Below are 86,135 nucleotides of genomic sequence, written 5' to 3'. Positions count from 1 at the left end.
GTTGATTCAGACTGAAGAACGAGTAGCGGAGTGTAGGCAAAACCTACATGAGCAACGGAGTTCGAAGGCTGGATCAAGATTCGATGCCGAATATGCTCCAGGAGTTACTTCGTGATCATCGACCGTCAATTTGGATATATCTCCTTCTCAAGCTAATTCGGCGTAACGCTCATACTACTCGTATAGAGCGGTGAGAAGGAGGCGATTCATCCGATGAATACGACGGGTGCAGCTCGACGTTGGATAAGATATGGGACAGCTGCATTGCTATGCAGCGTGCTTGCACTTACAGGCATATTGACGCCAGATCGTCCACCAACTTATGTAGGGACCAAGGCGGCGAGCTTGAAAGCTGGCAATGCAAAGGGTGCAGCCCAGTCGGTTAGAGGTATTTACGTATCGGGATGGGTTGCCGGTAACCATGCCAAGATGAATCAACTGCGCCAATTGCTTCGCGATACCGATCTGAACGCGGTAGTGATCGATGTGAAGAATGATTTTGGCCGATTAACGTATCGTTCCGGAGCAGCTGACGTTAAACGTTCAGGGGCAGATCAAACGCCTACGATTCCTAACATCAAGCAGCTGCTGCATAAGCTGCATCAGGAGCATGTATATACGATTGGTCGAGTCGTTGTGTTCAAGGATCCTTACCTGGCAAAGAAGCAGCCGCAATTAGCGATTCGTCGTCAAGACGGCGGTGTATGGTTGGATGGACACGGGCGGCCTTGGGTAGACCCTTATCGCCAAGAGGTGTGGAAATATAACATTAATATAGCTGCTGAGGCGGCCAAGCTTGGGTTTGATGAGATTCAATTCGACTATGTACGATTCCCGGAAGGCATAACATCGAAGCATGTGAAGTTAGCCAATGCGAACGGATGGACCCGCGCTGAAGCAATCCGACAGTTCTTGCATCAGGCTAAGTCGCCTGTCCATCGTAATGGAGCGAAGGTATCGGCAGACGTATTCGGTCTTGTTACATCCGCATCGGATGATATGGGAATCGGACAACGGTGGCGGTCGATCGGACAAGAGGTTGATTATATTTCGCCAATGATCTATCCATCTCATTATGGCAACGGGATATATGGCGTGCGCGATCCAGACATGCACCCTTATGCAATCGTAAGTCATGCAATGGCGGATGCGAAGAAACGCAACCAAGCAATGGCGGCGAGTGGATTGAAGCCTGCTAAGCTGCGTCCTTGGCTGCAAAGTTTTACGGCAACGTGGGTGCATCCTCATATGGTGTATGACAAGCAAGCAGTCAAAGAGCAGATCAAAGCACTGCACGATCAAGGTGTGAACGATTTTTTATTATGGAGTGCAGCATGTAAATACAACTATAGATGATTAACGCCGCCCTTGCGCATCTTGGTTTGCGTGTTAGCTATATGGCAACGTTGTGAAGCTTCATCCTATTCATGAAAATAGCGATGAAAACGGCTGAAAATGCCGTTCTTGCAAGCTTGACAGCCTATACCCCCTCTGCTAATATTGCAATAATATCCGTCAGAGCAAGCTAAATATAGGATGAAATAAAGGGAGGAACATACTCGTGTGGGAAACAAAATTCGCCAAAGAGGGTTTGACGTTTGACGACGTGCTGCTCGTTCCGCGCAAATCTGAAGTGCTGCCGCGTGAGGTTTCGGTAGGAACCGTGCTCAGCGACAATGTAAAGCTGAACATTCCGCTTATCAGCGCAGGCATGGATACTGTTACGGAATCGGCAATGGCGATCGCAATCGCTCGTGAGGGCGGCCTCGGTATTATTCATAAGAACATGTCGATCTCGCAACAGGCTGAAGAGGTTGATCGCGTTAAGCGTTCGGAGAGCGGCGTTATTACGAACCCATTCTCGCTGACGCCTAACCATCATGTATATGATGCTGAAGCGCTCATGGGCAAGTACCGGATTTCCGGCGTACCTATCGTTGATGAGAACGGCAAGTTGGTCGGCATTTTGACTAACCGGGACCTCCGCTTCGTTCATGACTACTCGATGAAAATCAGTGAAGTAATGACACGCGAAGAGCTCGTAACGGCTCCAGTCGGCACGACGCTGACGCAAGCTGAAGGTATCCTTCAGAAGCATAAGATCGAGAAGCTTCCGCTCGTAGACGAGAATAACGTTCTTAAAGGTCTTATTACCATTAAAGATATCGAGAAAGCGATCCAATTCCCGAATGCAGCGAAAGATCAGCACGGACGACTCATTTGCGGCGCGGCAATTGGTATTTCCAAGGATACATTCGAGCGTGCAGAAGCGCTTATTAATGCAGGCGTAGATGCAATCGTTGTGGACTCGGCACACGGTCACCACATTAATATCCTGAACGAAGTCAAGAAGCTTCGCGCGAAGTATCCAACGCTGACGATCATCGCAGGCAACGTTGCAACGGGCGAAGCTACTCGTGACCTGATCGAAGCAGGCGCTTCCGTCGTTAAAGTCGGTATCGGCCCAGGCTCGATTTGTACGACACGCGTTATCGCTGGTATCGGCGTACCGCAGATCACTGCAATCTATGATTGCGCATCGGTTGCACGCGAGTACAACATTCCAATCATCGCGGATGGCGGCATCAAGTACTCCGGCGACATCGTGAAGGCTATCGCTGCAGGTGCAAGTGCGATCATGGTCGGCAGCTTGCTCGCAGGTACGGAAGAGAGCCCTGGCGAATCGGAAATTTACCAAGGACGTCGCTTCAAAGTATACCGTGGCATGGGTTCGCTCGGCGCCATGAAAGAAGGCAGCAAGGACCGTTACTTCCAAGAGAACGAGAGCAAGCTCGTTCCAGAAGGCATCGAAGGCCGCGTTCCTTACAAAGGCGCTATGGCTGATACGATTCACCAAATGGTCGGCGGTCTCCGCTCCGGCATGGGCTATTGCGGTACGGCAACGATCGAAGCGCTGAAGAACGATACGCAATTCGTTCGCATTACAGGCGCGGGTCTTCGCGAGAGCCATCCGCATGATGTGCAAATTACGAAAGAAGCGCCTAACTACTCTCTCTAATCGGTAGAAGAGCAGCGGCAATTAGATTCATAGATATAGAAGCCAGACGGGGAGAATGCGATATACCGCGAACTCTCTCGTCTGGCTTTTTCATTATAGGTTTACTATGTTACAATAATGAACGGACGAAAGCTTATGGGAAATGGGGAGAATAACTTGAAGGTAAGTTTCAAGCTGGGGCGCCTGCGCTCAATTACGGCGGCAATGATGGCAGTATGGATGGTTATGTTGGCGTTTGGCTCCACAGCAGCGTTTGCTGAAGGAGAAGCGACGGCTTCGGCAGGTGCGGGCAATCCACTAGGAATTGAAGCGAAAGCGGCGATTCTTATTGAGCCAACGACTGGTCAGGTATTGTATGAACTGAATGCAGATCAACCAATGCCACCAGCGAGTATGACGAAGATGATGACGGAATATATCGTGCTTGAGGAAATCAAAGCGGGCCGACTCACGTGGGATACAGTCGTATCTACATCGGAAGAAGCGGCAACGGTACCGCCGGACGGTTCCCAAGTTTATCTAGCAGTAGGCGAGAAACATACGGTTAAAGAGCTTTATATCGCAATGGCAGTCGGCTCGGCCAGCGATGCGACGATCGCATTGGCAGTCCAAGTGGGCGGCTCCGTGCAAGGTTTTGTTGATAAAATGAATGAAACAGCGCAGCAGCTTGGATTAACTTCAGCGCATTACACAGGACCGGCTGGTCTTGAAGATACAACGGTCATCTCTGCTCGCGACCAAGCGAAGCTGGCCGCAAAGATTGTTGTGGATCATCCGGAGTTTCTGGAATACGCAAGTATTCCTCGATATAAGTTCCGTGAGCGGGACAAAGGCGAACTGATTAACTATAACTACATGCTCGCATCGAATAAAGATGTAACGGAACTGAAATCTTATGCTTATCCAGGCGTTGACGGCATGAAGACGGGCTATCTGTCCGCTGCAGGCTATTGCTTTACAGGTACGGTACAAGTTAACGGTTTGCGTTATGTAAGTGTCGTTATGAACACGAAGTCGAAGGGCGCTCGTTTCCACGAAACAGCGAAGCTGTATGACTACGGATATGCAAGCTTCGAGAAGAAAACAATTGTCGCACCGAAAACTGTCGTAGAAACTGTGCCAACGGTTAAAATAACGAAGGGCAAAAAGAAATCGGTCGGTGTCATTACGGCTAATGATGTAAGCTTCCTCGTGAAGAAGGGCGCAGAGGCAAAAGCAACGGTTCTGAAGACAGAGCTGCTGCCGGCTAGCGAACTTAAGGCACCAATCAAGCAGGGTCAGAAGCTCGGTACGGTAACGTATGAGTACAAGAACCCTGATACGAACCAATCGTTGACGAAGACGGTTGATCTGATTGCTACTGAAGATGTGAAGAAAGCAGGCTGGTTCACGATGTTGTTCCGCAATATCGGCAGCTTCTTCTCGAGTCTGTTCAGCGGAATTGCGGGCTTGTTCGGTTAATCCAAAATAAGTCGGTTCTGGAAGCGCAGCAATCGCAGCTGGAAGGTTGCCGATTCGCTGCGCTTCATGTAAAATAAATGGTTAGAGTTACATTCGGAGCTATCATTGTATCCGCATAAAAATAGGAGGTTTTCAGGAGATGGAAACAGGAACTTCGCGCGTAAAACGTGGTATGGCTGAAATGCAAAAAGGCGGCGTCATCATGGACGTCATGAACGCAGAGCAAGCAAAAATTGCGGAAGCAGCAGGCGCAGTAGCAGTAATGGCGCTTGAGCGCGTTCCGTCCGATATTCGTGCAGCAGGCGGCGTAGCTCGTATGGCTGACCCAACGATCGTTGAAGAGGTAACGAAAGTCGTATCCATTCCGGTCATGGCTAAAGCTCGTATCGGTCACTACGTAGAAGCGAAAGTGCTGGAATCGATGGGCGTTGACTACATCGACGAAAGCGAAGTACTGACGCCGGCTGACGAAGTATTCCACATCAACAAGAATGAATTTACAGTTCCATTCGTATGCGGCGCTAAAGACCTCGGTGAAGCACTTCGTCGTATCCAAGAAGGCGCATCGATGATCCGTACGAAAGGCGAGCCAGGAACGGGTAACGTTGTTGAGGCTGTTCGTCACCTTCGTCTGATTCACGGTCAAATCCGCCGCGTATCCAGCCTGTCGAAGGACGAGCTGTTCAACGAAGCAAAAGTTCTGGGCGTACCTTATGAGCTGCTCGTGCAAGTTGCTGAAGCTGGCAAACTGCCAGTCGTTAACTTCGCAGCAGGCGGCGTAGCAACACCAGCTGACGCAGCGCTCATGATGCACCTCGGCGCTGACGGCGTATTCGTAGGCTCCGGTATTTTCAAATCGGACAACCCTGAGAAATTCGCTCGCGCAATCGTTGAAGCAACGACGCACTACACAGACTACAAGCTGATCACGGAAGTATCCAAGAATCTGGGTACGCCGATGAAAGGCATCGATATTAAGACGCTGTCCGGTTTCGATCGCATGCAAGACCGCAGCATCTAATTAAGCTGTTGAATGTTTCTAGAAGCAGAGAGAAAAGCCCCTTATACAGGGGCTTTTCGGCAATGAAGGGCATACTAAGTTGTAGATGAAATGCTGTACATATTCGAACGCTGATCGATTCGAGGGCGTTAACATAAAGGCAGGTATTGGTTATGAAAATAGGCGTATTGGCGCTGCAGGGCGCCGTAGCAGAGCATATTCGCGGACTGGAAGCAGCAGGGGCGGAAGCCGTTGCAGTCAAACGAGTAGAAGAGCTGGACAGCCTCGACGGTCTCGTTATCCCTGGCGGGGAGAGCACGACGATCGGCAAGCTGATGCGGAAGTATGATTTTATCGATGCGATTCGGAAGTTTTCCGCTGAAGGCAAGCCGCTGTTCGGTACATGCGCGGGACTGATCGTACTCGCAGACCGTATTGAAGGCCAAGAGGAAGCACACCTCGAGCTGATGGACATGACGGTGCAGCGCAATGCATTCGGCCGCCAACGTGAAAGCTTCGAGACGGATCTCGACATTACGGGCATCAATGAGCCAATCCGTGCGGTATTCATCCGTGCGCCGCTTATCAAGGAAGTTGGCGAAGGCGTTGATGTGCTCTCGACGTACAAGGACGAGATCGTTGCGGCTCGTCAGAACCATTTGCTCGCATGCTCGTTCCATCCGGAACTGACGGACGATTATCGTCTGCATGCTTATTTTGTCGATATGGCACGTGAAGCGGCAGCAGGCCGCGCGTAAGGAAAGCAATCGAAGCCGGTGAGCGTATGCAGGCAGCCGGTTCATATTGAGAGGAGAATCATTCGTGCTAGATGTGAAATGGCTCAGAAATGATTACGATAAAGTCGTACAAGCACTTGCTAACCGTGGCAAATCGGAAGAACTCGTAGCGGCATTCCCGGTACTGGATACTCGCCGCCGCGAGATTCTGGTAGAATCGGACACGCTGAAGAACCGCCGCAACGTGGTTTCGCAAGAGGTTGCGAAGCTAAAGAAATCGGGCGGCGACGCAGAAGCGCTCATCATTGAGATGCGCGAAGTTGGCGACCGCATCAAGGCGATCGATGAAGAAATCCGTGAGTTGGAGGTTCAGATCGATGAACTGACGGCAGCGATTCCGAACTTGCCGCATGAGTCGGTACCGGTTGGCGCATCGGAGGAAGACAATGTTGAGATCCGCCGTATTGGCACGCCTACGGAACTCGGCTTCGAGCCGAAGGCTCACTGGGAGCTGGCGCAGGACCTTGGCATTCTCGACTTCGAGCGTGCGGGCAAAGTAACGGGCTCGCGCTTCGTGTTCTACCGCGGACTTGGTGCGCGTCTGGAGCGTGCGCTTATCAGCTTCATGATGGATCTGCACAGCGATCAGCATGGCTATGAAGAAGTGCTGCCGCCGTATATCGTCAACCGCGACAGCTTGTTCGGTACGGGTCAGCTGCCGAAGTTCGAGGAAGACCTGTTCAAACTCGAAGGCTCGGACTACTACCTGATTCCGACGGCAGAAGTTCCGGTTACGAACATTGCGCGCGAAGAGATTCTGAGCAATGAAGAGCTTCCGAAATATTTTGTCGCATACAGCGCATGTTTCCGTTCGGAGGCAGGTGCAGCTGGACGCGATACACGCGGACTCATCCGCCAGCACCAATTCAACAAGGTCGAGCTGCTGAAGCTCGTTCACCCAGAGTCGTCGTACGATGAGTTGGAGAAAATGACGGCAAATGCAGAGAAAGTGCTGCAACTGCTCGGTCTGCCATACCGTGTCCTCTCGCTGTGCACAGGCGATATGGGCTTCACCGCTGCAAAGACATACGACCTCGAAGTGTGGCTGCCAAGCGCAGACACGTACCGTGAGATCTCGTCGTGCTCGAACGTAGAGGACTTCCAAGCACGCCGCGCAGGCATCCGCTTCCGCCGCGAGCCGAAGAGCAAGCCAGAGTTCGTTCATACGCTGAACGGTTCGGGTCTCGCAGTCGGCCGTACGTTCGCTGCGATCCTGGAGAACTATCAGCAGGCTGACGGCTCGATCGTCATTCCGGAAGTGCTGCGTCCGTACATGGGCGGCGTTTCGGTTATTGCGAAGAAATAAGCTGTTACAGAGGGCCGTCCTGCGGGACGGCTCTTATTGTGTAGACATATTTGAGGAAAAATGAAAAGAAAAGTTGATTGTTCGAATTTGCTTGTGGTACAATCTTAATGTTCGACTTTAAATGTGGAGAGGTACCGAAGCGGTCATAACGGGGCGGTCTTGAAAACCGTTAGAGTGCAAGCTCACGTGGGTTCGAGTCCCACCCTCTCCGCCAGTTTACTTACCTTGCATAACATCCAAGAGCTGCGCAGCTGCGCGGCTCTTTTTTTTGTGTAACAAAGCCTGAAGTCGATGGTCTGGGAAGCATAAAATCATCGGGATCTTCGCATCTTAAACGGTGTGGAGGTGGACAGTCATGGCACATAACGAAGAATTGCAATTCAATCAAGAGCAGCTCGCATCGGCTTGGGCGATTACGCTCCCGACAACCATTAATGAGTCGGACCAAGCAGAGGTATGGCCGGACGAGGGCGACCCGAATGCGCTGCGCGTGACGATTCATACGGCGGGGCATCAGGATTATTCGTTTGATTTTAAAGTAGGTTATGTCGACAGCCGCGAGGTCAACGTCGAGTTGATCGATGTGGAGAAAGCCGGTCAGTCGGTTGATGAGCGCACCGATATCATTCAGCAGCTTGCGCTCGACTATAAGCGTCACATTCATGAATGCGCGCAGGCGGTTCATTCGAATTCCTACCACTAAAGGAGCGAACGACCATGACGAAAGCGAAGAACGGCGTGGATAAGAACCTTATGAACGTCGTCGAGGATCTCGATCGCAACCCAGTCAACAGCCATCATGCACAGCAGCTGCAGCAGGATAAGAATGATCGGCGCAATCAAGCCGCAATGAATCATGAGGACCCTGCCGATCTGTCGACGCCGTTCAGTGCAGGTTCATCGGGCAGCGGAAGCTAATTCGTCCAACAGAGCGAGATTCATTCGATAGAGGAGGACTGCGATTACGATGAGTAAACCAGACAGCGTACCTGTACCTAATCCGGAGTCGGACAGCAACGCAAGCGGACGTTCCCGCCAAGGCAATCAACCGCAGCAGCCGTTATCGGGATCGAAGAAGGTCAAGCAGCAGAATCACTCCCGCCAGAACAACGGCGAGGGCTAATTAGTCAGGATAATGCAGGCCCGTTTCCACAAAATGTGGAAACGGGTTTTTGTGTTAAACGCTTGTGCATAGAATGGCCATCACGTATGATGTATGAGAATGAAACAAAGGGGGAAATGGAAACAATGAAATGGATGCAGCGCACAGCCATTCTTGCGATGGTTGCGATTTTGTTCGTAGTTGCAGGTTGCAGCAGCAGTAAGCCTTCCAAGGAAACGTTGGTAGATTCGCTTAAGAAAATGTCGGAAATGAAAGCTTATGCTTTCAGCGGTACAGTCGGCATTAATGATATAACGATTCCGGTTAACGAGTCGGATGAGCTTGGTGTTTCGTCTATGGTAACATCGCTGCTGAAGGGTTCGAAGCTCTCGTTCGATGGCCAGTACGATCGTGATGCCAAGCGGACAGATATTACGATGAAGTTGGAGTACAAGACGGATGGAGCTTCGACGACGCTTGAAATTCCTATGATCATGGCCGATGACAAAGCGTATGTGAAAATCCCGAATTTGCCGTTCCTCCCGCTGCCGGAGAACATTACGGGCAAATTCATTGAGATCGACACGAAGCAGCTGCTGGAAGAGCAAGGCGCAGCCGATGCTCCAGTATTGGATAACGATAAGATGATCAAGCTGAGCAGCGATATGGTACTGGCCATGATCGAACCTTTCGAATCGAAGGAATATTTCAGCGAGCCGAAGAAAGCCGATGTTGAAGGCCTTCCACAGGACGCGAAATATGACAGCCTGATTCAGTTCCAGCTGACGAACGACAACTTCCCGGCGGCTATCGGAATCATCCTCAATAAAGTAGCGCCTGCCCTTATCGATCTGCTTGCTTCCGATGAAGAATACTTGAAGCTGATCAACCTGAAGAAGGAAGACCTCGATAAAGTGAAGCAGGAGATCGCGACTAACAGCGCGCAATGGGTCGAAGAAGCTAAGAAGGCAATCAAAGTGAACGACTTCAAGCTGACGACTGGCGTGAAAGACGGCTACATGACGTTCCAAGGCATTAACGCGGATATCGTCGTTAGGGACGAGAATCAAGGCGAGACGAAGCTGAACATGTTTGCGCAGAGCACTTACTCGGCAATCAATGAAAAGCAAACGTTCAAGCAAGAGATTCCAACGGACACGACGAAGCTGGAAGAGCTGGCGAACTCGTTCGGCGTTGACCTGTCGGAGCCGGTTCTGCAATAATAATTCAATAGTTGAGAAGGTCCATACTCGATTGAATCGGGTGTGGGCCTTTTTGTATAGACTGGTAATGCGGAAGGTTGTTCTATTGGCCCGTTCTTCGGAATAGAATGGCAACAGTTTGTCCCTGAGGTTCCTGGGGCGGACGGTTATGCGTTCGAATAGAGGAGGGGGCAACAGTATGGGACGATATCGGATTAAAATAGCACAAAATAAGGTGGCGCTGCTCGGCATCGGTACAGCACTGCCGGAATGCCGGCTCAACCAACGGGATACGGCGCTGCGATTGGCGGAGGGACTCGAAGCAGCGGGACAGCGGGATGCGGCTCGATGGGCTCGCCGCATCTTTAATCAGAGCGGTGTGGAAACGCGGCATACGTGCGTAACCAGCTTGTCCGGTCCTGCATCGGAGAGCCGATTCGCACCAGGGACGGCGGAGCATCTCGTACCGCAGACAGCCGAGCGGATGGCGATGTATCAGGAGTTTGCGCCAATTCTTGCGGAGCGGGCGGCGAGAGAGGCACTGACAGACAGCGGTGTTGCTGCGAATGAGGTGACGCATGTGCTGACGGTGAGCTGTACGGGCATGTACCTGCCTGGATTGGATGCGGAGCTGACCAATCGGCTCGGGCTGAATGAAGGCACGCGGCGGCTGCCGCTCACCTTCCTGGGCTGCGCGGCAGGCATGACCGCGATGCGGACAGCCCGTGAGCTTGTCGCAGCGGATGAGCAGGCGGTCGCGCTCATCGTCTGCGTCGAGCTGTGCACGCTGCATACGCAGCCGTCGGGGGATCGAGAGTCGCTGTATGCGGCAGCATTTTTCGGAGATGGGGCATCGGCTTGTGTCATTGGACGTCCATCCAAGCAGCGCGGAGCGCACGGTGATCGTTTCTTGCTGGCGGAAGGCTGGGCAGGGCTCGCGGCGGAGGCTTCAGAAGCAATGCGCTGGACGATCGGCAATCACGGCTTCGATCTGTTCTTGTCGCCGCAAGTGCCGGAGCTGCTGAGCCGCTATGTGCCGGATATGGTGGAGCGTTATGCTCCAGCGTTCACGCCGGGTTGGTGGGCGATTCACCCAGGAGGCCGGGGAATTATAGATAGCGTGCAGAAGCTGTTCGGATTAAGCGATGAGGATACGCAGGCAAGCCGCGAAGTGCTGCGGTCGTACGGCAATATGTCGTCGGTGACCATTCTGTTCGTGCTTCGCGAGATAAGAGAACAGTTGCGTCAAGAAGGTGGAGGGAGGTCGGAAGGAATGGCGGTTGCGTTCGGGCCGGGACTCACGGCGGAGCTGATGCGGATGACGTATATACCGAGTATGGCAGATGGCGATACGCGTATCGAGCGGGATATCGATGACGAGTTCGGAGATGAGGGTGCAGAGGAGAGTTTGAGCCGGGATTGGGGCACCAGCGGGCATCGCCGTACGGACGTGCGGAATACGGCGGAGCCGGTTATCGGTGGACGTTATGGCTGATTTGCAGCTGCGCTATCGGGCTGTGCGGCCGGAGCTGATGGACGATCACGCAAAAGGGGGCGACTCGCTTCGAGAGGCGCATCGCCATCTGCAGCGGCTGAATGGCATCTTCGGAGCGGCGGGGCCGATTGTGTACGCGGTGAAGCAGCTGTGGCAGGAAGCAGGGCGTCCGCGGCAGCTATCGGTACTCGACATTGGCTGCGGTGCGGGCGATATTAATCGTTCTCTGCTGCGATGGGCGGAGCAGGAGGGCATTGATCTGCAGCTGACGCTGGGCGATCTGACGGAGGAGGCATGCGCAGAAGCGCGCGATCTCTATCGGGACGAGCCCAGAGTGACGGTGAGGCAGCTGGATCTGTTCGCGCTTGCGCCAAGGGAAGCGGATATTGTGGCGGCTTCGCAGCTGCTGCATCATTTTGACGAGGAGCAGGTAGTGGAAGCTGTTGCAGCTATGGTGCGCGGATCTCGCATCGGTTGTGCCATCGGGGATATCCATCGCCACCCAGTTGCTTGGACTGCGGTGTGGCTGACAACGAGGCTTGTGTCTCGCAACCGCTATATTCGGCATGACGGTCCGCTGTCGGTGGCCAAAGGGTTCCGTGCCGCTGACTGGCGACGGGTAGGCGAACGGCTGGGGGACGGTGCCAAGCTGGACTACTCTTGGCGGCCGCTGTTTCGATATGCTTGCTGGGTTAGGAAGTAAGAGATAGATAAGAGAGTGCTGGGTGGGCAGTGACGAGATCGGAGTGAGAGCGGTATGCCTCTTGGGAATTTGACAGAACAGTGGTAGAGCGGCGTGCTTGCTGGAGAATGTGAGAGAGAACAACAAGGGAGCGTCGGGCGATGCACAACTATGATGTAATCGTCATTGGTGCGGGAATTGCAGGGGCGAGTACGGCATGCGCGATGGCGGCGCGGGGCTGGAATACGCTGCTGCTTGATCGACATTCGTTCCCGCGCCATAAGGTATGCGGGGAGTTCTTGTCGCCCGAGTCGGCGCGGTCGCTCGCATCGCTTGGACTGGCGCATGTGCTGGCGCAGCAGACGCCGCCGCCTCCGTCGATCGAGCGCATCCGGCTGGCGGCGGCGCTGGGCAAGCCGCTGGAGCTGCGGCTGCATACGCCGGCGCAGAGCATCAGCCGCTACGCGCTCGATGATGCGCTGCAGCAGGAGGCGCGGCGGTGCGGCGCGGAGGTGCGCACCGGCGTAACGGTGCGCGGGATGGTCCGCGCGGCGGACGGCTGGCGCGTGCGCATCCGCTCGCGCGAGCAGGGCGAGACGGAGCTGGCGGCGCGCGTCGTCATCGGCGCATGGGGGCGGAATGCGCCGGCGGAGTGGATGGAAGCGGGAGCTGAAGCTGAAGCGCCGCCTATCAACGACGTGGTCAAGGGGCGGGGCGGCGATGGCGAACCGGACCGTCTGCGCGTTGGAGCTGGGGCCTTCCGAAGAGGCGGGCTTGGCCGGCAGGACAAGCAGCCATCGAATCGGCAGATCGATTGGCGCGGCAGGGTGATCGGCGGTGGGTCAGGCAATGATGGAGAGAGTAACAGGCGGAGCAAAAGGCTGCTCGGCGTGCGTATGCTGCTCTCTGGCGTGCCGGCGGAGCCGGTGGTGGAGCTGTTCTTCTTCCGCGGCGGGTACTTGGGGCTAGTACCCGCTGGCGATGGGACGGCGAACGCGGCTGCGCTCGTGACGCCGGAAGCTTGGGCGGCGGCGGGGCAATCTACCGCCGCCGTTCTTGCCGCGGCGGCGCAGCAGGTGCCCGCGCTGGCAAGGCGGCTGCGCGATGCGCAGCCGGTTGCAGGCACCGCGGCGGCAGCGCCGGTGGTGCTCACCCGCGTGCCACGGGCATGGGGCATCGTGCCGCATGTCGGCGATGCCGCGTCGGTCATCCCGCCGCTGTGCGGGGACGGGATGGCGATGGGGCTGCACGCGGCGGCGCTGTGCGCGCCGCTGGCGGACCAATATTTGCACGGCACCCTCTCGCTTAGTGAATGGAGAATGGCGTACACGGAGGCGCTTCAGCGCGATTTTGCCGGACCGCTGCGTTGGGGACTTCGCCTTCAAGCCGGGCTTGGGAGCAGAGTGTTGTCTCTACTGCTGCTCGGGCTTGGGCGTCTGGCGCCCAGTATGGCGTATCGGCTCGTCGAGGCGACGCGGCTGCAGCTGCATTAAAGGGATAAAACTGCTTCGTCTGCGGACGGAGCAGTTTTTGTTTTGGGCGATAAACTTACCTCATTCTTACGAGGCTGCCTTGCTCCACAAAGGTATAGGTCACTCATCTTCGAAAGGCCTAGACAGGGGTTTTCTCATTAGCTAATGGCATGCATTTTTCGAAATGTTTCGGATATCGTTTTCAGTCTGTTTTTCATTTATGAAATTTGTGTTGTTTCGATAATGAGGAAGGAATTGTTAATACAAATGTGCAATAGTAAATAAAAACATTACATATTTATGGTTCATCATAAGGGGGTCACATTGCGATGCGTAATAAACAGCTTGAGTCTGGTTCGGCCGAGCAGGCCGGAATGTCGGAAGTCCGGGTTAAACGGATTGCTGAAGCAGCAGAGCAAATGGTTGTGAATGGCGTAACACCGGCGCAGGTTGTCGTTGCGGCAAGGAAAGGTATTGTCGTCGTGCATCAAGCGAACGGCAAATTCGGCCCAGAGCCGGAAGCGGCTGATTTGTCACGCAACGCGTTGTTTCCACTTTGCTCGATAACGAAGCTGTTTACGGCAACCGCCATTCTTATGCTTGTAGAGGAAGGTCTCATGGGGCTTAATCGGCCGATCGTTGATTATATTCCCGAGTTTACGGGTCCTGGCAAGAAGGGGGTTCACGTTCATCACCTGCTGACGCATACGTCGGGCATTAACGGCGAGGATGTGTGGAAAATCATCGAGCGCAAGCGCGATCAGGGGGTTGAGCTGCCGCCTTGCCCAGAGGGTCAGGATGCGGATACGCATGAATCGCTATGCTATGGCTATGAGGTGCCGCTTCGTACGAAGCCAGGCCAAGTGATGCAATACGTCGGCTTCGGCTACAATTTGCTCGGAGAGATCGTATCTCGGGTGAGCGGAATGCCATATCATCGATTCGTTGAGGAGCGGATCTTCAAGCCGCTGGGTATGCACGATACGTATTATGCAGTACCTGACTCGGAGCGATATCGGATTGTGCGACGCGCGCCAGAGGCAGCTTGTGCGGAATGGATTGAGACGGAAGACATGATTCGGTCGATGTCTGCAGGCGGCGGTGCGTATGGTTCGGCGTACGACTTGGCGATTTTCGGTCAAATGTTCCTGTTCGGCGGTGAATACAACGGCGTGCGGCTGCTCAGTCCGATTACAGTATTCGAAATGACGCGCAATCAGATTCCTGGCGTTTCCTCGCAATATCGCGATGAGGTATTCCCGGAAGCGTACTGGGGTTATGGCTGGGCGATCAACGGCACGAAGCGGGATGGCGGCGACTTGTTCTCAAGCGGTGCGTACTCTCACTGGGGTGCGGCAGGACCGTTCGTCTGCGTCGATCCGTTGTACAGCACGGTGACGGTGTATCTGTCGGTTGAGCTTGACCATAATCGGCCGTTCAAGAATATGTATGCGGATCACTTCAACAATACGGTATTGGCGGCGATTGAGCAGCTGTAGCGTATAGCGTGTAGAGTGTAGAGTGTAGGACAAAGTATTGAATGTGGTTATGTGACAAAAGCTGTTTCGCCGGCACAGGGATGTGCTTGGTGGAACAGCTTTTTCGCATTATTAGGCTATCCAGAGATCTCTGGGTGTTCTTTGTGTGCAGAATGACTCGGGACAAGCAGGCCGAGTTTCTCATTGACATTAACTGTGTACCGTATATACTGTTTATATAATATACTGTTGTTGAGGAAACAAAGGAGGCCGATTTCTAATGGGGAAAATCGCGATCGAAGTCCGTGGCTTGCATAAGCGTTATGGTGACAAAATCGTGCTGAGCGGCATCGACCTTGCCGTGCCGGCGGGTACGGTATTCGCGCTGCTCGGACGTAATGGCGCTGGCAAAACGACGCTTATTCATATTCTATCGACGCTTGCCTCTGCGGATGCAGGAGAAGTACGGATAGCGGGCCGTGACTTATCGTCAGACGCTAACGGTGTAAGAGGGGCAATCAGCCTTACAGGGCAATTCGCCGCAGTAGACGCTATGCTGACGGGTAGAGAAAATCTGCATATGCTCTGTCGGTTATCAGGTTTATCGCCGTCGGCCTCTCGGCAGCGAACAGCAGAATTGCTCGATGCCTTCGACCTGAAGGACGCAGCAGGCAAACGTGTCGGGTCCTACTCGGGCGGTATGCGCCGACGTCTCGACCTTGCGCTTAGTCTCGTACGTCCGAAACCCGTGCTCTTCCTCGACGAGCCGACGACGGGTCTCGATGCGATGAGCAGGCGCGCGCTGTGGACGATGATTCGGAAGCTTCGCGAACAGGGTATGACGATTTTCTTGACGACGCAATACTTGGAGGAAGCCGACGAGCTTGCCGACCAAATTGCGGTACTCGCGGATGGCCGCCTGATTGCTTCTGGATCAGCCTCCGAGTTGAAAGCTCGGTTTGGCGAAGCCGTTATTGAGATCAGCAATGATGACGACGTTATTATTCGGACTTTGCCGACGGACGGGACGATACAGGATGTAAACCGTGCATTGCAGGAGGCTCTTCGGATTGTTCCAGCTAATGCGAAGGTAGCCATTCGCCAGCCGAGCATGGAGGATGTGTTCTTGGCACTGACTGGCCGTGAAGAGGAGGTCGCCGTAGGATGACAACGACTATTTTTCAAATAGAAGAACGACAAGAGGACATGAAACACGCTTCTTTCAGCGTTGCCAATGCTGTGTTTATTGGCCGCAGTCTTCGTCTCAGCTTGCGCAATACGGAGGCGCTTCTGATGGCGATCGTGCTGCCCGTTATGCTGATGCTGCTGTTCACGTACGTCATGGGCGGCGCTCTGGATCCTTCCGGCAACTATGTGAACTACGTCGTCCCGGGGATTATACTGCTGTGCGCCGGGTTCGGTTCTTCAAGTACAGCTGTTGACGTGGCGATGGACATGACGAACGGGATTATCGATCGATTCCGGACGATGCCGATCAACAGCATTGGGGTTGTCATGGGGCACGTCATTGCGGGTGTCGTCCGCAACCTGCTTGCGACGAGCGTCGTGATCACCGTAGCGCTGGCAGTAGGCTTCCGCCCAACGGCCGATGTAGGGGAATGGCTGCTCGCCATCGGCATGATCGCCCTGTTCATCTTCGCATTCACCTGGTTGTTCGCTGCGATTGGCATTGTCACTCGCAGTCCATCTGCAGCCAGTGCATACGGCTTCGCGCTGCTGTTCCTGCCTTATCTGTCCAGTGCGTTCGTTCCAACGAGTACGATGCCGAGCTGGCTGCAAGGAGTCGCTAACCATCAGCCGATTACGCCGGTCATTGAGACGATTCGCGGATTGATCTCCGGTCAATCGGGTCAATCGAACAGCGATGGATGGATCGCGATCATCTGGTGTCTTGCCATACTGGCTGTTGCTGTCGCATGGAGCGCGTTTGCGTTTCGTCATCAAGCAGGCCGCCGATAAAACGAAGAAAGGTTCGCGAGGCGCCATTATGGCACCGCTCGAACCTTTCTTTATTTGCATTCCAGGTAACTGGCCATACCGTCTAATATCCGTTCCAAGCCGAAGTCGAGATCGTCGCCGATCGGATTGTCTTGCTCTTGTTCACCTGTATACACGCCAGAAGCGATGACAGGATATAAGCTTGGGTATTGTTCTGGCTTCACAAGCTGCCGAAGCGCAGGTCCGAAGCTGGAGCCGCTGAAGTTCTCGAAGGTACCCCCAGCTTTCATCGAGAGCATGAGATCTCTGCGAATTAAGCCAACGGCTCTCGCATAAGAGCTGAGCAGGAGCAAGAATGACATTTTCTCGTAGTCTGATATCGGAAAATCACGCATCGTATGGATAGCCCAGTCCACGTATCGGAGCGTGTTCGGCGTGCTAGGAACTCCTACAATCGGGATATCGGCATACCAGGGGTGGCGTACGAATATGTCAACGCTTGCTTCGACGTAGGCTTTCATTTCCTCGCGCCAATTGGCATATTCCTGCTGCGGAGGAATGTTCGGATCGCAGACGGCATCCTGCATCAGGACGAGCAAGTCCTCTTTGCTCTCGATATAGCGATATAATGACATCGGCGTATAGCCAAGCGAGCTGGCGACCCGATTCATCGATACGGCTGATAATCCGTCTTGGTCTGCAATCGCAATCGCAGCTTCTACAATCTTTGCAATGCTTAGCTCACCCTTAGGGCCTCTGCGTTGCTGCTTAATGATTCCCCAGCTCAGCCTCGAGGCGTTCGGCAAACCCTTCAGCGCTTCTGCGTCTATGGTTGGCGGTACCGCAGCGTCAGGCTGATCTCCGTTCTTGTCTGTCATGTCGATCCCCTTCTTCAGAAAACCTTATATGCTATATACAGTATAGCATATCTGTTGTTATCTATTAGAGGCGGATCCGTGCAGATTTCGAAGCTCGCTCATGAGCTGTTTGCCTATCTCATCAACCGGCATCATTGGCCCCGACTTACGCCATTTGCTCAGCAGCTGGCTCACTAAGATGTCTAGTATGTACATGGATGCAAAGCAGTAGTTGGACAAGACAACGACTGCTGTACCGGTCTGTCGGTCGAAGGCTGTGTAGCTTGTGAATCCATAAGTTCCTCCGTTATGCCATAAGTATTCGCATTCGGGTTGTTTCTCCAGCACCCAGCCTAAATATCGGTCGGTGCCATTCAGTGACACAGGGGAATGAATCGCTTGAAAGTAGTGCGGGATGGCGGTATTCTGCTGTGATGCGTTTGCGGTTAGGTTGCTCTGGATGAATATCATCATATCTTCCACTGAGGACTTAATCCCGCCGGCCCCCTCATGAACGGATAAATCCCAGTGCGGTACCCGCCGGCCTGTAGAAGTGAAGCCTGCGGCGAGGCGCTTCTTCTGTTCCGCTGATAAGTGGATGGACGTACTGGTCATATGAAGAGGGCCCGTGATGTACTTGTGGAGCAGTTCATCATAGGTGCAGCCCGTGGCGCGACAGAGAATGTAACCGAGCAGGCCGAACCCGAGGTTCGAATATTCATAGGTTCCAATACGATCTTCGCCATTGTAATCGGACAGGAAGCTGAGCATCAGTTCTTCTGTATAGTCCGCGAAAGGATTCAACCGATTGCGAGGCTTAATATTGGCCGGCATTCTCGGTAATCCGGATGTGTGCGCGGCCAAGTGCTGAAGCGTTATTTTGCTCCAATAGGGATTGTGGTGCAGCGGTTCGAGGTACTCATATTCGGAGATAGGTTTCTCTAATGAGACATAATCGTCCTGGGCACATGCTTTCAGCAGGATGGTCGTGAACACTTTGGTGATGGAGCCGATCTCGTACAGCATGTCCCTGCCGGGAACATTGGAGCCGCGTGGAGCATTTCGATGTTCAAAGTAGGAAACCTCGCCTTGATTTATGATGCCAATGGTAAGCTACAGACGCTTCTTGCCTCTTACATAATCGGTCGTGAGAGCGTGAAATTGTTCAGGCAGCAAGGTAATCCTCCTATATAAATAGAGATGAGAGAACAATAGTTATTTCCCAGGTAATTTATGTTAAATACGCAGATACACAAGTCTTGGTTGCAGGTACTAACGAAACAAGACATCCTTCACTCCTTTGCAGAAGATGGTTAACCTTACGTGCTGTTAGTTCCGTGACTATCTGTTTGTTGAATGGACGATTTCATTTTCAGAAAATGTCTTATTTCCGCCTTGTAGTATCGTTGTTGCGTCTGGTCTGCTTTATTATCCCTAGGGCAAGAAACATGCATTTCTATATAATCTGTAATTTATATCACAGCTGCAGTGGTTGCTTTACGATTAGAATGATAGAAACGGAGAGAGACGAACAAGCACGATCTCTAGGAGGGGAAAGGCATGAATACACAGGAACGCGAGCGATTAGTCGTCATCGGTAACGGTATGGCAGGGATCAACACAGTAGAGAATATGTTGAAGCTTACACCTAATGCTTTTCAGATCACTGTTTTCGGCAGTGAACCCTATCCGAACTATAACCGTATTCAGCTGTCTTATGTACTTGAGAAGAGCAAAGCCGTTGAGGATATCATCCTTAACGACTGGAATTGGTACCGTGACAACGGGATCGACTTATTCACCGGCACTACGGTCACAGCTATTGATACGATTGGCAAAAAGGTTATTGCAGATAACGGAATGGAAGTTCCATACGATAAACTGATTATCGCGACGGGCTCGAAGCCTTTCCTGCTGCCGGTTCCGGGCGTGGATAAGGAAGGCATCGTCGGCTTCCGGGATATTGCCGATTGCGAGCTTATGCTTCGCACCGCGAATGAATATAAGAAAGCAGCCGTTATTGGCGGCGGTCTGCTTGGATTGGAAGCGGCGAAGGGCCTGCTGAAGCTGGGCATGGACGTTACGGTTGTTCACCTCTTCGAGGACTTGATGGAGCGGCAGCTGGATCATACGGCTTCCCATATGCTGCAGGTTGAGCTGGAAAGCCAAGGGCTGAAATTCGCAACCGGTAGAAAGACGGTAGAATTCCTTGGAGCGGAACGCGTTTCGGGATTGAAATTCAGTGACGGAACGGAGCTTGAAGCAGAGTTCGTCGTGATGGCGGCAGGCATTCAGCCGAACGTTCAATTGGCACGTGCGGCAGGAATCGAAGTGAGACGCGGCATTGTCGTGGACGATTACATGCGCACTTCGGTGCCGGATGTATTCGCAGTAGGCGAATGTAACGAGCATCGAGGGATATGCTACGGTTTGGTTGCGCCGCTGTTCGAACAAGGGGCCGTGCTGGCCAAATACTTGTGCGGAGCGGAAACGAAGCCATATGAAGGCACCGTTGTCTCCACGCAGCTGAAAATTTCAGGCGTTGATGTTTTCTCTGCAGGCGAGTTTCAGGATGCGCCAGACCTTGCTGTCGTGCGGATGCACGACGAGTGGCGGCGCGTCTATAAGAAGATCCTGCTTCGCGAAGGCAGAATTGTCGGAGGCGTGTTGGTCGGTGACGGGAAAGAAGCTACGCGGCTTCAGCAGTGGATCCGCACGGGTACGGTGATGACGGAGGATATCCATGGGCGGCTCATGGGTGCAACCGTAACGGAGACCGGCAACACGGCAGCAGAGCTGAGAGACGAAGAAATCGTATGCGGCTGCAACGGGGTAACGAAGAAGCACATCGTCGATGCGATCAACGAGCATGGTTTGACAACGGTAGAGGAAATCAAGGTCACGACAGGCGCATCGCGTTCCTGCGGTGGTTGTCGCCCAGTTGTTGAACAAATTCTCCAGTATGTGCTCGGCGACAAATACGATTCGGCTGCAGCGAAGAAGGAAGGCATCTGCGGCTGCACGACGCTGAGCAGGGACGAGGTTGTACGACACATCAAAGAGAAGGGGCTCATTACTTCCAAAGAAGTTCGATATGCGCTCGGCTGGAACAATGAAGAGGGCTGCTCGAAATGTCGTCCTGCACTCAACTATTATTTGGGCATGATATGGCCGACTGAACATGCGGACGAGCGGGATGCGCGTTTCGTTAACGAAAGGATGCATGCCAACATCCAGAAGGACGGAACGTTCGGCGTCGTTCCGCGAATGTACGGAGGCGTAACGACGCCGGAAGACCTTCGTCTTATTGCTGACGTCGCGGTTAAGTACAACGTTAAGCTCGTTAAGGTAACCGGCGGTCAACGGCTTGACCTGCTAGGAATTAAACGAGATGACCTGCCGAAGGTATGGGAAGAGCTGGGGATGCCGTCGGGGTATGCCTATGCCAAAGCGCTGCGAACCGTGAAAACATGCGTCGGATCGCAGTTCTGCCGATTCGGGACGAAGGACTCGATGGGAATGGGCATTCTGCTGGAGAAGAAGTTCGAACGGCTCGACATGCCGGCCAAATTCAAAATGGCCGTCAATGGCTGCCCTCGCAACTGCGCCGAATCTTCGACCAAGGATATCGGCATCGTCGGCAACGAAGGCGCTTGGGAGATTTATGTCGGAGGCAACGGCGGCATCAAGGCGCGCCTGGCGGAGCTGCTGTGCAAGGTAATGACGGACGAGGAACTGCTCGAGATCGTATCCGCCTTTATGCAGTATTATCGGGAGACAGGTAAGTATCTCGAACGGACGTCGGACTGGATTGAGCGTGTTGGAATCAAGTCGATTATTCAGACCGTAGTCGAGGACGTGGAGCAGCGCAAACAGCTGGCCGAGCGCATGGAGCTTGCACTGGCTCAGGTGAAAGAGCCGTGGAAGGATATTCTCGACAACTCGAAGCTGCGGGAGCGTCTATTCGAGAACAGCCAGGGCGCAGCCAATGCTGTCGACGAGAAAGACTTCCATTATTATTCGGTTGGAACGCTGGAGCAGTATGCGGAGCGGCTAGGCCGAGTCGTCCAGCTGGAAGGGCAAGAGATTGCCGTATTCCGAACTTCGGAAGGCAGCGTATTTGCGCTCGAGAATAAAAGTCCCGGGCCGCGGGGAGGCACTATCGTGGAAGGTATCGTAGCGGGCGACATCCTGTTCGATCCCATCTGCGATTGGAGGATCAGCCTGTCGGACGGCCAAGTGCAGACTCCGGATAAGGGCCAGGTTCGGACGTATCCCGTTCGAGTAACAGACGGCGAAGTGTTCGTTGGGGTTCGTATGGGCGTAGTGAAATGATTTGCTGTTGAGGTTATAAAAGGAACCGCGAGGGCTGAAGGCTATCTCGCGGTTCTTTGTGTTGGCGTCAGAAGAGGCAGAGGCTGACTTGTGCGGGGGCCTGTGCAGCCCATCTATTGGAATATACTAGACTCTAATTGAAAATCTGCGAAAAACGTAAAATACACGCGATAAATGCCCATTTTTCCGCCTAAATCGACTAAATCATAATATTCTGAATATTTACACAAATGATAGAATCGTATATTCTTAAGTCAGTAACACGAACCACACAACCTACAAGAAAGGCATCGAGCCAACAAGGTTAAGCAATAACAATAATAACAGAAGCAACAGGAACCTAAGGAGAAAGTGAACTAAGTGAGACAAGTGAAGCAATGGAAGGTTCAAAACCTCGTTACAGAAAGGGGATAGTCCATTGTACTAGGTGAGCGAAGCATGTTACGCATAAAGTTAAGCGAATGAAACCAAAGGAGAAAGGGAAGCAAGTGAGACAAGCGAAGGAATGGAAGGATCAAACCTCGGAACGGAAAGGGGATAGTCCATTGGGCCAGGTGAGGCGAAGCATGTTACGCATAAAGCAAAGCGAACATGCGGGTATCGGTATAGCACCACAGCAAGTCAATAAAGTGAGATTATCACGGATTGCCTGAAGGGATGAGATTCCACCAAATTACGAATGCGTTAACCCATCTGCTACATGAACTTCAAGTATCACATAGAAGGGCGAGGATAACGGCATTTTGAAGAAACGGAGCGCAAATAATTGAATAGTAACGATACGACGTAATAAGGGTTCCGGTTATCTCAGATAAGCGGGACTCTTATTTTTGTGCGTAAAAAAGAAGAACCGCGAGTTACTGCGGCTCTGCGGTATTCGGTATTCATTCTATGTTCAGCCACGCCTTACCCAACAATGTCATACGTCGGCGTGTCTTCCGTGCATTCCTCTTCCGGCGATCGTTCGCCTTGCCAGAGCAGCTGCATCTCTTCGCATGTCGCCAGTAGCTCGGACAGCGTCCCTTCGGCTTCCACACGGCCGTCCTTCATGACGATTATATGGTCCGCGCGTGCCAGCGCTGCATGCCGATGGGAAACGGCGATGCAGGTCATATCCGGTTCGCGGAACAGCCGCGACCACAGCTCGTTCTCCGTCTCGACGTCGAGCGCGCTGGACAAGTCGTCAAAGATGAGCAAGTCGGCGCCGGTCATCAGCATGCGTGCCGTCGCGGCGCGCTGGAGCTGTCCGCCCGACAGCATGACGCCGCGGGGGCCGACGAACGTCTCCAGCCCCTGTTCCAGCGACTGCACATCCTGTTCCATGACGGCGAGCCGGATGACGCGATCGAGCTCGGCTTCGGTCACTTGCTTCCCCTGCGTAATGTTGTCACGCAGCGAGTCGCTGAACAGCCGAGGCACTTGTGGCGTATAGGCTGCCCTCGGCGGTCTTAGGAATGCAGCGGGATCTGCTACGCGGATTCCATTCCAGGTCAACTCGCCCGCAGACTGCGGAAGCAGGCCCAGCAGCGTCCGCACGAGCGTCGACTTACCCGAGCCGACTCGGCCCGTAACGACGAGAAACATACCACGCGTGAGTCGAAAATCGACGTCCTGGATGCCGTTGTTTGAGCCCGGGTACGTATAGGACAACCCGCGGACTTCCATGTTTTGCAACCGCTCCCCTTCAACGTGGGCGGTCTCCGGTGCTTCCGGCGGCTCCCCGTACAGGTGGATGTCGCCGTGTTCCGCGATGCGGTCTTGTTCGCCGGGACGGAATAGGACGCGCATCCGTTCGAGAGGTACCTGCAGCCGTTTATGCTGGAATACCATATAGCCGAATAAGGAAATGCTGGACGAGAACGTCCCCAAGAAAGACGTGAACAAGGCGAAGTCTCCGACTGTGAAGCGGCCGGCCTTCATCTCCGAAGCGCACATCAGCAGAATGCCGCCTGTGCACAGGCTAATGACATGCTGGTTAAGCGATCTCATCCATTGCTTGAACAGATTGTCGCGAAGCGCCGCTCGCCGCCTGTCTTCGTTTAGCTTAATGAATCGATCGGACACGCGTGCTTCGGCTTTCCCGAGCTTCACGGCTTGAACGGCTCCAAACGTCTCAGCAATGAAGCCAGTAATGCGGCCAGTCGCTTCACGATTGGATTGGGCATACTTGCGTGCGCGGTTGCCCGACAAGTTGTTGAGCAGCGTAACGACGATGAGCGGAGCGACGGCGACGCATGTAATCATGACGTTAATACGGAGCATGATCCAGACGCAGACGACGAAGTAGATTAAGCGTCCCCAGAAGTCGACCCACGACTCCACATAATCAACGGTTTCGTCCACGTCTTCGCGGAATCGCGTCATGGCTTCGCCTGGCGAAGCGGGCAGGTTGCGGCCAGGCCAACGTAGAATCCCGCTAAGCAGATTCCGTCGGAGCAGCGCTTGCAGATGATAGATGTAGGTGACCCATTGGAAGAAAGCGTAATAGAACAAGCCGACGCGGCTGAAACGCACAAGGGCGACGATTAACAGCGGGAACACGAGCCATAGGTAATTGTCGGAGCCGATTGCGGCCCGATCGAACAACCATTTCATGCCCAAGCCGATGCCGACGGGCAAGGAATGAAAGGTGCCCCATAACAGAGCATTGATGATATAGATGCTTGGGTTGTAGGCGTACAAGCGCTTCATGAATTGGGTGACGGTCATGCCAATTCCTCCTGTAGGGCGGATCCGAGCAGCCGGCTGTATGCCGAATCAGGATCCTCCGCCAATGCGGCCCTGGCTCCGAATTCGATAACGCGCCCTTGGCTCAGCACCATGATCTTGTCGACGTTGTCGAGCGTCGACAGTCGGTGCGCGATAATAATGCCGGTACAATTGGCGAGCAATTGATCGATTGCTGTCTGCAGTGTTGCTTCCGTAGCGGCGTCCAGACGAGAAGACGGTTCGTCTAGAATGATGAGGCTGGGACGGGTTAGGAATACCCGCGTCAACGCGAACAGCTGCGCTTGGCCGGCTGAGAGCGAAGTGCCGCCGCTTGTCAGGCGGGTATCGAGACCGTCTGGCATAGCGTCTAACCAGCGCCGGAGCCCAAGCCGCTCGGTTGTCTGCAGCACTTCTTCGTCGGAGATGTCGGCGTTGAATAGGGTTAGATTATCTCTCAGCGTGCCGTCGAAGAGCTGCACGTCCTGTGTGACCATGCCGACCTTGCGGTATAGCGCTTCGATCCTTAGGGAGCGAATGTCCACGCCGCCGATCCGAATCGTACCGTTGTCGATGTCATACAACCGGAGAAGCAGCCGACTGATACTGGTCTTGCCGCTGCCTGTACGCCCAACGAGCCCCAGACGTTCACCCGGTTGTAAGTTGAAGCTGATGTCGTGCAGCACTCGCCGGTCGGCTCCGTAGCCGAAGTTTACATCCTCGAATGATACGGACAGTGGACCGTCCGGGAGTGATTCAACGTTGCCCTCTTCAATTACGGTGCGCTCGGAGAGCAGTTCCCGTGATCGGCGCATGCCCGACTTTGCCTTCTGAAACTCCTGCAATTGGTTGCCGAGCTGTTCAATCGGGTCGTTCAGCATCTGCGTATATTGGAAGAAGAGGTACAGCGTGCCGAGTGTAATTCGATCGGCCATATACAGCCGAAGGCCGATCATGAGGACCATCGTGACAGCAAGCGTAAACAGGAACACGGTGGCATTCCATGGCGTAACGCGCAGCAGCCAAGCTTTGCGGCCGACTCGAAAGACGGCGCGCATCGCGCGGTGATATCGGGTCATCAAGCGCTTGGTTCCACCGTTCGCTTGCACATCCTCAATGCCAGCGATTCTTTCCTCAATGAGGCCGAATAAGGCAGCATTCGCTTGGCGTTCTTCTTGGGTCGTCTTCACGCCCAAGTTGCGAATCGCGAACATGACACCGATGGATACGGCGGTGAAGACCGTCATGGCGACTGCAATCGGCAAGCTGTTCACGTACATATAGCCGAGAATGCCGGTGAGGAGCACAAAGCTGCCTACAATCTGTACGAGGAACATCCCGAAGAAGTTGGACATGTGGGTGACGTCCCCGTCGATCCGCTCGATCATCTCGCCGGGCGTCTTCAGGTTGTGATACCGCATGTCGAGCCGGAGCGCATGTTTGAACAAGTGAGTCCGGATCCGATTCGTGGAACGCCAAGCGACGTCATTCCCAAGATAGTCGAGCGCAACCGTCAGCAGCTGGTTTACAACGGCAACGGTAAGATATAGGCCGGCCAGCGTGAGCAGGACGGAGACTGCGCCTTCTCCTATTGCTTGATCGATGAAGCGGCTGACAATCTGCGGTTGAGTCAGCTGCAGACCGATGGACAGCAGCAGGAGGAGAAGCAAGAAGGCCATTCGCCATTTGACGGGGCGCAGATAATGGAGAAGCCAGGATATCGAGTTTGCTTGTTGCGGCGGCATAATAGAGCTCCCTTCGCATTGTGATAGAGATAAGAAAAACCCCAGGCGAGTACGCCTGGGGTGAATATACGTATAGAAAATTAACGAATATACACGACGGGGTATGTCGGGTTACAACGGCGTATTCGATTGTATACTGCGGCGATGTTCCGTTGTTGTTGACGCATTGTAGACTCCCCCTTCATTGGTATTATGTGGAATAACGGATACTATAGCATGAGGCTGTCAGAAGCGTCAACCAATAATTGTTAGCGCTTCTCACAAGCCCCCACACCGACATATCCCCAAAACAAAAAGAACCGCACAATAGTACGGTTCTCGAATGTTCACATATGGCGCGCCCGATACGATTCGAACGTACGACCTGCAGTTTAGGAAACTGTCGCTCTATCCTGCTGAGCTACGGGCGTCCTAAAAACCTTGTTATATCAACGATTATTCAATTTGACCAAGAACAACAGACTGCGTTTCGACCAACAGTCTCATGATAATTATACACACAGTTTATTGTACCATAAATGCACCGTTACAGGGGTGCTTATATTACTCATTGGCGTTCGCATCGTGAGTAGTTCCAGTTTCACTTTACGCTACAACAATTACTCCTCTGTTAAGCCTTTCAAACCTCTTTAAGCTTTTTAAAGCCCCCTTAAACCTAAACCCATTCAAACTGTTTTAAACTAATTCAATGGCGTTACATAAACCCTTCGTTTTACTCCCCTACTCAGTCTTCCTCCTCAAATTCATTAATTACTCTGGATGCAATCACTATCACTAATAGTTGAAAGGGCGGCATGGTTTACAGATGCAAAGACCATTCACGCCACGACAGCGTTGAGAACACTTATAGCCAGCATCCCATATCAATTTTGGAGCGATACGAAAGAGGATGTAATGGCATTCAAAGAATGGATGTTCAACCAAGGACAGAAGCCGCTTCCATATATGAAGCGGGTTTTTCAGCTACATAACACTCTAAAATCGATTATTATCTACCCAGTTCTTTCGCGTCAGTAAAATCATTCAACTCAGAGTGGCTTCATTATCTCAATTTTGCTCATCCCCTATTTCTCTAGTAAATCATTGATAATATCAATTAGTATCCAAAATAGTATAAATATGTATCGACATAACGCTATTAGTAATGAGAGAGAAAAAGGGGTACATACCTCTTCCCAAAAGTGGGAACAAACCGACCTTTGCCAGTCATGGCAAGGGTTATTTGTCGTTCTCTCATCAATAAATCCAACAAATAGGGGATGGTTTTCATGAAGAGTAATGAAGTAAATGTGCATCAAATTGAGGATTTGCAAAGCGAAGAATGGCTTCCAGTAGTAGGTTATGAAGAATTGTATGCTGTTTCGAATCTTGGACGCGTCAAGCATCTCAGCAATAGTGCTAAATGCAAAGAACGGATTCTGAAACCTCAACTTCAAAGAGATGGATATTTAAGAGTCACTCTGTCCAAGAAAGGTCAAAAAAAGAGAGTCGCTATTCATCGGTTAGTAATGATTGCGTTTATTCCTAATCCAGAAGACAAAGAACAAGTCAATCATCTGGATGGTAATAAACTCAATAATAAACTAATAAACCTTCAATGGGTGACTCCAAAGGAAAATATCGCTCACGCATTCGCACATGGGTTAATCAAGAAGAAAAGCAACGCTATTTCCGCTACTCATTTGGACACAGGAAATCAACAGCAGTTCGAATCACAATCGGAAGCTTCAAAGACTCTTGGCGTGAGCATGAACAATATCTCTGGCGTACTTAATGGAAGAATAACGCATGTAAACAGATGGAGTTTTGAATATCAAAGTGGCAGGCAGATTGTCCTGCCACAGTTGGTATAACCTCTTATGCAGAAGTTTGATTTAATCTTAAACCAATACCTCACCCAATCCCAACCAACGAAATTGGTTGGGATTTTTCACATTACAAGGAGATGATTTTTTATGAAATTATTACTGGATGAGCAAGGATACACCCAAAAGCCACAGGGTATAGAAGCAGGAAAGATTAGTAACCGAATTGCAAATTGTGAAGTTGATATTACACTAGATGAATTAGCAACTGAAATCGTGAAAGGCAAATCATTTCTTCCTGCAACATTAAAGTCGATTGATGGAATAAAGAAGAGAAGAAAGGAACATTGGCTCAGTCAACAAGTTATTGCACTGGACATTGATGATGGCTTATCGCTCGATGAAGCTTTGTTTAATACATTTATCAAGGATAATGCGGCATTTATATATACATCATTTTCGCATTCACCAAGTAAACATAAATTCAGAATTGTTTTCGCACTTGATAAGCCTGTAACCCATTACGAACATTTCGAACGAATCTGGTCATATTTATTTACACATCTACCTTACGCTGACTCTGCTTGCAGAGATGGTGTAAGGCTTTTTTATGGTGGTCGAGAAGTTCATACAATTAATATGAGTAACAGAGTACCAGTAGATTCTGTCCTCTCCAAAAAGGGTTTTTGGTCGGACACAGAGTTAATATCTAATATGTCTGCTCAAAATCCCCCTTCGGTTCATACTATTGAATCACCAAAGAAACAACTATCAGTCATATCCAATCATCAATACGCAAATAACGTTGATGACATACGAGAACGGAATATTGACGCTCTTCGCTTCAATCTGCAACCGCTAAAAGTTGATTTATACAACATGAATGAAGTACATGACTACCTTAAAAGACAGGACTTACGCGAGTTCTTAGGCATCAACACCAGTAGTGGCTTTTGCGATATATTTCACGATGAATTAAACCCAAGCGCGAGTATTTTTATGAGCAGTCAGGGAAGCGAACACTACTTGTATAAGTGTCATAGCGAAAGCTATCCTTTCTGCGGAACGATCATTCAAATCGTAGAACGTTTGCTTAGATGCAGTAATGTTGAAGCAGAGAACTTCCTAATGTCTGTATATAACATTGACCTCATCGAGACAGAACTGCAAAAGCATATGAAAAGAACTCTCGACTCAAACAAACGATTGCTAATGTCGTTGGAACTAGAACAGTTGTATCCGTATTTCTTCAAGGTAATAAAACCATATCGAGAAGACCTATACATTCTATTTGATTTGGTCAAAGAATATCTTCCATCAGGAGATGACCCTGAAATTATGTTTTATCACTCATTAAGATCAATAGCCAAACAACTTAACATTTCTCCTGACTCAGCTAACAGAAGGATGGGGTTGTTTGTGCTATTGGAACTCTTTCTAAAGTATGACGAAGATAATATCCCACCTGAACTAATGAAAAAGTTCACACAGTGGCAGAATCAAAACAAATACAAGTATCGTAATTCTGTTTATGGTGTTCCAAGCTACTCATACGACTTATTGAGCGTAATTGATCTTAAATGCAAGAAGTACCTTGATAATGGCATGACACTCAAATCAATCAGCTATGAAGGAATCTATAGAAACTTCGGGCTTGAAGAAGCCAATAGAGTTTTTCCACAAGACGCGAATAAAGAAATCAATAAGTTAAATGAGGACGTTTCATTGCAACTTGAAAAAGTAATGTTGCATCATATTGAGACGTATGGATTTACAACCGAACAGCTTGTTTTAGAAGATGTAAAACTATACTTCTCAGGTCAACAACAATACAAGTCATCGCAACTAAAAAGATGCTTGGGCGAGATCATTGAGAAGTATTGTTTGTGTCGAAAGCGACTCGACAAGCCACTTAAAGAGAAACTGGGTTTCATTGGTAACGGATACCCTATCGTTATGATGTTCCAGCATGACTTGCAAAGACTAACAGAACACCATGCTATAAGCGCATGAGTAAATTGAATCAAAGTTTTATTTAGATGTATGCGGGGAGTCTCCATCTGACTCCCCATTATATAGATGCAGGTAAATACTCCTGTGGTTCATTATCAATCCATCCCAGAGTACCCATAGTCTGTGGCAGTCAGGGCATTTGAAAAAACTTTGCATATTAGACCGAAGCTACCCTTGGGTTTCTTCTCTAAACTCTAACAATCCCTCATCGAGAGTAATGCTAAGGAAATCTACTAGCGAAGAGGGTTTTTGGAACTGATTAAACATTCTTTCAAAAATACCCCCATGGATAATTTGTTTGATACTACCGTTCTCTATTTCAATTGCTTGTCCATTGTATTCAAATGCCTTTAAATGGCTTTGGGTATTATTAAGTCTCGCGGTTTCCCTTTTTGACATTAAACGTGCATTTACATTTTTACCCTCAAACATTTTAAGCCACGCATGAATATCTAGTGTCATTAGAATAAGTTTTTCCCCTGCAACAACTTTAACTTTATCTTCTATACTAAAAGGGTGTAAAAACAAAGGGTGCCCAACAGGGCTTTGGAAGAACGCTCTAATGTCAATTGTGGGAAAGTCAATACCCATACCTTTTTTCCAAGCATCAAAACCTTTATAGATCGGTATTTTAGTTGTATTATATACACCTACAGCAAGACAAGCGTCAATATAGTTAATTGAATAATTTTTTTTATTGACTTCTTGCAACATAGATTGTACAGCATCAGTAAAATGCTCCGTATAAAAGACGTTATCTATTATTTTTATGTTCCTTCCTAAACTATCTGTTCCCTCACCTTTATTAATAATTTGAAGTGTATTTAATGCAGTAGCTTCTTGTTTGACATACCGCAAAAATTGTTTTTTAAATTTATCATCTTTGTTTTCTAATTCATAATACAGTTTTCTCTCACACTGAAATTCTGAGTGTTCCTTTAAAATATCTGATATTTGCTCATTTACTTTCCCCTCTTTTAATTCTAACACACCAATTTTATCTCGATCTTTTATCAGTAAATCACCTATTTGAATAAAAGAAGTTATATCTGTAATTAAGGGAAATCTCTCATTGTCCTGTTTAAATATTTCTTCAACGACTTTTAAATCATGATTTAAATTAGAGTTATATATTTCCACTTGTGCAGTGAAGTTATATAACCTTCTAATCACAGTAATATCATTATGAAGTATTTGCCATGCAATTGTATCTGCAACTTTTCTTAATACATTCTCTTGATATTCTATTACTTCTACTTTTTCTTTAAGTGCTTCAATATTCTCCTTATTGTCTCGTATTCTGTTTGATTCTTTTATCCTTTCTCTAGTATTCTTTTTTTCTTCCCCTAACAATAATAGATTTTGAACAATTAAGTTTTGGGCTTTCATAAATCCTTTATGAACTTTCGAAATAAACTCTGTTACATGCGCTTGTCTTTTTAGAGCAACATCTGACACCTTAAATGAAACGTTTTTAATTCCATATTCTAATGTGAAAAATAATATAGATTCTAATTCCCTTAGAAATCTTTTTTGCTTCATACTCTCTCTCCTAGGTAGAATTATTAATTCGTAAACTAACTTTCAAAACTTGCAATATATAGAGGGAAAACTACTCCCATTACATAATGGAGTGGTTTAACAAAAAAACTCAGCACGCTACTATGTGTCATTTATTGGTACCCGACATTACACAAGTTTTCGACATACTCATTTCATTTCCTCCAAACTGACTCTAGAGCGAGCTTTAATCACAAGAAAAAAAGTCCGAATTAACGGACTTTGGTTTTCCTCAATATATCGTTTTCTAACGCCCAAATTCGGCTTGTATAGCTTGAATACGTTTTAGGAGTGAGTCTTTTTGCTACAGTGTTCAAGAGCAAGCTTACAATGCGTTCTAGCAATGTCTAGTAGCGTGGCGGTCATCTTCCATGGCTCTCTAAATACATGTTCTCATGGTCACTGCTTCACTCTTACATTGTGCAATGAGGAATTGTTTCTATATCTCTGGTTTTGAAGTACGTTTACAAGCGGACTAAAGTGATTGTGCTGGGAAATCAGATCATCTTTGTTCAACTGGATGTATCGGCGTGTTGTTGTAATATCGGCGTGTCCAAGAATACGTTGCAAGGAGAATATGTCTATTCCGTTCAGCGCAGAATGTTTGGCGTAAAATCTACGGAAGGAATGTGGCGCGACTGACCTAGTAATTCCAGCCCTTTTTACATACTTGCTTAGGTTTGTGCGAATACCATCTGTGGTCAATCGTTCACCGAAGTTGCTGACAAATACGACGTTGGTATCAAAGTGTCGCTGAGTATCAGTACATAATTCTTGGAGTAGACGGCTCATTTCATTGGATAAAGGAATAATGCGGTTCTTACGATTCTTATTCTTTACTGCTGGCAAGTTGATGCACCGAGAGACAAAATCAATATCTTCTATATCCAAAGAACAGACCTCTTGTACCCTCATTCCACTATCTACGAACAGCATAATCATCACGAAGTCCCTGAACTGAGCGAATGATTTTTGATTCGGCTGTTGCAATAGAAGCCGAACTTCTTCCTCGCTCAAAGATTGCTTTGTATCCATTTCGACTTTCATCAGTTTGATGCCGCTTACTGGATTCTTAATAAGCGTCTGCTCCTTAACCAGAACGTTAAACCATGCTTTTAGGAATCGTATGCGGATATTAACAGAGTACGGAGACAATCCACGCACATCATTGTTGACTCTGTGGTCAATGCCTTCATAGCGAACCTTTTCATATGCCAAGTAATTGATGTATGAGCGGATGATTGTGGGGCTAATGTCTTGCGCATGTAGAAGATCGGTGTAGTTCGCGTTCAGCCAATCTTGGAAGTATCCAAACTGGACATGGTATTCCGCTTTTGTGCGAGGTTTTACATTTTCAGCTTCTTTCACACTTACGAATAGCTTAAATGCTTCTGCGATGCTCATTTGAAACGGAGTAGTTATCGGACGCTCTGCAGACGATTCTTTCCGTCCAAGTACAATACGTTTTCCTTTACGACCTTCTGTGCTTTTTACAGATTCCATCTTCATGTCCTCCTAAGATGACTGCGGTAGAAGCGGTTCTGTGTACTTGGTCGGGAGGAACAACAGTCTCGCAAGGTTTGGAGCAACAGTTTGCCCGTTATTGAAGAGGAAACTGTGAGTCCGATTTGTCCTGATAAAAAACAAAAAACCTTGCAATAACAAGGTTTACGAAGAAATGGCGCGCCCGATACGATTCGAACGTACGACCTGCAGTTTAGGAAACTGTCGCTCTATCCTGCTGAGCTACGGGCGCGCAGTACTTCATATTTTACCATGGGTGGTCTGTACGGCGCAACTTCATTACATACGACGAATGGAGATGGGCGTACATCCATTTACTTTTCTGCACCCAACTGTTATACTAAATATATAACACATACAATAAACATGACAGTGGGGAGTTGTCCGTCTATGTTTGTTCGGATCGATCTGGAGTCGGACGTACCGATTTATACACAGCTTACGAATCAGATCATGGAAGGGATCGCAACGGGAGAGCTTAAGCCGGGAGAGGCGCTGCCCTCGGTGCGGTCGCTGGCGGCGGATCTTGGGATTAATCTGCACACCGTTAACAAAGCCTATACGATATTGAAGGACAGCGGGTTCATCCAGATTCATCGGCAAAAAGGCGCCGTCGTGCAATCCGGCGGCATGCCGCCTGCAGACGATGCGTATAAGGAGCGGCTGGCGGAGGCATTGCGGCCGATGGCTGCAGAGTCGCTGGGCCGCGGGATGTCATTGGAGGATTGGCTGGCGATCTGCCGCGCATCCTTCGAGCAGTTGAAAGCCAAGCGTGAAGGGGGACCTATCTCATGAACAGTGTGACGCAATGGATCGTTAGTCTAATCCCATTCCTGCTCGTAGCGGTCGCGTTGGGAGCAACGCCATACGCTTCGCTGCGGACGCCGTTCGGCGTAGCCGTTCCGACGGACGAGCGCAATCATCCGGCAATCCGGGCAATGCGCAAATCGTATGCGCTTGCGGTGTCCGCTGCGGCTGTCGTTGCAGCTCTTCTCGTTGTGCTGCTCAGCAGCACGGGCGTAATTGATAACACTAACAACTTATCCACAAGTGCAGGAAGCTTCAACGAAGCGCCACCGCTGCTTGGGGTAGGGGCAACATTGCTGCTGCTGCTCGTAGGTTTCGCGATGTTCGTCACGTATCATCGCCGCATGCTGGCGTTGAAGGAGCAAGAGGGCTGGCAGAAGCGAATGAATAACCGCTATGCCGCGGCGCAGCTTTCTTTTCACAATGGTCCAGTCGCTTACGGTATCGTCTGGTTTATCCCTCATATGATTGTTATTGCAGCCTGCGCCTTTGTTGCGATACTGTCGTATGATTCCTTGCCAGCTGTCATTCCGACGCACTTCGATTGGGACGGAACGGTGACGGATTCGAGCGCGAAGTCATGGAGCTCCGTTCTCTCGCTGAACTTGATCCAGCTGGTGATGACCGTCATCATGGTGTTTGTGAACTGGTCGATCCGCTGGAGCCGCGCTTCGCTCGATCCGAATAAGCCGGAGCAGTCCGCGCAAGCCGAACGCAAATACCGGCGCAGCACGTCGCTCTTCGTTCTCGTATTGAGCTTCCTGCTCGTTCTGATGATGGGCTGGGTGCAAGCGGTCTCGCTGTATGAGGGCAAGATGGCAGGCAGTCTGGTAATCGTCAGCATGCTGCCGCTTATTGTAGCGGGCGTATGGATGGTCCGTCTATTCCGAATGAACCGCGAACGCAGCCAATTTGACCGGATCAGCCGCGACCAGGACCGGCACTGGAAACTGGGTAGTTTGTACTGGAACCCGGAAGACCCAGCGATCTTCATCGAGAAAAGGTCGGGGATCGGCTGGACGATGAATTGGGCCAAACCATCCGCGTGGCTAGTTATGTTCGGCCCGATCATTCTTATTGTACTCGTTTCACTCTTCGGGACAGACATTATGGTAAGAAAATCGACGGGACTTGGCTGGACATTTGACTTTACACAGCCGCTGACTTGGGTGCTGCTTGCACTAATTGGCATAATCGTTGCAGGCGTTCTGTTGACGAGACGTTTTCGGGGAAGGTAAAAGAAATGAAAGGTGAAAAGTCCTACTTATCGTATACATTTGTCGAAAAATATGAGGTTTTTTCCCAAATCATTCGACAGATTCCAACACACGATCTGGATATCGTTCGTTATAATGAGTTAGATAACTAACACCAGAGTGGTCTAAACGATAGGAGCGAGCCTAGAGCGTGTGTCATGGATAAGAATGAACTGCTCACCCAACTTCAAGCGCTCCGTCTGAAGCTTAATGAAATGGCTGAAGAGCGGGGGAATTTGACGGACCCGGATGTACTTGCTGTCAGTGAGGAAGCGGATCGTATCATTCTTGTTTTGCAGCAAATGCATATGAAAGGGAGATCATGCGCGGCCGCGCCGCGCAACTCCGTATGATAGCTGCAGCTGCCGCTACCCGCGTTTATTACGTAGTTTTCGGAAGAATGCAGTAAGCAAGGTAGCACACTCCTCTTGCATGATCCCGCTAGTGAGCTCCGTTTCATGATTGAAACGGGGCTCTTGCAGCAGGTTCATCAACGTCCCCGCACATCCCGCCTTCGGATCATGCGTTCCATATACGACACGTTTCACACGCGATTGCACAATCGCGCCAGCGCACATCGGACAAGGCTCAAGCGTCACGTACAGCGTGCAGTCGAGAAGACGCCAAGCTTCAATGTGCTGGCTCGCTTCCCGGATCGCAATCATCTCCGCATGGGCTGTTGCATCGTGCCCTGTCTCCCGTAAGTTATACCCGCGACCAATTACCTCGCCATTCCGTACGATGACCGCACCGATCGGCACTTCGCCAATCGCTTCCGCTTTGCGGGCTTCCTCTATTGCTTCGGCCATCCAGCGCCGATCTTCTTCTCGTTCAAACCGCTGCGCAGTTTCATTCACTTCCACTATGGTTCACCTCGCCTATATTGCCTATATTGTAACCCGAAATAGTTCCTCTGACGAGGTTATACCCATTTCGACGAGCTCGCTATGTCGAACAAAATCGAATTATGCCACGAACAAACATTCGTTGTTAACACCATGTGCATAGTTATGTGGATAACTGGGGATAAATCGGTCTAGTTGTCCACTTATTCATCCACAACTTGTGCGGAACTGTGGGTAACCATGTGGATAATGTGAGTAAAATGTGTGCAACGCCCCTTTTTTACACAATTCATGCACACATAATCTGAGGATAATTGGGGATGAAATGTTAACGCAAGCAGTCATTTGCCTAGTCGCTTTCATTTGATGGAAAATATGGTATGATGCAAATATAGAGAATTATAGCGAAAATGAGCGAAAAACAGAAAATAAAGGATGTGTCGTGCTGTGTCGGTCAAGCAAAAACTTACGCTGATCATCGCCGGTATCATATTCGTCCTTCTAGCCGCACACTTGGTTCATCTTCGGATGACGTCTACTTATAATTTGAAGGAAGAAGCCTCTCTCTATCTGGAGGATGTATCAACTAGGTTGTCAGACGAAGCCGCTATAGAGAATTACATAACCTCGGTGGGAACGCCTCACAGTCTCGTTGTGGATGATGTGATGGAGATGAGCGCGTTCCGTCTGGTAGAAGGCCAGCCTGTTCTTATCTATGGCAGCTTCAAGCTGAATCGGGGACATAGCGAGTTGGATAGAGTCAAGCGCACGGTGGAGAAGACCGAGTTGTCCAAGGACGCCCGGCTCGCGGATGGAACCCACGTTATGATCTATTATAAGAAGCTTGACCTCGAGGAACCGACGGTTGTTCGTACCGTGCTCAATCTGAAGAGCGTGGATACGCTTGTGCGCAAGCAGATGACCGAACAAATTCTGCTCTCCGCCGTTCTGCTTATCGTGATGACGCTCATGGCTTATCTGCTGCTCGGACGCGTATTCCGGCCGCTAGATACGATCGTATGGAAGATCGGGAAGCTGTCTAATGCGCAGTTCGATGATATGATCCCGGTCAAAGGCCGTGACGAGTTCGGTCAGCTGTCTCTACAGATGAATAATATGTCCAAAAACATCAGCGTTTATATGAATAAGCTCAAATTCGCCTTTGAAGAAAACCGCGCAATGAAAGATCATCTGGAATCGTTCATTAATCATACGACGGACGCGATTCATGTAGTGGATTTGAATGGCCGCATTCTGTCGGTCAACCATGCCTTCACCCAGATGTTCGGGTACAAGGAGTCGGAGGCCGTCGGGTTCAACCTGCGGCTGGTTCCTGTCGAGCTGGAGCAGGAAGAACAGAAGGCGAAGGATGCGATGCTGGCTGGCAAGGTGCTGCCGCCGATTGAATCTGCGCGAGTAACGAAGAACGGCGACCGGATTGCCGTCAGCGTGACGACCTCGCCGATTCGCGATGCGGCAGGCACTGTCCGTGCGATTGCGAGCATTACGAGAGATATGACGAGCCGTAACAAAATGGAGGAGCTGCTCAGACGATCGGAGAAACTGACGACGGTCGGCCAACTTGCCGCAGGCGTTGCGCATGAGATCCGTAACCCGTTGACGACGCTGAAGGGCTTCCTGCAGTTGCAGCGCCAGACGAACAAGCTGAACATCAATCATGTAGAGATGATGATGGCGGAGCTTGACCGAATCAATCTAATCGTTGGAGAGTTCCTCATACTCGCGAAGCCGCAAGCGACGAAGTTCGAGGTGAAGGATATCCGCTACATCATGGGCGATGTGCTGTCGCTGCTGGACAGTCAGGCTCATTTGCACGGCATCATATTCAAGTACGAGTTCCCGGACGATCCATGCTATATTTCGTGTGAAGAGAATCAGTTGAAGCAAGTATTTATTAATTTGCTCAAAAATGCGATGGAGTCCATGCCGCGCGGCGGGACGATCTCCATCATAGGTGGCAGGGGGGACAATCGCGACGCGGTTATTACGATTACCGACGAGGGCTGCGGAATACCGGAGGAGATGATTCGGAAGCTGGGCGATCCGTTCGTTACGGGGAAGGAATCCGGCACCGGTCTTGGCATTATGATCAGCCAGCGGATTATTCAGAGTCATCGCGGTACGCTGGAGTTCAAGAGCCAGCTTGAAGTCGGTACAACGGCTATAATCAAACTCCCTTGCGGCGACTCCGTTATAGAGCTGCAGGCCGAGAGTGACATGATGGAAGCCATGCGACATATTTCATAGATGTTCTGTGCGTCGAGGCGGTCTCGATTGACGAGCCGAAATCAGGTACAATAGACGATACAGATCGTTAGAATTGAATGCGGCATATGAAGGATGGGATCGGCACGTGGAACGGAATCAATCACGATCCGCTCCTGCAATGGAGTATCGGGCGCTTCTAGTGGGCGCTACGGGCCTGGTGGGCAGCGCACTGCTTAGAAGACTGCTGGCGGAGCCGCATTGCATCAGCTTGACTGTACTGGCCAGACGGCCGCTGGATGGCGCATCTGGACGGGTAGTTGCAGCTGCAGGAGCGAATGTGGGCAAGCTGCGGGTTATCGTCGCTGATTTCGACCGCATGTATGAAGCGTTGTCCGACGTCGAGGCAGATGTCGTCTACTGTGCGCTCGGTACGACCATACGGAAGGCGAAGACGAAGGAAGCGTTCCGTAAAGTCGATCTCGACTACCCGCTGGTGTTGGGCGAGTGGGCGAAAGCTCAGCGGGTACGCAAGTATGTGGCCGTTACTGCGATGGGCGCTTCGACGACGTCGCCGTTTTTCTACAGCAGGGTGAAGGGAGAGCTCGAGGAGGAGCTGGCAGAGCTGAAGCTGCCGGAGCTTCACTTGTTCCGTCCATCGTTGCTGCTCGGCAAACGGCAGGAGGTGCGCCTTGGCGAGTTATTCGGCTCCTGGGCCGCGCTGGCGATTCGTCCGCTCATGATGGGCGCGCTGAAGCGTTATCGGCCGATTAGCGGCGATACAGTCGCTGCAGCGATGCTGCAGGCAGGATCGCGTACCGCTACGGAAGGCGTATATGTGTATAACTCTGCGGATACAGCGGAGCTCGGCGCTCCATCGCAAGGAAACGGCGGCAGCATGAATGATAGTACGGATAGCGGCATGATGGGGTGAAGACAAGTGAGAATTAATAAGTTTATAAGCGAGACGGGATTCTGCTCACGCCGAGAGGCCGACAAGCTCGTAGAGGAAGGCCGTGTCACGATCAACGGCGTGAAGGCTCAGCTTGGCAGCCAAGCTGAGCCAGGCGACGACGTTCGCGTCAACGGCAAACGGGTTGGCGCTTCGAAGCGCCATGTGTATATCGCGCTCAACAAGCCCGTAGGCATTACGAGCACGACAGAGCAGCAGGTGAAAGGCAATATTGTAGATTTCGTCGGACATAAGGAACGGATTTTCCCGATCGGGCGACTGGATAAAGATTCGGAAGGTCTCATCCTGATGACCAACGACGGCGATATCGTCAACCGGATTCTGCGGTCAGAAGGACGCCACGAGAAGGAGTACATTGTCACAGTCGATCGGGCGGTAACGCCGATGTTTCTGAAAGGGATGAGCGAGGGCGTCCGCATTCTCGGCACGATGACGCTGCCATGCAAGGTGACGCGTGTGGCGGAGCGAATGTTCAAGATCATTCTGACAGAAGGCAAGAACCGACAGATTCGCCGGATGTGCGAAGCTTTCGGCTACCGTGTCGTAAGGCTGAGACGGCTGCGCATTATGAACATCCATCTAGGCGACCTTGCGATCGGCAGATGGCGGGATTTGCAGCGCGATGAGCTGGACGAGCTGTTCCAGACGCTCAATTACGATCCGGCAGACTAACAAGAACAAAGGCTGAACCGTGTATCGCCTACGGGCGATTCGTGGTTCAGCCTTTGTTGTGTAATGGGTTACTCGTTCGTTGCAGCGGCCGTGGCCGCTGTATTGTTCGTAACCGTATCGACGTCGGTATACTTGCGCATGAGAGATACTTCTACGCGGCGGTTCTTCGCACGCCCTGCGTCGGTCTTGTTCGTGTCGAGCGGGCGATATTCGCCATAACCGGTCGAGCTGATAAGGGTCGGATCGAGCGCCGAGCTTGTGAGCAGAATCTCCATGAAGTTGAGCGCACGCTGCGAGCTGAGCTCCCAGTTGTTGCGGAAGATGCTGTTCGAGATCGGCTGGTTGTCGGTATGGCCGGCTACGATAATCTCGTAACCAGGATACTGCTTAAGCATCTTCGAGATGGCTTGGCCCAGCTTCTTCGATTCCGGCTTCAGATCGGCGCTGCCGGATGCGAACAGCGCGTTATCGCTGATCGTAATGAGCAGCTGAGACTGATTCAGCTTCGTGTCGAGCTGGGTTGTCAGGCCCGCCGTCTTAATATATTTGTCGAGCTGCTTCTTCAGCTTCTCGAGATCTTCTTGTTCTTTCTTCCGCAGCTTCTCGAGATCGTCGTTCTGATTCTTCTTCGCAGCCGCCTGTGTAATGTCCTGCGTCTGCTGGCTCTCTTCGTTATCCTTCTTAGGCGTCATGTTCTCGTCCAGCGTCTTGCCGCCGTCCAATACACCAATACCGCCATCGAGTGCCAAGTTGAACGCGCGGCTCATCTCGTCGAATCGCTTCGCGTCAACAGAGCTCATGGAGAACAAGACAATGAATAGCGCCAGCAGCAGCGTCATTAGGTCGGCATAAGGGATGAGCCAGGACTCGTCCGCATGCTCCTCGTGATCACTACCGTGTTTACGCTTTCTCACCGCTGCCTTCCTCCTTCTCCTGCATCTTCAAGCGTTCCGTAGGCGTCAGGTAAACCGACAGCTTCTGGTTGATTGCGATTGTAGATACGCCGCTCTGAATCGACAGCAGGCCTTCCACCATCATCATGCGAAGCTCCGTCTCGCGTTGGGACAGGCGCTTCAGCTTGTTCGAGATCGGATGCCACAGAACGTAACCGGTGAAAATACCGAGCAGCGTCGCGATGAACGCGGCTGCGATGGCATGGGAGAGCTTCTCCATATCGCTCATATCCGCCAGTGCGGCGATCAGACCGATAACGGCACCGAGTACCCCGAGCGTCGGCGCATACATACCAGCCTGGGAGAACAGCAGTGCTCCTGCTTTATGGCGTTGTTCCGTCGCGGAAATATCCTCGAGCAGAACGTCGCGTACGAACTCTTGCTCATTGCCGTCAATAATCATCCGCATACCGTTGCGCAGGAAGGCGTCATCGATTTCATCGACTTTCGCTTCCAGTGCGAGCAGACCTTCACGACGCGTGATCGTTGCCCATTCCATGAACAGACGGATCAGATTCTCGCGCGATGGCAGCTTCTGCTCCGTGAAGATGATGCGGAATAGCGTTGGAATTTTCTTAATCTCTGATAGTGGGAAACCGACGAACAGCGATGCTGCCGTACCAACCAAGATGATGACATAAGCTGCTGGGTTATTGACCAGGTTGACGATTGGCGCTCCCTTAAGGTACATGCCGAATACGACGGCGACTAACCCGAGTCCAATACCGATTCCAGTTGATTTCTCCATAATACACCCCGTCCAATAGTAGAAAGTTTCGGCTTGCTTGGTTATAGCGCCTTGATGCGCGAAGCATCTCTTTTCTAACTATATCGACACGATAGGGGGCAGAAGTTATAGATGGACGTCCCTTTTTGTGGAATGGACTCGAAACTAATCGGACGATGCAGAATAAATTTAGGCAGAGACGTTTAAAAAATTGTTTTGTGTACATAGCTTGGTTGGCAATGAAAGGGCTGTTATTTTGTTGTAAAATGGAATGACCATCAACAAGATGTTCTGATAAGAAAGGGATGAAGTCATGGGCGTTAGACATGCACGCGAATATGCGGATATATTGACTGATTTGACGGCTGCGGTAAGCGCGATTCCGAACAGCTATACATTTTTTGAGATGACGAGGGAAGAATGGGAGGAGCTTGGGGAGACGGAGCGAGCGGAAGTGATGGAAGCGCTGGCTGATGACGTATTCTACGGGCTCGGGCAGCAGGCTGACATTCGAGTCGGCGACGGTGCGGTTGTATATGTGCCGAAGCGGCATGTGATTGAGGTTGTGCAAGGCGGCAATGTCATTCAAGTCGTTCGTCTGATCTAAAATGATTCGCGACCGCCGTCGCTGCTCAGTCAGCGGCGGCGAATACCATACAGTGGAACTCGGCTTCTCCTGTTGGCGTCGGCCTTACATACGTATCCGCGATGTGGAAGCCTGCTTTCTGGTAGGCGCGAATGGCTCGTACGTTCCAGGTTAGCACTTCGAGATCAATCTCGTCTTGCGGCGCACGCTTTAGCGCTTGCTCCGCGGTGGCGCGGGCGAATGCAGCGCCAAGCCCTTGGCCGCACCGATCAGGACGCAGTCCCAGTCCGAGGCGTGTGACGCCAAGCAGCGGGAACAGTTGGACGAAGCCGATCATTTGGCCGTTCTGGTCAAGCACAGCCATGTATTGCTGGCTGCGAATATCGGCGTCGCCGAACTCGATGCCCTCGGCCTCCATGACGTGATAGTCGGACCAGCCGTAGAGGTCGAACGGCGCCTCGTAGCGCCAGTTGCACAGCTCCTCGGCATGCTCGCGGCTCATCGGGACGAAGCGAAAATGCAGATTTTGAGAAGGCATAGTCATGATTGGCATGATCTCCTGTCACGAAAGATTCGAATCCTTATTGGTGTCATTATAATACGAACCGAGCTCGATCGTGGTATGATGAGAGCATTGCATCGCAATCTTAGCTTAAAGTTTAAGGAGCTCGTATGCGTAAACTGATCGCCGTCGGCAGTCTGTCCTATCTATTAATAGGGCTAGCTATGGTTCTTACTGGTGCATTATTGGAGCCGATAATTGCATATTACGATTTGGATTATAAAATAGGAAGCTTGTGGATCTCGGATCAGTTCGTCGGTTATTTGATAGGGGTACTGGCCGCACCGATGCTGACCGCTCGGATCGGCAAACGAAGCACGCTCGTCATCGCCTTCGCCAGTCTGACGGTCGCGCAGGCTGCTTACAGCATGCTGCCGCCATGGGGATTGATGCTGGTCATTGCTCCGCTCGCGGGCCTTGGCTTCGGTATGGCAGAAGCAATCGTCGGAGCGACGATCATCGAGCTGGCGGAGGAGAAGAAGAAGGCATCGTCGATGGCCTTCCTTGAAGTGTTCTTCGGGGTCGGGGCGCTTATTATGCCGCTCGGCGCAGCGTATCTCATCCATCTCGGCTACTGGCAGTTGACGTTCCCGCTGCTGACCGCGATTTCCGGTGTGACGATGCTGCTGTGGCTGACCGTATCGTTCGGTAAGGCGGATGATCAGATCGGCTGGCCTTCCCGTTCGGCCGAGGCTCGTGCAGCAGAGGGTAAAGCGCCAGTCGCGAAAGCGAAGTACAACCGCAGCATGATGCCTTTTCTCATCTTCGGCATTCTGTTCTTCCTTATCTATGTCGGACTGGAGATGAGCTTCTCCAACTACTTGGCTTCGTTCCTAATGCAGCGTACGGGGGCAGAGGAAACGAATGCGGCGTCGGTGCTTAGCTTGTTCTGGCTGTTCATGGTCATCGGCAGGCTGTTCGCCGGCAGATTGGCCGATCGGGTCAGCTATCCGGTCTATCTGACGGCTGCTTGCATCGGTACGGTCGTCGTATTCTCAGCGTCGGCGGTTACGATGTCGTTCAACGGCCTCATGATATGGACGTGTATTGGCGGGTTAATTATGTCGGGCATGTTCGCTGTTGGTCTTGTCTATGCGAATAGCCGCATTGAGGGGCTGACAGAACGGACGACGAGCCTCATGGTCGCTGCAGGCGGTATCGGCGGAGCGGTCTTCCCGCGTATCGCGGGCTGGCTGATGGATAGCTACGGCACGACCGCGACGATGTGGCTCATTACTGGATTGGCGGCATTGATGCTGCTATCCATGGCTATGATGGCGGTGGCCGGCAAGCGCCGGATCAACAGCGAGAAGGAACCGGAGGCTGTGACATCGCCATAGGGAACGGATAGGTAAGGGATGAAGTGTAGAAGCGCAAGCATTGTTCTGACGAACAGTGCTTGCGCTTTATTTTATGTCGGAACAGGTATAGCGGCCAATCATTGCACGGATCTGAGAAGGGGTCATCTGACTGAACGATTTGAAGTCCTTCATGAAGTGCGCTTGGTCATAATAACCTCCGCTTGCAGCGACATCCGATAAGGGATTGGCGCTGCGAACGACGCTGTCCAGCGCTCGTTGGAAACGGACGATCCGATTATAGAGCTTCGGAGAGAATCCGAGCGTGTGCTCGAACTTCATTCGAAGATAACGCTCGGAATAGCCGGTTTCGGCGGCCAGCTCGCGTACGGTGACGGCTCCGCCCGAGCGGTGCATCGAAGTCATGCAGTAGCCGACGATGCCGCTGTCTCGCACGGTGCCCGACAACAGCTGCATTCCGTCTCGTTCGAATAATGCGATTCGCTGCGGGAGTCCTTCGCAAGCCGCCAGCTTCGGAGACAGATCAGCATATTGGGAGAGGGCATCCTCGATAGGCGCCTGAACGTTAACGATATCCTTGGGTGGTAAGCCGGGCAATAACAGACTGAGGCGGTAAGATAGTCGGACGCCGAAGTAGACGGCGTTCGGCTGGAGGGGGATTTGCTCTCCTTCGAGCACCGTCCCGCATACGAGAGCGGAAGGACGCTGCGGGTCGCAGCAGAACAGCAGATCGACGCAGCCGTCGGGTACGACTTGAATCGAGCGTCTTGTACGGTCTGTGGTGAGCTGATAATAGATGACGGGCTCGCTTCCATAATGAACGACATGTTCCTTGTATCCTAGGGTCTGCCATTGGAGCCCGTATTGAATGTAACCGCGCGTGCGGTCTATGGCTGCGATGCTGCGAGTCTCGTCGAACAATGAAATCACTCCGCGGGACAGATTTGATACTAAACATAGCAAAGGGCATTATTTCCGTCAATGAGATTATGTAATGTTATCTAACATAAACTGCGCACTGTGTTCCGATTTTTACAATACCAACCCCTATTATGTCAGTTAAATTGACATTAAGACATGAAGCATGATGGGGAGGAACAAGAGATGAGCCGAAGAAAGCTGCTTAAGAAAACCGCCATACTTGGAACTGCAATGACAATCGCACTGGGAGCCAACGGGCTGGCGCCAAGACTGGCCACAGTCGCGGAGGCGCATGGCGGTTCGGAGGATTTCGTCGCACTGCGTCTGTTAATGGAGCAATTCGGGGCAACGGTCAAGTGGGACAGCTTCTCTGGAACGATTACGTTGACGAAGAACAGCACGATCGTCAGAATCAAGCCGAACTCCAACATCGCGCTTGTGAATGGAACGCGTCTTGAGATGGAAGCTCCGGTCATTGTGAAGAACAATCTCACTTACGTCTCGCATCATTTCATTAATGAGGTGTTCCAGTCAGGACTGGATCAGACATTCCAGGTCGAGAAGGTGGCCAATCCGCTGAATCCGTTGTCTTCAGCCGAGATCGAGGAGACGGTGACCATTCTGAAGGCTGCCGGTAAATACAAAGAGGGCTTCCGATTCACCGAAATCGCGTTGAAGGAGCCGCCAAAGGATCAAGTGTGGGATTTCGCGATGTCGGGCAAACCAGTGACGGCCCATCGAACATCGGGCTTCGTCATTCTTGACGGCAAGACGGTGCTGGAAGGCACGGTGGATCTGGTCACGAAGCAGGTGCTGACGTTCGCAGAGGTAACAGGCGCGCACGGAATGATCCTGCTCGACGACTTCGCGACGGTTCAAGCGGCGATTGAAGCGAGTCCGGAATATGCGCAAGCGCTGTTGAAGCGGGGCATCAAGGACGTGAAGCAGGTCGTGTCTACGCCGCTGACGGTCGGTTATTTCGGAGGCAAAGACGAGCTGCAGCAGGATAAACGATATTTGAAGGTCGTCGCGTACTTGAACACGGGAGACGGCAACTACTGGGCGCATCCCATCGAGGATCTCGTAGCGGTCGTTGATCTGGAGCTGAAGAAGGTCATCAAGATCGAGGATGCGGGCGTCGTACCGATCCCAATGAAGCCGACGCCATACGACGGTCGGGACCAGGCCGCAGCAGGGGAAACGAAGCCGCTGGAGATAACGGAACCTGAAGGAAAGAACTATACGATTACGGGCAATACGATTCATTGGCAGAATTGGGACTTCCACTTGCGGCTCGATTCCCGGGTTGGTCCAATCCTGTCGACCGTAACCTATAACGATCAAGGCAAGAAGCGGAAGATTATGTACGAGGGATCGCTCGGCGGCATGATCGTTCCATATGGCGACCCTGATGTAGGCTGGTATTTCAAAGCTTACCTGGATTCCGGGGAGTATGGCATGGGCACGCTTACGTCGACGCTTCAGCGGGGTAAGGATGTCCCGGATAACGCCGTGCTGCTTGACGCGACTATTGCGGATTTCACTGGCGCGCCAATGACGATTCCGAACGCAATGTCGGTATTCGAGCGCTACGCCGGACCGGAGTACAAGCATCAGGAGATGGGGCAGGACAACGTAAGTGCCGAGCGCCGCGAACTTGTCGTTCGTTGGATCAGTACGGTCGGCAACTACGATTATATTTTTGACTGGGTGTTCGCGCAGAATGGCACGATCGGTATCAATGCGGGCGCAACGGGCATCGAAGCGGTCAAAGGCGTCGTCTCGGATACGATGCACGATGACACGGCGGCGGAGGATACGAAGTACGGTACGCTGATCGACCATAACATTGTCGGCACGACGCATCAGCATATTTACAACTTCCGTCTCGATCTAGACGTTGACGGCGAGAGCAACTCCTTCACCGCCATCGATCCGGTAATTGCGGAGAATACGGCTGGCGGGCCGCGGGAGAGCACGATGCAGACCGTACAGCGTATCATTGCGACGGAGAAGGAAGCCGCTCAGAAATTCGATCCTTCCTCTATCCGTCTGGCAACCAACGAGAACAAAGAGAATAAGGTTGGCAACAAGGTGTCCTATCAGCTCATTCCCTACGCCGGTGGTACGCATCCCATTGCTAAGGGAGCGAACTTTAGTTCCGACGAGTGGCTGTATAACCGCGTGAACTTCATGGACAAGCAGCTGTGGGTGACGCGCTACGATCCGAATGAGCGATATCCGGAAGGCAAATATCCGAACCGCGCGGACAAGGATACAGGCTTGGGACAATTCACGTCGGATGACGAGTCGATCGTGAACACGGACAATGTGTACTGGATGACGACGGGTACAACCCATGTCGCCCGCGCGGAAGAATGGCCGATCATGCCGACGGAGTGGGTGTATACGCTCCTTAAACCTTGGAACTTCTTCGATCAGACACCAACGCTTGATTTGAACGGTAAGTAATAGCTGCGATTACCCGGGAGCGGATCATCCGCCCCGGGTTTGCTGTGTGTCGGAACAGGTCGTGGAATGGAGGCGGGTAGTGCCATTGGCGCAGGTCGAAGATGGCTATCTGGCGACTGGCAAATAGTGCTATGATAGATGAACATTTGCACCAGCTGCAGGGCCTGACGGGGGTCATTTTACATAGAAGGAGTGGGCGTACTTGGGTATGATGCATGAAACGTTCGCTTGGGAGCTGGAGCCTGACATATGGCTGCGTGGCGATGTTCGAATGATGGAGGACGGGGAGCCGAGAAAGCCGGTCATCGTGCTGATTCATGGATTCAAGGGCTTCAAGGATTGGGGCATGTTCCCGTATGCGGCTCAACGGTTAGCTGGTCAGGAGAATGCGGTGGTGACGTTCAATTTCTCTCACAATGGAGTGGGGGATGCGGGCGCTGAGTTCGATGAGCTGGATAAGTTCGCACGGAATACGCATACGCTCGAGCTGCGGGATTTAGCGGTCGTAATAGCTGCGATTCGGGATGGACGGATGCCGCTTAGTCATGCGATGGATGCGGATCAGGTGCTGCTGGTCGGCCATAGCAGGGGCGGCGGCGACTGCGTATTGTATGCGGCGGAGCATAGTGCGGAGGTTAGGGGCATCGTCTCGTGGAACGGGATTGCCGATTGCAATCTGTTCGCCGACGAGTTTCGTGAGCAGGTGCTTGAGGATGGCGTCGGCTATGTGACGAATGCGCGGACGAAGCAGCAGATGCCGATCGCGGCATCGTTCTTCGAGGATCTGGCGCTCAATCAGGAGCGCTATCATATTGTGGCGCGGGCAGCTTCGCTGCAGGTGCCTGCGTTGTTCCTTCAAGGTGAGACGGATGCGCCGCGGCTCGTGGCAGGGTTTCAGCGATTGCGGGAGGCTGCGCCGCAGCATCGGTACGTGGAGCTGCCGGAGGCGGATCATACTTGGGGCACGAAGCATCCTTGGGTTGGTACGACGCTGGCGCTGGAGAAGGCGATTGTGCTGACGCGCGGGTTCGCGGGCGGGCTGTTCGAGCGGGAGCGGATCGGTCTGGAGATGGAGTAGAAGATGGAGCGGGAGTAAGTGTGTATGAGGATTGATAGGGCAATGCGACTTCTATCAGCCGGATGGTTGCCAAATCAATAGGGGTGCAGTAGGGTAGTACTAGAGGACTGGCGGGGGTTAAGTATAAGTATCGTATGCTTACTTACTTACTTATTTACTTATACGAGCCGTTCGCAGTGTGCGTGATGCTGTGTGGAGGAATAAGTGTGGGTTAAGCACGCTTATTGGTTAATTTCGCGTACCGCATATATTTAAGTGTAGAGTAAGCCCTCTTATCGGGGTGTTCAGCGGGATATCAGGGGTCGGAAGTGGTTTTATGAGGGTTTTCCCCACACTTAAATGTTCGTATACGTTGTTCATGAGTTAATAAGTGGGGCTGAGCCACACTTATACCATATATAAATGTAAAGGCGGTTGGGAGTTAATGAACATTCTTGCACAGACAGAGTTAGTGGCTCATTTGGACGATTCGAGTTTAGTTATTGTGGATTGCCGATTCCAGCTGGGCAAGCCGGACGCTGGCCGCGAGGCGTACGAAGCCTCGCACATTCCAGGTGCAATCTATCTGGATCTGGAGAAGGACCTGTCGGGTCCGCTTGATCCGGACGGCGAGGGCGGACGTCATCCGCTGCCGGACGCTGCGCAGCTGACGGGTACGCTGAGCCGTGCTGGCATCGGCAATGAGAAGGTTGTTGTAGCTTACGATGACCAGGGCGGCGCAATGGCATCCCGCTTGTGGTGGCTGCTGAAGTACCTCGGACACGAGAAGGTGTACGTACTCGACGAGAGCTTCGCGGCATGGGTGAATGCGGGGCGTCCTGTCTCGTCGGAGGTGCCAGTGCCAGTCGCTGCGCAATACTTGGCAACGGTGCAGCATAGCAAGCTGATCGAGATGGACGAAGTGCGCGAGAAGCTCGAGGAAGAAGGCGTAGTGCTGATCGACTCGCGCGACGGCGCGCGCTACCGCGGCGAAGTGGAGCCAATCGACAAGAAGGCCGGCCACATTCCAGGCGCGAAGAATCTGTTCTGGGGCGAGGGCCGCACGGCTGATGGTACATGGAAGTCGGCAGAGGAGCATGCAGCACGCTTCGAGCAAGCGGGATTGAAGAAGGACGACGAGATCATCGTCTACTGCGGATCTGGCGTGACAGCAACGCCGAACGTGATGGCGCTGGAGGAAGCGGGCTACAAGCGCGTGAGGCTGTATGCGGGTAGTTGGAGTGATTGGATTAGTTATGAGGGGAATGCGGTTGCGACTGGAGCCGAGGAAGAATCGAGAACCAAATAACAGTACTTATTTAATGAATACATCGCCAAGGAGTCTGTACGCCTTGGCGATGTATTTTTTAACGTCCGAAGTCAACACGGAGTCAACAAGCGACTTCTGAAAATACTTACAACATATTGCCCGTATCCTTTGTTAGTTATAAGAGTGTCGGAACTCCCCGAGTCTGAGGACTCCGGCCTTTTTATTATGTATAATGGGTGTCTTTCAAATTAATAAGCTGGTTCATTCTGAAGTCAACACTCTGAGTATCATGTAAGTCAAATCAACATGGAGTCAATAAGACCTGTAGAACCGTAGAGGTTCCTTGATTTCGCGGGTCGTTGAACTAACAGGCAGGATAATGCCATGTCTCACAGGAATACCATCATAAACGAAATTATTTTCTTGAGCGATTATAGACATCCGCTTGCATTGGCATCAAATATATAGGCGGAAAGAGGTGCTTGTTTGCGAACAACCGACGAACTTCGGGGGAGAGTCGAAATGGCTTGGTACAAGAGCGCGTATACTCGGAAGACTGATCCGCTCCATCCGGAGGATGCAGGATCGGACGAAGATACGCTTTCGCTAAGCGACGAAGAACTGACCAAACAAGCTAAATCAGGCGATTCTGCCGCTTTCGGAGAGTTGATCCGAAGACACCGCATCAAAGCCTGCCGCTTGGCGAGATCGATTGCTCAAGATGAGTTCCTAGCCGAGGATATCGTGCAAGAGGCGTTGGTAAGAGCCTTTCTGCATGTGGCATCTCTGTCCGATCCGCAGCGGTTCTTACCATGGTTCCATCGAATCGTGCGCAATCAGGCTTTGATGAAGGTAAGGCGAGGTGGAATCTATGCCAAAGAGCTGCCTCTTTCAAGTTGGGAGGGGCACATTCACGCCTCCGTCTCGTCTTCCGGCGAGGATGAATGGCGGGACATCGAGCGAATTTTGTATCGGATAAGTCAATCGGCGGCTAGGCGGGACAATGACAACGATCCGTCCGAATATTGGTCGAGAAAAGAAACGATCGAGAGCATCCGCGGTTTGCTGCTGTGTTTAGGCCCGAAAGAGAGGGAGATCTTCGACGCCTTCTTCTTTCGGCAGTTGAATCCAAGCGAAATAACGCCACTGTTCCATACTTCGACGGCCAACGTTTATAATCATATCGCTAACGCCAAACGCAAAGTCAAGCAAGAGAGATTGCGCGTTCACATCAGCCTATACGTCGGTAATCGCAGACACAACGGGCTCCCCCGGGCTCGCACGCTTGCTCCTCCGCCATATTGAATGAGGGGAGTGTTTCTTCTGACTGCAGACGAGAAAAAGTATTATACGGGAACCTGGACTACGGCTGCGCAAGCGATGGCCAATATGATTCATTACACAGATAAGAAGTTGGATTTAGTCGATATTATGGGGTATACCGGTCTTACGTTCATGATCAATATACACGAGGAGACGGTGGATATCACCGGCCCCACTGCATCGTTCGACTGGGGAAGTACGTTCGCCAGAGGAATGAATAATTTGGGCTTTAAGTGCAAATACGTCGGGACGATCACTTCTCCTCCCGTTGCCCCAACGCTTGAAGAAGTTGAAGCAGGTTTGGCATTAGCCCAAAAAAGCATTGATCGCGGTATTCCGGTTATGGCATGGGACTTGTTCGTCCCCGAATTCGGCGTCATCTACGGATCCGACGACGATGCCCAGACGCTGCACTGCAAGGACGTCGTGAAGGATGACGACTTGCCTTACACCAAACTGGGGCATGGGCAGATCGGAGAATTGTTCGTGTTTGGTATCGAGAGCAGTTTTGAAGCGAATAAGAACGATTCGTTGCGCGATACGCTAGAGATGATCATTGATCATGCTCGTGTTCCTATTACCCGCTTGGACGGTAAACCGTTCCGCAATGGAATTGCCGGATATCATGCATGGAGGAAGGCTTTTGAAGCCCGAACGGTCGAAGACCTTGGAAACTCGTATAATTCGGGGGTCGTCAGTGATGCTAGAGAATATGCCGCAGAGTTCCTGAGAAGAGTTTCGGCTGAGTGGAAAGAAGCTCCGGCTTTCGGAAGCGAATTTTCCGTGCTATCGCTTGCCGCCTCGGAACATTACCACAAAGCTGCTAATGCACTTGTGAAAATGCGAGAAATGTTCCCGATGTGGCAGGGTGGAGAACCCAATAAACCGGAGCATGCGGAGATCGCGATCTCTCTGCTTGAGACTGCGCAAGTTGAAGAGGAGCAAGGGGTTCAAAAGTTGGAGCAAATGTTGGCTATTATGGAGGCGTCATCTGGACAAATTTCGACTCGAGCGCAAAACAAAACTTATCCCGCCAAAAAATCGTAAATTCGTGATAAACGACGAGGAACGATAGTTAAATAAATTCCGGAATGATACAGAAATTTATGAAATTAATCCGACAGCTGGAGTGATTGGATTAGTTATGAAGGGAACCCGATAGCGACCGGAGACGAAGAAAAACTAAAAGACGAATAGCAGTACTTAAATGACGATACACCGCCAAGTTGCCCAAAGGCTCTGGCGGTGTATTTTGTATGCCCACGAAAATTTCTTAAGAATTTGATTGATCTACTTTCTCTTAATGCTGAATTGGCAGAAGACCCTATAACCTTGAAACCAGTGCGATAGGGTAATTGCATTCCAGGGTAATGTAAATAATCGCTATTATTTTATAAGATGCGACATGATTTGCATTTAAACCAACATATTTGTATAATTTTAGGTGATTTAAAATTGAAGTTTCAATCATCATTGTGTGGATAAGACGATTTTGATATTTATCTCTCTAACATATCGAGGAGGGAACTTGTACATAAGATATATTTGCGCTCGCGAAAGCAGAAGTAAGGAGATGCTATATTCATTCATGAGAGGAGAGAAATGATGGATACAGAAGTTGAGGCTTCCGCCATAGCGTACGTTAAACTTTGTTTAAAAGGACGAGCAAGTAAATTGAAGAAAAGATGGTCTTTGATTTCTAACAGAGAGAATCTTACACATGACACTATTTCATTTGAAGCAATAGCTTTAGACGTAATATCTAATCAGGATTCATTTGATAATCTCGTTGCAGATAAGATAATCATTGAGCAAGGAATAATCGGCTTAACCTCAAATGAAAAACGAGTAATAACAGAATTATACTGGAACAGTAAGAAAGTCATTGATTTATGTAACGAACTACACGTCTCCAAAAATACAATCTTGAAAACAAAACGAAATGCTCTTGAAAAGCTTCGTCGTCGTATATATCTATGACTGAAAAAGTAAATTGGAACGTCGATGGTATAGCTGAATTGCTCTTACGTGTGGGTCAGGGAGCACACGAGGATTTCGAGAAATTATTCAATAGATTTGAACCGCTTATACTAAAATTGGTTAAGGAATTCGATATTCAATATCATGAGGATATTAAAGAAGAGTTGATGATCGAATTATTTTTAGCCGCGAAACATTTTAAGCCAATTACAACGAGGAACAGAGGAGACAGTGCGCGATAATTCAGATTGCTTTTCTCTAGCATGAAGCCCATAAGACCATGGATTCTTCAAATTATCAGGTCATCCAGAGATTTCTGGGTGGCCTTTTTTTGTGTGAAGAGCCATTTTTGGGGTTACCTTTTGTTGCATATTTGTCTTTTAAATATATGAAAGCCAAAACGATATTAATAATGGAGGAATGAAAAAATGAAACTATTCAAAGCTGTAACAGGAGTCGCGTTATCCTCTGTAATGTTGTTGTCCTTTGCTTCAGGCGCGTTTGCTCAACCATTGAGCCAGGTGAGTACAGGAACGCAGGGTGCTTCTGTAACATTGAATGGACAGACCACCTACTTCTCTGGTTCACAAATTGAAAGACTAGCACAAGTAAACAATGTCGATCCTAATTCTTTAAGGGAAGCGATTGAAGCAGGGCCGGATGCAGACGGAAAATTTTCACCATTTTCAAAGCTTCCTCGTCTGGATAACGGAATTTCAGAGGCACAGCTATTTGAAAATAGTAAGCAGAAGCTCTCTTCCACGGGAGAATCTCTGATTCAACCTGCTGAAACGTCTACTGCAAGCTCTCCGTTTGCATCTACCACGATCAGTGCTCTTGCGGCTACAACTACTACCAAGTCAAATCAGGACTCTACCGCATATAACGCAACAGGAAACAATACAGCAAATGGTAATCTACCTAGGTTGGGGATCGTTGCAGTCCATCGGGTAAAAGATATCACCAGTGGCAGCACTAGCAACTCTCCGGTTATTCCCTTCGGTACTTCAATAAATGTTACTAACGTAGATATTTACTTGCCTAACTCTGGCTACAGGGATATATTCACTGTAGATGATACAGGTTTAGGTCCGAATAGAACAGATTATTGGATAGATGTCTACTTTGGCACGGATACTACTTCAGCAATTAATTATGGCGTCACCAAAGTTTCTTATACTTATTAACTAAGGAGAAGCAGCCTTGCGCAAGAAGAAATATGTTGTCATATCCTCAATTACATTGATTGTGATTGTGGTCGTTCTATTCTTCAGTATGAAAAATGCTCCCTTCGACAGTTCTTCTAACCAATCAGAAGAACAGGCTGCCACAGTAACCAGTGAGGCGATTAATGAGACAGAGGAACAGGCTGCCGCAACAACCAATGAGGAAATCATTGAAACGAAGAGCGTAACCGCGATGGAGGCACTGCGCCTTGGGTACGCAGAGGCGAAGAAGCAGACGGAGGAAGAGCCATTACTTATTAGCATAACAAGCACGGACGACACTTCTATTCCACAGGAACGAACCGATGGTGCGGATGGAACAAGAGATGCTTGGAATCTCGAATTTGGCAGCAAGAAAGGGAATGTTCTTATTTATATCAAGATCGATAATGGAGTGGCCATTACGACTGATGTGAAAAAGCACGATAAGAATTTACTTGAGAAAGGCCATTATGCGTTATCCGATATTCAAATCGATTCTTCCGATGCAGTTAAACAAGCTGTTGAGATACTGGGTATGAAACCAGGAGATCCTGCTATAGCAGATGACTGGATCAAGGGGTATCATTTTACTATCGGGGGGTATAAAACTGACCCTAACTCTTCCAAAACACGTCTGCAGCTAAGAGTTATGGGGATTTCGCCGAATTCTCCTAATCGTGACAATGAAAGTTTGAGAATGAGCGTTTTCTTTGATGCCCGGACAGGCGAAGCCGTGAACGCTACCGAGATGACAGGCTACGACAAAGATGGGAATACCATGTGGAAGAATATCGAGCTTAAACACTGATGACGGCATAAATAAGTTAAAGAGAAATATATTTGTATAAAAATACAATGTATTACCAATTGAAGAGTTGCAATTGATGAAACTTACCGTGCGATACTGCTCATTGGCAGACGCATGGTAAGTTTGTTTTTGTGAAGGTTATGGTAAAGACGTCGGCTTATTGCGGTTGCGCTTCTTTATCTTCCTCTTCGTCGTATTCCGCTTTATCGGACCTCTTCGGTTTGGCCGAGGAGGAGAAGTGTATGCCCCTACCCACGTAGAAGATGAATCCGAATATAATGCCGATGCCCGCGAGAGTGTAGATCATGGTGAAGATTTTGCCGAACGTTGTTGCAGGAACGAGGCCGGAACCGCCTACGGTCGTGAGTGTCATGACGCAGAAATACAGCGAATCGATGTAGCTGAAGTTTTCCTTCCCATGGTAGAACATCGTTCCAGATAGCAACATGATCAGCGTAGTGACGAACAGCGTCCGAAAATTCTTTTCCTTGAAGGCATGGAATAGCCCCGTTAGCATTCTCTTCAGCGTAAGGATAAACGATAAAATGTTGATCACTCCTCAATCATGAAGGGATGCTGAATCCAGGAGCCTGCCATCTAACCACTATTTTTAACCATTTATACCTTAATTATGTAACATTGTTGATCTGCAGGCGAGGTTGTATGCATGTAGTTGGAGCGATTGGATTTCGCACTTTACTACTTGCTGGTAACAAGGCTACATCCATACGACCATACATATTCCTTATGGCTATCATCAGGCCAAACCTCAAATATGGGTGTATAGTAGGTGCATCTGCAATCTATCATATACCTACCTAAAGGGAGCATACACAATGAATCAACACCATGTAGAAACAATAGAGAAATATGTCGCGCTCAACAAGGACGATCCAGCTGTACTGGCTATTCTGCTCGGAGGTTCCCTTGCACATGGTTTTGCTAAGCCTGATTCGGACGTCGATGTTATGCTCATCGTTGATGAGTCTGATTACGAGCGGAGGAAGGCAAGCAATCAGCTTATCGACAGCAGCTACGGCAAGTCGGACAATATTGCGAATTATCCCGGGGGCTACGTAGATTGTAAAATCGTCAGCTTGTCGTTCATAAACATGATCATAAGCCAAGGCAGCGATCCTGCGCGATATGCGTTTCAAGACAGCCGAATCCTCTGGTCCCGAATCGACAACATGCAGGAAATTATTAACCAAGTCACTCAATTTCCAGCTCAGGAACAGGACCAACGCCGAACGAGATTCGCTGCGCAGCTGTTGGCGTGGAAGTGGTACTACAGCGAGGGAGTGAAGAAGAACAACCCTTATCTAAAGTCTGCTGCCATTCATAAAATCACACTGTTCGCATGTCGCCTCATCCTGAACGAAAACCAGATGTTGTACCCTTTTCACAAATGGCTGCTGAACGTAGTCCGGTCTGCACCTCGTAAACCCGCTAATTTCGACTCATCCATCGAGCATTTGCTGGCCCACCATACGCAGGATGATGTGAACGACTTCTGCTATCGAGTGCTGCAATTCATTGGGTTAGAGGAGAACTCGGTCGATTGGCCGAATCAATTCCTCCATGACAGCGAATTCAACTGGATCGCGCATGAGCCGCCTATTGAGGACCTTTGAGTGTGAATGATTGATCCACGCCACTCGTTTTTATTATAAGGATGCCAAGCAGACCGGAATCCCTTTAAGGACTCCGGTCTGCTTATTCGAATTGAAGTCAACATCGTGCAACTGCTGTCCAATTGTTTTATTATTTACTTACGAAGTACGACTAGCGAATACTGGAGGCATAGCAATGAGTCAGCGTTACCGAATAACGAGATCGTTTCAAGAAAACGCGGCGGATCAATCCATCTCTTTGGAAGAGTGCAAACAATATTTTGCATCCAAGCCCGATTTTGCGTACTCGCCTGTTTTTACAGTGAAGGGGCCAACCAGCACCATGTCCATCGACGGCGATTTTTTCATGTGGAGCTATGGCGATTTGCAAATTCCTTTCCGGCACTATATGGGGGATCTATATGTAGCCATTTCCAATGAAGCCGTAATTCCAAAAATGATGGAAGTAGCGAGCGAATTGCGGGCTGATTTGACGGAAGGGTGACAAGAACGTAGGTCTGAGCAGGCATAGAATTCAACCGGGTCTCACGTGAGCTGCCGATTGGGGACCTTTGAGTGTGAGTGATTGATCCAGCGTTTCACAACATACTTGAGGTACTCCGAGCACTGATATACACCGCCATGTTGCCAAATAGCACTGGCGGTGTATATTTATGCTCAGAAGTAAAAAAAGGGGTCAACAATCGGGTCCTGAACGTACTTACAGAATGGGTCGAACCAATGCTTGCCTATTATCGTTAACCTGTCGGGAATCCTCCCCATAGATGAAGACGATTTCCGTCCAAGTCGTATACTTTGAAGTTATATCCGCAATTGCCGTCATTCGTACATTCGCCCACTTCAACCCCGTGTTCCCTCATTTTACGATGAAGAGATTGAGCGTCATCCACTTTAAAAGTCACAGCAAACATCTCATAGCCTTCCTTGTTTATAAAATTAAGCGTTTGCCTCTCATTCGTCTCGATGAACATGAGGCTTTGGCCTCTCGGGAGAACGAGTGCGGAATAGCTGCCTTCTCTTCTTTGTTTCAGTCCAAAATGCTTTGCATACCAGTGACCTGCCGCTTCTGCATCTGAAACAGGAATATAAATGGTCTCTACATAATCTATCATTTCATCCATCCTTTCATTTCCTGGAGCGGTACCCTTCGCTAACGATTGTACCCAAAGCAGCATGTGATTTCTTTCCGTTTTTTGCCTTTCGTTTAACGTTTTTTGCTATGATGGACAAAAGAGTTTCTTCTCGGAGGGAAACATGCAGCCTACCCATACCCAGTCCGCACAGAGCAAAGAATACGCAAACCGCATCAACCGCGTCGTCCGCTATATAGAGAGCCATCTCGGCGACCCGCTCTCGGTGGAGATGCTGGCCGACATTGCGGCGTTCTCCGTCCATCATTTTCATCGGATATTCAAACAAACGATGAATGAGAACGTGCACGCGTTCGTCAACCGGCTCCGCGTGGAGAAAGCGGCGAAGTTGCTGGTTTTCCAGCCGGAACGTCCACTACTCGATATCGCGCTGGCATGCGGATTGCGGTCATCCGCCCATTTTGCCAGGGCGTTCAAGCAACACACGGGTTCGTCGGCGACGGAATATCGCTCCCTCTTTCGACTCGACGCCGTCTTGGCGAACTTCCTCCGGCATACCGGCGTGCACAAGGAAGCTGCCGATGAACGGCGGCGGATGCTCGAAGCCAAATATGATCGGCTGGCCATAAAGGTCATGCAGCTGCCCGAACGGCAAGCGGTCTGCTGCACCTACTATGGGCCGATTCTTATGGACGAAGTTGGTCCCAGCACTGGCGCGGTGTTCGCAAGGGTAGAAGGGTGGATGAAGGCTCGGGATTTACTCACTTGCGACAGCCAGTACATCGGTCTGATCCCGGACGATCCGTATATTACTCCGCCCGACAAACATCGCTACATGGCCTGCATTACGACCAGTTTGCCGTTCGATCCGAATCACGACATTGAGCGCGTGACAATTCCGGGTGGCAAATACGCCGTGATTTATATGGAAGGTCAATCCGACGTTGTCCGTGATTTGGCCCACCTCGTCAGCATCCAGTGGCTGCCGCTAAGCCCCTATCTCTGGGACGCGTCGCGCAACCATATTCAAATCTACCATAACAATCCTCAGCTCGATCCGGAACGTATCGTCCGAGTCGAATTCTGCATCCCGGTCATCGCCAAATAATTGGTCATTTCGTAATCCCATGATTGTGAATACATCGCTAGGCGGCGCACATGCCCGGCGATGTATTTTTTTATGGAGTCAAAACAGAGTGGACCTGCCGCCCCCATTCGCAGTAACTCTATCCATCAAATGCCCATATCATAAAACCAAGTGTTAAAATCCAGGGTATGGATACAGGGGAGATAGCGGGATGAGTTATTATTATTATCGTGGGCTGGTAACGAACCAAGCGAGTATCGTGGCGTTTGCACAGGGTGATGTGACGGGGGACGGGGTATCCGACAATGTGTATCTTACAGGGATTCGAACCCCAGACAGTCCCTTTACGGAACAAATCACATTGGTTGTGCAAGACGGAAGCAGCGGCAGGGTAACCCATGTGCGATTGCCGGATAATGCAGGATATAATCCGACCCTTTTCTTAGGCGACTTTACCGCGAACAAGGTTAATGACATTCTGATCAGCATCAATTCCGGCGGGAGCGGAGGGATCATGTATCACTTCGTATACTCGTACTTGAATAACGTTCCGAAAGTCATTTTCGACTACAACGCTTATAATGAGCTCTATCAATATACGGTGACGTACATGGACAATTACAAAGTCGAGGTTGTCAGCAAGCTGAATAACATGAAATACATCATCGACATCTCCACTAGAGACAAGGACTATCTTGGAGAGATCTATCAGAGCAACGGGAAGCTGAAGCAGCCTATATCAGGGTTTGTAAATCCGCTAAGCGGGTTGTATCCTGTAGATTTCGACGGGAATAAGGTTTATGAGCTGCTCGCGTATCAGAAGATCGCCGGGAGATATAATGCAGATAGCTTAGGTTATGTATTGAACACCTTGGCGTGGAGTGGGAATCAGTTTGCCTTGAGCAATCAGAATGTGGCGATCTTTGGTTCGACGATTCAATAGGGACGAAGAGAACCGATAAGATAAATAGCAAATTCCGAATACATCGCCATGCGGTCTATTGAATCCGGCGATGTATTTGTTATGTCTCGAAGTCAACACGGGGCTCCAAGTGGTCTCCGATAAAGGAATTTATCCATTCAACCAGGAATTAACAATGTACAGCCTGCGAAATGAAGCGTAATAATTTTTCTATCAGGATGTTTGGTTTATATTCATATGATCGTTTATTGAGTGCAGTCACTATTCATGATATTCCGATAAGGAGATGCAGCCGGATGCAAACAACATTGCCCGTAAAATTCGAATCAACGCCTAATACGATCATTCAAGCCATTCACATGGTGGTGCAGCATACGGACCAAGCGAGCTTGTCTTTGTCCGAAGTGATGGGATATACCTCGCATGCCTTTCGCATCAATGTGCGGCCGCAATCAATCGAAACCGACAGTCCCTATACGATTCATGGCGGAGAGGCCATGCGACGAGGCTTTCGATTACTGGGCTATAATACGCAAGTGATATGTCCCCCAGTCAAAACCATTACATCAGACATGCTAACTGATATTATACATACGATACGCCATAGTCTAGATCGTGGTTTTCCTGTTGTTGCTTGGAACATGTTCGCAGTGGAATTTGGTGTTATCTATGGGTATGACGATTCGCGCAAAGTGCTGTTTGCCATGGACAATTCATTCGACGGTCCTATTCCATACGATCAGCTTCCGAATCGGAGAGTTCTCGCTTTATGTGTGATGGATCAGCCAATTGAGATTGGGCGACGAGAGCGGTTGAAGGAGACGGTTGCTGCCATTCTCGATCACGCTTATAGCCGGGATGGGCTGGCATGGGATCAGGCAAGGGATGGCCTACGGGGTTATGATGCCTGGATCGACGCATTCAATGGGGGCAAAATCTCCAATAAAGGAAATGCGCTTAACTTGCACCTCCTTGCTGATGCAAGGCGTCATGCCGTCGCTTTCCTAGAGCTGATGTCCGCACAGTGGGATGACGGGACCTCATTCGGCACGAATGTAAGCCGATTGGCTAAACAAGCCGCAGTCCATTATGCCGATGTGCTAGACAATCTCGGAGAACTTACCGCGATGTATCCGTATCCCCTTAGCAAAAGAGGTGCGAATCCTCGGCAGAGAGAAAATGTACCACGGAGCATTGAGCTTCTTGGCCGTGCGAGAGAGGCCGAAGTGCAGGGGATTGCTGTATTGAACGAGATATACGGCGCGGTCAATAAATGAGTTGAGTTCAACGATTAACTATAGACCAAGTGGATGAAAAAATGCCTCCCTCAGATGTACCCGCTCAAGCAGGCGTATATCCAAGGGAGGCATCTTACTATCACTCACTCCACGCAATCATTCATAGACCGGTGTATCCGTCTCTATGTCTTATCCTTTATTGCGTACGAGAATATTACGGTATTTGCCGAACGCTCCGGCTGTGCCGTTGCCTGCTTCCAGACCGTTCAGATCAAGCAAAGGCAATTCCGTATTGCGAGGACCGAAGCCTGCGAACACGCCGCCGCGGATATTAGCGAAGCTTACACCCGCATGCAGATCGAAATCGGCAGGGTACGCGCATTGCTCACTGTTCAGAGGCAGCGCTTCTCCCTTGTTGTACGTAACAGCTGGATGTTTCTGACGCAGCACCATGTTCACTTCAGGCTCATAGAAGAAGCTGTCGAATAGATTGACTTGCAGCTTGTTCTCGCCGTCCTGCAAGATCACGCCATCCTGATTCTCGCTGCTCACGGATACAACAACACCGCATGCTGCCGTTGCATGTGTAACACGGTCGATCAGAATCAGTGCGCCCATCGTTTTGTGAAGCAGGAACTCATCGACAACGAGCGGTTCAGAGACTACGATATCGACGCTTACAAGCTCATTCTTGACCGCGGTAGCAGTCGGAAGCAAGCTGCCGTTATTGACGTCTACCTTATGGTGGATATCTGTCACCACGGCCGGCAGCATCTTCGTACCCAGCTTGATCCAGTATTCCTTGCTCGGAACGAGCTGCTGTTCATCCATCCACAAGAGCGTCGTCGTAATGGTGGTTGCCGTTTTCAAACCTGCATCCTTAGTCAGCACGCAGCCGCGCGAAACGTCGACTTCGCGATCAAGCTGAATCGTAACAGGCTGACCAGCGATAGCGCTGCCTGCGTTCTTATCTCCGACATGAATCGTCTTAACGATCGCCGTTTCACCGCTTGGCAGAATCGTCAGCGTTTCACCGACTTCAACCATGCCTGCCTCAATCTGTCCTTGGAAGCCGCGGAAGGTGTGGTTCGGACGGCTTACGCGCTGAACTGGCATGTAGAAGCCGCTCTCGGTGTTATCCATCGAAATGTCCACCGTTTCCAGATGCTCGAGCAATGCTGGGCCGTCATACCATTCCATGTTGGGAGAACGCTTCGTCACATTGTCGCCTTCTGTTGCCGAGACAGGAATGATAATCGCATTCTCGAGACGAAGCTCATTGCGGAGCTGCTGAATATCCTCAGAGATGCTCAGGAAACGTTGTTTATCGTAACCGACAAGGTCGATTTTGTTCACTGCGAATATAAAATGTTTAATCCCCATCAACGCGCAAATGCGAGCGTGTCGGCGAGTTTGTACCAGAACGCCTTGTTTGGCGTCGAGCAAAATAATAGCCAGATCGGCGAAAGCTGCGCCTACGGCCATATTGCGCGTGTATTCTTCATGTCCCGGCGTATCGGCAACGATAAAGCTGCGACGGTCGGTGTTGAAGTAGCGGTAGGCAACGTCAATCGTAATGCCTTGCTCGCGCTCGGCCATCAGGCCGTCAAGCAGCAGGGAATAGTCGATAGCGCCGTTGCGGCTGCCAACCTGACTGTCCAGCATAAGCGCTTGCTCTTGGTCGGCATAGAGCATTTTGGAATCGTAAAGAATATGACCGATAAGTGTCGACTTGCCGTCGTCCACGCTGCCGCAAGTAATAAATTTAAGAAGACTGCTCGCTGTCTGACTCATTAGAAATACCCCTCCCGTTTGCGCCGCTCCATGCTGCCTGCAGCTTCCTTGTCAATGACGCGGCTTGTTCGTTCGGAAGTCGTTGCTGACAGCGTCTCTGCGATAACCTCTTCCAGCGTATCCGCCTCCGACTCCACCCCGCCTGTAAGAGGGTAGCAGCCTAATGTACGGAAACGCACGCTCTTCATCTCTGGCGTTTCTCCCGGCAGCAGCCGCATGCGGCTATCGTCCACCATAATCAGGTTGCCGTCACGCTCAACAACCGGACGCTCTGCTGCAAAATACAGCGGAACGATCTCGATGTTCTCGCGTTGGATATACTGCCAGATGTCCTTCTCCGTCCAGTTGGAGATTGGGAATACGCGCATGCTTTCACCCTTATTGATGCGGGTGTTGTACAGCTTCCACATCTCCGGACGTTGGTTCTTAGGATCCCATGCATGCTTCTCGTTGCGGAACGAGAAGATGCGTTCCTTCGCGCGCGACTTCTCTTCGTCACGGCGTGCGCCTCCGAAAGCGGCTGTGAACTGATATTTCGTCAGCGCTTCTTTGAGCGTCTGCGTCTTCATAATATCCGTATATGCCGATCCGTGATCAAACGGATTGATGCCCTCCGCAATAGCGGCTTCATTGCGATGAACAATCAGGTCAACGCCGAGCTCCTGAGCTCTGCGGTCACGGAACTGAATCATCTCTTGGAATTTCCAGCTCGTATCGACATGAAGCAGCGGGAATGGCAGCTTCTCTGGATAGAAGGCCTTCAATGCCAGATGCAGCAACACCGAAGAGTCTTTACCTACCGAATAGAGCATTACCGGGCGCTCACATTCAGCGGCAACCTCCCGGAAAATGTGGATCGCCTCTGCCTCAAGTTTATCTAAGTGTGTCAGCGACAAGTGTATCACTCCTATAGTGCCAATTTGAATCGCAGCTGACCACGATATATCGACTTAATTCGACATGCCCAACCCGAAAAATCAGCATAATGTTCATCTAAGTATATGGTTTTTCGATATGGAAGACCAGCATTCATTACGCAAACGTTTTACTTGAATTTCTTGCGCAAATTTGCGTTCGATTTGCGCAAATCTACTTTTATTTTGCGCGAAAACAAGCTATCATATCCCAATAAACATCCATGAACGTGGGGTATGTCTGATGACTTTAAAGCAGATCGCTAATATGGCGGGTGTATCCATCTCAACGGTATCGCGCATCCTGAATTCCCCTGACAATAGCTTTGCCACGAAAGAAGTTCGCGACAAGGTGTGGATGTGTGCGAGAGAAATCGGCTATGTACCGGATCAGAATGCCAGAGAACTCAAGCTTGGCAAACGTACTTCCCGCAAGTCGGCCCCTCCTTCCATCTCGTGCATCTTGGGGCGCACCAGACAATTGGAGGATGATCCGTTCTTCGCGCAGGTGTCGCGTGCCATCGAACAGCAAGCGCTGGAACTGGGTTATGCCGTTCGCCATTCTTATTCGCTCTTCGATATTGAGACCGATTCACTGCTGGATCAGATCGAATCATCGCATACGGACGGCGCCATTATATTGGGCCGCTTCAGTAACGACAGCATGAGCTTTCTTGAGAAGCATTACAAGAACTTGGTCTATGTAGGGCGAAATTCAATTTCCGCCAGCTGTGATCAGGTCATTTGCGACGGGTATGAGGCTACGCAAATTGCGATGTTGCACTTGATTAACAATGGACACAAGCGGATCGGATATATTGGCGAGACGTTAAACGAGGTAAGATATGAAGCCTACTGCGATATTCTTCGCAAATATGGACTGGAATACTCGGACAAGTGGGTGAGTAACTGCCCGCAGAACGGTCCTGGCGGATATCAGGGAGCCGAGGAGCTTCTGGCGAAAGCGTCGCCGCTGCCGACGGCCGTATTTTGCGCAACCGACATTGCCGCAATAGCCGCGCTTAGACGATTCACGGAGGCCAAGATCAAGGTGCCTGAGCAGCTGTCGATTATTAGCATGGACAATATCGAGTTGTCCGGTTATGTATCTCCGATGCTGACGACGGTGGGAATGCCGATTGTCGAGATGGGAAACTGGGCGGTTCAGCTCTTAATCGATCGTCTTAACAAGCGTCACAATCTGCCGGCCAAAGTGCTGCTGCCCAACAAGCTGGTTATTCGAGAAAGCGTCGCGAAGATAAAGTGAATTTGAACTCAAAGTGGTCCCGATTACGGCGGGGAGAAGAGTAGAAACGGACAAGGCATCGTCGGGCGCGGGTTGAGGGCTGTAGCAGGTTGCTGGTGAGTGATCTGTTCGGCCCTCTTTGCGTTATTGGTTTTTTATAAACCGAATTAACTGGTGCAGATAGGATATCCCACACATTTGGGATTCGATGATTTTATCTAGATATGTCCTGACATCCTCCGCCACACGCATGACCTCCTGCAGATCCGTATGCTCTAACGCGGCGATGGATTGCTTGAAATTTACGGTATCTTCTGAATACACGGCGCTTTGCAGTACTTGAAGCAACCTGATCGTTAGCAGATGAGAGCTGCTGTATCGACGATAATGGTTGTCAGGGTCCCGATCTGCCGTTACATATCCTGCTTGCTCCCAATACCGGATCGCTGATCTGGGAACTTGCGTCAGGGTAGAAACCTCGTTGATGCTGTATGTCTCCTCGGCATCTGGAGATTTATTGTCGTTCGCGTATATCCGAATATCCTCGATTAACCGCTCTAACTTCTCTTTTTCCTCGTACAAGGTGACTTCTTGTTTCCTGGTAATCCACATGGCATCTTGCGGCTGGTCTCGTTGGAGAGAATAAAGCACCTCGGTAGTCACTTCCATTCCGAATGCCGGAGCCATGGCTTGAATACATGACAGATAAGCGGCGTGCAGCTCCGTATAAATACGGTAGCCATTCGATGATCGTTCAGCGGGAGGGATAAGGCCTTTAGCTTCATAATTCCTTATCGTACTGGCGCTAACCCTAAATTTCGCAGCCATTTTCTTGGGGCTCGTCAACTCGTCATCTCTCTCCTCTTTGCAATAGCTCAGGGTTAAACTATGCTATAAGGTTTTCTTGAATAATAGTTGATTTCCCTGCTTCATATTTGTCTAACCTTACAATTGGCTTATAGGTTGTAGAATGAAGTTGAAATGAAGATAAGGAGGCGTTTGCTTGTGGAGAAAGGATTCCCGATTTTTCGGCATGACATGGCGATTGATGAAATTAGTGAGGTGGCTAACCGCTATATCGCGACTGAGTGGAGGTCCATATACGAGTCCATGCATGATCAATTGACGACTGCATTTGCTGAGATCGAAGATGCGGCCTATGGACTTTATTTGGATCAGCTTATGCCGCCGATATTCGACCAACTGGAGGATGCCGGTTTCAGCATGATGGAGAAGCTTGCAGAGGATGATTTCGTAATCGGCAAGCGCCTGATTTTCCGAAACTCGCTAGAGAAGTGGGGTGCGGAAGACAACAGGTCGAGAATATTCTGGAACGTAATCCATGACAAGCAGGGCAATCCGATCGGCACCCTACTAACGGAAATTCCCCACTCCCATTTGAAATTTGACATCCCTTCGGCACCGGTCATTTACGCGCTGCGGGAAAGTCTGAAGGGGCAGATCGTGCAGGGAATCAGACGAATCAAGGAATCGGGCGGAAGGTAAACAAGGTATTTTATTGAATATATGGCAGTGGCTATATCCTGTGTAGTGGGAGGCGACTGAACAATGAGCGAGAACAACCGGGAAATCATTGAACGTTATATTGAGGCGTACAATTCATTTGATATTGAAGGAATGCTTAGCCTCTTGCATGAACATGTACTATTCAGGAATTATTCGAATGGCGTGATCGACACGGAGACCAGAGGGATACAGGAATTTGGACAATTGGCAGAAAAGTCTGCACAGATCTTCACTAGTCGGTGCCAAACGATTACGGACTATAGCGCTGTCGCCGACAAAGCGGAGGTCCACATTGATTATGAAGCCATCTTGGCGACAGACTTGCCCAATGGATTGAAACAAGGAGACAAGATTCAGCTTAAAGGGAAGTCAGTATTTGAAATTCAAGCGGGCCAAATATTGGTGATTGAAGATCATAGTTAAGTAATCTCTCATGTTCAAGCGTACAAAGCAAATACAGAGCAGGGCGTGGACGTACGCCGCTGCTCTGTATTTTCAAAACGTGGTCAGCTATCATATAGTTAAGAAGAGGTTGATTGCGAAACCTTGAAGTTCATCATTCCGTGTCCAAGGACAGAAGCGACGCGAGAAGCGAGTAAGGCTAGCCCTTCTGTTGCTTGCGCAGCCGATATATCGCCAAGATCGTATATTCGTTTCCATCCGAACGCTTGTGTGAGCAGGGTAGAGACTGCTTGCTTGGCAGCGGCATCGTTTCCGCACATAAACAGATCATGATCCCCGTCAGCGACCCTATTGGGATTCACCATGACTCCCGCAGCAATATGGTTCATTACTTTGACCACTTTAGCTCCAGGAAATGCGGACTGAATTCGTTCGCCCAGCGATTCGCCAGTCTGCGTAAACAATGTCATCCTACCTTCTGTAAAATCAATGGGCAGTGACACGTCCAAGAGAACTTTACCATCCAGATTTGTTTCCCCAGCCAGATTGAGCGCCTCGATCGCCTTACGACCCGTTATCGCGTGAATAAGCAATTCGCCGAAAGCAGCTGCCTCACTAAACGTACCGACGAAGATCGATGGATTGTCCGCATTTTCTATTTGAACCCATTCCGCAAGTTTCTCTGGTTGTCGTGATCCGAGCATGACGGAATAACCCTGCTTAGCCAGTGCAGATCCTAACGTTCTGCCGGCGTTACCAGCTCCGATAATTCCTATATTCATTAGGTATTCTCCTCCTTCTAGGGTCGTTCAGGACCTTGATAAGAGCATAAATCAGATGCTGTTCGCTCGAAAGAACGCAAAAAATTTAATCATACTCTACTTTTCTAGTCCAACTAACGTTTTGTAAGGAGGGCATTGTCGTGAGTGAACCTAACGAGGTACCTTGCTACCCAGCAATTACAGCCGCAATCGAAGTGATTAGCGGTAAGTGGTCGTACGCTGTGATCTCTCAGCTGTGCCAAGGGGCGCAGCGTTTCAATCAACTACAACGTAGTCTAACGGGCATTAGCATCAAGTCGCTTACGGACACGCTTCGGCATTTGGAGCAGCGCGGCATCGTTAGTCGCAAAGTGTTCCCGACCGTACCGGTAACGGTCGAATATGCACTCACAGAGAGTGGAGTGGCGTATAACGAGGTACTTGTAAGGATGCGTGACTGGGGAGTTAGGTGGGGAGTCTCTGATAACTCGCACTCCTTCACAGATGGCGTATGAGAGGGGTCCGGTCTCGACTGGGAAGGAGTAAGAACCGAGAGGACGCGTCGGCTGCCGGGGGGCGGGCCGTTGCGGCCCTTTTTGGTATGTTCATTCAACATTTTGTAGACAAGGAGTATAAGTTACCTATGAAGAAATAGATTCATTCTGCAGCCATTCAGAAGTGAAACATAAATGCCTAGAGGAGCCTTGCATTTCTGTGCACCGAATGCACGGATAAGCGTTTCTCGTTGATATATATTCGGTGCGGGGGATGATCGTGGATGGATTGGGTTGAAAGAATGAATAAGGCAATCGGCTATATCGAAGATCATATGACAGATGCTATGGATTACGAGGCGGTTGCGAAAATCGCTTGTTGCTCCGTGTACCATTTTCAGCGTATGTTCTCCTTTATTGCGGATGTTTCTTTATCGGAATATGTGAGACGCAGGCGGCTGACGTTGGCTGCATTTGAACTGCAGAACAGCCCTATTAAAGTCATTGATCTTGCACTCAAGTATGGGTATGAGTCGCCGGAAGCATTCACTCGAGCATTCCAGAACCTGCATGGGACTACACCAACTGCTGCGCGCAGCACAGGGATAAAGCTCAAAGCTTATCCACGAATGTCCTTCCAAATCTCTATTAAAGGGGCGGCGGAATTGAATTACAGAATCGAAGAACTGAAAGCATTTTCTATTGTGGGACTACAAGAACGTGTTAGTACAAACATTGTCTCCACTATTATTCCTGATTTGTGGGCGAATGCCGCGAAAGATGGGCTCTTCGAGAGGCTGTGGGAAATACGGGCGGTCGATCATCCAATGAGGGGGATTCTTGGCGCATGTGCGGATGGTGATTGGGGCAAGAATGAAGAGTTCCATTATATCATGTCCATTGTGTCGCAACAGTCACCGCCAGAACAGATGATAAGAAGAGACTTTCCAGGAGCAACATGGGCTGTGTTCGAGGCGGAAGGAGGACCGGAAGGAATCGGGGAGATATGGGAACGACTGTATACCGAATGGCTCCCAACCTCTGGTTATGACCTTGCTTATCTGCCTGCGATTGAATGTTATTTGCCTCCAGCGGAAAATAACAATGAGCTGTGGGTGCCAGTTGTGAAAAAGGGAGATAAGCAAGAGGGGTTGTAAAAGAAGGCGAAGAAATCGCACAGTACGGTGCCGATTGTTGGGGGTTTCACGTCATTGACTCTGAAGGAAATGCCGTCATGATTATTAATTAAAGCTGATTACGTTTTTACAAAATAACGTTAACAAATTAGACCGAGATACCTCCAGTAAGGTGAGGCATTCTCGGTCTTCTTCGCTTTCCTATGGTGGAGCAGGAGATGAGTATTAGAGCTACCGCTGTCTTAGCTTCTGCCGAATTGCCTGCTCGATCGAGTCCATCGGATCGCTGCCCGGTTTCGGAATGTAGTAGAGAGGCCCGCTCGACTTAGGCTTTGTATAAAGTCCGCTTGCAACGGCGGTATCAGCGCTGATCGCTCCTTTGTCTTCAACGAGCGAACGGAGCAGCGTCTTGGAGCCTTCAGCAAGTTTCGTCTGCAATGCAGCATATACGACTTCGACCATATCTCCGCGTAGGAAAGGCTGCGCATTCGCAATCCGCGCCGCTGCATCTGCGGTGAGGAGTCCGTTATTCCGCGAAAGCTCCTCAGCATTGGAAGGTGTAACATCCGGGTAACCTAGCAGCCGATTGATTAGGGTTAGAAACTCTTTGCCCGACATGACTCGGTCTGGTGCGAACGCACCATTCCCGATGCCTTTGACATAACCCTTGCTGACGGCGTAAGCGATTGCGTTCGCTGCCCAGTTCGTGCTCTTCACATCGGTGAAGGCAGGCTTCAATTGTGCTGCAGCGGCTTCATCATCTTCACCAGAGAGGCGAAGCAGCATCACAACGCCTTGCGCGCGAGTGAAAGAACTCTCAAGCTGATAGCCATTATTCGTTCCTGTGAATAGACCGAGCTGCTTCAACGCATCAGCCTTTATTGTATTGCTGGCAATCGCCGATAGTGTGGCGGACAGGATGGACACGTGACCTCCAGATTTATAGGCTAGTGGTTGCTTTGGTTGGTCATTCGTTGCTTCCGGAGTTGTCGCCTCGTTGTTTGTCCCTTCTTGCGTTGCTGTTTCGGGACTCATCTCATCTGGCTTTACCGATTCTGGATTCTTCTCATCTGGATTCGTTTCTTCTGCGATCGGCTTCACGTCTGTCGGCGTCTCTGGCGTAGGTTCAACCTCCACGCCGTTCAATTCTCCAGTATGCACGAGGGAAGCGGGATCAGAGGTGTAGAGCAAACCGTAGTTGTTCTGTGGTGACAGATTGTCCGATGCAAATGAATCGCGAAGCTGATAACCCGTCAATGTTCCATTTGGATCGAAGGATTGGACAAGGGTGACTTCCTTCATCGTCTGATTAAAATCCTTCACAACCGTATTGCCGTCCAACTTCTTACCGGACCAGAATTGAATCGCTTTCTGTTTGATCGCATAGGATCCGTCATAATATTCGTTGCGCATCGAGTTGCTTAGGAAGCGCTCTGAGCCGCCTTCTCCGGTCATGCTGATGAACTGCTCTTCGATATATTGCTCTCCCGTGTACAAATGAACAATGCCGTATAGAATTTGAACCGTTTTGTCCGAACCACCAGCTAGAGAGGTTAACCAATGATCGGAGAGAGCGGTCTGTGGATACGCAGTGAATTCCGCAGCATACACGACCTCAATTCGATCGAAATCATACTTCAGTTGTCCTTCTTCTGCCGACGCATGATTAAAAGGGATAAGGATCGTTACAGCCAGCAGCAGTGCAAGCGCCAAATAACAAGATCTGTTTACCATTCCAACACCCATTCTCGCCATAATATTCCAAAATAATCATACAGAGAGACAGGCTTGCTGTCACTCTCTTTCATAAGTTTATACCGAAATTTTAGGTTGTTGGATGAAGATGAGCATTAACAATTGGAAGGATTTGCTGGGGCAACGCAGAATCAACAAGTGAGATTTTCGATAATGAAAATGGGAATTTGGCGAGGATATTTTTTTCTCGCAGGTGTTTGGATTCTATTCAATATGTCGTTTATTGAGTGAAGCTAAATTCTATTACATTGGAGGCAACACCAAATGGGAGCACAATCGTTAGGGGCAATATTCATTCGCGTAACGAATTTAGAAAACTCGATTCCGTTCTATTCTGCGCTCGGCTTGCGTTTCCGAGGAATCGAGGAGTGGAATCCGGGCCGCGGGGCAACGTTCTTCTTGGCTCCGGATCATGATGGATTTCCCCTCATGACTTTGGTAGAATCCGACCAAGTTCAAGTACTGGATTTCCCCAGCTACAACCTGAACGCGACTCACGTAAGGGATATGTATCGGGATCTGGAGCTGAGCGGGTACAAGTTAAAGCCAATTGAAGAGTGGACTTCCCCTTGGAACCACCACATTATGTTCGACGTGTGCGACCCCGACGGGCATATGATTAATATTATCGAGGTCATTCCTGTTAATGAGAAAGCGCCAGAGTTCAGCGAGTAGTCAAGTCGAACGCATATCGTTCATATCGATGAGCGAGATACAAGAATCAAAAAAGAAACCACTCCGGGGAGTGGTTCATACTAGGGTCGGTTAGCGCACCATAGCGGTGTGCTCCGACCTTTTTGTATGGATTTCAGTAATTGAACAATAAACCTGTGAGGTAGAGGTCATATAGTCCAAGGCCCATATTTTTGTCGACTTCATATTCAAGGGTAATCGGAAAAGTCTTATCAGGGCTTCCGTCTATGTAATAACTACCGTCCAGGGTCAACATAGTGTCGTCGTTCAAAAGCGGGCTGTTTATGATTAAAATAATCGTATCATTTGCAGGTACGATATAATCCTTAAGAGAGCCGTCAGCAGCTTGAATTTCTCTACGGACAGTGACTTGATCACTTCCTTCTTCACTTATGCCAAAGTTGTTTTTTTGCCATTCCTCAAATTGTGCTTGGGCTGCAGCTGCGTTGTTACTTGTACACTCGGAATCGTCATAAACAATATTATCGCTGACGATCATGCAGCTATTGTATTGATTACTGGGCATGGGATCTCTTAACTTGCTAAATTCTGCAATGATTTTCTTGTCTCCTGGCGCGAAGGAGACTCGCATGTCCTTGTCTTGGTGACTTGAAATGAACAGTGCCGTATAAAAACGATTTTCCTTTACGCCATAATAATGGACTTCGAACCTGAGATTTGAATTCTCTGCAACCTTCGAGCGCACATCAGTTGTCATTTTAAGATTAATATCCGTCTTCGACGTTACTTTGAAAGATAATTTAGGTTTAGTGATAGGGGAGCTTTCCTCGGACTTAAGAATAGTAGGTTCTGTTGTCGTTATGGTTACGACTTTAGTAGCACTATCCCACTTTACATCGCTACCTAAGGCCTCACTAATTGCACGAAGGGGTACGAGTGTCCGGTTGTTGACCGTAACAGCTGTTCGTTCCAAGAATATAGGTTTTCCATCTACATTCATAAGAGCCGCATCAATTGAATATTGAATCATATGATTGCCTCGAGTTGCCTCAATCGATCTGTGTGCTTCATCCCAGCTGACTACTGCCCCATGAGCCTCGAATATTGCCCGAAAAGGTACAAAGGCGTGGTTATCGATCATCATAGGGGGGACATCAAAAGTAATCGCTTCTCCGTCGATTGTGACACTAATTTCACGATCTTGCGCTGTCACGTAGCTCGTACTCATTATAGGAAAAAGCATCGCTATGACAAATAAAATAATAACGCGAACGATATGATTTGATCGTTGCACCTCTGTCACCTGTCCTCTGCTTTATATTGTAATAAAGGAAATTATATCCTTGAAATGGCTTTGCTTCAATTGAATGATGACGAAAGGAATTACCTGGGATGTTAACGCAGCATACAAATAGAGGAAATAATACCCATCCTATCGAAGTTGATCTAAATACCATTTCTATAAGATGAGGGGATTTCAAAAGTGCGTTCAGTATATATCAAGTTGAGATTTACTACACTGGTTCTTTGCGGCTTACTGCTATTTATGACGTCTTATGCTGGTGCGTCGGGTGTTTCCGCGGCTACTACGGGTAATAAGGACGTGACTTTCACTGATGTTGCGGGGGAATATTATCACTTTCTGGCTTTGGACAGTCAAGGAAACGTGTGGGGTTGGGGAAATAATATTGCAGGTCAACTAGGTGAAGACACCATTAGCTATCATACTGTGCCGATACGGATCAAAGGATTTGAGAATGTAAAGCTCATTGGCGCAGGGTATGATCATTCAACAGTTGTCAAACAAGACGGAACCGTGTGGGTATGGAGCGCAAACCAAGGAGATACGCAGCCTAGACAGGTGAAAGGGATAACAGATGTAATCGACATAGCAGATAGCGCCTACTATACGTTGGCCCTTCGCAAGGATGGTACGGTGTGGGGTTGGGGTAGAAACGATGTCGGTCAGCTTGGGAATGGTCGGAACGGTGACGATGAGACATTGCCGGTTCAAGTTCAACTACTCTCCAATGTCACTGCAATCTCAGCTTCTTTCGACGAGAGTCTCGCTGTCACCTCGGATGGGAACGTTTGGAGATGGGGTGGAGTAGTTAAATGCAGCGGTAATACATGCAAGAAAGGCAGCGTAAGCTCACCTGAATTGTTTGAGGGCTTAAGCAATGTAAAATCCTTATCCGATGAGATAGCGCTTCTGCAAGACGGCACTGTTGTAAAATGGGGCATTAATTATCAAGGAAGTATCGGAATTGGAACAACCGAATATAGCTATTTTCCCGACCCCGTCCAACTGTCTTCTCTTACAGACATTGTTCAGGTTTCAAAAACTCGTGCAGTTACGGAAGATGGACAGGTCTGGTCTTGGGGTCCGAATACATATGGTCAAGTAGGCGATGGAACGACAGAACCACGGCCCAAACCCATTAAGCTAAGCAGGATAAACAATGTGGTGGAGATTTCAAGCGGAGAAGAAGTTACAGTTGCCCTGACTCGTGATGGAAAGCTTTATGAGTGGGGAAATAACGATAACGGGCAGATTTCCAATGAATCTGCCAATATAATGGCGCCTACTCCGGTTCCTATGACACGTCAGATTGTAACCTACGCATTGCCAATTCCTTGGCACCCCAATGATTGGACTTTTGCATGGACTTATTTGAACGATAAGGGTTCAGTTGTAAAAGACAATCAAATTTATTATCGGGTCAAGCCGTTCTCGGAAGGGCTCGCAGCGGTTCATCGTGCTTCCAATGATTTATGGTCTTTTATTACTGTTAATGGAGACCCTGCATTTTCGGGCGATTACAGGATCGTCAAGGATTTTCACCAAGGCAGGGCTGCGGTTAAAGATAAGGATGGCTGGCAATTCATCAATACAAAGGGTGAGTTTATTGGTTCGGCCCGCTATCTAAACGCGGACAATTTCGCCAACGGACTTGCTCCAGTGTTAGTCGATAAGAAGTGGGGCTATATTAACTTATCTGGAAAAATGGTAATCGTTCCTCAGTTTGCATCGGCACAGTCATTTGCCAATGGTCTGGCGGCTGTAAAAACGAATGGAAAATGGGGATTTATCGATACGACAGGAAAGGTCGTTATTAAATCGGTATATACAGCCGTGGGGCCTTTTACGGGACAAGTGATTGCCGTTAATCAGAACGGGAAGTGGGGCTATATAAATAAAACCGGGGCTTGGGTGATAAAACCTCAGTATGAGGATGCAAAAGCATTCTCAAGTGCTTTATTGGCTCCTGTAAAAGTTAAAGGAAAGTGGGGTTATATCAACCTTGCGGGCAAGTTGATAATATCCCCACAATATGAAGATGCTGCTCCCTTCCAAGAGGGCTTAGCCGGTGTGAAGAAGAACGGGCTTTGGGCGATAATGAATAATAAAGGCAAACTGTTGACGTCATTCGAATTTGTTGAAGTTCAACCTTACAACAACAAGTTTGCCTGGGTTGTTACGGCGACAGACAATGGCTATATTGATTCTGCAGGCAAGTGGTATTACAAGGACAAGATCGTAAAACTCCCTTGAGTAATGCTAGACGGGGAACCCGTAGTGAAAATGAACGATAGCTGGAGTGATTGGATCTTGTATAGTAGTATCCCATAGTATAAGACAAACAAGGGCCGGGAAAACACCTTATAACAGGATACATCGCCTTGTGGACCGAATGGTCAAGGCGATGTATTTTTTGTTAGCAATCATTCAACAACCCAGGCAGCAAGCGAACTTGCTGCATTCTCGTGCAAGCGTCCATCAAGTTCCACATGGCCTCATCCAGTACATGTACCTTCCCATTTCTTCACTGCGGGAAGCCCTTCCCAGACCTTGCTCTCCATCAGCTCCTGTGTTGCTTGATATGCCGGTCGGATGCTTGACATCAACACGAATAGCCGATCTCCTGCATAACAGGGGCTAGAGGCGCCGTAGCTGAGGTGAAGAAGTTAGGTCTCATCTCTGGCGAAGGTGCTAACACCTTCGATCCTAATGGTCTCCTGACCCGAGCGGAAGCGGTGTTATTCTATTTACTAGCTTACAAATAAACAGAACACGCAGTGCAGAAGACCGAATCGAATGCCAGCAGGCAGTAGATTCGGTCTTTTCTCTTCACCCTTTTTTTTGGCGTAAGACCTAGTCGTGCTGGACGTGCCGTCTGCTGAGCATACCTTGATATCGTCTAAGCTAAGTCATCCCGGGAATGCGGATGTTTCGGCGTATCCAATAACTGATTGTCGTACTTCCGATCAATATCGTCAGGGGGCGCATTCTCATCGGGCGAGAGGGCGGCATCCATTACAGCTAGCGCTTCAAGGCTTACGAGATCTTCCACTTCATCAAACCGTTTGTCATCGGTCATCGCGATTCTCCTTCAGGAAGAATTTCCTTACTAGGAGATTATTCGTCCGTGGTTTGCATTTTATGCAGAAATCTCGGGGCCAACGTCTTCAAGAGCCTCAAGAGCGGACATTAAGCTTTCACTCAAACTCCGACCACTTGAATACCGGCTTCAATAGCTTGCGAAGATAATAAGCCGCTATCGTCATTGGGGTCCACGAGGTGCGCGTTTTCTCGATGTATTGATCGTTGATGATATAAGTCCGAGTGGAGGTTGGACTCTTCAGCCCGAGCTCTTCCCACTTCGCCGGGTCATTCGAGCCACCGAGCTTGGCGAGCATGTTCGCCGACTCGCTGTCTATCTTCGCTGGAAGCTGCTCGTATGCCTCGGTGATCAGCGCATGAAATTCCTCGATCGGATTGCGGCTGGCAAGGCTCTCTAAGTGAATGCCCTCGCGAATGTATGAAGCGTATGCCAGATGGTCAGCCCACAACTCGTCGATAAAATATAGCCGTACCCGCTGCTCCGAAGGGCTCAGCGGCGTCTCGCCGGTTAGAATGCCGAGCCGCTCCTTGTAAAGAATGCGTCTCTGATCCTCGATCATATCCGAGTAGTAATTCAGCTCCTGGCGGATATGGTGGTTCTGGCCCATCATAACGCGCTGGATATGCGCGATTTTGCTGTTGAGCCCGGGTCTTTCGAGCGGCTCATCCTGCTTAGGTGCGCGGAAGGCTTTGCCGATGCCGAATCGAAAGATCAGCTCGTCCTCCAAGCTGATGTAGAATACGGAGGCTCCCGGGTCGCCTTGGCGGCCAGAACGGCCGCGCAGCTGGTCGTCGATTCGCACGCTTTCGTTCACCTGCGTTCCAATTACGTATAGCCCGCCCAGCTTGGCGACAATCTCTGCTTGCTTAGGGTTGCCGCCTCCAAGCCGAATATCGACGCCTCGTCCCGCCATATTCGTAGACACCGTCACGGCGCCGACTTCTCCTGCCTTGGCGACGATCTCGGCTTCTTCTGCGTCATTCTTCGCATTCAGCACATGGCAAGGTACGTCGGCATTCGCCAGTGCATGGGCCAGCTTGTCAGATTCCTCGACGCTTGATGTTCCAATGAGAATCGGACGTCCCGTCGCATGAACGGAAGAGATTTCTTGCACAAGCGCTTTAAGCTTGGCTTCTTGATGGGTATAAATCCGGTACGGATGGTCGATTCGGATGTTGGTCCGATTCGGAGGAATTTGCACGACGGGCAGTTTATATATAAGTTCGAATTCCATTGCGGAAGCGTGAGCGGTAGCCGTCATGCCGCACATCTTCGGATACAGGCTAAGAAAGTGTTGGAGGGTGATCGTTCCGAGAATTCTGCCGTTGGCAGTTGACTGAAGCCCTTCTTTGGCCGCAAGCGCGGCCTGCAGTCGGTCCGGCAAGTGCCTGTTCTCTGCTACGCGGCCCGTGTATTGTTCGATCAGCTCGATTCTGCCGTCGCGAACGATGTAATCGATGTCTCTGCTCAATAACGCTTCTACATGCAGCGCGCAATTAATTACGGTCAGCAGATGACCGTTATCGCTATCGTACAAATTGCCGCAGCCTAGCAGCGCCTCCGCCTTGGCAGCGCCTGCTTCATTCAAATACACGTTCCGCCGGGAATCGTCGAAGTCGTAATGCTCGACTGGTTCGAGCTGGCGGACCACTTCCGCGAATGGAATGCCATCGCTGCTGGAGGCATCCGATTCGCTGGAGATGACTAGCGGCACCCTCGCTTCATCGAGAAGCAGGGAATCCGCTTCGTCGACAATGACGTAATGGAAGGGACGATGAACGGTATCGGCTTCGCGAAGCGCAATCGTGTCGCGCAAATAATCGAATCCAGCCTCTTTGGCCGTCACATAGGTGATATCTGCGGCGTAGGCTTCCTTTTTATCAGACAGGCTCATGCCCGCTTGAACAGCGTTGACCGTTAGCCCGAGGAGGCGATAGATCGGACCCATCCACTGCGCATCCCGATTGGCCAAATAATCGTTAAACGTCAGCACATGAACCCCTTCGCCTGTCAGCGCGTTAAGATAAGCAGGCATGACGGCAGAGAGCGTTTTTCCTTCGCCGGTATGCTGTTCGATTAACGTCCTCTCGTGCAGGGCGATGGCAGCCATGACCTGGACATCGTAAGGCCGCAATCCGAGCGTTCTTCTCGAAGCCTCGCAGACTAGCGCATAAGCATCGACAAGCAGGTCATCCAATGAGGTGCCCGACTGCGCTTCCTTGCGCAGCCGATGGGATTCCGCCTGCAGCCGTTGATCGTCCCATGCTTCCAGGTTCCGGCTTCGAATGAGTTCCGCTTTGTCCCGATAGCTTTGCAGCAGATGCTGCATATCTCGGGATTCGTAGTCTTTGTACTTGTTCATCAACTTGACGGCTAGATTCATAGGAACGCATTCACCCCTTAGTAGATGGTTCTAAATCTAATGGTGCTGATTCATCAACAATCAGAATCAAATCCACTTCATGTAGCCGAAACCATACACCGCACCTACCGCCATTACCGTACTCCACAAAGCAAGACTGACCGCCATCCAGCCGAAGACGCGTTTGGGTGAAGAACCGAGAACAAGCGCTATGGCAGCAGCTATGTCAGTGCCCACGGCGGCGGGGGCGAGAAGTGCCAGCACGGGGAGTCCATAGCGTTCCCACAGTTTCTTGGCCCGTTCTTCTCTCTTGGACAATGAACCTCGTTCTTTGCCCTTGGCTGCTCTGCGTCTTTCCCGCCATGCTGCAAACTGCCGAGAGAAGATACATAACGCGATAACCGTTAACAGGTTGCCGATGAATCCGATAATGCCTACGGTAATCGGGGATAAGCCCCACGCAATGCCTAGAGGCACGACAAGAAATACATCGAGCCAAGGGAGCGCAGCAAGAACAAACAGTGCGACATACTGCCACCCGGCGGCGTCTATATGACTTCCCCATTCCAACACGGACCGTCACCTACCCGTTCTAATAGAATCAGACGCGGCTGTACTTCCAATTGGTCAGACTATAGACGAGATATTGACCTAATCCCAACAATCCGAAAGTGATTAATGTGCCGACATGATTGGGTGTAAATAATAGGACTGCGATTGCAGCAAGGGGCAGACTGAAGCTGTAATAGATATAGACATTGCGGCAAGCTTTGAACGTGATCCATTGCTGGCCCTCATCCACTTCCCGAAGTTCAGACGGGATCACGCCCCACACATTAATGCGGTCCTTCGGATTTCGTCGATTATGAATAATGACAAGCGTCACCCACAGGCATAGAAGGGCGATCAAGCAGTAGTTATATATCTGTCCTGCCGTACTCAATTGATAGGGTTGGCCCGAATCAATTACTTTCATAAGCAGATAGACATCCCCTAGCGTTGCGAGAAACAGTGTGGTCGAAATGAGCGGCGAACGCATAATCCGTGACAACATCTTATTCATCCTCCTTCAAATAAAATACTTCCTCGACCGGCAGCTTGAAGGCTGCAGCGATCTTGAGCGCGAGCGTAATCGAAGGGGAGTAATCTCCTTTCTCGATCAACCCTACCGTCTGGCGAGTAGCTTCGATGGCATCCGCCAGATCCTGCTGCGACCATCTGAAGCGTGCTCTTAGTTCGCGAACGTTATTAACAAGCATATGCGAGATCCTTTCCAGTTGTTGGTTGGAAATGATTGTATACTATGTATTCCAAAATGTAAACAATGTATTGCATTTTGTAAGCGATCATAGTCAATAGGCTTCGGAACAGGCACCGGGTAATCTAACTCAAAGCTAGTTGCGTAGACGGAGCAAAATGAAAACACCGCCATTGCCCTTAGGGCGTTGGCGGTGCGTCTGGTTTGGTAAAAGTAATAACAGCATTGTCCTTATCTTGAAAAAGATTTTCTTCTACGTCGATCTTCCAACCGCTGCGCAGCGTGAATGTCTTGCCATTATCGTATTCCGGTTCTTCTGGCGGAGAGATCTTCACAGACTTGCCTGACGCAATATCATAATTAACATAGTAAGAGTCGATGACATCCGGGTCGCTGTCCTCATAATGTTTGAGTTTATAATAGTGCAGGACGATATGATCGGGCGAAAGCCAGTGATGGATTTCAACGTATTGATTCGATTTCGGCGTGGTTTGAATTCTGCGAACAAGCTTCCCCGATACTTTCTCGATATCAATCGCCTGCGGTGCAATCGAATAATCCCCGTAGGCGGTGTGAGGATTGAGGATATGCTCCTCGCTTCCGTCGAATGTATAAGATCGGGCAACATATTTGTCATCCGGACCAAATTCCAGCTGCTTATCCACTTCATCGGGTTCTTTAACATTCGGATTTGGATTTTCGATTTTACTGACAACGTTCCCGTTTAAATCAAAGATGGTCCAAGCTTCGAAGTAGTTCCCTGTAGAGGATACGGATATAGGCTCGGAAGGCCATTCGGCAGGGAATCTTTCTTTCAGCACGAACGAAGTGCGTTTCTTAAGATTATAATGAACGATTTCGCCTGTATCGGATGCTGCCATAAGGGTGTCTTTGCTTTTATTCAACCAAATGGGACCGCGGAAAAAAGCTATATTTTTAAGCACATTATCGAACAACGTCGTTTCCTTTCCGCTGGAGATGTTAACGCTAGCGATGCTGTAAACGGGTTTGTGTGCGACGATTCTGGCTGAAGTATAAATAAAGTCATTCTCCGTGAGAAATCCGACCGGCCTAATAAAGTCCGCGCTGAAGGTGTCTGCACCGTCAAAGCCTCTGCTGATTGCGATTCTTTTGACCGCTTTAGTCTGGGGATTAACGAACAACAAATCCTCGTCATAGCTATCGTTTACTAACCAGAAAGCGACCCAATTCCCTTTGTCGGGGGGAAGAAAGGTTCCTTGAACGCTAACCCCTAAGTCTTTCACTTTCATTTTAAATCCTTGCGACGTGTTCGTTAACTGATAGTTGCCTGGAACACTAGCCGCTAGAGAGAAACAGGAGCAGATGATCAGCGTAAAAAGTAAAAAACGTTTCAGAGGATGCATATATGGAATTCTCCCCTATCGTAGATTGTAAGATTGGTTAGGTATATAATACCATTTGATCCAATTTCGTTAAACAAAATTCCAATCCGATAGAATCATTAGCCACTTCTTAATTCACTTCTGATACTGCCGTAATGAATGCCTTCATTGCCGCATAGGCTGGTTCTTCTATCCAGTCGTCGATGCGGCTTTGATCACTGCTGAAGCAAGCCCGCAGCGCTTCTTGGAGCTTCGTGAAGTAGGTTTCCTTGTTCGGGCCTTGGCTTTCTTCCAATAAACCGTGAACCAGCATGCTCCAATCGGGGTTGCTCTTATCGTAATACGACCGTTCCGGATACAAGCGGGCGAGCTCTGCGGCTGTGTCGAAGTTGCCGGACGTATAGATGACGCTCGCTATATAATCACCGATAAATCGATTCGATGGATCGTTCTCTTGCGCTTGCCGGAGCTGCTCCTCGCCCTCTTGGATTTTCCCTTGCTTCAGCAGCAGCCTGCCATATTGGGCCTGCGTATAGCTTGGCACCTTGCCTCGCAAGGCTTCATTGAGCATGCCGTAATATCGGTCGACTTGGGACCAATCCCCGATGCTTCCATAGTATTCGATTAGGGAGGACAAGGTATTTCCGATATCGATATTGGCGGCTGCCATTTTCTCCAGATAAGGAACTGCGGTCACGCCGAGCTGCTGATTATTTTCCGAGGCGTTAGCCTCTAGTAACTTAACAATCATCCGAAGACTATGCTCATCTTGTTCATCGCGTTCGTAGTTCGTCTTATAAGCGAGCAGGGCTTCATCCAGACGGTCAGCCAGCAGCAATCGGTCGGCGTCGGTAAGCGAGCGCTCTTTCAGATAGAAGAAGGGAAGATGCCCCATCGTCTGCTCGTTCAACCGATAACCGTTGCTCCGCGTCAACAGTTTCCCATCGGCATCGTAGGCTTCTATATTCCAGGAGAACCGACTGGACGGGTTGGCATACCCAAGCAGCGTAGAGGGATCTGGAATGTATTTGTCTCCTAATTTTTTATACGAAATACCGGTTGGAACGCTGTAGAGCATATCGAGGGGCAGCTCGATGGCATGGCTCTCGATATGGTCCTTGATTGTGGTTCCTACAGTGCCGTTCTCGACGGGCAAGGTTCCATTCAAGGTGTAGTATGCAGCCCCTTCAACGGGTTCCCATTCGAATTTGATCGTCTTGCCGGTGATGACTTGTTCGTCTACCGGGGCGTGCAATTGGATCAATCGCTGCAAGGTTATGTTCCGAGTCAGATGTTCTCCTCCTCGAATGTCGATCCACTCGGTATCTTGTTTGGCCGGTCGTGTCCAACCGTCGATTTGCTCGAAGCTTAGACCGATGTAGATGACGTAACTGCCGGGGACGACGCCTTTGAAGGTGAAGTTACCCTCCGAGTCGGTCATGGTCTGGTAGGGTTCGCTTTCGATCAGGCTATGGTAGACTTCCTTGCTGTCTCGCAAGAACACCCCGATACCCGCCATCGGCTTGCCGTCGCTTCTGTTGATAGTGCCGGAGACGCTTGAGGCTGCATTATTATGCTGCGCCGCGATCTGGGACGTGAGCTTCACGATATTGTCGTGAAGATAAGAGCCCTTCGGATACGATTTTGCGTTCAAATCGTCCAACAAACGTTCGGCATTCTCTGATTGTTCCGTATTCACATAGATTTGTGCACGGGCGAGCCTAAGCTCGTATCTTTGATTATTGTAATTGCCCGGGAGCCTTTGCTCCGTCTGCTCCAGCGCACGCAGCGCATCATCGGTCCGGCCTTGCGTCAGATACTCGAGGGCCAGCTGTTTCGCCGCTCGAACCAAGTAGCCATCGGCGGGAGCTCCGCTTAGGTAGTCCTCCAAGTACTTGACCTTCTCGTCGCCCGTCCAGCGTGGCTGATCGGGGTATGATGTTACCAGATTGGTATAGACGGTTTCGACTCCTATAACGACATTGAAGCTTGTCGTCCCTAGGTCCGAACCGTTTTCGATCATGTATTGTCGGATAAGCTCCCATTTGTCGTCTCCTGATGAGGCATCGATGACTTGAAGGAGTTCGTTTTTCCCGTTGGCGGCTCCTTGCTCATAGTGCTTTTTGGCGACCGTGACTTCGACCCTCGGCATTACAATCAGCTGAAGAAGGATAAACGAGGCGCCTAAGGCAGCGACGAGCGCGGCGAGATGCTTAACTTTGATTTTTAATTTCAACGTCGTTCACCGCTTTCTCGTAATCATCCTTCCAGTAGGTGTTGCCGCCAGCTTCCACGAGTTGTCTCTCGGCGCGTGGCACATCCTTTGTCGGCTCCGAATGTTCTGCCTTCTCTTGTAACTGTGCGACGAATACAATCGCTATCAGCAAGGCGAAGCTGGCTCCTATCGGAATTAGCGGCAGTTCGAGTTCGTAATTCCACAAAGCTCTCAACCTGGTCCACATTGAACGGGGATGGGTGCGAGCCACAACCTCCGCGCTTCTTAGAAAACGCAGCTCCCCAAGCTCTTCCTCCAGCTTTGTTCTAATGAGCTCTTGTTCCTGCTCTGGTCTCATCGCCATCCTCCTGTTTCTCCAGCATTGATTTTAGTTTCGCCCTGCCCCTGGCAAGCCTAGCTTTTACCGTATTCTCGTTGCTGTTTGTCTGTTCTGCAATCTCGGCGACGCTTAATCCGTTGTAATAAAATAACACGATAGCCTCGCGGTATTTGTAGTCGAGCTTCAGCAGCGCTTCACTCAAGTTCTCATTGCGCCAAGCCTCGATCAGGAGCTTCTCCGGTCCTGCTTCTTCTTCTGTGATCATTTGTTCCACATTGGATAGGGGCAGTAACCGACTCCAGCTCCAGGCGCGCATTTTCATTCGGCATCGGTTCACCGTGATGCGCAGGAGCCAGCTTTCCAGCCGATCGGAATCTTGAAGCTGGTCGATTTTGCGATAGGCCTGTATGAACGTATCCATGACGGCTTCTTCCGCGACTTGCTTATCCTTGACTAGTAAGTAGGCTGTACGCATCAATTTGTTGCCGTACAACTCCATTAATGCCCGAAGCGCGGCTTCATCTTTGTTCCTCAAGCCCAGAACGATATCCAGAAAGCTTCCTCCTCCCCCTAAGTAAGATGCCTCTTGGGTGGCTTTGGTTGCATATTTCCACAAAAATACTTTGATTTGTTTATTGATTAAACGAAGTGGAGTGAGTAAGCTTAGATACAGTTGCTGTTCGTTAACGAGACTATCAAAGAAGGTGTACCTCTGTGAGTTACTTGCTGCTCCTGCTGGCGACGTTGGCATGGAGCTTCGTCGGCGTGCTCGTCAAGACGGCGTCGACGATGGTGGACAGCGCCATTATTTCTTTTGCCCGTTTTTTCTTTGGCGTCATCTGTCTAGTTATCTATTTGTTCATCCGAGATGGCAAAGTACAGATCCGGTTAGGGATGAAATGGATTTGGATCGGCGCGATCGGCAAAGCAGTCAATTATGTATTCGAGAACATCGCGCTCAAGATCGGATACTCGTATGGTAACATTCTTGTGCAACCTGTTCAGACTGTCGTATTGCTGCTTGCTGCCAGTTGGCTATTCAAGGAACGGATCGCTCCGCGAGGCTGGATGGCCGCTGCGCTATGCGTGGTCGGCGTACTCGTTGTCGGCTGGAATGGTACGCCTTGGGACGAGCTGGCTGAAGGTAGCGGTCTGACGACCTTATTGTTCACGTTCGCCGGAATCGGCGCCGCCGTGCATGTGTTAAGCCAGCGCATGCTCCTTAAGACGATGGATAACGGAAACATGAACTTGTCCGTCTTTCTCGTCAGCACGATTATCGTTGCGGCTCCGGTCCCGGTCTACTCGCATGGGTTTACAGGACCGGTATCGGTGTGGGCGTGGGTATCGTTAATCCTGCTTGGCGTCATAACGGGACTCAGCTTCTTCTGGTTCGCGGAGGCGATCAAGAAAGTGCCGTTCATGATTGTTGCGCTCGTTGGCAACAGCATGGTCTTCTTCGCGGTGTTGTGGGCGTATTTGTTTTTCCGCGATCCGATCACCATCTACATTATTGGAGGAACATTGATTTTCGTAGCGGGTTTCCTGCTGCTGAACTTCCCGATGCCTCGCCGCAATGCCGGCGTACAAGCGAATGCAGATGCGCAAGTAGAAGCAAAAGTAGAAGTGTAGCCATCCTTTGGGGTGGCTCTTTCATTATAGGCGCGGCAAACAGGCGTGGATTTAATGTAGGACACTGAAGGGCGTAATCAGTCCTTCGGGGCGGGGAAGAAGCTCCATTCTATATTGAAGTGAAAAAGATTGAAATTAACTGTTGCATTTCTAAAATGATCTATGCTATTATGTAATTCCGCCGCTGAAACGGCGAACGATTACGAAAAGTTAAATACTTAATTAAAAATAAGTGTTTGACAAACGAAATCAAAACGTGTTATATTCTAATTCCGGCCGAGAGAAACACGCCGGTAACGAGAAACACGAAGCGAATAACTTGTTCCTTGAAAACTGAACAATGAGCGATATGTTTTAAAGCAAGTCAGCTTTTAATGAGCTAAACAAGCACTTCTTTTATGGAGAGTTTGATCCTGGCTC

General features: G+C 50.1%; 77 protein-coding genes and 2 tRNA genes. 50 read left to right on the top strand and 29 right to left on the bottom strand.

Annotated features, from left to right (window positions below):
• Positions 1 to 213: 213 nt before the first annotated feature.
• The 17 genes from SBI19_RS19560 (at position 214) to SBI19_RS19480 (ending at position 16,994) form a co-directional block, all read left to right on the top strand.
• Positions 214 to 1,356, top strand: coding sequence for a putative glycoside hydrolase (locus SBI19_RS19560; RefSeq protein WP_317971215.1), 1,143 nt, complete (start codon positions 214 to 216; stop codon positions 1,354 to 1,356).
• Positions 1,357 to 1,561: 205 nt separating this feature from the next.
• Positions 1,562 to 3,019: an IMP dehydrogenase gene (gene guaB / locus SBI19_RS19555; protein WP_317971214.1), complete on the top strand. Its 1,458-nt coding sequence runs from the start codon at positions 1,562 to 1,564 to the stop codon at positions 3,017 to 3,019.
• A 135-nt stretch (positions 3,020 to 3,154) separates the two neighbouring features.
• Entirely contained in the window at positions 3,155 to 4,480 is a 1,326-nt protein-coding gene (locus tag SBI19_RS19550; RefSeq protein WP_483312317.1) for a D-alanyl-D-alanine carboxypeptidase family protein, read from the top strand.
• Between the two features lie 139 nt (positions 4,481 to 4,619).
• Positions 4,620 to 5,501: a pyridoxal 5'-phosphate synthase lyase subunit PdxS gene (gene pdxS, locus SBI19_RS19545; RefSeq protein WP_317971212.1), complete on the top strand. Its 882-nt coding sequence runs from the start codon at positions 4,620 to 4,622 to the stop codon at positions 5,499 to 5,501.
• Between the two features lie 152 nt (positions 5,502 to 5,653).
• Positions 5,654 to 6,238: a pyridoxal 5'-phosphate synthase glutaminase subunit PdxT gene (gene pdxT / locus SBI19_RS19540; protein ID WP_317971211.1), complete on the top strand. Its 585-nt coding sequence runs from the start codon at positions 5,654 to 5,656 to the stop codon at positions 6,236 to 6,238.
• A gap of 64 nt (positions 6,239 to 6,302) precedes the next feature.
• On the top strand, positions 6,303 to 7,583 hold the full coding sequence (gene serS, locus SBI19_RS19535; protein WP_317971210.1) for a serine--tRNA ligase: 1,281 nt from the start codon (positions 6,303 to 6,305) through the stop codon (positions 7,581 to 7,583).
• Between the two features lie 125 nt (positions 7,584 to 7,708).
• Positions 7,709 to 7,797: transfer RNA gene (locus tag SBI19_RS19530), tRNA-Ser, on the top strand.
• Positions 7,798 to 7,938: 141 nt separating this feature from the next.
• Entirely contained in the window at positions 7,939 to 8,286 is a 348-nt protein-coding gene (locus SBI19_RS19525) for a hypothetical protein (protein WP_317971209.1), read from the top strand.
• 14 nt (positions 8,287 to 8,300) lie between these two features.
• A complete protein-coding gene (locus SBI19_RS19520) occupies positions 8,301 to 8,501 on the top strand; it encodes a hypothetical protein (protein ID WP_317971208.1) in 201 nt (66 codons plus the stop codon).
• A gap of 49 nt (positions 8,502 to 8,550) precedes the next feature.
• Positions 8,551 to 8,706 carry a small acid-soluble spore protein P gene (locus SBI19_RS19515; RefSeq protein WP_317971207.1) on the top strand — a complete coding sequence of 52 codons (156 nt, stop codon included), beginning with the start codon at positions 8,551 to 8,553 and terminating at the stop codon, positions 8,704 to 8,706.
• A gap of 125 nt (positions 8,707 to 8,831) precedes the next feature.
• The gene (locus tag SBI19_RS19510; RefSeq protein ID WP_317971206.1) at positions 8,832 to 9,908 is read left to right on the top strand and encodes a hypothetical protein; all 1,077 of its coding nucleotides are present in this window, start codon (positions 8,832 to 8,834) and stop codon (positions 9,906 to 9,908) included.
• 178 nt (positions 9,909 to 10,086) lie between these two features.
• Positions 10,087 to 11,382, top strand: a complete 1,296-nt coding sequence (locus SBI19_RS19505) for a type III polyketide synthase (RefSeq protein WP_317971205.1) — start codon at positions 10,087 to 10,089, stop codon at positions 11,380 to 11,382.
• The gene (locus tag SBI19_RS19500) at positions 11,375 to 12,085 is read left to right on the top strand and encodes a methyltransferase domain-containing protein (RefSeq protein ID WP_317971222.1); all 711 of its coding nucleotides are present in this window, start codon (positions 11,375 to 11,377) and stop codon (positions 12,083 to 12,085) included. The genes SBI19_RS19505 and SBI19_RS19500 overlap by 8 nt, the downstream gene beginning before the upstream one ends.
• Before the next feature lie 140 nt (positions 12,086 to 12,225).
• Positions 12,226 to 13,557 (top strand): NAD(P)/FAD-dependent oxidoreductase, encoded by a 1,332-nt coding sequence (locus tag SBI19_RS19495; protein ID WP_317971204.1) that lies wholly within the window; start codon positions 12,226 to 12,228, stop codon positions 13,555 to 13,557.
• A gap of 308 nt (positions 13,558 to 13,865) precedes the next feature.
• Positions 13,866 to 15,035, top strand: coding sequence for a serine hydrolase domain-containing protein (locus SBI19_RS19490; protein ID WP_317971203.1), 1,170 nt, complete (start codon positions 13,866 to 13,868; stop codon positions 15,033 to 15,035).
• A gap of 259 nt (positions 15,036 to 15,294) precedes the next feature.
• Positions 15,295 to 16,182, top strand: a complete 888-nt coding sequence (locus tag SBI19_RS19485; protein WP_317971202.1) for an ATP-binding cassette domain-containing protein — start codon at positions 15,295 to 15,297, stop codon at positions 16,180 to 16,182.
• Positions 16,179 to 16,994 (top strand): ABC transporter permease, encoded by an 816-nt coding sequence (locus SBI19_RS19480; protein ID WP_483312316.1) that lies wholly within the window; start codon positions 16,179 to 16,181, stop codon positions 16,992 to 16,994. Before SBI19_RS19485 ends, SBI19_RS19480 begins: the two co-directional genes overlap by 4 nt.
• A gap of 50 nt (positions 16,995 to 17,044) precedes the next feature.
• Here the strand turns inward: SBI19_RS19480 and SBI19_RS19475 are convergent, their stop codons facing one another.
• Both SBI19_RS19475 and SBI19_RS19470 read right to left on the bottom strand, forming a co-directional pair.
• Positions 17,045 to 17,851 (bottom strand): TetR/AcrR family transcriptional regulator, encoded by an 807-nt coding sequence (locus SBI19_RS19475; protein ID WP_317971201.1) that lies wholly within the window; start codon positions 17,849 to 17,851, stop codon positions 17,045 to 17,047.
• Positions 17,852 to 17,908: 57 nt separating this feature from the next.
• Positions 17,909 to 18,928, bottom strand: a complete 1,020-nt coding sequence (locus SBI19_RS19470; RefSeq protein WP_317971220.1) for a serine hydrolase domain-containing protein — start codon at positions 18,926 to 18,928, stop codon at positions 17,909 to 17,911.
• Between the two features lie 462 nt (positions 18,929 to 19,390).
• Between SBI19_RS19470 and nirB the strand changes: the two genes are divergently transcribed.
• Complete coding sequence (nirB, locus tag SBI19_RS19465; protein ID WP_317971200.1) at positions 19,391 to 22,165, top strand: nitrite reductase large subunit NirB; 2,775 nt, start codon at positions 19,391 to 19,393, stop codon at positions 22,163 to 22,165.
• Between the two features lie 906 nt (positions 22,166 to 23,071).
• Here nirB and SBI19_RS19460 read toward each other — a convergent pair.
• A complete protein-coding gene (locus SBI19_RS19460; RefSeq protein WP_317971199.1) occupies positions 23,072 to 24,874 on the bottom strand; it encodes an ABC transporter ATP-binding protein in 1,803 nt (600 codons plus the stop codon).
• Positions 24,871 to 26,616 carry an ABC transporter ATP-binding protein gene (locus SBI19_RS19455; RefSeq protein ID WP_317971198.1) on the bottom strand — a complete coding sequence of 582 codons (1,746 nt, stop codon included), beginning with the start codon at positions 26,614 to 26,616 and terminating at the stop codon, positions 24,871 to 24,873. The genes SBI19_RS19460 and SBI19_RS19455 overlap by 4 nt, the downstream gene beginning before the upstream one ends.
• A 1,268-nt stretch (positions 26,617 to 27,884) precedes the next feature.
• Between SBI19_RS19455 and SBI19_RS19450 the strand changes: the two genes are divergently transcribed.
• Both SBI19_RS19450 and SBI19_RS19445 read left to right on the top strand, forming a co-directional pair.
• Positions 27,885 to 28,469, top strand: coding sequence for an NUMOD4 domain-containing protein (locus SBI19_RS19450; protein ID WP_317971197.1), 585 nt, complete (start codon positions 27,885 to 27,887; stop codon positions 28,467 to 28,469).
• A 102-nt stretch (positions 28,470 to 28,571) separates the two neighbouring features.
• Entirely contained in the window at positions 28,572 to 30,434 is a 1,863-nt protein-coding gene (locus SBI19_RS19445) for a hypothetical protein (protein ID WP_317971196.1), read from the top strand.
• A 168-nt stretch (positions 30,435 to 30,602) separates the two neighbouring features.
• Here SBI19_RS19445 and SBI19_RS19440 read toward each other — a convergent pair whose 3' ends face one another.
• The 3 genes from SBI19_RS19440 to SBI19_RS19430 all read right to left on the bottom strand — a co-directional run bounded on the left by SBI19_RS19440 (position 30,603) and on the right by SBI19_RS19430 (position 33,750).
• Positions 30,603 to 31,976, bottom strand: coding sequence for a hypothetical protein (locus SBI19_RS19440; RefSeq protein WP_317971195.1), 1,374 nt, complete (start codon positions 31,974 to 31,976; stop codon positions 30,603 to 30,605).
• 417 nt (positions 31,977 to 32,393) lie between these two features.
• A complete protein-coding gene (locus SBI19_RS19435) occupies positions 32,394 to 33,497 on the bottom strand; it encodes a tyrosine-type recombinase/integrase (protein WP_317971194.1) in 1,104 nt (367 codons plus the stop codon).
• Between the two features lie 176 nt (positions 33,498 to 33,673).
• Positions 33,674 to 33,750 (bottom strand) — tRNA-Arg (locus tag SBI19_RS19430).
• A gap of 158 nt (positions 33,751 to 33,908) precedes the next feature.
• On the opposite strand from SBI19_RS19430, the gene SBI19_RS19425 reads away from it, so the two are divergent.
• The 3 genes from SBI19_RS19425 (at position 33,909) to SBI19_RS19415 (ending at position 35,934) form a co-directional block, all read left to right on the top strand.
• Positions 33,909 to 34,313, top strand: coding sequence for a GntR family transcriptional regulator (locus tag SBI19_RS19425; RefSeq protein WP_317971193.1), 405 nt, complete (start codon positions 33,909 to 33,911; stop codon positions 34,311 to 34,313).
• Positions 34,310 to 35,563 (top strand): DUF1648 domain-containing protein, encoded by a 1,254-nt coding sequence (locus SBI19_RS19420; protein ID WP_317971192.1) that lies wholly within the window; start codon positions 34,310 to 34,312, stop codon positions 35,561 to 35,563. The genes SBI19_RS19425 and SBI19_RS19420 overlap by 4 nt, the downstream gene beginning before the upstream one ends.
• Positions 35,564 to 35,739: 176 nt before the next feature.
• Positions 35,740 to 35,934 (top strand): Spo0E family sporulation regulatory protein-aspartic acid phosphatase, encoded by a 195-nt coding sequence (locus SBI19_RS19415; protein ID WP_317971191.1) that lies wholly within the window; start codon positions 35,740 to 35,742, stop codon positions 35,932 to 35,934.
• 15 nt (positions 35,935 to 35,949) lie between these two features.
• Here the strand turns inward: SBI19_RS19415 and tadA are convergent, their stop codons facing one another.
• Positions 35,950 to 36,444 (bottom strand): tRNA adenosine(34) deaminase TadA, encoded by a 495-nt coding sequence (gene tadA / locus SBI19_RS19410; RefSeq protein WP_483312315.1) that lies wholly within the window; start codon positions 36,442 to 36,444, stop codon positions 35,950 to 35,952.
• A gap of 429 nt (positions 36,445 to 36,873) precedes the next feature.
• Between tadA and SBI19_RS19405 the strand changes: the two genes are divergently transcribed.
• From SBI19_RS19405 to rluF, 3 genes are all read left to right on the top strand, one after another.
• On the top strand, positions 36,874 to 38,694 hold the full coding sequence (locus tag SBI19_RS19405) for a PAS domain S-box protein (RefSeq protein WP_317971190.1): 1,821 nt from the start codon (positions 36,874 to 36,876) through the stop codon (positions 38,692 to 38,694).
• 106 nt (positions 38,695 to 38,800) lie between these two features.
• Entirely contained in the window at positions 38,801 to 39,586 is a 786-nt protein-coding gene (locus tag SBI19_RS19400; protein WP_317971189.1) for an NAD-dependent epimerase/dehydratase family protein, read from the top strand.
• 6 nt (positions 39,587 to 39,592) lie between these two features.
• Complete coding sequence (gene rluF, locus SBI19_RS19395; protein ID WP_317971188.1) at positions 39,593 to 40,297, top strand: 23S rRNA pseudouridine(2604) synthase RluF; 705 nt, start codon at positions 39,593 to 39,595, stop codon at positions 40,295 to 40,297.
• Positions 40,298 to 40,365: 68 nt separating this feature from the next.
• On the opposite strand, the gene SBI19_RS19390 is transcribed toward rluF, so the two are convergent.
• Together SBI19_RS19390 and motA are read right to left on the bottom strand one after the other, a co-directional pair.
• Complete coding sequence (locus SBI19_RS19390) at positions 40,366 to 41,211, bottom strand: flagellar motor protein MotB (protein WP_317971187.1); 846 nt, start codon at positions 41,209 to 41,211, stop codon at positions 40,366 to 40,368.
• Complete coding sequence (gene motA / locus SBI19_RS19385; RefSeq protein WP_317971186.1) at positions 41,198 to 41,998, bottom strand: flagellar motor stator protein MotA; 801 nt, start codon at positions 41,996 to 41,998, stop codon at positions 41,198 to 41,200. Before motA ends, SBI19_RS19390 begins: the two co-directional genes overlap by 14 nt.
• A gap of 292 nt (positions 41,999 to 42,290) precedes the next feature.
• On the opposite strand from motA, the gene SBI19_RS19380 reads away from it, so the two are divergent.
• On the top strand, positions 42,291 to 42,584 hold the full coding sequence (locus tag SBI19_RS19380; RefSeq protein ID WP_110045999.1) for a hypothetical protein: 294 nt from the start codon (positions 42,291 to 42,293) through the stop codon (positions 42,582 to 42,584).
• 25 nt (positions 42,585 to 42,609) lie between these two features.
• Here SBI19_RS19380 and SBI19_RS19375 read toward each other — a convergent pair whose 3' ends face one another.
• The gene (locus SBI19_RS19375) at positions 42,610 to 43,101 is read right to left on the bottom strand and encodes a GNAT family N-acetyltransferase (protein WP_317971218.1); all 492 of its coding nucleotides are present in this window, start codon (positions 43,099 to 43,101) and stop codon (positions 42,610 to 42,612) included.
• Positions 43,102 to 43,235: 134 nt separating this feature from the next.
• Here SBI19_RS19375 and SBI19_RS19370 point away from each other — a divergent pair, with 134 nt between their 5' ends.
• Complete coding sequence (locus SBI19_RS19370; protein WP_317971185.1) at positions 43,236 to 44,465, top strand: MFS transporter; 1,230 nt, start codon at positions 43,236 to 43,238, stop codon at positions 44,463 to 44,465.
• Between the two features lie 66 nt (positions 44,466 to 44,531).
• Here the strand turns inward: SBI19_RS19370 and SBI19_RS19365 are convergent, their stop codons facing one another.
• The gene (locus tag SBI19_RS19365; RefSeq protein ID WP_317971184.1) at positions 44,532 to 45,365 is read right to left on the bottom strand and encodes a helix-turn-helix domain-containing protein; all 834 of its coding nucleotides are present in this window, start codon (positions 45,363 to 45,365) and stop codon (positions 44,532 to 44,534) included.
• A gap of 183 nt (positions 45,366 to 45,548) precedes the next feature.
• Between SBI19_RS19365 and tynA the strand changes: the two genes are divergently transcribed.
• The 8 genes from tynA to SBI19_RS19325 all read left to right on the top strand — a co-directional run bounded on the left by tynA (position 45,549) and on the right by SBI19_RS19325 (position 55,483).
• Positions 45,549 to 47,837 carry a primary-amine oxidase gene (gene tynA / locus SBI19_RS19360; RefSeq protein WP_317971183.1) on the top strand — a complete coding sequence of 763 codons (2,289 nt, stop codon included), beginning with the start codon at positions 45,549 to 45,551 and terminating at the stop codon, positions 47,835 to 47,837.
• 208 nt (positions 47,838 to 48,045) lie between these two features.
• The gene (locus SBI19_RS19355) at positions 48,046 to 48,915 is read left to right on the top strand and encodes an alpha/beta hydrolase family protein (protein ID WP_317971217.1); all 870 of its coding nucleotides are present in this window, start codon (positions 48,046 to 48,048) and stop codon (positions 48,913 to 48,915) included.
• A gap of 424 nt (positions 48,916 to 49,339) precedes the next feature.
• On the top strand, positions 49,340 to 50,203 hold the full coding sequence (locus SBI19_RS19350; protein WP_317971182.1) for a sulfurtransferase: 864 nt from the start codon (positions 49,340 to 49,342) through the stop codon (positions 50,201 to 50,203).
• 483 nt (positions 50,204 to 50,686) lie between these two features.
• Positions 50,687 to 51,469: an RNA polymerase sigma factor gene (locus SBI19_RS19345; protein ID WP_317971181.1), complete on the top strand. Its 783-nt coding sequence runs from the start codon at positions 50,687 to 50,689 to the stop codon at positions 51,467 to 51,469.
• A gap of 9 nt (positions 51,470 to 51,478) precedes the next feature.
• Positions 51,479 to 52,534 (top strand): hypothetical protein, encoded by a 1,056-nt coding sequence (locus SBI19_RS19340; RefSeq protein ID WP_317971180.1) that lies wholly within the window; start codon positions 51,479 to 51,481, stop codon positions 52,532 to 52,534.
• A 555-nt stretch (positions 52,535 to 53,089) separates the two neighbouring features.
• The gene (locus SBI19_RS19335) at positions 53,090 to 53,467 is read left to right on the top strand and encodes a sigma-70 RNA polymerase sigma factor region 4 domain-containing protein (protein ID WP_317971179.1); all 378 of its coding nucleotides are present in this window, start codon (positions 53,090 to 53,092) and stop codon (positions 53,465 to 53,467) included.
• A gap of 428 nt (positions 53,468 to 53,895) precedes the next feature.
• Entirely contained in the window at positions 53,896 to 54,654 is a 759-nt protein-coding gene (locus tag SBI19_RS19330; protein ID WP_317971178.1) for an RlpA-like double-psi beta-barrel domain-containing protein, read from the top strand.
• A 16-nt stretch (positions 54,655 to 54,670) separates the two neighbouring features.
• On the top strand, positions 54,671 to 55,483 hold the full coding sequence (locus SBI19_RS19325) for a hypothetical protein (RefSeq protein ID WP_317971177.1): 813 nt from the start codon (positions 54,671 to 54,673) through the stop codon (positions 55,481 to 55,483).
• Between the two features lie 157 nt (positions 55,484 to 55,640).
• Here the strand turns inward: SBI19_RS19325 and SBI19_RS19320 are convergent, their stop codons facing one another.
• The gene (locus SBI19_RS19320) at positions 55,641 to 56,000 is read right to left on the bottom strand and encodes a potassium channel family protein (protein ID WP_483312314.1); all 360 of its coding nucleotides are present in this window, start codon (positions 55,998 to 56,000) and stop codon (positions 55,641 to 55,643) included.
• Positions 56,001 to 56,319: 319 nt separating this feature from the next.
• On the opposite strand from SBI19_RS19320, the gene SBI19_RS19315 reads away from it, so the two are divergent.
• Together SBI19_RS19315 and SBI19_RS19310 are read left to right on the top strand one after the other, a co-directional pair.
• Positions 56,320 to 57,117 (top strand): nucleotidyltransferase domain-containing protein, encoded by a 798-nt coding sequence (locus tag SBI19_RS19315; RefSeq protein ID WP_317971176.1) that lies wholly within the window; start codon positions 56,320 to 56,322, stop codon positions 57,115 to 57,117.
• A 175-nt stretch (positions 57,118 to 57,292) separates the two neighbouring features.
• Positions 57,293 to 57,601 carry a hypothetical protein gene (locus tag SBI19_RS19310; RefSeq protein ID WP_317971175.1) on the top strand — a complete coding sequence of 103 codons (309 nt, stop codon included), beginning with the start codon at positions 57,293 to 57,295 and terminating at the stop codon, positions 57,599 to 57,601.
• A 253-nt stretch (positions 57,602 to 57,854) separates the two neighbouring features.
• On the opposite strand, the gene SBI19_RS19305 is transcribed toward SBI19_RS19310, so the two are convergent.
• Complete coding sequence (locus tag SBI19_RS19305; RefSeq protein WP_317971173.1) at positions 57,855 to 58,238, bottom strand: VOC family protein; 384 nt, start codon at positions 58,236 to 58,238, stop codon at positions 57,855 to 57,857.
• A 133-nt stretch (positions 58,239 to 58,371) separates the two neighbouring features.
• On the opposite strand from SBI19_RS19305, the gene SBI19_RS19300 reads away from it, so the two are divergent.
• The 3 genes from SBI19_RS19300 (at position 58,372) to SBI19_RS19290 (ending at position 61,494) form a co-directional block, all read left to right on the top strand.
• Entirely contained in the window at positions 58,372 to 59,316 is a 945-nt protein-coding gene (locus SBI19_RS19300; protein WP_317971171.1) for an AraC family transcriptional regulator, read from the top strand.
• Between the two features lie 190 nt (positions 59,317 to 59,506).
• Positions 59,507 to 60,238: a VCBS repeat-containing protein gene (locus SBI19_RS19295; protein ID WP_317971169.1), complete on the top strand. Its 732-nt coding sequence runs from the start codon at positions 59,507 to 59,509 to the stop codon at positions 60,236 to 60,238.
• A 275-nt stretch (positions 60,239 to 60,513) separates the two neighbouring features.
• Positions 60,514 to 61,494, top strand: a complete 981-nt coding sequence (locus SBI19_RS19290; protein ID WP_317971167.1) for a hypothetical protein — start codon at positions 60,514 to 60,516, stop codon at positions 61,492 to 61,494.
• A gap of 150 nt (positions 61,495 to 61,644) precedes the next feature.
• Here the strand turns inward: SBI19_RS19290 and SBI19_RS19285 are convergent, their stop codons facing one another.
• Both SBI19_RS19285 and cysD read right to left on the bottom strand, forming a co-directional pair.
• Entirely contained in the window at positions 61,645 to 63,249 is a 1,605-nt protein-coding gene (locus SBI19_RS19285) for a sulfate adenylyltransferase subunit 1 (protein ID WP_317971165.1), read from the bottom strand.
• Positions 63,249 to 64,145, bottom strand: a complete 897-nt coding sequence (gene cysD / locus SBI19_RS19280; RefSeq protein ID WP_317971163.1) for a sulfate adenylyltransferase subunit CysD — start codon at positions 64,143 to 64,145, stop codon at positions 63,249 to 63,251. The genes SBI19_RS19285 and cysD overlap by 1 nt, the downstream gene beginning before the upstream one ends.
• A gap of 262 nt (positions 64,146 to 64,407) precedes the next feature.
• On the opposite strand from cysD, the gene SBI19_RS19275 reads away from it, so the two are divergent.
• Entirely contained in the window at positions 64,408 to 65,430 is a 1,023-nt protein-coding gene (locus tag SBI19_RS19275) for a LacI family DNA-binding transcriptional regulator (protein ID WP_317971161.1), read from the top strand.
• A gap of 123 nt (positions 65,431 to 65,553) precedes the next feature.
• On the opposite strand, the gene SBI19_RS19270 is transcribed toward SBI19_RS19275, so the two are convergent.
• Positions 65,554 to 66,255, bottom strand: coding sequence for a MerR family DNA-binding transcriptional regulator (locus SBI19_RS19270; RefSeq protein ID WP_317971159.1), 702 nt, complete (start codon positions 66,253 to 66,255; stop codon positions 65,554 to 65,556).
• Positions 66,256 to 66,414: 159 nt separating this feature from the next.
• Here SBI19_RS19270 and SBI19_RS19265 point away from each other — a divergent pair, with 159 nt between their 5' ends.
• Entirely contained in the window at positions 66,415 to 66,915 is a 501-nt protein-coding gene (locus SBI19_RS19265) for a DUF6022 family protein (protein ID WP_317971157.1), read from the top strand.
• Between the two features lie 63 nt (positions 66,916 to 66,978).
• Positions 66,979 to 67,359 carry a nuclear transport factor 2 family protein gene (locus SBI19_RS19260; RefSeq protein ID WP_317971155.1) on the top strand — a complete coding sequence of 127 codons (381 nt, stop codon included), beginning with the start codon at positions 66,979 to 66,981 and terminating at the stop codon, positions 67,357 to 67,359.
• A gap of 98 nt (positions 67,360 to 67,457) precedes the next feature.
• On the opposite strand, the gene SBI19_RS19255 is transcribed toward SBI19_RS19260, so the two are convergent.
• A complete protein-coding gene (locus SBI19_RS19255) occupies positions 67,458 to 68,120 on the bottom strand; it encodes an NADPH-dependent F420 reductase (protein WP_317971154.1) in 663 nt (220 codons plus the stop codon).
• A gap of 140 nt (positions 68,121 to 68,260) precedes the next feature.
• Here SBI19_RS19255 and SBI19_RS19250 point away from each other — a divergent pair, with 140 nt between their 5' ends.
• Positions 68,261 to 68,614: a winged helix-turn-helix transcriptional regulator gene (locus SBI19_RS19250; protein ID WP_317971152.1), complete on the top strand. Its 354-nt coding sequence runs from the start codon at positions 68,261 to 68,263 to the stop codon at positions 68,612 to 68,614.
• Positions 68,615 to 68,877: 263 nt separating this feature from the next.
• Positions 68,878 to 69,750 carry an AraC family transcriptional regulator gene (locus SBI19_RS19245; RefSeq protein ID WP_317971150.1) on the top strand — a complete coding sequence of 291 codons (873 nt, stop codon included), beginning with the start codon at positions 68,878 to 68,880 and terminating at the stop codon, positions 69,748 to 69,750.
• A 210-nt stretch (positions 69,751 to 69,960) separates the two neighbouring features.
• On the opposite strand, the gene SBI19_RS19240 is transcribed toward SBI19_RS19245, so the two are convergent.
• On the bottom strand, positions 69,961 to 71,463 hold the full coding sequence (locus SBI19_RS19240; protein ID WP_317971148.1) for an S-layer homology domain-containing protein: 1,503 nt from the start codon (positions 71,461 to 71,463) through the stop codon (positions 69,961 to 69,963).
• 285 nt (positions 71,464 to 71,748) lie between these two features.
• Between SBI19_RS19240 and SBI19_RS19235 the strand changes: the two genes are divergently transcribed.
• Complete coding sequence (locus tag SBI19_RS19235; protein WP_317971146.1) at positions 71,749 to 72,159, top strand: VOC family protein; 411 nt, start codon at positions 71,749 to 71,751, stop codon at positions 72,157 to 72,159.
• A 133-nt stretch (positions 72,160 to 72,292) separates the two neighbouring features.
• Here SBI19_RS19235 and SBI19_RS19230 read toward each other — a convergent pair whose 3' ends face one another.
• Complete coding sequence (locus tag SBI19_RS19230; RefSeq protein ID WP_317971144.1) at positions 72,293 to 73,351, bottom strand: copper amine oxidase N-terminal domain-containing protein; 1,059 nt, start codon at positions 73,349 to 73,351, stop codon at positions 72,293 to 72,295.
• A gap of 270 nt (positions 73,352 to 73,621) precedes the next feature.
• On the opposite strand from SBI19_RS19230, the gene SBI19_RS19225 reads away from it, so the two are divergent.
• Together SBI19_RS19225 and SBI19_RS29590 are read left to right on the top strand one after the other, a co-directional pair.
• Positions 73,622 to 75,694 carry an RCC1 domain-containing protein gene (locus SBI19_RS19225; protein WP_317971142.1) on the top strand — a complete coding sequence of 691 codons (2,073 nt, stop codon included), beginning with the start codon at positions 73,622 to 73,624 and terminating at the stop codon, positions 75,692 to 75,694.
• Positions 75,695 to 76,059: 365 nt separating this feature from the next.
• Positions 76,060 to 76,206: an S-layer homology domain-containing protein gene (locus SBI19_RS29590; RefSeq protein WP_350340452.1), complete on the top strand. Its 147-nt coding sequence runs from the start codon at positions 76,060 to 76,062 to the stop codon at positions 76,204 to 76,206.
• Positions 76,207 to 76,340: 134 nt separating this feature from the next.
• On the opposite strand, the gene SBI19_RS19220 is transcribed toward SBI19_RS29590, so the two are convergent.
• From SBI19_RS19220 to SBI19_RS19180, 9 genes are all read right to left on the bottom strand, one after another.
• Positions 76,341 to 76,520: a hypothetical protein gene (locus SBI19_RS19220; RefSeq protein ID WP_317971140.1), complete on the bottom strand. Its 180-nt coding sequence runs from the start codon at positions 76,518 to 76,520 to the stop codon at positions 76,341 to 76,343.
• A gap of 118 nt (positions 76,521 to 76,638) precedes the next feature.
• Positions 76,639 to 78,927 (bottom strand): preprotein translocase subunit SecA, encoded by a 2,289-nt coding sequence (locus tag SBI19_RS19215; protein WP_317971138.1) that lies wholly within the window; start codon positions 78,925 to 78,927, stop codon positions 76,639 to 76,641.
• Positions 78,928 to 78,993: 66 nt separating this feature from the next.
• Complete coding sequence (locus SBI19_RS19210) at positions 78,994 to 79,479, bottom strand: small multi-drug export protein (protein ID WP_317971136.1); 486 nt, start codon at positions 79,477 to 79,479, stop codon at positions 78,994 to 78,996.
• A 28-nt stretch (positions 79,480 to 79,507) separates the two neighbouring features.
• A complete protein-coding gene (locus SBI19_RS19205) occupies positions 79,508 to 79,960 on the bottom strand; it encodes a hypothetical protein (RefSeq protein ID WP_317971134.1) in 453 nt (150 codons plus the stop codon).
• Position 79,961: 1 nt separating this feature from the next.
• Complete coding sequence (locus SBI19_RS19200; RefSeq protein WP_317971132.1) at positions 79,962 to 80,165, bottom strand: helix-turn-helix transcriptional regulator; 204 nt, start codon at positions 80,163 to 80,165, stop codon at positions 79,962 to 79,964.
• Positions 80,166 to 80,343: 178 nt separating this feature from the next.
• On the bottom strand, positions 80,344 to 81,549 hold the full coding sequence (locus SBI19_RS19195) for a hypothetical protein (protein ID WP_317971130.1): 1,206 nt from the start codon (positions 81,547 to 81,549) through the stop codon (positions 80,344 to 80,346).
• Between the two features lie 109 nt (positions 81,550 to 81,658).
• Positions 81,659 to 83,764 carry a carboxypeptidase regulatory-like domain-containing protein gene (locus tag SBI19_RS19190; RefSeq protein WP_317971128.1) on the bottom strand — a complete coding sequence of 702 codons (2,106 nt, stop codon included), beginning with the start codon at positions 83,762 to 83,764 and terminating at the stop codon, positions 81,659 to 81,661.
• Entirely contained in the window at positions 83,742 to 84,101 is a 360-nt protein-coding gene (locus SBI19_RS19185; protein ID WP_317971126.1) for a hypothetical protein, read from the bottom strand. The genes SBI19_RS19190 and SBI19_RS19185 overlap by 23 nt, the downstream gene beginning before the upstream one ends.
• On the bottom strand, positions 84,070 to 84,618 hold the full coding sequence (locus SBI19_RS19180; RefSeq protein WP_317971124.1) for a sigma-70 family RNA polymerase sigma factor: 549 nt from the start codon (positions 84,616 to 84,618) through the stop codon (positions 84,070 to 84,072). Before SBI19_RS19180 ends, SBI19_RS19185 begins: the two co-directional genes overlap by 32 nt.
• A gap of 179 nt (positions 84,619 to 84,797) precedes the next feature.
• Here SBI19_RS19180 and SBI19_RS19175 point away from each other — a divergent pair, with 179 nt between their 5' ends.
• The gene (locus SBI19_RS19175) at positions 84,798 to 85,715 is read left to right on the top strand and encodes a DMT family transporter (protein ID WP_317971122.1); all 918 of its coding nucleotides are present in this window, start codon (positions 84,798 to 84,800) and stop codon (positions 85,713 to 85,715) included.
• Positions 85,716 to 86,135: the final 420 nt, after the last annotated feature.

The sequence above is a fragment of the Paenibacillus sp. CCS19 genome (assembly GCF_033239625.1).
In the GTDB taxonomy this organism is placed as follows: Bacteria; Bacillota; Bacilli; order Paenibacillales; family Paenibacillaceae; genus Paenibacillus_T.
Note: the sequence above shows the minus strand (reverse complement) of the source record. Positions and strands in the feature narration are given on the sequence as shown.

Bases quoted from the DNA above. Each gene is read 5' to 3' on its own strand.
- pdxS (WP_317971212.1), top strand. From the start codon at position 4,620: ATGGAAACAGGAACTTCGCGCGTAAAACGTGGTATGGCTGAAATGCAA.
- SBI19_RS19550 (WP_483312317.1), top strand. From the start codon at position 3,155: ATGGGAAATGGGGAGAATAACTTGAAGGTAAGTTTCAAGCTGGGGCGC.
- SBI19_RS19445 (WP_317971196.1), top strand. From the start codon at position 28,572: ATGAAATTATTACTGGATGAGCAAGGATACACCCAAAAGCCACAGGGT.
- SBI19_RS19440 (WP_317971195.1), bottom strand. From the start codon at position 31,976: ATGAAGCAAAAAAGATTTCTAAGGGAATTAGAATCTATATTATTTTTC.
- SBI19_RS19300 (WP_317971171.1), top strand. From the start codon at position 58,372: ATGCAGCCTACCCATACCCAGTCCGCACAGAGCAAAGAATACGCAAAC.
- SBI19_RS19495 (WP_317971204.1), top strand. From the start codon at position 12,226: ATGCACAACTATGATGTAATCGTCATTGGTGCGGGAATTGCAGGGGCG.
- SBI19_RS19320 (WP_483312314.1), bottom strand. From the start codon at position 56,000: ATGCTAACGGGGCTATTCCATGCCTTCAAGGAAAAGAATTTTCGGACG.
- SBI19_RS19460 (WP_317971199.1), bottom strand. From the start codon at position 24,874: ATGACCGTCACCCAATTCATGAAGCGCTTGTACGCCTACAACCCAAGC.
- SBI19_RS19475 (WP_317971201.1), bottom strand. From the start codon at position 17,851: ATGACAGACAAGAACGGAGATCAGCCTGACGCTGCGGTACCGCCAACC.
- SBI19_RS19450 (WP_317971197.1), top strand. From the start codon at position 27,885: ATGAAGAGTAATGAAGTAAATGTGCATCAAATTGAGGATTTGCAAAGC.
- SBI19_RS19310 (WP_317971175.1), top strand. From the start codon at position 57,293: ATGAGTCAGCGTTACCGAATAACGAGATCGTTTCAAGAAAACGCGGCG.
- SBI19_RS19200 (WP_317971132.1), bottom strand. From the start codon at position 80,165: ATGCTTGTTAATAACGTTCGCGAACTAAGAGCACGCTTCAGATGGTCG.
- SBI19_RS19285 (WP_317971165.1), bottom strand. From the start codon at position 63,249: ATGAGTCAGACAGCGAGCAGTCTTCTTAAATTTATTACTTGCGGCAGC.
- motA (WP_317971186.1), bottom strand. From the start codon at position 41,998: ATGGAGAAATCAACTGGAATCGGTATTGGACTCGGGTTAGTCGCCGTC.
- SBI19_RS19500 (WP_317971222.1), top strand. From the start codon at position 11,375: ATGGCTGATTTGCAGCTGCGCTATCGGGCTGTGCGGCCGGAGCTGATG.
- pdxT (WP_317971211.1), top strand. From the start codon at position 5,654: ATGAAAATAGGCGTATTGGCGCTGCAGGGCGCCGTAGCAGAGCATATT.
- nirB (WP_317971200.1), top strand. From the start codon at position 19,391: ATGAATACACAGGAACGCGAGCGATTAGTCGTCATCGGTAACGGTATG.
- SBI19_RS19275 (WP_317971161.1), top strand. From the start codon at position 64,408: ATGACTTTAAAGCAGATCGCTAATATGGCGGGTGTATCCATCTCAACG.
- SBI19_RS19235 (WP_317971146.1), top strand. From the start codon at position 71,749: ATGGGAGCACAATCGTTAGGGGCAATATTCATTCGCGTAACGAATTTA.
- SBI19_RS19425 (WP_317971193.1), top strand. From the start codon at position 33,909: ATGTTTGTTCGGATCGATCTGGAGTCGGACGTACCGATTTATACACAG.
- SBI19_RS19510 (WP_317971206.1), top strand. From the start codon at position 8,832: ATGAAATGGATGCAGCGCACAGCCATTCTTGCGATGGTTGCGATTTTG.
- SBI19_RS19380 (WP_110045999.1), top strand. From the start codon at position 42,291: ATGGGCGTTAGACATGCACGCGAATATGCGGATATATTGACTGATTTG.
- SBI19_RS19415 (WP_317971191.1), top strand. From the start codon at position 35,740: ATGGATAAGAATGAACTGCTCACCCAACTTCAAGCGCTCCGTCTGAAG.
- SBI19_RS19515 (WP_317971207.1), top strand. From the start codon at position 8,551: ATGAGTAAACCAGACAGCGTACCTGTACCTAATCCGGAGTCGGACAGC.
- SBI19_RS19525 (WP_317971209.1), top strand. From the start codon at position 7,939: ATGGCACATAACGAAGAATTGCAATTCAATCAAGAGCAGCTCGCATCG.
- SBI19_RS19375 (WP_317971218.1), bottom strand. From the start codon at position 43,101: ATGCCTTCTCAAAATCTGCATTTTCGCTTCGTCCCGATGAGCCGCGAG.
- SBI19_RS19240 (WP_317971148.1), bottom strand. From the start codon at position 71,463: ATGGTAAACAGATCTTGTTATTTGGCGCTTGCACTGCTGCTGGCTGTA.
- SBI19_RS19295 (WP_317971169.1), top strand. From the start codon at position 59,507: ATGAGTTATTATTATTATCGTGGGCTGGTAACGAACCAAGCGAGTATC.
- SBI19_RS19480 (WP_483312316.1), top strand. From the start codon at position 16,179: ATGACAACGACTATTTTTCAAATAGAAGAACGACAAGAGGACATGAAA.
- SBI19_RS19305 (WP_317971173.1), bottom strand. From the start codon at position 58,238: ATGGATGAAATGATAGATTATGTAGAGACCATTTATATTCCTGTTTCA.
- SBI19_RS19490 (WP_317971203.1), top strand. From the start codon at position 13,866: ATGCGTAATAAACAGCTTGAGTCTGGTTCGGCCGAGCAGGCCGGAATG.
- SBI19_RS19245 (WP_317971150.1), top strand. From the start codon at position 68,878: ATGGATTGGGTTGAAAGAATGAATAAGGCAATCGGCTATATCGAAGAT.
- SBI19_RS19345 (WP_317971181.1), top strand. From the start codon at position 50,687: ATGGCTTGGTACAAGAGCGCGTATACTCGGAAGACTGATCCGCTCCAT.
- SBI19_RS19255 (WP_317971154.1), bottom strand. From the start codon at position 68,120: ATGAATATAGGAATTATCGGAGCTGGTAACGCCGGCAGAACGTTAGGA.
- SBI19_RS19215 (WP_317971138.1), bottom strand. From the start codon at position 78,927: ATGAATCTAGCCGTCAAGTTGATGAACAAGTACAAAGACTACGAATCC.
- SBI19_RS19485 (WP_317971202.1), top strand. From the start codon at position 15,295: ATGGGGAAAATCGCGATCGAAGTCCGTGGCTTGCATAAGCGTTATGGT.
- SBI19_RS19205 (WP_317971134.1), bottom strand. From the start codon at position 79,960: ATGTTGTCACGGATTATGCGTTCGCCGCTCATTTCGACCACACTGTTT.
- SBI19_RS19260 (WP_317971155.1), top strand. From the start codon at position 66,979: ATGAGCGAGAACAACCGGGAAATCATTGAACGTTATATTGAGGCGTAC.
- SBI19_RS19350 (WP_317971182.1), top strand. From the start codon at position 49,340: ATGAACATTCTTGCACAGACAGAGTTAGTGGCTCATTTGGACGATTCG.
- SBI19_RS19220 (WP_317971140.1), bottom strand. From the start codon at position 76,520: ATGACCGATGACAAACGGTTTGATGAAGTGGAAGATCTCGTAAGCCTT.
- SBI19_RS19315 (WP_317971176.1), top strand. From the start codon at position 56,320: ATGAATCAACACCATGTAGAAACAATAGAGAAATATGTCGCGCTCAAC.
- SBI19_RS19290 (WP_317971167.1), top strand. From the start codon at position 60,514: ATGCAAACAACATTGCCCGTAAAATTCGAATCAACGCCTAATACGATC.
- SBI19_RS19355 (WP_317971217.1), top strand. From the start codon at position 48,046: ATGATGCATGAAACGTTCGCTTGGGAGCTGGAGCCTGACATATGGCTG.
- SBI19_RS19330 (WP_317971178.1), top strand. From the start codon at position 53,896: ATGAAACTATTCAAAGCTGTAACAGGAGTCGCGTTATCCTCTGTAATG.
- SBI19_RS19370 (WP_317971185.1), top strand. From the start codon at position 43,236: ATGCGTAAACTGATCGCCGTCGGCAGTCTGTCCTATCTATTAATAGGG.
- SBI19_RS19520 (WP_317971208.1), top strand. From the start codon at position 8,301: ATGACGAAAGCGAAGAACGGCGTGGATAAGAACCTTATGAACGTCGTC.
- SBI19_RS19505 (WP_317971205.1), top strand. From the start codon at position 10,087: ATGGGACGATATCGGATTAAAATAGCACAAAATAAGGTGGCGCTGCTC.
- SBI19_RS19560 (WP_317971215.1), top strand. From the start codon at position 214: ATGAATACGACGGGTGCAGCTCGACGTTGGATAAGATATGGGACAGCT.
- tynA (WP_317971183.1), top strand. From the start codon at position 45,549: ATGAGCCGAAGAAAGCTGCTTAAGAAAACCGCCATACTTGGAACTGCA.
- SBI19_RS19455 (WP_317971198.1), bottom strand. From the start codon at position 26,616: ATGCCGCCGCAACAAGCAAACTCGATATCCTGGCTTCTCCATTATCTG.
- SBI19_RS19420 (WP_317971192.1), top strand. From the start codon at position 34,310: ATGAACAGTGTGACGCAATGGATCGTTAGTCTAATCCCATTCCTGCTC.
- SBI19_RS19435 (WP_317971194.1), bottom strand. From the start codon at position 33,497: ATGGAATCTGTAAAAAGCACAGAAGGTCGTAAAGGAAAACGTATTGTA.
- SBI19_RS19335 (WP_317971179.1), top strand. From the start codon at position 53,090: ATGATGGATACAGAAGTTGAGGCTTCCGCCATAGCGTACGTTAAACTT.
- SBI19_RS19185 (WP_317971126.1), bottom strand. From the start codon at position 84,101: ATGAGACCAGAGCAGGAACAAGAGCTCATTAGAACAAAGCTGGAGGAA.
- SBI19_RS19195 (WP_317971130.1), bottom strand. From the start codon at position 81,549: ATGCATCCTCTGAAACGTTTTTTACTTTTTACGCTGATCATCTGCTCC.